103 protein-coding genes, 1 other RNA gene, 3 pseudogenes and 1 riboswitch (1 of these 108 running past the window's edge) are annotated in these 115,343 nt (G+C 39.5%); of the genes and pseudogenes, 77 read left to right on the plus strand and 30 right to left on the minus strand.

The window, feature by feature from the left end:
* Positions 1 to 376 precede the first annotated feature (376 nt).
* Positions 377 to 1,585 (minus strand): ATP-binding protein, encoded by a 1,209-nt coding sequence (locus tag DSY56_RS05295; RefSeq protein ID WP_112444299.1) that lies wholly within the window; start codon positions 1,583 to 1,585, stop codon positions 377 to 379.
* Between the two features lie 813 nt (positions 1,586 to 2,398).
* Between DSY56_RS05295 and DSY56_RS05300 the strand changes: the two genes are divergently transcribed.
* The 11 genes and pseudogenes from DSY56_RS05300 to DSY56_RS12665 form a co-directional block, all read left to right on the plus strand.
* Complete coding sequence (locus tag DSY56_RS05300) at positions 2,399 to 2,875, plus strand: PTS system mannose/fructose/N-acetylgalactosamine-transporter subunit IIB (protein WP_112444302.1); 477 nt, start codon at positions 2,399 to 2,401, stop codon at positions 2,873 to 2,875.
* Positions 2,876 to 2,886: 11 nt separating this feature from the next.
* Positions 2,887 to 3,687: a PTS mannose/fructose/sorbose/N-acetylgalactosamine transporter subunit IIC gene (locus tag DSY56_RS05305; protein ID WP_112444304.1), complete on the plus strand. Its 801-nt coding sequence runs from the start codon at positions 2,887 to 2,889 to the stop codon at positions 3,685 to 3,687.
* Complete coding sequence (locus DSY56_RS05310; protein WP_001000716.1) at positions 3,680 to 4,492, plus strand: PTS system mannose/fructose/sorbose family transporter subunit IID; 813 nt, start codon at positions 3,680 to 3,682, stop codon at positions 4,490 to 4,492. Before DSY56_RS05305 ends, DSY56_RS05310 begins: the two co-directional genes overlap by 8 nt.
* A gap of 11 nt (positions 4,493 to 4,503) precedes the next feature.
* On the plus strand, positions 4,504 to 4,920 hold the full coding sequence (locus DSY56_RS05315) for a PTS sugar transporter subunit IIA (protein WP_112444306.1): 417 nt from the start codon (positions 4,504 to 4,506) through the stop codon (positions 4,918 to 4,920).
* Positions 4,920 to 6,605, plus strand: a complete 1,686-nt coding sequence (locus tag DSY56_RS05320) for a glycoside hydrolase family 13 protein (protein WP_112444308.1) — start codon at positions 4,920 to 4,922, stop codon at positions 6,603 to 6,605. Before DSY56_RS05315 ends, DSY56_RS05320 begins: the two co-directional genes overlap by 1 nt.
* 383 nt (positions 6,606 to 6,988) lie before the next feature.
* Positions 6,989 to 7,342: a MurR/RpiR family transcriptional regulator gene (locus DSY56_RS12335; protein WP_234990555.1), complete on the plus strand. Its 354-nt coding sequence runs from the start codon at positions 6,989 to 6,991 to the stop codon at positions 7,340 to 7,342.
* Positions 7,343 to 7,344: 2 nt separating this feature from the next.
* Positions 7,345 to 7,749, plus strand: a complete 405-nt coding sequence (locus DSY56_RS12340; protein WP_164226511.1) for an SIS domain-containing protein — start codon at positions 7,345 to 7,347, stop codon at positions 7,747 to 7,749.
* Positions 7,750 to 7,913: 164 nt separating this feature from the next.
* Positions 7,914 to 8,090 (plus strand): hypothetical protein, encoded by a 177-nt coding sequence (locus DSY56_RS05330; protein WP_000050754.1) that lies wholly within the window; start codon positions 7,914 to 7,916, stop codon positions 8,088 to 8,090.
* A 395-nt stretch (positions 8,091 to 8,485) separates the two neighbouring features.
* Positions 8,486 to 8,962, plus strand: a complete 477-nt coding sequence (gene pezA, locus DSY56_RS05340) for a type II toxin-antitoxin system antitoxin PezA (protein ID WP_025171938.1) — start codon at positions 8,486 to 8,488, stop codon at positions 8,960 to 8,962.
* Positions 8,962 to 9,723 (plus strand): type II toxin-antitoxin system toxin PezT, encoded by a 762-nt coding sequence (pezT, locus tag DSY56_RS05345; RefSeq protein ID WP_112444310.1) that lies wholly within the window; start codon positions 8,962 to 8,964, stop codon positions 9,721 to 9,723. The genes pezA and pezT overlap by 1 nt, the downstream gene beginning before the upstream one ends.
* Before the next feature lie 58 nt (positions 9,724 to 9,781).
* Positions 9,782 to 9,921 (plus strand): annotated as a pseudogene (locus tag DSY56_RS12665) (AAA family ATPase); the annotation flags it as partial.
* Positions 9,922 to 9,941: 20 nt separating this feature from the next.
* On the opposite strand, the pseudogene DSY56_RS12345 reads toward DSY56_RS12665, so the two are convergent.
* The 3 genes and pseudogenes from DSY56_RS12345 to DSY56_RS05360 form a co-directional block, all read right to left on the minus strand.
* Positions 9,942 to 10,065, minus strand: a pseudogene (locus DSY56_RS12345) (site-specific integrase); the annotation flags it as partial.
* 321 nt (positions 10,066 to 10,386) lie between these two features.
* Positions 10,387 to 11,925, minus strand: coding sequence for a response regulator transcription factor (locus tag DSY56_RS05355; protein WP_112444312.1), 1,539 nt, complete (start codon positions 11,923 to 11,925; stop codon positions 10,387 to 10,389).
* Entirely contained in the window at positions 11,906 to 13,576 is a 1,671-nt protein-coding gene (locus DSY56_RS05360; RefSeq protein ID WP_112444314.1) for a sensor histidine kinase, read from the minus strand. The genes DSY56_RS05355 and DSY56_RS05360 overlap by 20 nt, the downstream gene beginning before the upstream one ends.
* Before the next feature lie 202 nt (positions 13,577 to 13,778).
* Here DSY56_RS05360 and DSY56_RS05365 point away from each other — a divergent pair, with 202 nt between their 5' ends.
* From DSY56_RS05365 to DSY56_RS05390, 6 genes are all read left to right on the plus strand, one after another.
* Positions 13,779 to 14,696: an ABC transporter permease gene (locus DSY56_RS05365; RefSeq protein ID WP_000861540.1), complete on the plus strand. Its 918-nt coding sequence runs from the start codon at positions 13,779 to 13,781 to the stop codon at positions 14,694 to 14,696.
* Positions 14,697 to 14,713: 17 nt separating this feature from the next.
* On the plus strand, positions 14,714 to 15,610 hold the full coding sequence (locus DSY56_RS05370; protein WP_000870790.1) for a carbohydrate ABC transporter permease: 897 nt from the start codon (positions 14,714 to 14,716) through the stop codon (positions 15,608 to 15,610).
* A 9-nt stretch (positions 15,611 to 15,619) separates the two neighbouring features.
* Positions 15,620 to 17,185 (plus strand): extracellular solute-binding protein, encoded by a 1,566-nt coding sequence (locus tag DSY56_RS05375; RefSeq protein WP_112444316.1) that lies wholly within the window; start codon positions 15,620 to 15,622, stop codon positions 17,183 to 17,185.
* 204 nt (positions 17,186 to 17,389) lie between these two features.
* Positions 17,390 to 18,034, plus strand: a complete 645-nt coding sequence (locus DSY56_RS05380; protein ID WP_112444318.1) for a DUF624 domain-containing protein — start codon at positions 17,390 to 17,392, stop codon at positions 18,032 to 18,034.
* Positions 18,031 to 20,244, plus strand: coding sequence for a glycoside hydrolase family 31 protein (locus DSY56_RS05385; RefSeq protein WP_112444320.1), 2,214 nt, complete (start codon positions 18,031 to 18,033; stop codon positions 20,242 to 20,244). The genes DSY56_RS05380 and DSY56_RS05385 overlap by 4 nt, the downstream gene beginning before the upstream one ends.
* A 437-nt stretch (positions 20,245 to 20,681) precedes the next feature.
* Positions 20,682 to 22,091 (plus strand): peptide MFS transporter, encoded by a 1,410-nt coding sequence (locus DSY56_RS05390; protein ID WP_373455505.1) that lies wholly within the window; start codon positions 20,682 to 20,684, stop codon positions 22,089 to 22,091.
* Between the two features lie 482 nt (positions 22,092 to 22,573).
* Here DSY56_RS05390 and DSY56_RS05395 read toward each other — a convergent pair whose 3' ends face one another.
* From DSY56_RS05395 to DSY56_RS05420, 6 genes are read right to left on the minus strand one after another with little or no spacing between them, the layout of a single operon-like run.
* On the minus strand, positions 22,574 to 23,050 hold the full coding sequence (locus DSY56_RS05395) for a glutathione peroxidase (RefSeq protein ID WP_112444322.1): 477 nt from the start codon (positions 23,048 to 23,050) through the stop codon (positions 22,574 to 22,576).
* Complete coding sequence (locus tag DSY56_RS05400; protein WP_112444324.1) at positions 23,047 to 23,625, minus strand: DUF3278 domain-containing protein; 579 nt, start codon at positions 23,623 to 23,625, stop codon at positions 23,047 to 23,049. Before DSY56_RS05400 ends, DSY56_RS05395 begins: the two co-directional genes overlap by 4 nt.
* A gap of 26 nt (positions 23,626 to 23,651) precedes the next feature.
* Positions 23,652 to 23,975, minus strand: a complete 324-nt coding sequence (locus tag DSY56_RS12350; RefSeq protein ID WP_112444326.1) for a hypothetical protein — start codon at positions 23,973 to 23,975, stop codon at positions 23,652 to 23,654.
* A 10-nt stretch (positions 23,976 to 23,985) separates the two neighbouring features.
* On the minus strand, positions 23,986 to 24,228 hold the full coding sequence (locus DSY56_RS05410; protein ID WP_112444328.1) for a hypothetical protein: 243 nt from the start codon (positions 24,226 to 24,228) through the stop codon (positions 23,986 to 23,988).
* A gap of 10 nt (positions 24,229 to 24,238) precedes the next feature.
* Positions 24,239 to 24,781, minus strand: coding sequence for a DUF3278 domain-containing protein (locus DSY56_RS05415; protein WP_000712353.1), 543 nt, complete (start codon positions 24,779 to 24,781; stop codon positions 24,239 to 24,241).
* 15 nt (positions 24,782 to 24,796) lie between these two features.
* Positions 24,797 to 24,991, minus strand: coding sequence for a helix-turn-helix transcriptional regulator (locus tag DSY56_RS05420; RefSeq protein ID WP_001082471.1), 195 nt, complete (start codon positions 24,989 to 24,991; stop codon positions 24,797 to 24,799).
* Between the two features lie 167 nt (positions 24,992 to 25,158).
* Between DSY56_RS05420 and rsmH the strand changes: the two genes are divergently transcribed.
* The 5 genes from rsmH (at position 25,159) to DSY56_RS05445 (ending at position 32,116) form a co-directional block, all read left to right on the plus strand.
* Complete coding sequence (rsmH, locus tag DSY56_RS05425; protein WP_112444330.1) at positions 25,159 to 26,109, plus strand: 16S rRNA (cytosine(1402)-N(4))-methyltransferase RsmH; 951 nt, start codon at positions 25,159 to 25,161, stop codon at positions 26,107 to 26,109.
* An 11-nt stretch (positions 26,110 to 26,120) separates the two neighbouring features.
* The gene (gene ftsL, locus DSY56_RS05430) at positions 26,121 to 26,438 is read left to right on the plus strand and encodes a cell division protein FtsL (RefSeq protein WP_000840840.1); all 318 of its coding nucleotides are present in this window, start codon (positions 26,121 to 26,123) and stop codon (positions 26,436 to 26,438) included.
* Positions 26,439 to 26,441: 3 nt separating this feature from the next.
* Complete coding sequence (pbp2x, locus tag DSY56_RS05435; RefSeq protein ID WP_112444332.1) at positions 26,442 to 28,694, plus strand: penicillin-binding protein PBP2X; 2,253 nt, start codon at positions 26,442 to 26,444, stop codon at positions 28,692 to 28,694.
* A gap of 1 nt (position 28,695) precedes the next feature.
* The gene (gene mraY / locus DSY56_RS05440) at positions 28,696 to 29,676 is read left to right on the plus strand and encodes a phospho-N-acetylmuramoyl-pentapeptide-transferase (RefSeq protein WP_112444334.1); all 981 of its coding nucleotides are present in this window, start codon (positions 28,696 to 28,698) and stop codon (positions 29,674 to 29,676) included.
* Between the two features lie 334 nt (positions 29,677 to 30,010).
* A complete protein-coding gene (locus DSY56_RS05445; protein WP_112444336.1) occupies positions 30,011 to 32,116 on the plus strand; it encodes an ATP-dependent Clp protease ATP-binding subunit in 2,106 nt (701 codons plus the stop codon).
* Positions 32,117 to 32,177: 61 nt separating this feature from the next.
* On the opposite strand, the gene DSY56_RS05450 is transcribed toward DSY56_RS05445, so the two are convergent.
* The gene (locus DSY56_RS05450) at positions 32,178 to 32,660 is read right to left on the minus strand and encodes an S-ribosylhomocysteine lyase (protein ID WP_000032541.1); all 483 of its coding nucleotides are present in this window, start codon (positions 32,658 to 32,660) and stop codon (positions 32,178 to 32,180) included.
* Positions 32,661 to 32,754: 94 nt separating this feature from the next.
* A complete protein-coding gene (locus tag DSY56_RS05455; protein WP_112444338.1) occupies positions 32,755 to 34,239 on the minus strand; it encodes a DUF1846 domain-containing protein in 1,485 nt (494 codons plus the stop codon).
* Between the two features lie 152 nt (positions 34,240 to 34,391).
* Here DSY56_RS05455 and DSY56_RS05460 point away from each other — a divergent pair, with 152 nt between their 5' ends.
* The 5 genes from DSY56_RS05460 to DSY56_RS05480 all read left to right on the plus strand — a co-directional run bounded on the left by DSY56_RS05460 (position 34,392) and on the right by DSY56_RS05480 (position 43,924).
* Entirely contained in the window at positions 34,392 to 36,002 is a 1,611-nt protein-coding gene (locus DSY56_RS05460; RefSeq protein ID WP_112444339.1) for a glycoside hydrolase family 13 protein, read from the plus strand.
* Positions 36,003 to 36,276: 274 nt separating this feature from the next.
* Positions 36,277 to 38,244, plus strand: a complete 1,968-nt coding sequence (locus DSY56_RS05465; RefSeq protein ID WP_050116693.1) for a peptide ABC transporter substrate-binding protein — start codon at positions 36,277 to 36,279, stop codon at positions 38,242 to 38,244.
* 226 nt (positions 38,245 to 38,470) lie between these two features.
* Positions 38,471 to 40,426: a peptide ABC transporter substrate-binding protein gene (locus DSY56_RS05470; RefSeq protein ID WP_112444341.1), complete on the plus strand. Its 1,956-nt coding sequence runs from the start codon at positions 38,471 to 38,473 to the stop codon at positions 40,424 to 40,426.
* A 183-nt stretch (positions 40,427 to 40,609) separates the two neighbouring features.
* Positions 40,610 to 41,710, plus strand: a complete 1,101-nt coding sequence (glf, locus tag DSY56_RS05475; RefSeq protein ID WP_112444343.1) for a UDP-galactopyranose mutase — start codon at positions 40,610 to 40,612, stop codon at positions 41,708 to 41,710.
* Between the two features lie 234 nt (positions 41,711 to 41,944).
* Positions 41,945 to 43,924 (plus strand): peptide ABC transporter substrate-binding protein, encoded by a 1,980-nt coding sequence (locus tag DSY56_RS05480; protein ID WP_112444345.1) that lies wholly within the window; start codon positions 41,945 to 41,947, stop codon positions 43,922 to 43,924.
* A 141-nt stretch (positions 43,925 to 44,065) separates the two neighbouring features.
* On the opposite strand, the gene pbp1a is transcribed toward DSY56_RS05480, so the two are convergent.
* The gene (gene pbp1a, locus DSY56_RS05485; RefSeq protein WP_112444348.1) at positions 44,066 to 46,261 is read right to left on the minus strand and encodes a penicillin-binding protein PBP1A; all 2,196 of its coding nucleotides are present in this window, start codon (positions 46,259 to 46,261) and stop codon (positions 44,066 to 44,068) included.
* A complete protein-coding gene (recU, locus tag DSY56_RS05490; protein WP_000248774.1) occupies positions 46,258 to 46,854 on the minus strand; it encodes a Holliday junction resolvase RecU in 597 nt (198 codons plus the stop codon). Before recU ends, pbp1a begins: the two co-directional genes overlap by 4 nt.
* A gap of 66 nt (positions 46,855 to 46,920) precedes the next feature.
* Between recU and DSY56_RS05495 the strand changes: the two genes are divergently transcribed.
* The 17 genes from DSY56_RS05495 (at position 46,921) to tig (ending at position 65,771) form a co-directional block, all read left to right on the plus strand.
* Positions 46,921 to 47,448 carry a DUF1273 domain-containing protein gene (locus DSY56_RS05495; RefSeq protein ID WP_112444350.1) on the plus strand — a complete coding sequence of 176 codons (528 nt, stop codon included), beginning with the start codon at positions 46,921 to 46,923 and terminating at the stop codon, positions 47,446 to 47,448.
* A 69-nt stretch (positions 47,449 to 47,517) separates the two neighbouring features.
* Positions 47,518 to 47,859 carry a cell division regulator GpsB gene (gene gpsB, locus DSY56_RS05500; protein ID WP_000146532.1) on the plus strand — a complete coding sequence of 114 codons (342 nt, stop codon included), beginning with the start codon at positions 47,518 to 47,520 and terminating at the stop codon, positions 47,857 to 47,859.
* Positions 47,860 to 47,879: 20 nt separating this feature from the next.
* Positions 47,880 to 48,261, plus strand: an RNA gene (gene rnpB, locus DSY56_RS05505) — RNase P RNA component class B.
* Between the two features lie 84 nt (positions 48,262 to 48,345).
* Positions 48,346 to 49,503, plus strand: coding sequence for a THUMP domain-containing class I SAM-dependent RNA methyltransferase (locus tag DSY56_RS05510; RefSeq protein ID WP_112444352.1), 1,158 nt, complete (start codon positions 48,346 to 48,348; stop codon positions 49,501 to 49,503).
* A 12-nt stretch (positions 49,504 to 49,515) separates the two neighbouring features.
* Positions 49,516 to 50,922 carry a cell division site-positioning protein MapZ gene (gene mapZ / locus DSY56_RS05515; protein ID WP_112444354.1) on the plus strand — a complete coding sequence of 469 codons (1,407 nt, stop codon included), beginning with the start codon at positions 49,516 to 49,518 and terminating at the stop codon, positions 50,920 to 50,922.
* A 75-nt stretch (positions 50,923 to 50,997) separates the two neighbouring features.
* Positions 50,998 to 52,422 (plus strand): NADP-dependent phosphogluconate dehydrogenase, encoded by a 1,425-nt coding sequence (gene gndA / locus DSY56_RS05520; protein ID WP_000158781.1) that lies wholly within the window; start codon positions 50,998 to 51,000, stop codon positions 52,420 to 52,422.
* 11 nt (positions 52,423 to 52,433) lie between these two features.
* Positions 52,434 to 53,123 carry a response regulator transcription factor gene (locus DSY56_RS05525; RefSeq protein WP_112444356.1) on the plus strand — a complete coding sequence of 230 codons (690 nt, stop codon included), beginning with the start codon at positions 52,434 to 52,436 and terminating at the stop codon, positions 53,121 to 53,123.
* 99 nt (positions 53,124 to 53,222) lie between these two features.
* Positions 53,223 to 54,140 carry an N-acetylmuramoyl-L-alanine amidase family protein gene (locus tag DSY56_RS05530; RefSeq protein WP_112444358.1) on the plus strand — a complete coding sequence of 306 codons (918 nt, stop codon included), beginning with the start codon at positions 53,223 to 53,225 and terminating at the stop codon, positions 54,138 to 54,140.
* A 377-nt stretch (positions 54,141 to 54,517) separates the two neighbouring features.
* Positions 54,518 to 57,796 (plus strand): SHIRT domain-containing protein, encoded by a 3,279-nt coding sequence (locus tag DSY56_RS05535; protein ID WP_112444360.1) that lies wholly within the window; start codon positions 54,518 to 54,520, stop codon positions 57,794 to 57,796.
* Between the two features lie 175 nt (positions 57,797 to 57,971).
* The gene (mvk, locus tag DSY56_RS05540; RefSeq protein ID WP_112444362.1) at positions 57,972 to 58,850 is read left to right on the plus strand and encodes a mevalonate kinase; all 879 of its coding nucleotides are present in this window, start codon (positions 57,972 to 57,974) and stop codon (positions 58,848 to 58,850) included.
* Positions 58,832 to 59,785 (plus strand): diphosphomevalonate decarboxylase, encoded by a 954-nt coding sequence (gene mvaD / locus DSY56_RS05545; RefSeq protein WP_112444364.1) that lies wholly within the window; start codon positions 58,832 to 58,834, stop codon positions 59,783 to 59,785. Before mvk ends, mvaD begins: the two co-directional genes overlap by 19 nt.
* Complete coding sequence (locus tag DSY56_RS05550) at positions 59,772 to 60,779, plus strand: phosphomevalonate kinase (protein WP_112444366.1); 1,008 nt, start codon at positions 59,772 to 59,774, stop codon at positions 60,777 to 60,779. Before mvaD ends, DSY56_RS05550 begins: the two co-directional genes overlap by 14 nt.
* Positions 60,763 to 61,773: a type 2 isopentenyl-diphosphate Delta-isomerase gene (gene fni, locus DSY56_RS05555; RefSeq protein ID WP_050141812.1), complete on the plus strand. Its 1,011-nt coding sequence runs from the start codon at positions 60,763 to 60,765 to the stop codon at positions 61,771 to 61,773. Before DSY56_RS05550 ends, fni begins: the two co-directional genes overlap by 17 nt.
* A 76-nt stretch (positions 61,774 to 61,849) precedes the next feature.
* Positions 61,850 to 62,548, plus strand: coding sequence for a cell wall-active antibiotics response protein LiaF (gene liaF / locus DSY56_RS05560; RefSeq protein WP_084929911.1), 699 nt, complete (start codon positions 61,850 to 61,852; stop codon positions 62,546 to 62,548).
* The gene (locus DSY56_RS05565; RefSeq protein ID WP_112444368.1) at positions 62,545 to 63,540 is read left to right on the plus strand and encodes a sensor histidine kinase; all 996 of its coding nucleotides are present in this window, start codon (positions 62,545 to 62,547) and stop codon (positions 63,538 to 63,540) included. The genes liaF and DSY56_RS05565 overlap by 4 nt, the downstream gene beginning before the upstream one ends.
* 13 nt (positions 63,541 to 63,553) lie before the next feature.
* The gene (locus DSY56_RS05570) at positions 63,554 to 64,186 is read left to right on the plus strand and encodes a response regulator (protein ID WP_112444370.1); all 633 of its coding nucleotides are present in this window, start codon (positions 63,554 to 63,556) and stop codon (positions 64,184 to 64,186) included.
* 301 nt (positions 64,187 to 64,487) lie between these two features.
* Entirely contained in the window at positions 64,488 to 65,771 is a 1,284-nt protein-coding gene (gene tig, locus DSY56_RS05575; RefSeq protein ID WP_112444372.1) for a trigger factor, read from the plus strand.
* Between the two features lie 47 nt (positions 65,772 to 65,818).
* Here tig and recD2 read toward each other — a convergent pair whose 3' ends face one another.
* The 3 genes from recD2 to rnhC all read right to left on the minus strand — a co-directional run bounded on the left by recD2 (position 65,819) and on the right by rnhC (position 69,919).
* On the minus strand, positions 65,819 to 68,185 hold the full coding sequence (gene recD2 / locus DSY56_RS05580) for an SF1B family DNA helicase RecD2 (protein WP_112444374.1): 2,367 nt from the start codon (positions 68,183 to 68,185) through the stop codon (positions 65,819 to 65,821).
* 234 nt (positions 68,186 to 68,419) lie between these two features.
* Positions 68,420 to 69,034 (minus strand): signal peptidase I, encoded by a 615-nt coding sequence (gene lepB, locus DSY56_RS05590; protein WP_001083986.1) that lies wholly within the window; start codon positions 69,032 to 69,034, stop codon positions 68,420 to 68,422.
* Between the two features lie 3 nt (positions 69,035 to 69,037).
* The gene (rnhC, locus tag DSY56_RS05595; protein WP_112444376.1) at positions 69,038 to 69,919 is read right to left on the minus strand and encodes a ribonuclease HIII; all 882 of its coding nucleotides are present in this window, start codon (positions 69,917 to 69,919) and stop codon (positions 69,038 to 69,040) included.
* A gap of 86 nt (positions 69,920 to 70,005) precedes the next feature.
* Here rnhC and zapA point away from each other — a divergent pair, with 86 nt between their 5' ends.
* The 6 genes from zapA (at position 70,006) to DSY56_RS05625 (ending at position 76,761) form a co-directional block, all read left to right on the plus strand.
* A complete protein-coding gene (gene zapA / locus DSY56_RS05600; RefSeq protein WP_000002019.1) occupies positions 70,006 to 70,308 on the plus strand; it encodes a cell division protein ZapA in 303 nt (100 codons plus the stop codon).
* The gene (locus DSY56_RS05605) at positions 70,305 to 70,853 is read left to right on the plus strand and encodes a CvpA family protein (protein ID WP_112444378.1); all 549 of its coding nucleotides are present in this window, start codon (positions 70,305 to 70,307) and stop codon (positions 70,851 to 70,853) included. Before zapA ends, DSY56_RS05605 begins: the two co-directional genes overlap by 4 nt.
* 217 nt (positions 70,854 to 71,070) lie before the next feature.
* Positions 71,071 to 73,407, plus strand: coding sequence for an endonuclease MutS2 (locus DSY56_RS05610; protein ID WP_112444380.1), 2,337 nt, complete (start codon positions 71,071 to 71,073; stop codon positions 73,405 to 73,407).
* A 163-nt stretch (positions 73,408 to 73,570) separates the two neighbouring features.
* Positions 73,571 to 73,659, plus strand: a riboswitch (glycine riboswitch).
* Positions 73,660 to 73,749: 90 nt separating this feature from the next.
* Positions 73,750 to 75,072, plus strand: coding sequence for an alanine/glycine:cation symporter family protein (locus tag DSY56_RS05615; RefSeq protein ID WP_112444382.1), 1,323 nt, complete (start codon positions 73,750 to 73,752; stop codon positions 75,070 to 75,072).
* A gap of 131 nt (positions 75,073 to 75,203) precedes the next feature.
* Positions 75,204 to 75,752: a carboxymuconolactone decarboxylase family protein gene (locus tag DSY56_RS05620; protein WP_033686525.1), complete on the plus strand. Its 549-nt coding sequence runs from the start codon at positions 75,204 to 75,206 to the stop codon at positions 75,750 to 75,752.
* A 109-nt stretch (positions 75,753 to 75,861) separates the two neighbouring features.
* Positions 75,862 to 76,761 (plus strand): TDT family transporter, encoded by a 900-nt coding sequence (locus DSY56_RS05625; RefSeq protein ID WP_112444385.1) that lies wholly within the window; start codon positions 75,862 to 75,864, stop codon positions 76,759 to 76,761.
* Positions 76,762 to 76,784: 23 nt separating this feature from the next.
* On the opposite strand, the gene serS is transcribed toward DSY56_RS05625, so the two are convergent.
* The 3 genes from serS to DSY56_RS05640 all read right to left on the minus strand — a co-directional run bounded on the left by serS (position 76,785) and on the right by DSY56_RS05640 (position 80,011).
* A complete protein-coding gene (gene serS, locus DSY56_RS05630) occupies positions 76,785 to 78,059 on the minus strand; it encodes a serine--tRNA ligase (protein ID WP_112444387.1) in 1,275 nt (424 codons plus the stop codon).
* Positions 78,060 to 78,272: 213 nt separating this feature from the next.
* Positions 78,273 to 78,644, minus strand: a complete 372-nt coding sequence (locus DSY56_RS05635) for a DUF956 family protein (protein ID WP_000079349.1) — start codon at positions 78,642 to 78,644, stop codon at positions 78,273 to 78,275.
* Between the two features lie 2 nt (positions 78,645 to 78,646).
* Positions 78,647 to 80,011 carry an aspartate kinase gene (locus DSY56_RS05640; protein WP_112444389.1) on the minus strand — a complete coding sequence of 455 codons (1,365 nt, stop codon included), beginning with the start codon at positions 80,009 to 80,011 and terminating at the stop codon, positions 78,647 to 78,649.
* A gap of 208 nt (positions 80,012 to 80,219) precedes the next feature.
* Between DSY56_RS05640 and DSY56_RS05645 the strand changes: the two genes are divergently transcribed.
* The 13 genes from DSY56_RS05645 to DSY56_RS05710 all read left to right on the plus strand — a co-directional run bounded on the left by DSY56_RS05645 (position 80,220) and on the right by DSY56_RS05710 (position 90,884).
* On the plus strand, positions 80,220 to 81,005 hold the full coding sequence (locus tag DSY56_RS05645; protein ID WP_112444391.1) for an enoyl-CoA hydratase: 786 nt from the start codon (positions 80,220 to 80,222) through the stop codon (positions 81,003 to 81,005).
* 93 nt (positions 81,006 to 81,098) lie between these two features.
* Positions 81,099 to 81,533: a fatty acid biosynthesis transcriptional regulator FabT gene (gene fabT, locus DSY56_RS05650; RefSeq protein WP_112444393.1), complete on the plus strand. Its 435-nt coding sequence runs from the start codon at positions 81,099 to 81,101 to the stop codon at positions 81,531 to 81,533.
* The gene (locus DSY56_RS05655; protein WP_112444395.1) at positions 81,533 to 82,507 is read left to right on the plus strand and encodes a beta-ketoacyl-ACP synthase III; all 975 of its coding nucleotides are present in this window, start codon (positions 81,533 to 81,535) and stop codon (positions 82,505 to 82,507) included. Before fabT ends, DSY56_RS05655 begins: the two co-directional genes overlap by 1 nt.
* 58 nt (positions 82,508 to 82,565) lie before the next feature.
* Positions 82,566 to 82,790, plus strand: coding sequence for an acyl carrier protein (locus DSY56_RS05660; protein ID WP_000257838.1), 225 nt, complete (start codon positions 82,566 to 82,568; stop codon positions 82,788 to 82,790).
* A gap of 222 nt (positions 82,791 to 83,012) precedes the next feature.
* Positions 83,013 to 83,987 carry an enoyl-[acyl-carrier-protein] reductase FabK gene (gene fabK / locus DSY56_RS05670; protein ID WP_112444397.1) on the plus strand — a complete coding sequence of 325 codons (975 nt, stop codon included), beginning with the start codon at positions 83,013 to 83,015 and terminating at the stop codon, positions 83,985 to 83,987.
* Positions 83,980 to 84,903: an ACP S-malonyltransferase gene (gene fabD, locus DSY56_RS05675; protein ID WP_112444399.1), complete on the plus strand. Its 924-nt coding sequence runs from the start codon at positions 83,980 to 83,982 to the stop codon at positions 84,901 to 84,903. Before fabK ends, fabD begins: the two co-directional genes overlap by 8 nt.
* 40 nt (positions 84,904 to 84,943) lie before the next feature.
* Positions 84,944 to 85,675: a 3-oxoacyl-[acyl-carrier-protein] reductase gene (gene fabG / locus DSY56_RS05680; protein ID WP_112444401.1), complete on the plus strand. Its 732-nt coding sequence runs from the start codon at positions 84,944 to 84,946 to the stop codon at positions 85,673 to 85,675.
* 20 nt (positions 85,676 to 85,695) lie between these two features.
* The gene (gene fabF / locus DSY56_RS05685; RefSeq protein WP_112444403.1) at positions 85,696 to 86,931 is read left to right on the plus strand and encodes a beta-ketoacyl-ACP synthase II; all 1,236 of its coding nucleotides are present in this window, start codon (positions 85,696 to 85,698) and stop codon (positions 86,929 to 86,931) included.
* A 2-nt stretch (positions 86,932 to 86,933) separates the two neighbouring features.
* Complete coding sequence (gene accB / locus DSY56_RS05690) at positions 86,934 to 87,419, plus strand: acetyl-CoA carboxylase biotin carboxyl carrier protein (RefSeq protein WP_112444405.1); 486 nt, start codon at positions 86,934 to 86,936, stop codon at positions 87,417 to 87,419.
* Positions 87,416 to 87,838 carry a 3-hydroxyacyl-ACP dehydratase FabZ gene (fabZ, locus tag DSY56_RS05695; protein WP_000565515.1) on the plus strand — a complete coding sequence of 141 codons (423 nt, stop codon included), beginning with the start codon at positions 87,416 to 87,418 and terminating at the stop codon, positions 87,836 to 87,838. The genes accB and fabZ overlap by 4 nt, the downstream gene beginning before the upstream one ends.
* 11 nt (positions 87,839 to 87,849) lie before the next feature.
* Positions 87,850 to 89,217 (plus strand): acetyl-CoA carboxylase biotin carboxylase subunit, encoded by a 1,368-nt coding sequence (accC, locus tag DSY56_RS05700; protein WP_061759874.1) that lies wholly within the window; start codon positions 87,850 to 87,852, stop codon positions 89,215 to 89,217.
* Positions 89,218 to 89,253: 36 nt separating this feature from the next.
* Positions 89,254 to 90,120 carry an acetyl-CoA carboxylase, carboxyltransferase subunit beta gene (gene accD / locus DSY56_RS05705; protein WP_020902990.1) on the plus strand — a complete coding sequence of 289 codons (867 nt, stop codon included), beginning with the start codon at positions 89,254 to 89,256 and terminating at the stop codon, positions 90,118 to 90,120.
* Entirely contained in the window at positions 90,117 to 90,884 is a 768-nt protein-coding gene (locus DSY56_RS05710) for an acetyl-CoA carboxylase carboxyl transferase subunit alpha (RefSeq protein ID WP_112444407.1), read from the plus strand. Before accD ends, DSY56_RS05710 begins: the two co-directional genes overlap by 4 nt.
* Positions 90,885 to 91,103: 219 nt before the next feature.
* Here the strand turns inward: DSY56_RS05710 and nusB are convergent, their stop codons facing one another.
* The 6 genes from nusB to gatC all read right to left on the minus strand — a co-directional run bounded on the left by nusB (position 91,104) and on the right by gatC (position 95,835).
* Positions 91,104 to 91,529 (minus strand): transcription antitermination factor NusB, encoded by a 426-nt coding sequence (nusB, locus tag DSY56_RS05720; protein ID WP_112444409.1) that lies wholly within the window; start codon positions 91,527 to 91,529, stop codon positions 91,104 to 91,106.
* A complete protein-coding gene (locus tag DSY56_RS05725) occupies positions 91,522 to 91,911 on the minus strand; it encodes an Asp23/Gls24 family envelope stress response protein (protein WP_050975866.1) in 390 nt (129 codons plus the stop codon). Before DSY56_RS05725 ends, nusB begins: the two co-directional genes overlap by 8 nt.
* Before the next feature lie 21 nt (positions 91,912 to 91,932).
* Entirely contained in the window at positions 91,933 to 92,493 is a 561-nt protein-coding gene (efp, locus tag DSY56_RS05730; RefSeq protein ID WP_000568643.1) for an elongation factor P, read from the minus strand.
* A 131-nt stretch (positions 92,494 to 92,624) separates the two neighbouring features.
* Positions 92,625 to 94,067: an Asp-tRNA(Asn)/Glu-tRNA(Gln) amidotransferase subunit GatB gene (gatB, locus tag DSY56_RS05735; protein WP_112444411.1), complete on the minus strand. Its 1,443-nt coding sequence runs from the start codon at positions 94,065 to 94,067 to the stop codon at positions 92,625 to 92,627.
* On the minus strand, positions 94,067 to 95,533 hold the full coding sequence (gene gatA, locus DSY56_RS05740) for an Asp-tRNA(Asn)/Glu-tRNA(Gln) amidotransferase subunit GatA (RefSeq protein ID WP_112444413.1): 1,467 nt from the start codon (positions 95,531 to 95,533) through the stop codon (positions 94,067 to 94,069). The genes gatB and gatA overlap by 1 nt, the downstream gene beginning before the upstream one ends.
* Positions 95,533 to 95,835 carry an Asp-tRNA(Asn)/Glu-tRNA(Gln) amidotransferase subunit GatC gene (gene gatC, locus DSY56_RS05745; RefSeq protein WP_000705419.1) on the minus strand — a complete coding sequence of 101 codons (303 nt, stop codon included), beginning with the start codon at positions 95,833 to 95,835 and terminating at the stop codon, positions 95,533 to 95,535. Before gatC ends, gatA begins: the two co-directional genes overlap by 1 nt.
* 212 nt (positions 95,836 to 96,047) lie before the next feature.
* On the opposite strand from gatC, the gene DSY56_RS05750 reads away from it, so the two are divergent.
* Complete coding sequence (locus DSY56_RS05750; protein WP_054393235.1) at positions 96,048 to 97,592, plus strand: peptide chain release factor 3; 1,545 nt, start codon at positions 96,048 to 96,050, stop codon at positions 97,590 to 97,592.
* 501 nt (positions 97,593 to 98,093) lie between these two features.
* On the plus strand, positions 98,094 to 98,432 hold the full coding sequence (locus DSY56_RS05755; RefSeq protein ID WP_234990556.1) for a glycosyltransferase: 339 nt from the start codon (positions 98,094 to 98,096) through the stop codon (positions 98,430 to 98,432).
* Between the two features lie 59 nt (positions 98,433 to 98,491).
* Here the strand turns inward: DSY56_RS05755 and DSY56_RS05760 are convergent.
* Positions 98,492 to 98,653: pseudogene (locus DSY56_RS05760) on the minus strand (helix-turn-helix domain-containing protein); the annotation flags it as partial.
* Positions 98,654 to 98,857: 204 nt separating this feature from the next.
* On the opposite strand from DSY56_RS05760, the gene rpmB reads away from it, so the two are divergent.
* From rpmB to DSY56_RS05805, 9 genes are all read left to right on the plus strand, one after another.
* A complete protein-coding gene (gene rpmB, locus DSY56_RS05765; RefSeq protein ID WP_001140948.1) occupies positions 98,858 to 99,046 on the plus strand; it encodes a 50S ribosomal protein L28 in 189 nt (62 codons plus the stop codon).
* A 154-nt stretch (positions 99,047 to 99,200) separates the two neighbouring features.
* Positions 99,201 to 99,566 carry an Asp23/Gls24 family envelope stress response protein gene (locus DSY56_RS05770; protein ID WP_050089938.1) on the plus strand — a complete coding sequence of 122 codons (366 nt, stop codon included), beginning with the start codon at positions 99,201 to 99,203 and terminating at the stop codon, positions 99,564 to 99,566.
* 2 nt (positions 99,567 to 99,568) lie between these two features.
* A complete protein-coding gene (locus DSY56_RS05775) occupies positions 99,569 to 101,236 on the plus strand; it encodes a DAK2 domain-containing protein (RefSeq protein ID WP_112444415.1) in 1,668 nt (555 codons plus the stop codon).
* 200 nt (positions 101,237 to 101,436) lie between these two features.
* Positions 101,437 to 103,137 carry an acetolactate synthase large subunit gene (locus DSY56_RS05780; RefSeq protein WP_112444416.1) on the plus strand — a complete coding sequence of 567 codons (1,701 nt, stop codon included), beginning with the start codon at positions 101,437 to 101,439 and terminating at the stop codon, positions 103,135 to 103,137.
* The gene (gene ilvN / locus DSY56_RS05785; RefSeq protein ID WP_001253803.1) at positions 103,130 to 103,606 is read left to right on the plus strand and encodes an acetolactate synthase small subunit; all 477 of its coding nucleotides are present in this window, start codon (positions 103,130 to 103,132) and stop codon (positions 103,604 to 103,606) included. The genes DSY56_RS05780 and ilvN overlap by 8 nt, the downstream gene beginning before the upstream one ends.
* A gap of 65 nt (positions 103,607 to 103,671) precedes the next feature.
* Entirely contained in the window at positions 103,672 to 104,694 is a 1,023-nt protein-coding gene (ilvC, locus tag DSY56_RS05790; protein WP_000290683.1) for a ketol-acid reductoisomerase, read from the plus strand.
* Positions 104,695 to 104,777: 83 nt separating this feature from the next.
* Positions 104,778 to 105,134, plus strand: coding sequence for a hypothetical protein (locus DSY56_RS05795; protein ID WP_001027897.1), 357 nt, complete (start codon positions 104,778 to 104,780; stop codon positions 105,132 to 105,134).
* A 50-nt stretch (positions 105,135 to 105,184) separates the two neighbouring features.
* A complete protein-coding gene (ilvA, locus tag DSY56_RS05800) occupies positions 105,185 to 106,435 on the plus strand; it encodes a threonine ammonia-lyase IlvA (protein ID WP_049542557.1) in 1,251 nt (416 codons plus the stop codon).
* A gap of 821 nt (positions 106,436 to 107,256) precedes the next feature.
* Positions 107,257 to 107,472 (plus strand): capsule biosynthesis transcriptional regulator, encoded by a 216-nt coding sequence (locus DSY56_RS05805; protein ID WP_001130036.1) that lies wholly within the window; start codon positions 107,257 to 107,259, stop codon positions 107,470 to 107,472.
* A gap of 106 nt (positions 107,473 to 107,578) precedes the next feature.
* Here DSY56_RS05805 and DSY56_RS05810 read toward each other — a convergent pair whose 3' ends face one another.
* Complete coding sequence (locus tag DSY56_RS05810) at positions 107,579 to 108,319, minus strand: amino acid ABC transporter ATP-binding protein (protein ID WP_000189483.1); 741 nt, start codon at positions 108,317 to 108,319, stop codon at positions 107,579 to 107,581.
* On the minus strand, positions 108,319 to 109,884 hold the full coding sequence (locus DSY56_RS05815) for an ABC transporter substrate-binding protein/permease (RefSeq protein ID WP_112444417.1): 1,566 nt from the start codon (positions 109,882 to 109,884) through the stop codon (positions 108,319 to 108,321). Before DSY56_RS05815 ends, DSY56_RS05810 begins: the two co-directional genes overlap by 1 nt.
* A 138-nt stretch (positions 109,885 to 110,022) precedes the next feature.
* On the opposite strand from DSY56_RS05815, the gene DSY56_RS05820 reads away from it, so the two are divergent.
* The gene (locus DSY56_RS05820) at positions 110,023 to 111,912 is read left to right on the plus strand and encodes a DUF2207 family protein (RefSeq protein ID WP_112444419.1); all 1,890 of its coding nucleotides are present in this window, start codon (positions 110,023 to 110,025) and stop codon (positions 111,910 to 111,912) included.
* A 61-nt stretch (positions 111,913 to 111,973) separates the two neighbouring features.
* A complete protein-coding gene (locus DSY56_RS05825) occupies positions 111,974 to 112,819 on the plus strand; it encodes an undecaprenyl-diphosphate phosphatase (RefSeq protein ID WP_112444421.1) in 846 nt (281 codons plus the stop codon).
* Between the two features lie 147 nt (positions 112,820 to 112,966).
* Here the strand turns inward: DSY56_RS05825 and dinB are convergent, their stop codons facing one another.
* Positions 112,967 to 114,028 (minus strand): DNA polymerase IV, encoded by a 1,062-nt coding sequence (gene dinB, locus DSY56_RS05830; RefSeq protein WP_112444423.1) that lies wholly within the window; start codon positions 114,026 to 114,028, stop codon positions 112,967 to 112,969.
* Positions 114,029 to 114,266: 238 nt separating this feature from the next.
* Here dinB and pflB point away from each other — a divergent pair, with 238 nt between their 5' ends.
* A protein-coding gene (gene pflB / locus DSY56_RS05835; protein WP_000260631.1) for a formate C-acetyltransferase crosses the window boundary here: on the plus strand, positions 114,267 to 115,343 show its 5' end (the start). 1,248 nt of this gene lie beyond the right edge of the window; only the first 1,077 of its 2,325 coding nucleotides appear in the window; its start codon is at positions 114,267 to 114,269; its stop codon lies off the right edge, out of view.

Consider the following 115,343-nt stretch of genomic DNA (forward strand, 5'->3'; position numbering starts at 1 on the left):
CATATGATTCTTTCTAATGAGTTGTTTTGTCGCTTTTCATTATAGGTCATATGGGACTTTTTTTCTACAACAAAATAGGCTCCATAATATCTATAGGGGATTTACCCACTACAAATATTATAGAGCCGGATTTTAAAGCTTGATTGCTTGGTCTCTTTTTCATTATAGTTCCGTTTGATTTATAGTTTCATTAATTCTATGGAGATTCATCATTTTGAGTAATAATAGTACTTCCAGAAGTTAAAGATTCCATTTTATCTTTCAAGTGTCTGTATTAGATAATGTGTTCTAAATTTACTATATATTATTAGGGTTTGGGTAGAATCATTGATAACAGACTGTTGCAAATTTAGTTAGCTACATGATTTATATTTATCTACTTTTCTAGTAACCAATCTATAATGTTTTTCTTCTCAATACCATTGTAATTGGCTGTTGGCTGAATCGTATCCATTGTTAATAGATATTTAGGAAATTGATCTTTAATGGATTCTAGTGGTCTAAGTTCTCTTTCTAGTGTCTCAGGAGCAAGTGTTGTTTCACTGACTTGATAATAAGCGTAGTGACCAAGATCAGTTACAACAACAAAATCAACCTCATATTTATCTAAATTACCAACATATACTTGTGAATATCTACGTCTCAATTCCAAATATACCATATTTTCCAAGATATGCCCAATGTCTTCTTTGTGGTCTGGCAATAAGAGGTGTCGTAAACCTAAATCAACGGGATAATATTTTTCTAAGCGTTGCAATAATGCTCGACCTTTGACATCAAAACGTGGGACGGAATAAAAAAGTAAACTGTCTGTCAAAGTCGTCAAATAATTTTCTAAAGTATTATGGGATATTGAAACGTTTTGGCTGACTAGGGTATTACGAATCTTATTTGTTGATATTAAGCTACCTGTACTACTGAGAAGGGTTCGGACAATGCGCTCAATAATAGTAGGATTTGGATTTCCCAATCTAGTGACAATATCATTTAACAGTATTGAGTTATATATTCCTCTTAGATAATCAATTTTTTCAGCGTAAGATGATGTTTGCAATAAGTAAGGGAAAGCACTAAAGAGATAATTGTTAAAAATTTCTGTTGTATTCAGATTCTCTGAGAGAGATTGACCTGATAGGTATTCTTCAAATGACAAAGGAAGGACCTCTATCTCAACATACCGACCAGTCAAGTTTGTAGCTAATTGGCTACTCATAAAGTAAGCGTTTGATCCAGTCAAATAGAGGTCAACATTTGGCAAGATGAATAGACTATCTGCTACCAGTTCAAATTTTTCAACATGTTGAATTTCATCTAAAAAGATATAGTATGTTTTCTCTTCAACTAACTGCTCTTTTATATAAGTAAATAATGTTTGAAAATGTCGCAGGTCATAATAACTCAGATCCTCAAAATTGATGGATATAATCTGATCCTCGTCTACGCCAGTTGCTAGTAACTCCTCTTTATAGAGTTGAAAAAGCACAGATTTACCAGCTCGTCTAACTCCACTCACAACCTTAATGATTTGTCGGTCACGATGTCTTCTTAAAAAGTCTAAATAATGTGGTCTTTTAATATAGTTCATAATAGATACCTCAAAGATAGTATAATACAAATAGACGTTATTTTCAAATATTTGGAAATAAAATGGAATTTGTTTTGTTATTTTTAAATATCTAGAAATAATATCTTCAGAATAGAAAATGACGATAATAAAATCATTTGAACTGACATGAAGTAGCTGTGCGTTTGTTGTTAAACTATTACATCAACTTTGTGATACAGTAGTTCGCATTTTTCGCCTACTTTTTATGATTATGATAAGTTAACCACCAATATCCATTGGATATAAATTAGAAATGATTATGTTCTCATTTCGGGAAAATGCCCCTGGAGGTTAGTTCTATCAGCCAAATCAAGATTATAATTATCCTTAATAAAACTCTAAGGCTTTTATTCCATCCTTTGGCAATTTGGGCTTCTAGCCTCGGTGCAAACCACCCGTTAGATGGGTGTTATGATTTAAAAATGTCCTAAATTTTTTTGATTAACTAAAATTATTTTATAAAATAGTTTGTTAGACGATTTTATCTTGAATACTAATAATCAAAGCAAACCACCCGTTAGATGGGTGTTATGATTTAAAAATGTCCTAAATTTTTTTGATTAACTAAAATTATTTTATAAAATAGTTTGTTAGACGATTTTATCTTGAATACTAATAATCAAATGAAAGAAAAAGATAGCAGATACATAAATTTCTTATGCCGGGAAATTTCTCACTAATTTGCTACTTATCCCAACTTTTCAATACATCTCCCGAAATGCTTATAACATCTTGTGTTAAGCGTTTTCGTGTTTTATAATTCTATCATAACTTAAAAAAAGGAGAAGCTATATGTCAGTAGTATTAGCGAGAATTGATCAACGCATGATTCATGGTATTGTGGTAACACAATGGGCGGGGGCTACAAAGGCCAAAAGGTTGATGGTAGTAGATAATGAAGTAAGTAAGGACGAAGTCCAAAAGGCTGCTATGAGGATGAGTAAACCTGCAGGAACTGGAATGTCAATTATTGATACAGATACTGCGATTACAAATTTTGCAGATGGCAAGTATGATAATCATAATGTTTTACTAATTGTTCGAGAACCTGAAACATTGGTGGCATTGGTTGAAGGTGGAGTAAAGATACCAAAAGTTAACGTTGGAATAATGTTTGATGGTGAAGGAAAAAAAACAGTCAAGAAGATGGTATCTGTCAATGAAAAAGAAATTGCTGATTTGAAAAGATTAAAAACACTTGGTGTTGAGGTAACATTCCATTTTGTTCCTTCTGATCCAGAGGAAAATTTAGAAAAGTATATTAAATAGGAGATGATACTATGGAAGTGATTCAAGGTTTACTTATTATTTTATTGTCGTTTTGGGTAGTACTAGATCAACAAGGATTGGTACTAAGTACTTGGTTTCCTATAATGGTTTCATTATTTGTTGGAATTATTATGGGAGATATGAAAACAGCAATGATTATTGGTGGAACATTCCAATTGATGGCATTAGGTGTTGCAAACATTGGTGGTTCATCAGTACCAAACTGGGGACTAGCAGCATTAGTAGGTGGTTTTATTGCGATTAAAACAACAAGTAATGTAGAGTCTGCAAAAGCTGTAGCTTTAGCAGTAGGAGTTCCTGTTGGAATGCTTGGGATTCAGTTGGATGTTTTAGCAAAAATACTTAATACATATGTAACCCACGCAGCTCAGAAGGCAGCTAATGAGAAAAAGTTTACTAAGATGAATCGAATTTTTTGGATTGGACCGGTTATTTTTGGTTTATCAACAGCAATTCCGACAGCTCTTTGTGTCATTTTTGGAGATAAAATTGTAAATGTAATTTTGAATAGTGTACCAGAATGGTTCACTAATGGTTTATCTATTGCAGGTAGTATCCTACCTGTTGTCGGAATCGCGATTCTATTACAGGTGATGCCTACTAAAAAATATTTAAGCATGCTTATTGTTGGCTTTATCCTTGCAGCATATTTGAATTTACCAATTTTAGGAATTTCTCTTGCTGGTTTTGCCATTGCATATTACTATTTCACTATGAATAAAAATGTATCAACTGTTGTCTCTTCAACAGTTGCCGGAGCTGAAGAATTTGGAGATGACTTTGATGAATGATGTACAACAAAAAATAACAAAAAAAGATATTCGTAATGCCGCGTTCAGATATATGTTTATGGCATGTAATACTTTTAATTATGAGAATCAACAGGGACCAGCAGTTGTTTATGGATTAAATAAAGTTTTAAGAAAAATCTATCCAAATGATGATGAATATGTTGCGTCATTGAATAATCATTTTAAGTATTTTAATACTACTACTTGGATGGCTAATATCTTATTAGGTGCAAGTATAGCAATGGAAGAAAAAGATGGTGTTGAATCTTTAGATACGGTACAAAATTTTAAAACTGGTATGATGGGACCACTTGCTGGTGTAGGTGATACCTTAATTTGGGTATTATATCCAACAATCATGGGCTCAATTGCAGCATATATGGGATTAGAAGGGAATCCAATTGGTGCAATAATTTGGTTAGTTTTGAATGTTTTCTTCCTATTTTTCCGATTTAAATTATTTGATATCGGATATGATTCTGGTTTGAAGTTGATAACCGGATTAGGTGAAAAATTAAATATTTTTACTGAATCTGCTTCAATCATGGGTTTAACGGTTGTTGGAGCTTTAATCCCATCTGTAGTTAAAATGAAGATTTCGACAGTATTTACTACAGGAGATGTTAAGCTAGTAATTCAAGACGATATTCTTGATAAAATCATGCCAGCGCTATTACCTGCAGTGATGACTTATTTAGTTTACAAATTGTTAGCGAATAAGAAGTTATCCGTAATTCAAATTATTTTTGGAATTATTATTCTATCTTTAATTCTGTCTTACTTTGGCATTTTATCAGTTAATTAAAAGGAGAAAATATGACAAAAGTTATTATTGCAAGTCATCATCATCTTGCAACTGGGATGAAGGATACTATAGAGTACTTAATCCCATCTATTGGAAAAATTGATGTAATTGCAGCCTATATTAATAATGAGCCAATTGAAGACGAAATTTCAAAACTTTTAGAAAGTTATCCCGTTGACGAAAAAGTTCTGATTTTTACAGATTTGCTTGGTGGATCGGTGAATCAAACTTTTATTAGGTATATGAGCAAAAGAAATTTGTTTCTTGTAACAGGGATGAATTTACCAATTATTATGACGCTTTTGTTATCTATTGAAAGCGAAGATTTATCTGAAGAGTTAATTAGAAAGTCTATTGATGAAGCAAAGAATCAATTACTTTTTGTGAATGATATATATAATCAAGTGACTGATGAGGATGATGAGTGATGGCAGATGCTTGGTGGAAAAATAGTGTTGTTTATCAAATTTATCCTCAAAGTTTTAAGGATTCAAATGGAGATGGTGTAGGAGACCTGAATGGAATAAAAGAAAAATTACCGTATCTCCATAAGTTAGGAATTGATGTTATTTGGCTTAATCCTATCTATGAATCACCATTGGTGGATAATGGATACGATATCAGTGATTATGAAAGAATCCTATCAATTTATGGGACAATGGAAGATTTTCAAGAATTGTTAGCAGAAGCTCATAAATTAGAAATAAAGATTATTCTTGACTTGGTTGTGAATCATACCAGTGATAAGCATTCATGGTTTATTGAATCTAGAAAAAATAAAAATAATCCATATTCTGATTACTATATTTGGAAAGATCCTAAGCCAGATGGTAGCGAACCTAATAATTGGGGTTCCACTTTTGGTGGATCTGCATGGGAGTATGTTCCAGAACGAAATCAATATTATTTACATTGTTTTGCCAAGGAACAACCAGATTTAAATTGGGAAAATCCAACGGTACGTCAAGAAATTCAAAAAATGATGACCAAATGGTTTGATTTAGGAATTGATGGTTTCAGGATGGATGTCATTACATTGATAAGTAAAAGGCAGGACTATCCTGACGCACCGGATGGAGTTCCATACACTAAATCTTATTATGTAGGAGCTTCAAATGGCCCACGAGTTCATGAGTTTTTACATGAACTAAATCAGGAAGTTCTAAGCCGATATAATGTAATGACAGTTGGTGAAGCTCCAAATACAAACAGTGATCAAGCTTTGCAGTATACTCTGCCCGAAAATGAAGAATTGAATATGGTGTTTCATTTTGATCACATGCACTTGGATTATGGTAGATATGGTAAGTTCTCAGATATACGCTTTAAAGTAAGTGATTTAAAATCAGTTTTAACAGAGTGGCAATTGAAGTTAGAAAAAGGGTGGAATTCACTATACTGGAGTAATCACGATCAACCAAGAGCTGTCACTCGATTTGGTGATGATGGTGAATTTAGGGTACAGTCAGCAAAGATGTTAGCTACCTTATTGCATATGATGAAGGGAACTCCGTATGTTTTTCAAGGTGAAGAGTTGGGGATGAAGAATGTTCATTTTGATTCTGTAGAGAATTACAAAGATATCGAGACTAAATATTTTTATGAACTTATGAAGGAAAATGGTGAATCTTCATCTTATATAAATAATTCAATTTATTTAAAATCTAGAGATAATGCGAGAACACCGTTCCCATGGAATGGAAATAAAGAAGAAGGATATGGTTTTTCAAGTGGAAACCCTTGGATACAGTATTCTCCAGACAATTCTTCTATAAATGCAGAAGCCTGTCTTGAAGATTCAAACTCAATTTTTTATTATTATCAAAAATTAATCAGCTTGAGGCGCGATTACCCAATTATAATTCATGGGAAGTATGAATTGATAAACGAAGAAGATAGTGATGTTTTTAGTTATGTACGGGAATATAATAAACAAATTTTATTAATTGTGTGTTCATTCTCTAAAAAACCTACTACCTCGCAAGTGCCATCGAAACTGATTGGTCGTCAAGTAAAACATTTAATTGGAAATTATGAATCAGAACTTAAACAACTTCCAAAATTTTTTGAATTGAAACCTTTTGAAGCTCAAGTTTTCTTAATAGAACAATAAGGTTGCTTTTGTAAAACGATGAATAGAATCTATTTGACAGTTGTAGTGAGAGTTAATAGTATTAAGATTAGATGCTAGATTAAAACCTAATTGTAATAGGGAATTTATAAAATCTATTCACGAGGAACGTATGATATCAAATTTTTCTAAACTTGATATTGTGAGTTTTTTTGATTTGTCTCTTCTATTAATCTATTTATTGAAGACTAGTTCAATCAAGCATGAGTTCTGTTGTACATAATCTAAAGTGAGAATGTTTTATCTTTAATTATATGTTTGTTTATGATAGAATTAAATTGTTTTATAGGATTTTCAAATGAATATGCACTTTTACTAACAATATTGATTTTGAAAATAATGATGTAAATAAAAAGGATGAAAAAATGAATTTTGAACAGCATGTTGAAGTTAACTATGATAGTTTAACAATGAGTGAAAAGGAGATGTTGCAGTTCATTGTTCAACATAAAGAATTAATTGTATCCAAAACGATAGTAGAAGTAGGAGAACTTTTATTAACTTCAAAAAGCACAGTTTTGAGATTGGCGAAGAAGATTGGTTTTAGAGGTTTCACAGACATGAGGTATTCAATTCAAGATTCAATCTATAAAACAAAATCAGGAGATAAAATAGATTTGTTATCTCAATTACAAATGGATATACAGAAAACATTTCGATTTGCTACAGAATTAGATTTTTTACCCATTTTAAAAAAATTTATGAAGCTCCTCAAGTAATATTGTACGCCACTGGTTTCACTCAAAACAATTTTACGAAAGAGTTGTCAAATGAATTATTTTTAAATCATCGTCCAAATTATCTTGTTTCAGGGGAAACGAATTTTTCCATGTTAGCTGATAATTTGAATAAAGATGATTTAGTGATAATTACATCATTGAGTGGAAATACTAAAGGGATACAAACAACTATAAATAAATTAAATGCAAAGGGAGTTACTATTATTGGTATAACGGAATTTAGTGATAATTTTCTAAAGAATAATTCAACGTATCAATTGTTTTATGAAATTAGTAGAATAGACGAAAATCCAGACCTTGATAGTCGCTCTATGTCTTGCTTATATATTGTATTAATGATTTTGGCAAGAAAATATAGAGAATTTGTAAATAAGTTAGTTGAATAAAGTTGATTATTCCTGATGTTTTTTATAGCTTAAAATAAAATTATGATTAACCTAAAAAATTTTAAAACGTTTTTAAAATGACTAAAATGATTACAGTACATTAGTTAAAAATGAAAAAGAAATTACAGAGAAACATGGTATAATGTAACTAAAGGAGGTAGTATATGTCCTTAGATATAGATAAAGAAAAGATGACAATCATGGGAGTCGCTTTTGAAAATCGGTCCGTTTTTAAGAGTGTTTGGTATGCTTTAAGTACAAATATGATTGAAGGATGGCGACCTACGGTTAGTGATGTTGAAAAATTACGAGATGAAGCTCTTGCTCTGGGGATGGCTTAATGAAGCGTAAATGTTATGATTCTTATGACTATATTGATCCGAATAATTTATATACCTATCCAGATTCTTCAGTTCTAAGAAATAAGCAGGAAGAACGAGATGAGCAAAAAGCACGCGATCTTGAATATCGTATGGTTGCTAGTAAGAGTTTGAAATTATTTATCAATCCTATCCCAGTTTATAGTGTGAAAGATATATTGAAAATTTATCAATTTTTGTTTGAAGATATGTATCATTGGGCAGGTGAATTTAGAAAAGTCAATATTTCAAAAAGTGGTAATGCTTTTATGCCGATTCAGTCTTTCGATACAGCAATAAAGTTTTTTATAACGCACCAAAAATGGTGCGTTTCTATTTTTTTTGCTATAATAGAAATAAATAAAAGGAGGACTCTCATGATTGGAGAAAATATAAAAACATTACGTAAAACACATGATCTCACCCAACCTGAATTCGCAAAGATTATTGGCATCTCTCGAAATAGCCTGAGTCGTTATGAGAATGGGACAAGTTCAGTTTCGACAGAATTAGTAGATCGTATCTGCAAAAAATTTAATGTTTCCTATATCGATATCGTAGGGGAGGAAAAAATGCTCACACCAGTAGAAGATTATCAGTTAACATTAAAAATAGAATTGATAAAGGAAAGAGGAGCAAATATCTTAGCGCAACTTTATCGTTTTCAAGATGAACAAGGAATTAAATTTGATGATAGTTCTAATCCTTGGGTTCTAATGAGCGATGATCTTTCTGATTTGATTAACACGAAGATTTATCTTGTTGCAACTTTTGAGGATGTAGAGCGATATAATGGCTATTTGGATGGCATTGAACGTGTGCTAGAACAAGCTAGTCATCTAGTGGTGGCTTAATGAAATTAGATAAATTTAGCCAGGATGACTTTATTAAAGCCTCTAATCGACTCATTCGTTCTTTAACTCGTGGAAAAACAACTTCATCTCAGCCTAAGGCTATTTTGCTTGGTGGACAGAGTGGTGCTGGTAAGACAACGATTCATCGTATTAAACAAAGGGAATTTCAAGGAAATATTATTATCATTGATGGAGATAGTTATCGCTCTTTTCATCCGAACTACCTTGGTCTACAGGAAAAGTATGGTAAAGATAGTGTGGATTATACCAAAGTATTTGCAGGCCAAATGGTTGAATATCTTGTAGATGAATTGAGTAAACAAGGTTATCATTTATTAATCGAAGGTACCTTGAGAACGACCGAAGTTCCTCGTAAAACAGCACAATTATTGACAGCTAGAGGCTATCAAGTCTCACTTGCACTGATTGCGACTAAGCCAGAATTGTCCTATCTCAGTACTTTGATACGTTATGAGGAGCTCTACGCTATAGATCCTAGTCAAGCTAGAGCGACTCCTAAAACACACCATGATGGAATTGTAGGACATTTGGTTGGTAACTTACGGGAGTTGGAAAAGGAAGAACTTTTTAGACAAATTCAAATTTATCAAAGAGATCAATCGTGTGTTTATGATTCGCAAGTAGATCAAACCTCAGCAGCAGAAGTTCTACAAGAATGCCTCTTTGGAAAATGGAACACGGTGGAAGAAGAGATGTTGAAGATAGGACAGGAAAGGTTGAGGGAGTTAGGTGATAATTGATATGTGATGCAGGGGTAATTTATTTCGATGAATCGACAGTAATAGTTTTTTTATAGAAGCTAAATATTTATTGTCCAGGGGAACAAATATTGTATTGATTGATGACTTTGATAAAGTAAATACTGCTTTATACAATGTTAGTATCAAATGTTTGATAAGGGAAAGTTGGAAGATATAAATTACTTGGTAGATGTTTCCATAGGGTAAAATTCACACCATTACTTTTTAAGATTGCGATAAGCAATATCTCCAACTGTCATAGGAACTACATTAGAAGTATTGACATAAATTTGAGTTTGTACCTGTATGTCGCAGTTTATGAGGTGTAGCATGTGCTAGTTCATATCTTTATTGTTTTTCCCAAGAGATAAGAAGTTGAAGTAAATCATTAGAAATAGAGAAAAATAGGATAGCAAAAGCTCTATTTCAGGAGAAAATGAAGGAAATATTTCCATAATAAAACGCATACTATCAAGTTTTTTTGATAGTATACGTTTTATTCTAGAAATATTTACTGGCTGTTTTTCTCAAACTGACTTTTTAAGAAGTTACCTTATCAGCAATTTCAAATAAGTTTATGGAGCTATCTTTGGAAAAACTGTAGAATTTCAAAAATTACTACAGACCTTGAATTTTACTTATCATTTCAATGATTTAGATTGCTTACATTTTGTTTTGATAAGTTTTACGGTAATCTCCAGGAGAAAGTCCAGTCCTTTGTTTAAAAATTTTAGTAAAGTAAGAATAATTATCATACCCTACTTGACAAGATACTTGTGATATCGAGATATTTGTTTGAGATAGGAGAGATTTAGCAGCATTAATGCGTTTATCCGTTATATATTTAACAAGAGTTTCTCCAGTTTCTTTTTTAAAAATTCTAGCTAAATGATCTGCGCTGAGATAAACCATATCTGCTAATATAGAACGATTTATATCTTCATAGTAGTGATGATCTATGTATTCGACGATGCGTTGAATACTATTTTTTTGGTTTTCAATGTTTGTTGCAAATTTCTTAGCATGTGACCAGTAATAATCAAAGTAATCCTGAAAAGATTCAATTGAATGAAAGCGTCGTTGGAATAAGAAATCATGAGTGCTGTTTTGGAATAATTTATGTGCCGAGATTCCATTTTGATCTAGATATATTCCTATTTGTTGAATCCAATCTAGTAAAATTTGTTGTAGTGTGAAAGTAGGAATTTGAGAATTATAAGCAAGTGAATTAATTTTTTCTCTTAATTCGTATTCACTTAAGGTATCTAAAAAAGTAATTGAAAGAGTTTCTGTTTTAAAGGAAGTTGGAAAACTATGTGGAACACATGTAATAGTATTCCAATAAGAAACATACTGTTCATTATAAGTGTAGAGTTCTTTGGTATGAAATAAAATATCGGATAGTTTATGGCAACTCTTATATATAATGTTTGAGTATTTGCTAAAGTTATTAGAAATTTGAGAATGAATCTCATATGCCAATTTGTCACTACGTTTGGATGAGTCTACTCTAAAGAGACAAACATATTGATCAACCTGGCTTTCCATCTTGAATAGACTTATCAGCTTATAAGAAGGTTGTGAAATTCTTTGAAGTTCTCTTTTTAGTTGAGAAGTCCATGATGGAGTTTCTGCAGAATAATCTTCTTCATTAAGATTGATTGTTAAAACTGCAAGAAAAAAATACTGGTGTTTTTGAAGAATAAAATCTTGTTTGCTTGCTATATTTTCTAGCTCATCAATGCGAGAAATTTGAGGTTTTCTAAGGTAATCATACCAGAAGTTATCTTCTATTTGTAAAAGTGTATCATTTTTTCCGTTTAAGTTATGATTCTCAATTTTACTAATGGCTTTTTGAATAATAAATTCTAATTTTTCGAAGTTAATGGGTTTTAGATAGTATTCGAAGCTTTGTAATTCAATTGCTTTTTGAGCATAGTTGAAGTCGGCGTAATTGGTTAAAAAAATTGTTTTTATATCATATTTTTCATTTCTAATCCACGATAAGAGTTCGAGGCCACTACCTTGAGGCATTTCTATATCGCTTATCATGAGATCAATAGGATTCTCTCTAATAATATTTTGAGCTTGAGTGAGGCTATAGGCAACATAAACAGTGTCAATGTGTAGTTTAGCCCAATCTATTTTCTCTCGTAAAGCTTCAATGATAAAACGATCGTCATCAACTAATAAGATGTTCATTATAACCTCCGTCTATAATCTTGTATGGAATAAGTAAAAGAATTTTAGCCCCACCTTCTTCATTATTTTCAAATGCAATACTATAGTCATTAGGATAGAGAAGATTTAAACGTTCGATGGTGTTTGTGATCCCGATATGATGTCCATCTTCTGTTATTAGAGACTGTTTCTGATTTAGTTTTGATAAAATTTCTTCAGAGAAACCTGGACCATTATCTTCGATACAAATCTGAATATAATCTGAGTCCTCAGTTTTTACTTTTTTTATTGATAGTAAAATTGTAAATAAATCCTGAAATGAAAAACCGTGTTTGATTGTGTTTTCAATAAATGTTTGTAAAAGTAATGATGGGACAAGAGTATTTTGTAGGTCATCATTGTAGTTTAGTGAAAAGTAGATGCTATTTCCATATCGAATTCGTTGTATTTCTAAATAATCTTTAATATGCTGAACTTCATCTTTAAGTTCTGAAAAATCTTGATTAGCCATAAATAAATGACGGAGATAATTTGAAGTTAGGATAGTTAATTCTTCAATTTCCTTGTAGTTTTTTGTTTGAAGCATACTATGAATCATTGATAACATATTTAAGTAGAAATGCGGACGGATTTGATTCTTTAGATAATTAAGTTCTATCTTCTTAAGTTCTAGTTGTGAATGGTATTCCCGTATTTTTAATTCTTGCATGTCAAATATTACTTTATTAAGTTTATCATTTGCCTTATCAATTTCTAGTATACCTTCAGATATAAAAAATTCAGAAGGGGGGATGGAGTCCCCAAGTTGAGAGAGTCGTTCAGTGAGTCTTGTTATTGGTTTAATCATCCATTGACGAATATACAGGATAATGATGATTGATAAAATGGTGATAATGATAGGAACAGCTGATAAAAATACTTCTAAGAGTGTGATATTTCTAAAGACTTCGGCATAATCGACTAAAACATAAATATCGAAAGGTAAATGCGTTTTTTCATTTTGAGCATGAATTAGGTAGTTTTCGGAGGGTATATTGTTAGGCTCTTTTAGGGAAAGTTTACCATTATTACCAATATTAAGTTTTCTTAGAGGTTTTAGGATATCTTCTGAAGATATGACGGCATAAATGATTTTTCCTTCGTAATGAACAGATTTAACTAAGTATTCGCTGTTTTTAGTAGTTACATTTTTCCATTTACGGTCACTTATATCACTACGCAATGATTTTAGATTTGATTTTAACAGTAGATAATCTTCATATGGAATATAAAGATTGGAGACATTTATAAAATGATCAGTACTATCGGTTTCTAATAAGAACGTCATATGAGTTTCATTTTGATATTCAAACTCTATAAAGCTAGTTTGAACTTTTTTAAGATTTTCTTGATACTCAAGAAACGTTTGTACATGATTTAAGTTCTCTAAAGATTCATTATGTGTTATTGTTGAGTACATAAAGCGTTTTACAGAATGCAATTTCTCATTAACAGAATCAGCATAAATTTCAATTGAACTACGTAGGTGTACTATATTTTGGTTTTTAATAAAATTTCTGGTTATGTTACTCATAGCAATATTGATTAAAATATTTATCAATAGTAGTACAAGTAGGAGTTTAAAGAAAAAATGAATGGAATGTTTTTTTGATAAGTCGTGATTTAATTTCATATACTATTCCCCTCTTAAAATTATAGCACTTTGAAAATACGATATCATGTAACAAAACAGATATGTTTTTTCAAGATGTCGGAAAAGTAATAGTTTTTAAAATTAAAAAACTGAAAAATTGATAAACCTAGTCCAAAAAGTTCTATTAAGAGAATTCTATATGGTGTAAAATAATCGTAGAAAATCAGATGGGAGGAAAAACATGAAAGTAGCATCTCAACTTCATAAAATAAAATTAAAGCATAGTATTCCGTTATATATATTACTTTTTCCTTCAATATTGCTATTAATTTTATTTTCCTATATTCCCATGTTGGGACTAATTATTGCATTTAAAGACTATTCACCAGCCAATGGTATCTTTGCTAGTCAGTGGGTAGGATTTAAGTACTTTACTCAATTTTTCTCATCATTCCAATTCGGGACAACTATGTTCAATACATTAAAAATTTCACTTTATAGTATTGTAGTAGGATTCCCCTTACCTATTATACTAGCTATCATTAGTAATCAGTTAAGAGTTGGGAAATTTAGAAAAATATTTCAAGTGACAACTTACTTACCTCATTTTATCTCTACAATGGTTATGTGTGGGATGATCATCTTATTTTTATCTCCTACTAGTGGTTTGTTAGCGAATGTATTTAAGTCTGTTGGAATCACTATTCCAGATTTTTTATCAAAACCTAGTCATTTTGCAGGTGTTTATGTTTGGAGTGATGTATGGCAACATATTGGTTGGGATAGTATTATTTATCTGGCGGCGCTTTCTGCAATTGATCCTACATATTATGAGGCTGCAACTATGGATGGTGCCTCTAGGTTACAAAAAATTCGGCATATAGAATTACCATTGCTTTTGCCGACTGCTATGATTTTATTAATATTAAGAGCAGGTAGTTTATTAAGTGTAGGTTTTGAGAAAGTGTTACTACTGCAGAATCCACTTAATTTAGCAGGAAGTGAGATAATTTCGACCTATGTTTATAAAGTTGGTATGGTGAACTTTCAGTATAGTTATTCGACAGCTATAGGGTTATTTAACACCGTAGTCAATCTAATAATTTTGTTATCTGTTAACTGGTTCTCGAAAAGATATACTAGAACGGGTCTTTTTTAAAGGAAGGAGTGCTCAAGGTGAAATGGTTTCATAAATCAAGAAAAACAAACTCTGAATTATTATTTGATATAGTTACCTATGGTTTAGCAATTTTCCTTATCCTGTTAATTGTTTATCCGTTATGGTTTGTAGTGATTGCATCTTTTAGTAATCCTTCAGATGTTGCAAATGGGAAGGTATGGTTTATTCCTAGAGAATGGAAATTAGATGGATATTTACGTCTTATTCAACAACCTTTATTTTTGCGTAGCTATTTAAATACCATTTTATATACTGTTGTTGGTACCTTAGTTGCTTTAGTAGTCAATATTCCAGCTGGTTATGCTTTATCTAGAAAAGAATTAGTTGGTAGAAAGTGGATGAGTATTCTATACATAATCCCTATGTTTGTATCAGGTGGCTTGATTCCTACCTACTTAACAGTAAAGAATGTAGGCTTGATTGATACATTTTGGGTAATGGTAATACCTTTTGCGGTTTCATCATACAATATTATTGTTGCTAGAACTTTCTTTAATAATAGTATTCCAGACGGGATGTGGGAGGCTGCGCAAATTGATGGATGTGGTACAATTCGTTATTTTATTAAGATAGTCGTTCCTTTATCAAAAGCTATTATAGCAGTTATTGGACTTTGGACTGCAGTTGGTATTTGGAATTCGTGGTTTAATGCTTTAATTTATTTAACGAATGAAAATTTACAACCATTGCAATTAATTTTACGACGTTTACTAATTAGTAATCAAATGTTACAATCGCAAGCAACAGGAGAAGTTGCATCAGATCTTCGTATCAAAGCCGATATGATGAAATATGCAGCAATTGTTATTTCAACCGCTCCGATAATGTTGCTATATCCCTTTGTTCAAAAATATTTTAATCAAGGCGTAATGATTGGCGCCTTGAAAGAATAGGAGAAAAACATGAAACATAAATCATTTACATATTTGTTCTTAGGAACAGTTACACTTGCTGGCTTAACAGCTTGTGCAAATTCCAATAATGCGAATAAGGATGATAAGTCTGGAGAAGATTCTTATAAAATCACAACTGTTCGTTGGTCTGACTGGGGAGAAGATTATCATAAAGGTTTTCTAACAGATTCTGCCAAAGAATCAGGCATCGATGTTAAATGGGATACACTTGTAGCCGCAGATTGGGCAGATAAGAAATCTGTGTTGGTTGCTAGTGGAGATTTACCAGATGCATTTTTAGGTTCAAATGCTTTTACAGATTCAGAAATTGCTCAGAACCAATCTTTATTTATTCCATTGGAAGATTTAATCAAAGAAAACATGCCAAATTTAACTAAGGCTATGGAGAAAGAACCTAAGATTAAAGCTATGATTACTTCACCAGATGGTCATATCTACAGTCTACCTAAAAAATTACCGATGCGTCCTACTGTAGCTAATCAGCTATTTATTAATAAAAAGTGGCTGGATAATTTAGGATTAAAGGTTCCAGAAACTTATGATGATTTAGTAAAAGTACTACAAGAATTTAAGGATAAAGATGCGAACGGAAATGGAGACGCTTCTGATGAAATTCCATTCGGAGCAGGAAACTTTGATCCAACATTCTCATATATTCTTCCGTTCAATAATCGTTTAGGTGCAGATAATACATATGAAATGTCTGTAAAAGATGGAAAACCAGTCTACCTTCGTACAGAAGAAAGTTATAAACAAGGGATTGCAGCAATGCATGAAGCTTATAAAAAAGGTTTGATTGATCCGGAAATCTTTACAGAAGATACCTCTATGAGTGTAGCAAAACGTATGGATAAGGGAGTATCTAGAGTAGGTGTTTCTAGTGGTTGGACAGCAGATGCAACGTTTGGCTTACATTCAAGTGAATATATTGCTCTACCTGCTTTAAAAGGTATGGATGGTAAACAATATGTCTTTTCTGATCCAGATCATTACAACTATGGTCGAAATGAAATTTTGATTACAAATAAGAGTAAAAATCCTGCTAAATTATTGAAATGGTTGGATAAATTATATACAGATGAAGCAAGTATTCAGAATTTCTATGGATCATTTGGAATAGCTACTGAAAAGAATGGTGATAAGTTTAAAGTGTTACCTCCTAAAGATGGTAAATCAGCTGATGAATGGGCATGGATTAATTCACTTCGAGATTTTGGTCCTAAATACGTAAGCGATGATATCAATAGTCGCGTAGAAATCGATCAAACACAAGGTGATGGATTGAAATTGAAGATGGACCAAGATTTGAAACAATTTGCGTTGCCAGCTTACCCTAATGTGATTTATTCACAAGAAGAACTTAACAAATTATCATCAATCTATGTGAGTATTGAATCTTATGTCAAACAACAAGCATCTAAATGGGTAGTTGAAGGCGGCATAGAAAAAGAATGGGACTCATACAAAGAAACTCTTAAGAATATGGGATTGGACGAATTTATGAAGATTCAACAGGAAGCATATAATCGTTACCAAAAAGAAGTCAAAGAGTAATACTTTATATGAACTCTTGGTTGTATAAACAAGGGACTAGCTAATTACAGGAAGCGAGACTGATAACATCAAATTATCTCGCTTCCTTTATTCTAATTTTTAAAGAAATTTGGAAATGTTTTTTAAATAATTTAGGTAATATTTTTGTGCAACTGACATTCTAAAATATAGAGTTAAGACGATTGATTTTATGGAGAATATATTATGCAAAAATTATTTTCATTAGATGGAAAAGTGGTTAGAATTTTAACTTTTTTGACAGATTTAATTATTTTAAATACTCTATTTATTGTTAGTTGTATTCCAATAGTTACAATTGGGGCATCACTAACTTCTCTTACGACAATGTGGTATCGTATTTTAAAAGGTAAAGATACCGATATTGCTTATCATTATTTTCGGATCTTTAGACAAAATTTTAAACAGTCAACTTTTATTTGGTTGTTTATCCTCCTAATAGAATTACTTTTATATGTGAACTATTGTCTTTGGGGCTATTCAAGTTTATTTTCAGAGTATAGTTTATTGTTAGTGTTGCCCTTTTTATTTGTTATAATACTTTTGATGAGTGTTATTTTTCCCTATATTGGTCTATTTAAAGATAATCTAAAAAATAGTATTGTAAATAGCGTATTAATTTGTATGTTAAATCCAATACAAGCTATCATGTTGGTTTTATTTAATATTTCTGTACTGTATATGAGTTTTAGTAGTCCAGAACGAGTTTTAACAGCTATTTACGTATTTACATTTGGGGGATTTGCTTTTTGCGGATTGATGAATGTAATGATAACGAATAAAATGTTTGATAAAGTAAAGCAATTTACTAAAAGGAGGAAAACAAATTGAAAATTTTTAAGGGAGAGTTTTATCGAATCTCTGTATTAACAGACAAGCTAGTAAGGCTAGAATACTCTCAAACTGGAAGTTTTGAGGATAGAACGACACAACTTATCTATAATAGAGATTTTGGCCAAGTTTCGTTAGATTATATCGAGACATCAAATGTACTAGATATTATGACGGACTATTTTCATCTGCACTTTAATAAAGGAGAATTTAACGCCGAAAATTTATTTATAGAATTAAAAGGAAATTTTGCCGTATATGGTAGTCGCTGGTATTTTGGTGAATCTATTGAAACGTTAAAAGGAACAGCTCGGACTCTGGATGAGGCAGATGGAGCAATCTTGTTAGAAGATGGAATTATTAGCCGAAATGGTATAGCCTTATTGGATGATTCTCAAGGATTTATTTGGGATGAACAGTCTGGTTATATTGAGAGAGAAAATCAAATTGACCTGTATTTCTTTGCCTATGGGCATGATTATAGAGGAGCAATCAGAGACTTTTACCATTTGACTGGTTCAACCCCCTTGTTGCCAAGATACGCTTTAGGTAATTGGTGGAGTAGGTATTGGCCTTATACGTCGGATGAATACTTGGATTTAATAGACAGATTTGAAACAGAGAGAATTCCATTATCTATCGGTGTGTTAGATATGGATTGGCATATAACTGAAATTCCAGCCCGTTTTGGAAGTGGGTGGACAGGATATAGTTGGAATAGAAACTTAATACCTAATCCAGAACAGTTATTGCAACAACTTCATGATAGAAAGTTAAAACTCTCCTTAAATGTCCATCCTGCTGATGGTATACGGGCTTATGAAGAAGCTTATCCTCGAGTTGCCAAACGATTGGGGTTAAATGTAGAACTAGAAGAACCTGCTATTTTTGATTTTTTTAATCCCTCTTTTAGGGAAGCCTACTTTAAAGATGTTCATTATAAGCTAGAAAAGCAGGGAGTAGATTTTTGGTGGATTGACTGGCAACAAGGGACTCAAGGCATGTTGGATCCACTGTGGCTTTTAAACCATTATCACTATCAGGATAGTTGTAAAAATGAAGAAGGTGGCTTGATTTTATCAAGGTATGCAGGTCCTGGAAGTCACCGATACCCTGTTGGTTTTTCAGGGGATACTATTATTAGTTGGAATTCCTTAAGATTTCAACCTTATTTTACAGCGACAGCATCTAATATCGGTTATAGTTGGTGGAGCCATGATATTGGTGGACATATGTTGGGGGATTATGACGAAGAGCTACAAACTAGATGGCTACAGTTTGGCGTTTTTAGTCCTATAACTCGATTACATAGTTCAAGAAGTCCCTTTAATAGTAAAGAACCTTGGTTTTTTTCAGAAACAACATCTAAGATTATGAAGAAATACCTTCGTTTGAGACATCAGATGATTCCATATCTATATACCATGAATGTAAAGACACATGAGGAAGGTGCCCCTTTAATCAGCCCAATCTATTATTTCTACCCAGAGAATGATGAGAGCTATAATGTTCCAAATCAATACTTTTTTGGAACAGAACTGATGGTGGCTCCCATTGTAGAAAAGATGGATTTGGCATTCCAATCTGCAAAAGTGGATGTATGGTTCCCTGAAGGTGAATGGTATGACTTCTTTTCAGAGAAAAAATATACAGGTGGTGTGAAATTAAGTGTTTATAGGGACATTTCGACTATACCTGTGTTTGCTAAAAGTGGTGCAATCATTCCCTTGGTTGGTTCTGAGATAGATATGGGTGTTGATTTACCTGAAGTTGTAGATTGGTATGTATTCCCAGGCAAACAACATTCTTTTGAAATGATTGAAGATCAAAATGGTCAAAGATATAAAACAAGATTATCGATTGATTGGGAAAAGGGAATGGTAGAGTTAGCATTACAAGGAGATCCTAGTATCGTTCCAAGTAATAGAAGACATAGAATTCATTTTAAAGGAACGAATGTGTCTATAATTGAATGGCCAAATAAGAATGATACAGCTAGATTTGAATGCAAAGAAAATAAAATGCCATCTCTAAATGATGAAGTTTTTAGACTACTAAAGACGGCTTCTCTTCCATATGAATTAAAAGATAGATTGTTAAATCAATTCATCAATGCCAAAAATTCTCATGACTTAATGAATATCTTGCATCATCAGAATAAGGAATTGAGAGGACGTTTGTTGGAAATGATATTTACTAGCCAAAACTAATTGAGAAATTTCGTACACAATTTCTATTATTTAATGTGTAATAGTTTTACATCTCTATGCTTATTGACTTGTATTTTAGTAATTACAAGTTTGGCATAGGGATGTTTTTTGTTTACTGAAGAGGAAAGGATAAGTATGTTTCAAGGTTTGAAACATTTTTAAACTAAACAAGAGCAAATTTTTAAAGGTGATTTTTCAAAGTAACTTCCACTTGCCTGATCGAAGTGGAAGTTAGTCTGAAATGGATTTTTATGGTGGAATTAAGTATGAGACGTGTGATTTTTTCAGAAAATTTTCTAAAATAAACATAATTTGTTTGACATTCGTTTGAAAATTCTGTAAAATAAGTTATTATATTTTTAAGGAGAGTATATATGGAAAAACAGAAAACATTTTTTGGACATCCTATGGGCTTGTCCACCCTCTTCTTTACAGAGATGTGGGAACGCTTTTCTTACTATGGGATGCGAGCTATCCTACTTTACTATATGTACTATAGTGTGCAAGATGGTGGGTTGGGGATGGATAAGACCACGGCTGCATCGGTTATGGCGATTTATGGCTCACTGGTATTTTTGTCCTCGGTTGTCGGTGGTTTTGTCAGTGACCGTATTTTAGGAAGCCGTAAGACTGTCTTTTACGGTGGGATTCTGATTATGCTAGGGCATATTGCTTTGGCAACACCTTTTGGACAAGTGGCTCTCTATCTTTCTATTGCCTTGATTATCTTTGGAACTGGATTTTTAAAACCCAATATCTCAGATATGGTTGGGGGAATTTATGAGAAAGAGGATGATAGACGGGATGCAGGTTTTAGTATCTTTGTCTTTGGTATTAACTTAGGTGCCTTCGTTGCCCCTTATTTAGTAGGTTATCTAGGTCAGGAAGTCAATTTCCATCTAGGTTTCTCATTAGCTGCCATTGGGATGTTCTTTGGTCTGGTGAAGTATGTTTTAGATGGGAAGAAATATCTTCCTGAATCAAGTCTTTACCCCACTGATCCACTTTCACAGAAGGACCAGCAGACCTTGATTAAACGCTTGCTACTTACACTTGTCATGGTTATTCTGGTGATTATAGGCTTAGTCTTTACTCACCAATTTAACGTGGATATGATTGTTAATATCTTTACAGTGATTGCGGTAATCATTCCAATCTACTATTTCTTCAAAATTTTATCTAGTCAGAAAATAACTGCTACTGAGAGATCCCGAGTATTTGCCTACATTCCTTTATTTATCGCTGGAGTACTCTTCTGGTCTATTGAGGAGCAGGGGTCTGTTGTTCTCGCTCTATTTGCGGATGATCAAACTCGACTTTACTTTAATGTATTTGGGAATCAGATTCATTTCCCATCTAGCTTTTTCCAAAGTATCAATCCACTTTTCATTATGATTTATGTGCCGATTTTTGCATGGTTGTGGGGGAAAATGGGTAAAAAGCAACCGTCCTCTTCTAAGAAATTTGCTTACGGTTTATTAGCAGCAGGTTTATCCTTCTTGTGGATGATGTTACCAGGGATGCTCTTTGGGACAGATGTTAAGGTCAGTCCTTTCTGGTTGATTATGAGTTGGGCTATTGTGATTGTGGGGGAGATGTTGATTTCGCCTATTGGTCTATCAGTCACTACTAAGCTAGCACCAAAATCCTTCCAAGCACAAATGATGTCTATCTGGTTCTTGAGTAACGCTGCTGCCCAAGCTATCAATGCTCAAATTGTAAAATTTTATACAAGCGAAACTGAAGTGGCTTACTATGGAATTGTTGGAGGAATTACGATTGTATTCGGTATTATCTTACTCTTCTACGTTCCACGTATTGAAAAACTAATGTCTGGTATCAAATAGAGAAAAACTGGAATTTCTGTAAGAATTCTAAAAGTTAGAGCAATTATTCATTCAAAGGATTTAGTTCTGTATTGTATAGGGCTAGGTCCTTTTAGTTTGATTAAAACTCATGATGTTTTTGATATTCCTAGTAGACAATCGTACACTTTTTCTATTTAATACTCAATGAAAATCAAAGAGTAAACTAGGAAACTAGCCGCAGGTTGCTCAAAACACTGTTTTGAGGTTGTAGATAAGACTGACGAAGTCAGTCACATATATAGTAAAATGAAATAAAAACCTAACAAATCTGTTAGGAAAGTCAAACTAATTTCTAACAATGTTTTAAAAGCTAAGTTGTACTCTTCCAGATTCAGACCACTATATATGGTAAGGCGACGTTGACGCGGTTTGAAGAGATTTTCGAAGAATAAGTTAAAGCCAATCAAAAAATCCCACTATTCATTAGGTTAAAGGAAACCTAATCATAGTGAGATTGTGAATTATAGTAGGGTTTGTATGGCCTCTTCAATTTGTTTTGGGTCTGTTTTTGAAGAGAAGCGTTCAAAGACCTGCCCATCACGACCGATGAGAAATTTAGCGAAATTCCATTCGATTCGTTTTCCTAGTGGGCCAGATTTTTGCTCTTTTAACCAAACATAGAGAGGGTCTGCCTCCTTGCCGTTGACCTTGATTTTGGCAAAACGTGGGAAAGTGGTTTGATAATGTAGGCTACAGAAGGCGTTGATTTCCTCTGCGCTGCCTGGTGCTTGTCCCATAAACTGATTGCAAGGGAAGTCTAAAATCTCAAAACCTTGTTCTTGATAGCGATCATAGAGTTCTTGGAGTCCTTGGTACTGGGGCGTTAAACCACATCCAGTAGCAGTGTTGACAACCAAGAGAACTTTCCCACGATAGGTATTTAGTGGAGTTTCTTGATGGTCTTGGTTCAAGACTGAAAAATCGTATAGTGAAGTCATTGCTTGCTTTTCTCCTTCTGTTTGGTATTTTTAGGAGTTTTCTCCTCCTGTAGTGATAGAAATCCGTAGGTTAGGGTTCCAAAAATGCTGCCGATAATCAGGCCATACATTAGGAAAGGAACACTTTTGTCGAATTGCATGAGCAATTTCACAAAATCTGAAAGGGACATCTGCTGAACGAAGACCTTATGAAAGAGGAGTAGGGTAAAGAGGCCAATCTGAAGACCGATAAACACAACCCAGCTTCGAAATTTGATTTGGGCTTTGCTGTAGGTTTTGAGGATGATTTCTGACTTGTCATCTTTTTCAAGATGGAGTTCTTTGACGGCTCTTTGAGTTTTTAAAGTAATGAAAAAAATGAGTCCAGAGTAAATGTAGGGCATGGCATAGCGAACCACCTCTATGAAGCGTCCAAATAATAGATAAAACAAGAAGAGAAAGAAGGAAGAATAAACGATTTGGACCATGGAACGGGCACAAGCCTTGTAGATAATTTCTTGTCTGCATTCATCAAAAGGGCCTTGGATATGAAAGAGATTTCGAAGTAGGCGAGTGGTTAAGTCATCTTTTTTCATGCTAGTAACCTCCTAAATGAGTGGTTTTACTGACTTTCTTTTACGAATTGATAGAGATAATAAAGATAAGTGATAGAAGAAAGGCTAGCAATAGTCAGCAGTAAATAATATTTCCAACCGCTTGAGGCGAGCATCAGTTGTGGAAAAGATAGAATTATAAAGTATAGTGCTAAGTTGAGTATGCGCGTTTTTTGGGAGTCAATCTTTAGATAAGTCAGTCCTTTGTTAAGGGCTGGAATAAAGACTAGCCCGAGGAATATCTCTCTGATTAAGTTCCCTGAAACGATGATGAAGATGAGCAGAGAACTGAACAAAAGATGATAGGTAAGTAAAGTTAGTAATGATTTCATAGGGCACCTCTTAATCCTGGTCTTTTTTAGCTCTTGTAATACGAAGTGAGTCGACAATATGTATCATCACTCCGAAAAAGAAAGCTCCCAGTATAGTTTTAAAAATATGTTTTGTATTTAGAAGAGAACTGATAAAATTTGGATTTTCACTTGTTAGGGTATCAATGAGTGGAATTATAAAAAATATCACTGTTCCATAAATCGAACCTGCTTTCAGACCAGGATAACGTGACTGTTTCTTTTCTTTTTTCATAGGGCACCTCCTAATCCTCATCTTGATCTTTCTTAGTTTTTGCAATGCGACGGGAGATGAGAATCTGTATAACTACTCCAAAGAAGACAGACTGGAGGATACTTGAAAAAATATTTTTAAAAGCGAGAAGTGACTGAAGATAGTCCTGACTCTCACCTAGCAGTATATGGAGAAGAGGGGTTGTAAAAAAACTCATTAATCCATAGACTATCCCAGCTTTCAGACCTGGGTAGTGTAGTTGCTTGCTTTCTTTCTCATTCAGCATATCTGGTTCAATAGTTGTAATCCCTGTTTTTTGCATTTGGTAGGTGAGATATCCAGCAACGATGAGGGCAATCACTAAAATTAGAGGAGGATAGACTAGAGCCACTAGTTGAGGATATTTATAGGCCAGAAGGAGTGGAATAAGATTTCCGAAAATCATCAGATAAAAGAGGATGATAAAGACTTGATTGCCGATACGATCAGCCTCGCGTCGTTTGTATTCGTCAAGTGGATCAGAAATACCGTATGTGCGCTTGATCAGTTTTTCAGTGAAGGTTTCTTTTTTCATAAGTTTGCTCCTTTTTTAAAAATTATCTTCCCAAAAGAGACTGTTGAGGTCAGTTTGGAGGCTGCGGGCGAGATTGAGACAGAGTTCCAGAGTTGGGTTGTACTTGTCGTTTTCAATCATATTGATGGTTTGTCTCGAGACACCGATATCCTTGGCTAGTTCGAGCTGGGAAATACCTAGTTCCTTGCGAAATTCTTTCACACGATTCATCTGGTCTCCTTTCTGATTTATGTCGTATATATTTGACTATATTATATTCTTTTAAACATGAAGTGTCAAGTATTTTTGACATATTTTTTGAAGAAATTCTTACTTGTTTTTAGCCTATTTGTCTGACTAGTGCAAGCTGGTCAGATTTGTGGTAAAATAGATAAGATATGACAAAAGAATTTCATCATGTAACGGTCTTACTCCACGAGACGATTGATATGCTCGATGTAAAGCCTGACGGTATCTACGTTGATGCGACTTTGGGTGGAGCAGGCCATAGCGAATATTTATTAAGTAAATTAAGTGAAAAAGGCCATCTCTATGCCTTTGACCAGGACCAGAATGCCATTGACAATGCGCAAAAACGTTTGGCACCCTATATCGAAAAAGGGATGGTGACCTTTATAAAGGATAACTTCCGTCATTTACAGGCACGTTTGCGCGAAGCTGGTGTTCAGGAAATTGATGGAATTTGTTATGACTTGGGAGTGTCTAGTCCTCAGCTGGACCAGCGTGAGCGTGGTTTTTCTTATAAAAAGGATGCACCATTGGACATGCGGATGAATCAGGATGCTAGTCTGACAGCCTATGAAGTGGTGAACTATTATGACTATCATGACTTGGTTCGTATTTTCTTCAAGTATGGCGAGGATAAATTTTCTAAACAGATTGCCCGCAAGATTGAACAAGCGCGTGATCTGAAACCTATCGAGACTACGACTGAATTGGCAGAAATTATCAAGTCGGCCAAGCCTGCCAAGGAGCTCAAGAAGAAGGGTCATCCTGCTAAGCAGATTTTCCAGGCTATTCGAATTGAAGTCAATGATGAACTGGGAGCGGCAGATGAGTCCATCCAGCAGGCTATGGAGATGTTGGCTCTGGATGGTAGAATTTCAGTGATTACCTTTCATTCCTTAGAAGATCGCTTGACCAAGCAATTGTTCAAGGAAGCTTCAACAGTTGAAGTTCCAAAAGGCTTACCCTTCATCCCAGATGATCTCAAGCCCAAGATGGAATTGGTATCCCGTAAGCCAATCTTGCCAAGTGCAGAAGAATTAGAAGCCAATAACCGCTCGCACTCAGCCAAGTTGCGCGTGGCCAGAAAAATTCACAAGTAAGAGGAAAAAAGATGGCAGAAAGAATGGAAAAAACAGGTCAAATACTACAGATGCAACTTAAACGGTTTTCGCGTGTGGAAAAAGCTTTTTACTTTTCCATAGCTGTAACCACTCTTATTGTAGCAATTAGTATTATTTTTATGCAGACCAAGCTTTTGCAAGTACAGAATGATTTGACAAAAATCAATGCGCAGATAGAGGAAAAGAAGACCGAATTGGACGATGCCAAGCAAGAGGTCAATGAACTATTACGTGCAGAACGTTTGAAAGAAATTGCCAATTCACACGATTTGCAATTAAACAATGAAAATATTCGAATAGCGGAGTAAGATATGAAGTGGACAAAAAGAGTAATCCGTTATGCGACGAAAAATCGGAAATCGCCGGCTGAAAACAGACGCAGAGTTGGAAAAAGTCTGAGTTTATTATCTGTCTTTGTTTTTGCCGTTTTTTTAGTCAATTTTGCGGTCATTATTGGGACGGGCACTCGCTTTGGAACAGATTTAGCGAAGGAAGCTAAGAAGGTTCATCAAACCACCCGTATAGTTCCTGCCAAACGTGGGACTATTTATGACCGAAATGGAGTCCCAATTGCTGAGGATGCAACCTCCTATAATGTCTATGCGGTTATTGATGAGAACTATAAGTCAGCAACGGGTAAGATTCTTTACGTAGAAAAAACACAATTTAACAAGGTTGCAGAGGTCTTTCATAAGTATCTGGACATGGAAGAATCTTATGTAAGAGAGCAACTCTCGCAACCTAATCTCAAGCAAGTTTCCTTTGGAGCAAAGGGCAATGGGATTACCTATGCCAATATGATGTCTATCAAAAAAGAGTTGGAAACTGCAGAGGTCAAGGGGATTGATTTTACAACCAGTCCCAATCGTAGTTACCCAAACGGACAATTTGCTTCTAGTTTTATCGGACTAGCTCAGCTCCATGAAAATGAAGATGGCAGCAAGAGCTTGCTGGGAACCTCTGGGATGGAGAGTTCCTTGAACAGTATTCTTGCAGGGAAAGATGGTATTATTACCTATGAAAAGGATCGTCTGGGTAATATTGTACCTGGAACAGAACAAGTTTCCCAACAGACGGTAGATGGCAAGGATGTTTATACGACTATTTCCAGCACCCTCCAGTCCTTTATGGAAACTCAGATGGATGCCTTTCTAGAAAAAGTAAAAGGTAAGTATATGACCGCGACCTTGGTCAGTGCAAAGACCGGTGAAATCCTCGCTACCACCCAACGACCTACCTTTAATGCAGATACTAAAGAAGGAATCACTGAGGACTTTGTTTGGCGTGATATTCTTTATCAAAGTAACTATGAACCAGGATCAGCCATGAAGGTTATGACGTTAGCTTCTTCTATTGATAATAATACCTTCCCAAGTGGAGAATACTTCAATAGCAGTGAATTCAAAATAGCGGATGCGACGACTCGAGATTGGGATGTTAATGAGGGTTTGACTACTGGTGGGATGATGACTTTCTTACAAGGTTTCGCTCACTCCAGTAATGTTGGAATGAGTCTACTTGAACAAAAAATGGGAGATGCTACTTGGTTGGATTATCTAAAACGCTTTAAATTTGGGGTTCCAACTCGCTTTGGCTTGACAGATGAATACGCTGGTCAACTTCCAGCTGATAATATTGTTAGTATTGCTCAAAGCTCATTTGGGCAAGGAATTTCAGTGACACAAACACAAATGCTTCGTGCCTTTACAGCTATTGCTAATGATGGAGTTATGCTGGAGCCAAAATTTATAAGTGCTATTTATGATACTAACAATCAGTCTGTACGTAAGTCACAAAAAGAAATAGTAGGAAATCCTGTTTCCAAAGAGGCAGCAAGCACAACTCGAAATCACATGATCTTAGTTGGGACGGACCCTCTATATGGAACTATGTATAATCACTACACAGGAAAGCCAATTATAACAGTTCCTGGACAAAATGTAGCAGTTAAATCCGGTACGGCTCAAATCGCTGATGAGAAAAATGGAGGATACTTGGTTGGTTCTACCAATTATATTTTCTCAGCTGTGACTATGAATCCTGCTGAAAATCCTGATTTTATCTTGTATGTAACGGTTCAACAGCCTGAGCATTATTCAGGTATCCAGTTGGGAGAATTTGCCACCCCAATCTTGGAGCGGGCTTCAGCTATGAAAGAATCTCTCAATCTTCAATCTCCAGCCAAAAATTTAGATAAAGTTACGACAGAATCTTCTTATGCAATGCCTAGCATCAAGGATATTTCACCTGGTGAGTTGGCGGAAGCCTTACGCCGAAATATTGTGCAACCAATCGTTGTAGGTACTGGAACAAAGATTAAAGAGACTTCTGTAGAAGAAGGGACCAATCTTGCACCAAACCAACAAGTTCTCCTTTTATCGGATAAGGTAGAAGAAATTCCAGACATGTATGGCTGGAAAAAAGAGACTGCCGAGACCTTTGCTAAATGGTTGGATATTGAACTGGAATTTGAAGGTTCAGGTTCCGTTGTTCAGAAGCAAGATGTTCGGACTAATACAGCTATCAAAAACATTAAAAAAATTAAATTAACTTTAGGAGACTAATATGTTTATTTCCATCAGTGCTGGAATTGTGACATTTTTACTAACTTTGGTAGGAATTCCAGCCTTTATCCAATTTTATAGAAAGGCGCAAATTACAGGCCAGCAGATGCATGAGGATGTCAAACAGCATCAGGCAAAAGCTGGGACTCCTACAATGGGAGGCTTGGTTTTCTTAATTGCTTCTGTTTTGGTTGCCTTCTTTTTTGCCCTATTTAGTAGCCAATTCAGCAATAATGTAGGAATGATTTTGTTCATCTTGGTCCTTTATGGACTTGTCGGATTTTTAGATGACTTTCTCAAGGTCTTCCGTAAAATCAATGAGGGGCTAAATCCCAAGCAAAAATTGGCTCTTCAGCTTCTAGGTGGGGTCGTTTTCTACCTTTTCTATGAGCGCGGTGGAGATATGCTTTCTGTCTTTGGTTACCAAGTGCATCTAGGGATTTTCTATATTGTCTTCGCTCTTTTCTGGCTAGTCGGTTTTTCAAACGCAGTCAACTTGACAGACGGTATTGACGGTTTAGCTAGTATTTCCGTTGTGATTAGTTTGTCTGCCTATGGAGTTATTGCCTATGTCCAAGGTCAGATGGATATTCTTCTAGTGATTCTTTCCATGATTGGTGGTTTGCTTGGTTTCTTTGTCTTTAACCATAAGCCTGCTAAAGTCTTTATGGGAGATGTGGGAAGTTTGGCTCTCGGTGGAATGCTGGCAGCTATTTCAATGGCTCTCCACCAAGAATGGACTCTCTTGATTATTGGAATTGTTTATGTCTTTGAAACAACTTCGGTCATGATGCAAGTCAGTTATTTCAAAATGACTGGTGGCAAACGTATTTTCCGTATGACGCCTGTGCATCACCATTTTGAGCTTGGAGGATTGTCTGGTAAAGGAAATCCTTGGAGCGAGTGGAAGGTTGACTTCTTCTTTTGGGGAGTAGGGCTTCTAGCAAGTCTCCTGACCCTAGCAATTTTGTATTTGAGATAAGAATGGCACCCTGATGTTTCAGGGTGTTTTTGCTGTTTAAAAAATATTGGTCAATTAAAGTCAAATCCCTTGACCTTTTCTGACTAATGTAGTATATTATGAACGTAAGGTAAATGAAAGCCTTACTCGAACACTTATTTAAAGTAAAATAGAAAGAGGTGGGGTCTATGTTTAATCTAGAAATCTTCAGAAGTAAAGATAGTCTACTCCTGCTTGAAAAAGAAAAACCAGAAATAGTACGTAGAGTAGTGATTTAGCTAGTCTAAATTTTTTAAAACAAAGGTCAAAGATAGTCAATATCAGTAATAATAAATAACAAAAAGAGGTAAAGAATATGAATAACAACTTTAATAATTTTAACAACATGGATGATTTATTTAACCAATTGATGGGTGGTATGCGAGGATATAGTTCTGAAAATCGCCGTTACTTGATTAATGGACGTGAAGTGACACCTGAGGAATTTGCTCACTATCGTGCAACTGGCAAATTGCCAGGAAATGCAGAAGTTGATGGCCAAATGCCACAACAGGCTTCAGGTATGAAACAAGACGGTGTCCTTGCTAAACTAGGTCGTAACTTGACAGCAGAAGCGCGTGAGGGCAAGCTGGATCCTGTTATCGGACGAAACAAGGAAATTCAAGAAGCATCTGAAATTCTTTCACGCCGTACCAAGAACAATCCTGTTTTAGTCGGAGACGCAGGTGTTGGTAAGACAGCAGTTGTCGAAGGCCTAGCACAAGCTATTGTGAATGGTGATGTTCCAGCTGCTATTAAGAACAAGGAAATTATTTCCATTGATATCTCTGGTCTTGAGGCTGGTACTCAATACCGTGGTAGCTTTGAAGAAAACGTTCAAAATCTAGTCAATGAAGTGAAAGAAGCAGGGAATATTATCCTCTTCTTTGATGAAATTCACCAAATCCTCGGTGCTGGATCTACTGGAGGTGACAGTGGTTCTAAGGGGCTTGCGGATATTCTCAAACCAGCTCTCTCTCGTGGAGAATTGACAGTGATTGGGGCAACGACTCAAGACGAATACCGTAACACCATCTTGAAGAATGCTGCTCTTGCTCGTCGTTTCAACGAAGTCAAGGTCAATGCTCCTTCAGCAGAGGATACATATAAAATCCTTCAAGGAATTCGTGATCTCTATCAACAACACCACAATGTCATCTTGCCAGACGAAGTCTTGAAAGCAGCGGTGGATTATTCTGTTCAGTATATTCCTCAACGTAGCTTGCCAGATAAGGCTATCGACCTGGTCGATGTAACGGCAGCTCACTTGGCAGCTCAGCATCCTGTAACAGATGTGCATGCTGTTGAACGTGAAATTGAGGTTGAAAAAGACAAGCAAGAAAAAGCTGTTGAGGCAGAAGATTTTGAAGCAGCTCTAAACTATAAAACACGCATCGCAGAATTGGAAAAGAAAATCGAAAACCATACAGAAGATATGAAAGTGACTGCAAGTGTCAACGATGTGGCTGAATCTGTAGAACGAATGACCGGTATTCCAGTATCTCAAATGGGGGCTACGGACATCGAACGTTTGAAAGATATGGGTCATCGTTTGCAGACGAAAGTTATTGGTCAAGATAAGGCCGTTGAAGCAGTAGCAAAAGCTATCCGTCGTAACCGTGCTGGTTTTGATGAAGGCAATCGCCCAATCGGTAGCTTCCTCTTTGTAGGTCCAACTGGAGTTGGTAAGACAGAGCTTGCTAAGCAATTAGCGCTAGATATGTTTGGAACCAAGGATGCGATCATCCGTTTGGATATGTCTGAATACAGTGATCGCACAGCCGTTTCTAAGCTAATCGGTACAACAGCTGGTTATGTGGGTTATGATGACAATAGCAATACCTTAACGGAACGTGTCCGTCGCAATCCATACTCAATCGTCCTTCTCGACGAAATTGAAAAGGCTGATCCTCAAGTGATCACTCTTCTCCTCCAAGTCCTAGATGATGGTCGTTTGACAGATGGTCAGGGAAATACAGTAAACTTTAAAAACACTGTCATTATTGCGACCTCAAATGCTGGATTTGGCTATGAAGCCAACTTGACAGAAGATGCGGACAAACCAGAATTGATGGATCGTTTGAAACCATTCTTCCGTCCAGAATTCCTTAACCGCTTCAACGCAGTTATCGAGTTCTCGCACTTGACTAAGGAAGACCTTTCTAAGATTGTGGACTTGATGTTGGCTGAAGTCAACCAAACCTTGGCTAAGAAAGACATTGATTTGGTAGTCAGTCAAGCGGCTAAGGATTATATTACAGAAGAAGGCTATGATGAAGTCATGGGTGTTCGTCCTCTCCGTCGCGTAGTTGAACAAGAAATTCGTGATAAGGTGACAGACTTCCATTTGGATCATTTAGATGCTAAACATCTGGAAGCAGATATGGAAGATGGTGGTTTGGTTATTAGTGAGAAAGCTTAACTAGAGATTTTGAGAATAAAAAAAGAAGGAACCAGCTGAAAAACTGGTTCCTTTTTTGTGTTTAGATCACATGACGTTCAAAAGCATCGTCTGAAATCCCTTGTTCTAGGATGAGTTTAGCCCATTCTTTAGCAGAAAAGAGGCTGTGATCCTTGTAGTTTCCGCAAGATTCGATTGTTGTTCCAGGGACATCTTCCCAAGTAATAGTCTCAGCGATTTCCTTGAGCGAATCCTTGATAACTGCTGCAATCTCAGCGCTAGTATGACGTCCCCACATAATCATGTGGAAGCCTGTGCGGCAGCCAAATGGTGAACAGTCAATCATACCGTCGATGCGGGTACGGATGAGTTTGGCTAAGAGGTGCTCGATAGTGTGAAGGCCAGCGGTAGGGATCGAATCTTCATTGGGTTGCACTAAACGAATATCATAATTGGAGATGATGTCTCCCTTTGGCCCTATTTCTTCCCCAATCAAGCGAACATAGGGTGCTTTAACAATGGTGTGGTCAAGTTCAAAACTTTCAACAATAACTTCTTTTGACATGGTAAATCCTTTCAGTTTTCTTCCTTCATTATATCATAAAGGTTGCTCCTGAGACAGAGAGAAAACCTCTCCGAGAGTGGAGAGGTTGAAATCTTTATTTACGATACAAGCGGTCGTATTGGTAGTAAGGGTCAAAGGTTACGTTGATACCCAATTTACGAAGGACATTCTTGTCTTCATCTGTCAAGATGATAGTTGAGTGGGCTTCGCTTCCTTTGAGGTTACCAAGCTCTTCCATAGCGCGGGCAGCATCAGGATTTTCTGTAGCTGTGATAGCAAGTGCAATCAGGATTTCATTTGAATGAAGGCGTGGATTGAGGCTACCGAGATGATCGATTTTAAGACCTTGGATTGGCTTAACAACTTCAGGTTCGATTAGTTTTACTTCTTTAGCAATGTCAGCTGATTTCTTGATAGCGTTGATAAGAGCAGCTGCTGTAGGGCCAAAGAGTTCTGAGTTCTTACCAGTGACAATTTCCCCGCTAGGCAATTCAAGGGCTAGGGCTGGTCCGCCAGTTTCTTCTGCTTTTTGACGGGCAACGACAGTAACCTTGCGGTCTGCAGGTGTGATACCGAGGTCGTTCATAAGCAACTCGATTTTCTTGACAGCAGCTTGGCTAACTTTTTCGGCTTTGAAATCAAGAACAGTCTGATAGTAGCGACGGATGATTTCTTGTTTAGAGGCTTCAATAGCTGCTTCATTGTCTGTAATAGCAAAACCAACCATGTTGACACCCATGTCTGTTGGTGAAGCGTATGGAGATTCACCAAGGATACGTTCTAACATGCGTTTGAGAACTGGGAAAATTTCAATATCACGGTTGTAGTTGACAGTGGTTTCTCCATAGGTTTGAAGATGGAAAGGGTCAATCATGTTGACATCATCAAGGTCAGCTGTGGCAGCCTCGTAGGCCAAATTGACTGGGTGATGAAGGGGAAGATTCCAAACTGGGAAGGTTTCAAATTTAGCGTAGCCAGACTTGATGCCATTGATTTGGTCGTGGTACATATTGGACATACAGGTTGCCAATTTTCCAGAACCAGGTCCAGGAGCGGTTACGACAATCAAGTTGCGACTGGTTTTAATGTAGTCATTTTTCCCCATACCTTCTGGTGAAATGATGTGATCCATATCTGTCGGATATCCTTTGATTGGATAATGAAGATAAGAATCAATTCCGTTTTTTTCAAGTTGATTTCGGAAGGCATCTGCAGCTGGTTGGCCAGCGTACTGTGTGATGACAACGGAACCAACAAAAATCCCTAATTCATTAAATTTGTCAATCAAACGAAGAACTTCTTGGTCATAAGAAATGCCCAAGTCACCACGTGCTTTGGAATGCTCGATATTACTTGCATTAATAGCAATCACAACCTCAACCTGCTCTTTCAATTCTTGCAAGAGCTTGATTTTGTTGTCAGGCTCATAACCAGGAAGGACACGAGCAGCATGGAAATCTTCTAACATTTTACCACCAAACTCCAAGTAGAGCTTGCCGTCAAATTGATTAATGCGCTCCAAGATGTGGTCGCGTTGTAGATTCAAATATTGTTCAGAACTAAAAGCTTGTTTTTTCATTTTTTTACCTCTGACCTCTATTATAATAAAAAATTGGAAGTTAGGAAACTATGGAGTCAAAAAAGAAATTAAAAAGATTAGGCAAACGCTTGCACAAAATTCTAAAAAGCGCTATCATAGACTATAGATTATTAAAATAATGAGGTAAGAAGATGCAAGAAAAATGGTGGCACAATGCCGTAGTCTATCAAGTTTATCCTAAGAGCTTTATGGATAGCAACGGAGATGGAATTGGTGATTTGCCAGGTATTACCAGTAAGTTAGACTATCTAGCTAAGTTAGGAATCACAGCGATTTGGCTTTCTCCCGTTTATGACAGCCCTATGGATGATAATGGCTACGATATTGCTGATTATCAAGCAATTGCAGCTATTTTCGGAACCATGGAGGATATGGACCAACTGATCGCAGAAGCCAAGAAGCGTGATATTCGTATCATCATGGACTTGGTGGTCAATCATACCTCAGATGAACATGCTTGGTTTGTCGAGGCCTGTGAAAATCCTGATAGTCCTGAGAGAGACTACTATATTTGGCGGGATGAACCCAATGATTTGGATTCTATCTTTAGTGGTTCTGCTTGGGAATACGATGAAAAGTCAGGTCAATATTATCTCCACTTTTTCAGTAAGAAACAGCCCGATCTCAACTGGGAAAATGAAAAACTTCGTCAGAAAATTTATGAGATGATGAACTTCTGGATTGATAAAGGCATTGGTGGTTTCCGCATGGATGTCATTGACATGATTGGCAAAATTCCTGACGAGAAAGTAGTCAATAATGGTCCTATGCTCCATCCCTATCTCAAGGAGATGAATCAGGCGACCTTTGGAGATAAGAATCTCTTGACAGTAGGGGAGACTTGGGGAGCAACGCCAGCGATTGCCAAGCTCTACTCAGATCCAAAGGGGCAAGAATTGTCTATGGTCTTCCAGTTCGAACACATCGGTCTTCAGTATCAGGAAGGGCAACCTAAATGGCACTATCAAAAAGAGCTGAATATCGCTAAGTTAAAAGAAATCTTCAACAAATGGCAGACAGAGTTAGGAGTTGAGGACGGTTGGAATTCTCTCTTCTGGAACAATCATGACCTCCCTCGTATTGTCTCTATCTGGGGAAATGACCAAGAATATCGCGAAAAATCTGCCAAAGCCTTTGCCATCTTACTTCATCTCATGAGAGGGACTCCTTATATCTACCAAGGTGAGGAAATTGGGATGACCAACTATCCCTTTGAAACGCTGGACCAAGTAGAAGATATTGAATCTCTTAACTATGCGCGTGAGGTTCTTGACAAAGGTGTTTCACTGGAAGAAATCATGGACAGTATCCGTGTCATTGGACGTGACAATGCCCGTACCCCGATGCAATGGGATGAGAGCAAAAACGCTGGTTTCTCAACAGGTCAACCTTGGTTGGCAGTTAATCCAAACTACGAAGAAATCAACGTTCAAGAAGCGCTGGCAAATCCAGATTCTATTTTCTATACCTATCAGAAGTTGGTTCAAATTCGTAAGGAAAACAGTTGGCTGATTCGAGCTGACTTTGAATTGCTTGATACAACTGATAAGGTCTTCGCCTATATCCGTAAAGATGGGGACCGTCGTTTCCTAGTTGTGGCTAACTTGTCCAATGAAAAACAAGACTTGGCAGTAGAAGGAACAGTTAAATCTGTTTTGATTGAAAACACCCTAGCTCAAGAAGTCTTTGAAAAACAAATCTTGACTCCATGGGATGCTTTCTGTGTGGAATTGACTGACTAAAATGAGAGAGATTGGGCAAAAACTCGACTTCAGGAGAAAATGAAGTAAATCTTCCCACAATAAAACGCATAGTACCAAGGTTTTCATTGTACTGACTTGATATTATGCGTTTTTTGTTTTAAAGACTTTTTTCCCAGCCTCTTTTTGCTAAAAGTTGTGTAAAAACTCTTTTAAAAACATTTGTTAGAATTTTCTAACAAATTCTACAAGAAGTCTTGCATTTATAAAAAAATAGGGTATAATAGTGAAAATACTATTTTGAAGGAGATTATTTATGCAATCGAAAAAGTGGCTCATAGGAGCAGGAGTGACCTTGAGTACAGCCATTCTTTTAACAGCTTGTGGGAAAAGTGAAAAGAATGCAGATGCTCCCAAAACATTCTCTTATGTTTATGCAGTTGATCCATCATCCTTGGATTATAGCCTTACAAGTAAAAGTTCAACTTCTGACGTAATAGGTAATGTCGTAGACGGTCTTTTAGAGAATGATAAATATGGGAATCTCATTCCTTCTCTAGCAGAGGATTGGTCAGTTTCTAAAGATGGTTTGACTTACACTTACAAACTTCGTAAGGGGGTGAAGTGGTATACTTCTGAAGGAGAGGAGTATGCAGAAGTTAAGGCTCAGGATTTTGTTACAGGTCTGAAACATGCAGCAGACGGAAAATCCGATGGTCTTTCTTTGGTTGAGAAATCTATCAAAGGATTGGAGGCTTATGTTAGTGGTGAGACAAACGACTTCTCAACTGTAGGTGTGAAGGCTCTTGATGATTATACGGTAGAATATACCCTTAATAACCCGGAAAGTTTTTGGAACTCTAAAGTAACCACAGCAACCATGCTTCCTGTAAATGAAGAATTTTTGAATGCAACAGGCAAGGATTACGGAGCGCCAACTCCATCAAGTATTCTTTACAATGGCCCATATTTTTTGAAATCTTTGATTTCTAAATCTGTGATTGAATATGAAAAAAATCCTAACTATTGGGATAAGGACAATGTCAAAATTGATAATGTTAAATTGACATTCTATGATGGTTCAGATCAAGAATCCTTAATTCGTAGCTTTACACAAGGTGCCTATACTACTGCACGTCTTTTTCCAGCAAGCTCAAACTTTGAGTCAACTAAGAAAGAGTACGGAGATAAGATTGTCTATAGTCCACAAGAGGCAACAAGCTACTACCTCACTGTGAACGTAAACCGCCAGTCTTATAATAAAACAGCTAAAACAGATGAGTCACAAAAAACATCAACAAAAGAAGCTCTTCTCAATAAGAACTTCCGTCAGGCTCTTAATTTTGCATTTAATCGCCACGCCTATACAGCTCAATTAAACGGTGAAGAGGGTGCGGATAAGATTATTCGTAATAGTCTAGTGCCAGATAACTATGTTCAAGTAGCTGGGAAGACCTTCGGACAGTTGGCTCAGGATGAACTACTGAAATATGGAGAACAGTGGAAAGATGTGACTCTCACAGATGGTAAGGATACAATTTACAATCCAACAAAGGCTAAATCTGCATTTGAAAAAGCGAAGTCAGAATTGCAAGCTAAGGGAGTAAGTTTCCCGATTCATTTGGATGTGCCTGTTGAGCAAACTGATGTAGTTGCGGTTCAACAAACCAATTCGCTAAAACAATCAATTGAAGAAACGCTTGGAACGGAGAATGTCATTATAGATGTTCTTCAAATGACAGATAATGAGAAGGAAAGTATTACTTCTCAAGCTAAAGTTCCAACCCAAAAAGATTATGATTTGAACGGAACAGGTTGGGGACCAGATTACCAAGATCCAGCAACCTATCTCAATATTTTAGATGCTAAGAAGGGTTCTGCCTTGAAACATCTAGGTATAACAAAGGGCAAGGATCCTGAAGTTGTGGCGAAAGTTGGCTTGGATGAATACAAGAAGCTCTTGGATGATGCGGCTTCTGAGACAAGTAATCTTGATAAACGATACGAAAAGTATGCCAAAGCACAGGCTTGGGTTACTGATAGTTCACTTCTTATTCCAGTTGCTTCTTCAGGGGGCTCTCCTATGGTTAGTCGTACTGTTCCATTTACCAAAGCTTATTCACAGGTCGGTATTAAGGGGGATCCATTTATTTTTAAAGGAATGGAACTTCAAAATGATATTGTGACAACTAAAGAGTATGATGCGGCCTTCAAAAAGTGGCAAAAGGAAAAACTGGAATCGAATGCTCAGTATCAAAAGGATTTAGAAAAGCACATAAAATAATGAGAATGAGAATCTTGCTTTCGTTAGGTTATCAGTTAATTCATTGATATTCAAATGATAAATCGTATAAAAACAAGGGAGGATTGTATGAAAAGCAGAAATCCTTTGTTTTTTTATAACCAAAGTTTATAAACTTTGGTTATAAAAATTCAATTAACTTTACAAATTCCCACTATTTTGGTAAAATAAATATATGTTATAAAAACTAACATAAAGGAGAAAGAAGATGACTACAAAAAAGCGTATCCTTAGTGCAGGACTGACTTTTGCAGCTGCTTTGCTTTTAGCTGCTTGCGGACAATCAGGTTCAGATACAAAAACTTACTCATCAACCTTTAGTGGAAATCCAACTACATTTAACTATCTATTAGACTACTACGCTGATAATACAGCCATCATTACCAACCTAGTTGATGGTTTGCTTGAAAATGACAACCACGGAAACCTAGTTCCATCTTTGGCAGAAGACTGGTCTGTTTCAAGCGACGGTCTGACTTATACCTACAAATTGAGAAAAGATGCCAAATGGTTCACAGCTGACGGTGAAGAGTACGCCCCAGTCAAGGCTCAGGATTTTGTGACAGGTATCAAGTATGCAGTGGATAATAAATCACAGGCCATTGACTTAATTCAAAACTCGATCAAGGGCTTGAATGATTATATTACAGGAGCGGATTCTGACTTTTCTAAGGTTGGGGTGAAGGCCATTGACGACCAGACTGTCGAGTATACTTTGACACGCCCAGAACCTTACTGGAATTCAAAAACAACCAATAGTATTCTTTTCCCAGTAAACGAAGAGTTTTTAAACTCAAAAGGGAAAGATTTTGGGACCCTATCTCCAGATAGCATTCTCTACAGCGGACCTTATTTGTTAAAAGATTTCACATCAAAATCATCGATCGAGTATGTGAAAAATCCGCATTACTATGATCATGACAAAGTATCAATTGAACATGTGAAATTGGCTTATTTTGATGGCTCAGACCAAGAATTGACCATCCGTAACTTTGAAAGTGGAGCTTATTCAATCGCTGGGGTTTATCCAAATAGTTCAAACTTTGCTAAGACTAAGGAAAAATATAAGGATAATATCGTCTATAGCTTGCAGGACAAGACTTCTTGGTATTTTAATTTCAACGTCAACCGTAAGGCTTACAACCATACGTCTAAAACGACAGACGAGCAGAAGAAGTCAACGGAGACAGCTGTCTTGAACAAGAACTTCCGCCAAGCGGTGAACTTTGCCTTGGACCGCACAGCCTATTCCGCTCAGTCAAATGGGGAAGCAGCTAGTAAGACCCTTCGGAACACACTGGTGCCTCCTACATTTGTCCAAGTTGGAGACAAGACCTTTGGAGAAGTAGTTGCTTCTAAATTGGTCAACTATGGCACAGAATGGTCAGGTATTAACTTGGCAGATGCTCAGGATGCCTATTTCAACAAAGAAAAGGCTCAAGCAAAATTTGCGGAAGCTAAAAAAGAATTGGCAAGTCAAGGTGTGACTTTCCCTATTCACTTGGATGTTGCAGTTGATCAGACAAGTAAAAATGCTGTGACAGGCATGAACTCAGTTAAGCAGACCCTTGAGTCAGTTTTAGGTGCTGATAACATTGTCATTGATGTTCAACAACTTTCAACAGATGATTTTAATAATGTAGCCTTTTTAGCGCCAACACCAGCTGATCGTGACTATGATTTGAACTTTGATGGCTGGGTAGGTGACTACCAAGATCCGTCAACTTATCTCAATCCTTTCAATGCAGAGGATGGGTTCTACCTCAAGATCTTTGGTCTAGATGCCCAGGAAGATAAAGCTAAGATTGCTAGCTTGGGGCTTGATACTTACACCAAGATGCTCAAAGATGCAGATAGTGAAAATAAAGATGTGGCCAAACGCTATGAAAAATATGCTGAAGCACAGGCTTGGATGATTGACAATTCTCTGATTATGTCAGCTATGTCAAGTGGTGGCACAGCATCTGTAACAAAAGTAACGCCATTTACAAGAGGGTATTCATTGGTTGGTATCAAGGGTGATGGCAATAACTACAAGTACATGAAACTGCAAAAAGATACTGTGACAACCAAACAGTATGAAGAAGCTAAGACTAAATGGGAGCAAGAAAGCAAAAAAGCAATTGAAAAAGCTCAAAAAGAAGCAGAAAAACATGTTAAATAGTTAGAAATAGCCTTTTCAAGCAAAATCATAAAGACAAACATCAGTTTTGGTGCTTGTCTTTTTAAATCACTCGGCTATTGAAAACTAAGAAATGATTTGTTTTGTGCTAAAATAGATTGAAACTAAGATCCTCTCTTTTACTATAGTTAAGGAGATGTAAAGATAAGTGATAAGGAAGAGACTATGTACGACTATCTAATCGTTGGTGCTGGTTTGTCGGGAGCAATTTTTGCTTATGAAGCAACCAAGCGTGGAAAAAAAGTAAAAGTTATTGATAAACGTGACCACATTGGTGGAAATATCTACTGTGAGAATGTAGAAGGGGTTAATGTTCATAAATATGGTGCCCATATCTTTCATACTTCTAATAAAAAAGTTTGGGATTATGTGAATCAATTTGCTGAATTTAACAACTACATCAACTCGCCTCTAGCTAATTACAAGGGTAGCCTTTATAATCTCCCTTTCAATATGAATACTTTCTATGCTATGTGGGGGACAAAAAAACCTCAAGAAGTCAAAAATAAGATTGCTGAGCAAACGGCTCATATGAAGGACGTTGAACCGAAAAACTTGGAAGAACAGGCTATCAAGTTAATCGGTCCAGATATTTATGAAAAGTTGATTAAAGGCTACACTGAAAAGCAATGGGGACGTTCTGCGACTGACCTTCCACCCTTTATTATTAAACGTCTACCAGTTCGTTTGACTTTTGATAATAACTACTTTAATGACCGTTACCAAGGAATTCCAATCGGTGGCTATAATGTCATTATCGAAAATATGCTCAAGGATGTGGAAGTAGAACTTGGTCTTGATTTTTTTGCCAATCGTCAGGAATTAGAAGCTTCTGCTGAAAAGGTTGTCTTCACAGGGATGATTGACCAATACTTTGATTATAAACATGGTGAGTTAGAATACCGTAGTCTTCGTTTTGAGCATGAAGTTCTTGATGAAGAAAACTATCAAGGAAATGCTGTTGTCAACTATACAGAACGAGAAATTCCTTATACTCGCATTATTGAGCATAAACACTTTGAGTATGGTACACAAGCTAAAACGGTCATTACTCGTGAATACCCAGCTGATTGGAAACGTGGAGATGAACCTTATTATCCAATCAATGATGAGAGAAACAATGCTATATTTGCCAAATATCAGGAAGAAGCGGCAACAAATGATAAGGTTATTTTCTGTGGTCGTTTAGCAGATTATAAATACTATGACATGCATGTGGTCATTGAACGGGCTTTGGAAGTGGTCGAGGAAGAGTTGGGACAATAATGCAAGGATTCCGTTATTTTAGAATCTTTGCTACTTAAGATTTTTAGAAGTAAGGTCAACAAGATTCTTTTCTGCTTATCAGAAGAGAACCTATGTTGGCTTTTTTAGCATAAATGAACAATTTTATTTTTCAGAATATATCAAATATAACAAATAACTCTTAAAATTCAGAAAATTCTATTGACAGGACTTGAAAAAGAGTCTATAATGAATAAAAAAACAAAGGAGAATACTATGAAAACAAGAAAAGTATTGGCTCTTGCGGGAGTAACCTTATTAGCAGCTGGTGTTTTAGCTGCTTGTTCTGGGGGTTCAGGCGCTCAAGGTGAAAAGACCTTTGCATTTACCTACGAGACACATCCAGATAATCTCAACTATTTGACAACTGGTAAGGCAGCAACTTCTGAGATTACTAGTAATGTGATCGATGGACTACTTGAAAATGATAAATACGGGAACCTTGTTCCTTCATTGGCAGAAGACTGGTCAGTCTCTAAGGATGGCTTGACTTATACTTATAAGATTCGTCAGGATGCCAAGTGGTATACATCTGAGGGAGAAGAGTACGCTCCTGTTAAGGCTCAGGACTTTGTAACAGGACTTAAATATGCAACAGATAAGAAAGCAGAAGCCCTTTACTTGGTACAGGATTCAATCAAAGGTCTGGATGCCTATGCCAAAGGTGAAATCACAGACTTCGCTCAAGTCGGGATTAAAGCCCTTGACGACCAAACAATCCAATACACCTTGAACAAACCTGAAACTTTTTGGAACTCAAAAACAACCATGGGTGTGCTTGCGCCAGTCAATGAAGAGTTTTTGAACTCAAAAGGGGATGATTTTGCCAAAGCTACGGATCCAAGTAGTCTCTTGTATAACGGCCCTTATTTGTTGAAATCCATTGTGACTAAATCCTCTGTTGAATTTGCGAAAAATCCGAACTACTGGGATAAGGACAATGTGCATATTGACAAGGTCAAATTGTCATTCTGGGATGGGCAAGATACCAGCAAACCAGCAGAAAACTTTAAAGATGGTAGCCTTACAGCAGCTCGTCTTTATCCAACAAGTGCAAGTTTCGCAGAGCTTGAGAAGAGTATGAAAGACAATATCGTCTATACGCAACAAGACTCTACGACTTATCTAGTAGGGACAAATATTGACCGTCAATCTTATAAACACACATCTAAGACTAGCGAAGAACAAAAGACTTCAACTAAAAAGGCTCTCTTAAACAAGGATTTCCGTCAGGCTATTGCCTTTGGTTTTGACCGTACAGCCTATGCCTCTCAGTTGAATGGAGAAACTGGAGCAAGCAAAATCTTGCGTAATCTCTTTGTTCCACCAACATTTGTTCAAGCAGATGGGAAGAACTTTGGCGATATAGTCAAAGAAAAATTAGTGACTTATGGGGATGAATGGAAGGATGTCAATCTTGCAGATTCACAAGATGGTCTTTACAATCCAGAAAAAGCTAAAGCAGAATTTGCCAAAGCCAAATCAGCCCTACAAGCTGAGGGAGTACAATTCCCAATTCACCTAGATATGCCTGTTGACCAGACAGCAACTACAAAAGTTCAACGTGTCCAATCTATGAAACAATCCTTGGAAGCAACTTTAGGAACTGATAATGTCGTTATTGATATCCAACAATTGCAAAAAGATGAATTGCTTAATGTAACTCTATTTGCCGAAAATGCTGCTGGCGAAGACTGGGATTTATCAGATAATGTCGGTTGGGGTCCAGACTTTGCCGATCCATCAACCTACCTTGATATTATCAAACCTTCTGTAGGAGAAAGTACTAAAACATATTTAGGATTTGACTCAGGGGAAGATAATGTAGCTGCTAAAAAAGTAGGTCTATATGACTACGAAAAATTGGTTACTGAAGCTGGTGATGAGACTACAGATGTTGCTAAACGATATGATAAATACGCAGCAGCCCAAGCTTGGTTGACAGATAGTGCCTTGATCATCCCAACAACTTCTAAAACTGGTCGTCCAATCTTGTCTAAGATGGTACCATTTACAATACCATTTGCATTGTCAGGAAATAAAGGTACAAGTGACCCAGTCTTGTATAAATACCTTGAACTTCAAGACAAGGCAGTTACTGCAGATGAATATCAAAAAGCTCAAGAAAAATGGATGAAAGAAAAAGCAGAATCCAATAAAAAAGCGCAAGAAGAACTCGCAAAACATGTGAAATAAGATAAAAAGAAGTTAGTTGTAAGCTAACTTCTTTTGGTTTATTGAAAATGAGTTGAAACCTCTCTTCACTTTCAAAGATTATGAAGCTAATTTTTTTGTAGAAAAAATCCTGAGTTTTTATTCTCAGGATTTTCTTTCATCTCACTGTTGTGGTTGTTGAACTTGTGGATTTTGTGGCGTTGGTTGTACTGGTTGTGTCGGTTGACCAGCTTGACCAGCTTGTCCTTGGTTAGGATCAGTTGCTGGAGCATTATTGGGTTGTTGTCCAACCGTCGAACTTGCCTGTGTAGTTGTACTTTCAGCTGTTGTAGAGGAATTCTCTACTATTTGCGTTTGTTGTGAACTTTGTTGTGTAGTTTGATTATTCCAAGTATTTTTTGTACTATTTTTGAAGATAAATTCGCCATTTCGGAACAGGCCATCTGGCATCGTCCAATCTTCAGGTTGCTCATCTTCTGATAAATACGATATCATTGAGCGATAAACCTTGGCAGCAACTAGGAAACCATCTCCAACTATTGGAGTAAAACGGTTTGAGTATCCAGTCCATACAGCCATAGAATACTTAGGAGTATATCCTACAAACGATTCATCTGGAGCTACGTAACCAGTGTTTTTGACATATTTTTCGATTTCTTCATCAGTATAGTTAGAAGTACCAGTCTTACCAGCTTGTGGAAGCCATGGTAGGTAGGCACCACGTCCGATACCATAAACTAAGACTGTTTTCATCATTTCGGTCATCATATAGGCTGTAGTCTCTTTCATAGCTCGTGTACCGGCATCAGAAAATTCTTTTTCACTACCATCACTGAAGACTATTTTATTGATATACATTGGTTTATGGTAAATACCACCATTAGCAAAGGCTGCGTAGGCAACTGCCATTTTTTCACTACTTGCACCGTACTGTTTGTTGGATTCAGTTGTGTTACTTGAAATGGCGTTTGCATAATACATGCTTGGATAGTCGATACCAAGACCATTAAGGAAGGTTTTAGCTCTATCTAGACCGACCTTATTCAAAGTCTCAACGGCTGTGACATTTCGTGATTGTTGAAGAGCATACTGGATTGTAATGTTTCCAAAGTAGCCATGATCCCAGTTGTAGAGTGGAGTATCAGTGCCAGGATAGTTATAAGGAACATCATGTACAATAGACGCAGTAGAGTCATAGACTCCATATTCTAAAGCGGGAGCATAGTCAGTGATTGGTTTCATACTAGAACCCCAGTCACGATTGGTTTCAACGGCTTGGTTGATTCCGAAAGATACATTACTTGATTGGTGACGGGCACCTAACTGAGCAATGACTTTACCATTTGTTACATCCACGACCGTAGATGCGACTTGCAAATCATCGTCAGGGTAAGAGACGTATTGATCGGAGTTGTAGATATCCCACAGACGTTTTTGAGCCTCTTGGTCTACATTTGTGTAGACATCCATCCCAGTAGTTAGAAGGTTATAGCCAGTTTCTTGTTCGACTTGGTCGATTACTTCTTTGAGGTAGTTGTCCATATAGGCTGGATAACTATTGGCTGATTTCAAGCTCTGGAGACCATCAGTGATAGGAGTATTAATTGCTTTTTCATACTGTTCTGCACTGATATACTTCTGTCCCTTCATTTCTGAAAGTACCAAGTTACGACGCTCTAGAGCAGCTTCTGGATGGGAATATGGATCATATTGGTTTGGTGCTTGAGGCATTCCGGCTAGGAGTGCTAACTGTGGCAAGCTTAAATCCTTCAAGTCTTTTCCATAGTAATTTTCGGCTGCGGTTTGCATTCCATAGTTACCGTTAGACATGTAGACTTTGTTGATGTAGTAGGTCAGGATTTCTTGCTTGGTTGCTTTTTGCTCTAATTGAACGGCTAGCCAAGCTTCTTGGGCTTTACGTGACAAGGTTTGATCGGCAGTTGAAGTAGAGAAATAAGTTAATTTAATCAATTGCTGAGTCAAGGTTGAAGCCCCTTGGAGCCCTCCTTTCCCTTGGAGGTTTCTCAATGCCGCCCCCATGATACGGATGGTATCAATCCCCCTGTGGTCGAAGAAGCGATGGTCTTCGATAGAAACGATTGCCTTAACCAAATCTGTGGGAATATCATTAGCTTGGGCATTGACGCGGCGTTCAGAACCCAAGTCAGCAATGAGTTGATTTTTATTGTCGTAGATTTTACTAGAGGTTGTTGCAACTAGTTTACTCTCGGATAGGCTAGGAGCCTTGCTAACATAGTAGAAAAAAACTCCTCCGCCTAAGACAATGGCTGCGATAACCAAGCTTAAGAAGCTAATGCTCAGATACTTGATTAGGCGCAGAATCGTTGGTTTGTTCATCTTGTTTTACCACCTAATAAATGTTCTTTGATAACATTGAGATAAGGAATTTGAGGGAAGGCACCAGCCTTGATTTCATATCCATATTCTCGAATATATCCAAGTGGCATTGATTTTTGTCCCTTATCTTGATGATAGAAGCGAATCAAATCGAATGCCGGCAATAAGTAGGTTTCTTGCTGAGAAGAAAAGTGAAGAAGGACAAAGCAGATTCCTTGTTGGGCAAGGACTTGTTCCATATGCTGAATCTGATGTGGATGAAAATTTTTCATCGGAATCGCACGTTTTTGTTTTGTTTCCTTGGCTTCAAAGTCGATGTAATATCCATTATAAACGCCAGAATAGTCCGTCGTTGAAGCTTGTCGAAAATAGGCTTCAACAATCTTGGCACGACTTCGTTGTGGATAGTCCACTCGTACGATTTGAATAGGGGTTGGTTTCTTGTGTATAACAGCCAAGCCCTGAGACAAATAGTAGTCGTTGGTAGCATTGATCATCTTTTCAAAAGACATTCCTCGATTTGCGAAATTTTTGGGTTGAGAAAGAGATGGTTGTCTTTTTTGTGATGAAAGTTTATGTGGATAGTTGACCATAATTCTCCTTATTGGTACAATAACATCACTCTATTATACCATAAATTTGCACAGAAAGGGTTAAAAATGGCTACAGTTTTGGTTTTAGGCTATTCTGCTTTTGATTTGGGTTTGTTTTCTGACAAGGATCCTCGTCTTAAATTGATAAAAAAAGCAATACGTAAAGATTTAGAGGCTATGGCAGCAGATGGGGTGTCTTGGCTTGTATTTACAGGGACTTTGGGTTTTGAATATTGGGTTTTAGAGGTTGCTCAGGAGATGAAAACCGAGTACGGTTTCCAGTTGGCGACCATTTTTGCTTTTGAAACCCATGGGGAAAATTGGAATGAAGGCAATCAGATGAAACTGAGTCGTTTTAAGCAGGTAGACTTTGTCAAATATGCTTATCCTCGCTATGAGCACAAGGGGCAGTTAAGAGATTACCAGCAGTTTTTGCTGGAAAACACGACTAGTTCCTATCTTTTTTATGATGAAGAAAATGAAACGAAACTAGCTTATTTTTACCAAAAGATGAAAAATCAAGAGGACTATTTTATAAAGAGATTAACATTTGATCAATTAAATGAACTTGCTGAAAATTTTTCCGAAAATTGAAGCTTTGACCTTGATTTTTGTTTGCCTTTTTTTATATAATAATACTAGCAAGCGAGAATGGAGAGAGACATGGCAAGTATTATTTTTTCAGCAAAAGATATTTTTGAACAAGAGTTTGGACGTGAAGTACGAGGGTATAGTAAAGTAGAAGTTGATGAGTTTTTAGACGATGTCATCAAGGACTATGAAACCTATGCTGCCTTGGTCAAGTCACTTCGTCAGGAAATTGCGGATTTGAAGGAAGAATTAACTCGTAAACCGCAAGTGAGTTCGGCTCCAAGTCCTAGTCACCCAGATCCAATTGATGTGGCTGCTTCATCTTCTATGACGAATTTTGATATTTTGAAACGCTTGAATCGTCTTGAAAAAGAAGTATTCGGTAAACAAATTTTAGACAATACTGATTTGTAATTCAGGTCTTGTTACATGCAATTTTTGGATAATCGCGTGAGGAGAATTGCTTCTCATGAGGAAAGTCCATGCTAGCACAGGCTGTGATGCCTGTAGTGTTTGTGCTAGGCGAAACCATAAGCCTAGGGACGAGAAATCGTTACGGCAGTTGAAATGGCTAAGTCCTTGGATAGGTCAGAGTAGGCTTGAAAGTGCCACAGTGACGGAGTCTTTCTGGAAACAGAGAGAGTGGAACGCGGTAAACCCCTCAAGCTAGCAACCCAAATTTTGGTCGGGGCATGGAGTACGCGGAAACGAACGTAGTATTCTGACTGCTATCAGCTGTAAGCTGTTAGTGGTAGACAGATGATTATCGAAGGAAGTGGTCCTAGTCACTTCTGGAACAAAACATGGCTTATAGAAAATTGCATATAGGTTGGGGCTGAGAAATTTTCTCAACCTCATTTTTTAAAGTGGACATATAGAAAGGTCTTGCAAGACTGTAACATGAAAAAAGAATTTAATTTAATTGCAACTGTAGCAGCAGGTCTTGAAGCTGTTGTGGGACGAGAAGTGCGAGAGTTGGGCTACGATTGTCAGGTTGAAAATGGTCGTGTTCGTTTTCAAGGAGACGTGAGAGCTATTATCGAAACCAACCTCTGGCTTCGCGCAGCAGATCGTATCAAAATCATCGTAGGAACGTTCCCAGCTAAGACTTTTGAAGAACTGTTTCAGGGAGTTTTTGCTTTAGATTGGGAACATTATTTACCACTCGGAGCTCGTTTCCCGATTTCAAAAGCCAAATGTGTTAAGTCCAAACTTCACAATGAGCCAAGTGTACAGGCTATTTCTAAGAAAGCTGTTGTCAAGAAATTGCAGAAACACTATGCTCGCCCAGAAGGGGTTCCTTTGATGGAGAATGGCCCAGAGTTTAAGATTGAGGTCTCTATTCTCAAAGATGTGGCAACTGTCATGATTGATACGACAGGGTCTAGCCTCTTTAAACGTGGTTATCGTACCGAAAAAGGGGGAGCCCCTATCAAGGAAAACATGGCGGCAGCCATTTTACAACTTTCTAACTGGTATCCAGACAAGCCTTTGATTGATCCGACCTGTGGTTCGGGGACTTTCTGTATCGAGGCTGTCATGATTGCTCGAAAGATGGCACCAGGACTTCGTCGCTCTTTTGCCTTTGAGGAGTGGAACTGGGTCAGCGAACGCTTGATTCAGGAAGTGCGTACAGAAGCAGCTAAAAAAGTGGATCGTGAGCTGGAACTGGATATCATGGGCTGTGATATTGATGCTCGCATGGTGGAAATTGCTAAGGCCAATGCCCAGGCAGCTGGTGTTGCAGGAGATATTACTTTTAAGCAGATGCGCGTGCAGGATTTGCGTTCCGATAAAATCAATGGTGTGATTATTTCCAATCCGCCTTACGGGGAGCGTTTGTCAGATGATGCAGGGGTGACCAAGCTCTATGCTGAGATGGGGCAAGTATTTGCACCACTGAAAACTTGGAGCAAATTTATCCTGACTAGTGATGAAGCTTTTGAAAGCAAGTATGGTAGCCAAGCAGATAAGAAACGTAAGTTATACAACGGAACCTTGAAAGTGGACCTGTATCAATATTTTGGTCAGCGTGTCAAACGGCAAGAGGTAAAATAGAAAGGGATACTCATGAGTAAGAAAAGACGAAATCGTCATAAAAAAGAAGGTCAAGAACCGCAATTTGATTTTGATGAAGCAAAAGAGCTAACAGTTGGTCAAGCTATTCGTAAAAATGAGGAAGTGGAAGCAGGAGTCTTGCCTGAGGATTCCATTTTGGACAAGTATGTTAAACAACACAGAGATGAAATCGAAGCAGATAAGTTTGCGACTCGCCAATACAAAAAAGAGGAGTTAGTTGAAACTCAGAGTCTGGATGATTTAATTCAAGAGATGCGTGAGGCTGTAGAAGAGTCAGAAGCTTCTTCGGAGGAAGTTCCATCTTCTGAAGACATCTTACCACCCTTGCCTCTGGACGATGAGGGGCAAGGATTGGATCCTCTATTGCTAGAGGATGAAAATCCAACAGAAATGACTGAAGAAGTGGAAGAGGAGCAAAACCTTTCTCGTCTGGAACAAGAAGACTCAGAAAAGAAAAGCAAAAAAGGCTTTGTTTTAACCGCTTTGGCGCTTGTATCAGTGATTATCTGTGTCAGTGCTTATTATGTTTACCGTCAAGTGAATCGCTCGACCAAGGAAATTGAAACTTCTCAATCAACTACAGCCAATCAATCGGATGTGGATGATTTTAATACACTTTATGACGCCTTCTACACAGACAGCAATAAAACGACTTTGAAAAATAGCCAGTTTGATAAACTGAGTCAACTTAAGACACTGCTTGATAAACTGGAAGGTAGTCGTGAACACACGCTTGCCAAATCGAAGTATGATAGTCTAGCAACGCAAATCAAGGCAATTCAAGATGTCAATGCACAATTTGAAAAACCAGCTATTGTTGATGGTGTTTTGGATACCAATGCTAAAGCCAAATCGGATGCTAAATTTACAGATATTAAAACTGGAAATACGGAGCTTGATAAAGTGCTAGATAAAGCTATCAGCCTTGGTAAGAGCCAGCAAACAAGTACTTCGAGCTCAAGTTCAAGTCAAACTAGTAGCTCAAGCTCTAGTCAAGCAAGCTCAAATACGACCAGTGAGACAAGCCCAAGTAGCTCAAATACTGCCTCAAATGAGACTAGAAGTTCTCGTAGCGAAGTCAATATGGGCGTATCAAGTGCAGGGGTTGCTGTTCAAAGAAGTGCTAGTCGTGTTGCCTATAATCAGTCTGCTATTGATGATAGTAACAACTCTGCTTGGGATTTTGCGGATGGTGTCTTGGAACAAATTCTAGCGACTTCACGTTCGCGTGGCTATATCACTGGAGACCAATATATCCTTGAACGTGTCAATATCGTTAACGGCAATGGTTATTATAATCTCTACAAGCCAGATGGAACCTATCTCTTTACCCTTAACTGTAAGACAGGCTACTTTGTCGGAAATGGCGCTGGTCATGCGGATGACTTGGACTACTAAGCAGTCGTTACAAAATTCTTTCTTTTCAAAAGTAAAAATGATAAAATAAAACAAATCAAACAAGAGGAGTGTCAAATGACAAAAGCTAACTTTGGTGTCGTAGGTATGGCCGTAATGGGTCGTAACCTTGCCCTTAATATTGAATCTCGTGGTTACACAGTTGCTATTTACAACCGTAGTAAAGAAAAAACTGAAGATGTAATTGCTTGCCATCCTGAAAAGAACTTTGTACCAAGCTATGATGTTGAAAGTTTTGTAAACTCAATCGAAAAACCTCGTCGTATCATGTTGATGGTTCAAGCAGGACCTGGTACAGATGCTACTATCCAAGCCCTTCTTCCACACCTTGACAAGGGTGATATCTTGATTGATGGAGGAAACACTTTCTACAAAGATACAATCCGTCGTAATGAAGAATTGGCAAACTCAGGTATCAACTTTATCGGTACTGGGGTTTCTGGTGGTGAAAAAGGTGCCCTTGAAGGTCCTTCTATCATGCCTGGTGGACAAAAAGAAGCCTATGAATTGGTTGCGGATGTTCTTGAAGAAATCTCAGCTAAAGCACCAGAAGATGGCAAACCATGTGTGACTTACATCGGTCCTGACGGAGCTGGTCACTATGTGAAAATGGTTCACAATGGTATCGAGTATGGTGATATGCAATTGATCGCAGAAAGCTATGACTTGATGCAACACTTGCTAGGCCTTTCTGCAGAAGACATGGCTGAAATCTTTACTGAGTGGAATAAGGGAGAATTGGACAGCTACTTGATCGAAATCACAGCTGATATCTTGAGCCGTAAAGACGATGAAGGTCAAGATGGACCAATCGTAGACTACATACTTGACGCTGCAGGTAACAAGGGAACTGGTAAATGGACTAGCCAATCATCACTTGATCTTGGTGTGCCATTGTCACTCATCACGGAGTCAGTATTTGCTCGCTACATCTCTACATACAAAGAAGAACGTGTACATGCTAGCAAGGTTCTTCCAAAACCAGCTGCTTTCAACTTTGAAGGAGACAAGGCTGAGTTGATTGAAAAGATCCGTCAAGCCCTTTATTTCTCAAAAATCATTTCATATGCACAAGGTTTTGCTCAATTGCGTGTAGCTTCTAAAGAAAACAACTGGAACTTGCCATTTGCGGACATCGCATCTATCTGGCGTGATGGCTGTATCATCCGTTCTCGTTTCTTGCAAAAGATTACAGATGCATACAACCGTGATGCAGATCTTGCTAACCTTCTTTTGGATGAGTACTTCTTGGATGTTACTGCTAAGTACCAACAAGCAGTGCGTGATATCGTAGCTCTTGCAGTTCAAGCTGGTGTGCCAGTGCCAACTTTCTCAGCAGCTATTACTTACTTTGATAGCTACCGTTCAGCTGACCTTCCAGCTAACTTGATCCAAGCGCAACGTGACTACTTTGGTGCCCACACTTACCAACGTAAAGACAAAGAAGGAACATTCCACTACTCTTGGTATGACGAAAAATAAGTAGGTCTGCCATGGGGAAACGGATTTTATTACTTGAGAAAGAACGAAATCTAGCTCATTTTTTAAGTTTGGAACTCCAAAAAGAGCAATACCGAGTTGATCAGGTTGAGGAGGGGCAAAAAGCCCTCTCCACGGCTCTTCAGACAGACTATGACTTGATTTTATTGAATGCTCGTCTGGGGGATATGACAGCCCAGGATTTTGCAGACAAGCTGAGTCGGACTAAGCCAGCTTCAGTCATCATGGTCTTGGACCATCGTGAAGAATTGCAAGACCAGCTTGAGACAATCCAACGCTTTGCCGTTTCTTACATCTATAAACCAGTTATTATTGAGAATCTGGTAGCTCGTATTTCAGCGATTTTCCGAGGTCGGGACTTCATCAACCAACACTGTAGTCAGATGAAGGTTCCAACGTCTTACCGCAATCTGCGTATGGATGTAGAACATCATACCGTTTATCGTGGCGAGGAGATGCTTGCTCTAACACGCCGTGAGTATGACCTTTTGGCTACTCTTATGGGAAGCAAGAAAGTTTTGACTCGTGAGCAGTTGTTGGAAAGCGTCTGGAAGTATGAAAGTGCGACAGAGACCAATATCGTGGATGTCTATATCCGTTATCTACGTAGCAAGCTTGATGTAAAAGGTCAAAAAAGCTACATTAAAACAGTACGTGGTGTTGGTTACACCATGCAAGAATAGAAAAGCAGTTGCAGTTATGTAACTGCTTTTTATATGAGTTCTTTATATGTTGACATGCGATTTTGTATTTGCTACAATCAGTTATGGAGGATAGGTCTAATGAAAATAATAAAAAAATTGATGCCAATCGCATTAGCAGTCTTTTTCTTCGGTTTACTAGCAACAAGTGCAGTATTGGCGGATACTACAGGTGGACAGTTTGTTGATAAGGATAATAGAAAATATTATATAAAAGATGACCATAAAGCAATCTATTGGCATAAAATAGACGGTAAAACCTACTATTTTAGTGATAGTGGAGAAATGGTAGTCGGTTGGCAATACTTAGAAATCCCTGGGACAGGTTATCGTGATGATTTATTTGATAATCGACCAGTTTTCGAAATTGCCCTTCAACCGAAGTGGTACTACTTTGGACAAGATGGGGTGCTACAAGAATTTGTTGGATGGAAACAATTAGAAGTTAAGGATTCGTCAAATGTTGGTAAAAAATATGGTGAAGGCTTTGAAGGCCCAGAAGTTCTTAAATTAGCAAATTATTACTTTGATCAAGATCATTCTTTAAAAACAGGTTGGCTTTATGATCAGTCTAACTGGTATTACTTAGCAAAAATAGGTTATTCAGGGAAAGACTACCTTGGGGGTGAAAGACGTGCGGGTTGGATCAATGATAACTCAACTTGGTACTATCTGGATTCAACAAGTGCTGCAATGCAAACTGCTTGGAAATACCTTGGTAATAAGTGGTACTATCTCCGTTCATCGGGGGCCATGGCGACGGGTTGGTATCAAGAAGGATCAACTTGGTACTATTTAGATGCTGAAAATGGTGATATGAAAACGGGTTGGCAAAACCTTGGTAACAAGTGGTACTATCTCCGTTCATCAGGAGCTATGGCAACAGGTTGGTTCCAGGTCAATGGCAAATGGTACTACGCTTATAGCTCAGGTACTTTGGCAGTAAATACGACTGTAGATGGCTATTCTGTCAATTATAATGGTGAATGGGTTCGATAAATAATGATAGTATTTTGTAATTTGAGATAAATTTTAAGTAAGAGTGCAGCTTCACGAAGTGATACTGGATAAAAAGTTTTTAAAATCAGAAAACCGCATATTATCAGGCGTCAAAAAAATTGGCAAAACCTTGATAATATGCGGTTTATTGTGGAAAGATTTACTTATTTACTTATTTTTAACAAAATTGAGTTTTTGCCCAGTTTTACATGACATGTTTTAGAAAAAGGTATATAATGTTAGTGTAATATCAAGTGTTTTTTTGAAAGCACCATAACAATTACAATTTTAGGCTTAAAAATCGAACCTTCTTTAAATACTTAAATATTTAAGGGGGGGTATAAGTACCCATTTGTAAAAAAGAAATGAGGTTGAAAATGAACTTTAAGTCAAGAAAATGTGAAGAAAACGGGAAAAAAGTTTTACGCTATTCTATTAGAAAGCATCATTTGGGAGTAGCTAGTGTAGCAGTAGCTTCGGTGTTGTTTTTTGCAACTGGTGTGGCGACTGTTCAAGCGGATGGACCAGGAGCAGGCGAACCAGTATCAGGCACACCAGCCCCACCAAGTACACCAGGTTCAGCAAGTACAACAAGCACACTAGGCACTTCTGGTGCTGATACTGGTGACACAGAAATAGAAAATACCAATACAAATACAAATATAGATACAAATACAGCTGCATCAACTGAGAGTAATGGAAACTCTCTTCAAGGAGTACCTGGTGCAGCGGAAGTAAGAAATGGAAATGATGTGCTTGGTACAACGCTAGGTAGTGATAGAGCTGTACCAACAGATATTAAGCCAGAGGATAGCGATGGAGCAAGAAATAATGAGGAAAAACCTAACTATGCTGGTAAAGTAACCCTTATGAAACAGTGGAATGTAGATGCAAATGATCCTACTATTAGAGAAGATATAGATAAGACATATAAGACGGGAGAAGATAAGTTAGGAAGACCATTAGTTAACTCTAGTACTGCCAATACTTTTCTTGGTTGGTCTGACAAACCTTCAGTAAATGGGAAAATCGCAGAAGGAGCTAGATTATTTTCACCAGAAGATACATTAGCAACAGCCTTTCCAAATGGTTTAAAACCTGATTCAAAGCTATATGGTGTTTACACAAGCTTTACCGAGAACGAAGAGCCTGTCCCAACGGATAGTAGAAGAAATATGATTCTTTTCAATGGGTTAGATAGATTCAAAATTAATGCTAACAAAGTTAAAATTGATACTAAGGTAGAATCGGATGCTGTATTACCAAATACTAAGTTGAGCAAAGCAACAGAAGATGAAAATAATACACGTACTATCATTGATAAGTATAACCCGGAAAATAATGATACTACAAAAGTGAACGAAGTGGTTCTAAAAGCTGAGTTTGAAATGGATGATACTACAGCTATGACTGTATATAGAAATCCTGATGCAAGAGGAGCGGGTCCTGTTTTATCAAACACATACAAAAATAATAAATTTAAAATAGATGAAACTACAAAGACTTACACATATGTAGACTTGAATGTGAATTTAGACGAGGATTTAGTTGTTCCAGAAAAACTATATGCAGAATTTAATGGTTATTCATGGAGACCTTTATATGCTCTTGGAATTAAGGATGGGAAGAAAGAAATCCTAAATGTGTATTCAACATCTGAAAAAAATTTAGGAAATGACAAAAATAGCTTTAATTCATTAGTTAGTAATACAGATCCTAAAATTACATTTGGTGTTGAGACTAAAGGTTACAATAATATTACATTTAGGATGATTCTTAGATCTTTAAACGACAAGGATAGTAATAGACCAGAAGGTGAACGTAATGAACGTATCGCTGAAAGTGCAATAAAACCAGATGAAGGTAAGACTATCGCTGAAACTATTATGCGTAATATGACACTTAAAACTCTTTCATCAACAGAACTTAAAAAATTATTCCCTGGTAAGAGTGACGAAGAAATCAATAAGATGGTTATTCGTATTGCACAAGATAAAGCCAAAGAGTTAGCAGATTCGAATGGTAAAAAAGTACTAAAAGTAACAGGTACTGTTGAAGGTAATGTTCGCCCTAGTGCAGGTAGCTTGTTTTTCTTTACTTTAGCTAGAAATTTACCTATCAACAAAGTAGCAGCTAATGTTTTAGAGCTAGGTTATGTTCATCCTTATACAGCAAAATATAAGTTCATAAGTGGAACTGTAGGAAAAGATCTGCCAGCAGCAATAGAAGGCTATAAACCAAAAGACTCAAAAACGTATGAAAATACAGCTAATGTAAATGCTATTAAACCAACTACAACAGAGTACAAAGTTGAAGAAGAAGATGGTAAATGGGTATTCAAGAGCTACGATGCAGAAAATAAAGTAGTAAATGAAGCAAATGTAGAGTTTATAGGAACATGGGTATTCGAAGCGAATAAATACGGTGTAACATACAAATTTAGAAGTGGAACAGAAGGAAAAGATCTGCCAAAAGCAATAGAAGGCTATAAACCAACAGACCCAAATCGTTATACAGATAAAGCTAATGTAGGTGCGACTCAACCGACGACTAAAGAGTACGTTGATACAGAAAACGATGGGAAATGGGTATTCAAGAGCTACGATGCTGAAAATAAAATAGTAAATAAAGCAGATATCGAATTTATAGGAACATGGGAATTCGAAGCTAATAAATACGGTGTAACCTACAAATTTAAGAGTGGAACAGAAGGAAAAGATCTGCCAGCAGCAATAGAAGGCTATAAACCAACAGACCCAAATCGTTATACAGATAAAGCTAATGTAGGTGCGACTCAACCGACGACTAAAGAGTACGTTGATACAGAAAACGATGGGAAATGGGTATTCAAGAGCTACGATGCTGAAAATAAAACAGTAAATAAAGCAGATATCGAATTTATAGGAACATGGGAATTCGAAGCTAATAAATACGGTGTAACCTACAAATTTGAAAGTGGGACACCAGGTAAGACATTGCCAGCAGCAATCGAAAACTATAAACCAACAGACCAAAACCGTTATGTAGATAAATCAAATGTAACAACAATTCAACCAACAAAAACAGAGTATGTTGATACAGAAAATGATGGTAAATGGGTATTCAAGAGCTACGATGCTGAAAATAAACAAGTAAATAAAGCAGATGTAGAGTTTGTAGGAACATGGGTATTCGTGGCTAACGCACCGACTCCTAAGCCAGAACCGAAACCAGAGCCTAAGCCAGAACCAAAACCGGAGCCTAAGCCGGAGCCAAAACCAGAGCCTAAGCCAGAACCGAAACCAGAGCCTAAGCCGGAGCCTAAGCCAGAACCGAAGCCGGAGCCAAAACCAGAGCCTAAGCCGGAGCCTAAACCAGAACCTAAGCCTGAACCAAAGCCAGAGCCTAAGCCAGAACCGAAACCAGAGCCTAAGCCGGAACCGAAACCAGAGCCAAAACCAGAGCTTAAGCCAGAACCTAAGCCAGAACCTAAGCCAGAACCGCAACCAACCCCAACTCCAACTCCTTCAGAGAATTGGAATCAAGGAAGTACTGAAGTGCATAAGCGGGATGAACTACCTCAGACAGGTAGTCAACAAGATGAATGGTTGGTAGCTCTAGGTGGTTTATCTATCCTAGGTGCTTTGACGGTATTTCCTAAAAAACGAGAAGAATAGGATATGCTAGAAATCGTTTAAATAATGAAATGATGGAAATATATCCCTATAATGGGAAAAGCGATTGTGAATGGAAACAATCGCTTTTTTTGTGAAAATATAATAAAATAGATAGGAGAGAAGCAATACTTGTATGAAAAAATGAGACGGCTTTTTCGTCTAATAAAAGGAAAATATGACAAAAAAAGTTGGTGTCGGTCAGGCACATAGTAAGATAATTTTAATAGGGGAGCATGCTGTCGTTTACGGTTATCCTGCCATTTCCCTGCCTCTTTTGGAGGTGGAGGTGACTTGTAAGGTAGTTCCTGCAGTGAGACCTTGGCGTCTCTATGAGGAGGATACCTTGTCCATGGCAGTTTATGCTTCGCTTGAGTATTTGGATATCAAAGAAGCCTGCATTCGCTGTGAGATTGACTCGGCTATCCCTGAAAAACGGGGAATGGGTTCGTCAGCTGCTATTAGCATAGCGGCCATTCGTGCGGTATTTGACTACTATCAGGCAGAACTACCTCATGATGTACTAGAAATCTTGGTCAATCGGGCTGAGATGATTGCCCATATGAATCCAAGTGGTTTGGATGCCAAGACTTGTCTCAGTGGCCAGCCTATTCGCTTTATTAAGAATGTAGGATTTACAGAACTTGAGACGGATTTATCTGTCTATTTGGTGATTGCCGATACGGGCGTTTATGGTCACACTCGTGAAGCGATTCAAGTGGTTCAAAGTAAGGGCAAGGATGCCCTACCGTTTTTGTATGCCTTGGGAGAATTGACCCAGCAGGCAGAGGATGCGATTTCACGAAAAGATGCTGAAAGACTGGGACAAATCCTCAGTCAAGCGCATTTACATTTAAAAGAAATTGGTGTCAGTAGCCCTGAGGCAGACTCTTTGGTTGAAACGGCTCTGAGCAACGGTGCTCTGGGTGCCAAAATGAGTGGTGGTGGGCTTGGAGGCTGTATCATAGCCTTGGCAGACAATTTGACACACGCACAAGAACTAGCAGAAAGATTAGAAGAGAAAGGAGCTGTTCAGACATGGATAGAGAGCCTGTGACAGTACGTTCCTATGCAAATATTGCTATTATCAAATATTGGGGAAAGAAAAAAGAAAAAGAGATGGTGCCTGCTACTAGCAGTATTTCTTTGACTTTGGAAAATATGTATACAGAGACGACTTTGTCACCTCTACCAGCCCATACGACAGCTGATGCTTTTTATATCAACGGTCAGTTACAAAACGAGGCCGAGCATACCAAGATGAGCAAGATTATTGACCGTTACCGTCCAGCTGGTGAGGGCTTTGTCCGTATCGATACTCAAAACAATATGCCTACGGCAGCGGGCTTGTCCTCAAGTTCTAGTGGTTTGTCTGCCTTGGTCAAGGCTTGCAATGCTTATTTCAAGCTTGGATTGACTCGGAACCAGTTGGCACAGGAGGCTAAGTTTGCCTCAGGCTCTTCTTCTCGGAGTTTTTATGGGCCACTAGGAGCCTGGGATAAGGATAGTGGAGAAATTTACCCTGTAGAGACAGACTTGAAACTAGCTATGATTATGTTGGTGCTAGAGGACAAGAAAAAACCAATCTCTAGCCGTGACGGGATGAAACTTTGTGTGGAAACCTCGACGACTTTTGACGACTGGGTTCGTCAGTCTGAGAAGGATTATCAGGATATGCTGATTTATCTCAAGGAAAATGATTTTGCCAAGATTGGAGAATTAACGGAGAAAAATGCCCTGGCTATGCATGCTACGACAAAGACTGCTAGTCCAGCCTTTTCTTATCTGACGGATGCCTCTTATGAGGCTATGGACTTTGTTCGCCAGCTTCGTGAGCAAGGAGAGGCCTGCTACTTTACCATGGATGCTGGTCCCAATGTTAAGGTCCTCTGTCAGGAGAAAGACTTGGAGCATTTATCAGAAATCTTCGGTCAACGTTATCGCTTGATTGTGTCAAAAACAAAGGATTTGAGCCAAGATGATTGCTGTTAAAACTTGCGGAAAGCTCTATTGGGCAGGTGAATATGCTATTTTAGAGCCAGGGCAGTTGGCCTTGATAAAGGCTATCTCCATCTATATGAAGGGCGAGATTGCTTTTTCAGATAGTTATCGTATCTATTCGGATATGTTTGATTTCGCAGTGGATTTGACGCCAAATCCTGACTATAGCTTGATTCAAGAAACGATTGCTTTAGTGGAAGATTTCCTTGTTTATCGTGGGCAAACCTTGCGACCTTTTTCTCTAGAAATTCGTGGAAAAATGGAACGAGAAGGGAAAAAGTTTGGTCTAGGTTCTAGCGGTAGCATCGTTGTCTTGGTTATCAAGGCTCTGCTTGCTCTATATGATCTTTCGGTTAATCAAGATCTCTTGTTTAAGCTGGCTAGTGCTGTCTTGCTCAAGCGAGGAGACAATGGTTCCATGGGCGACCTTGCCTGTATTGTAGCAGAGGATTTGGTTCTCTACCAGTCATTTAATCGCCAGAAGGTGGCTGCTTGGTTGGAAGAAGAAAACTTGACGACAGTTTTGGAGCGTGAGTGGGGCTTTTCCATCTTACAAGTGAAACCTGCCCTAGAATGTGATTTCCTAGTGGGATGGACCAAGGAAGTAGCTGTGTCTAGTAACATGGTTCAGCAAATCAAGCAAAATATCAATCAGAATTTTTTAAGTTCCTCAAAAGAAACGGTGGCTTCTTTGGTAGAAGCCTTGGAGCAAGGGAATGCAGAAAAAATCATTGAGCAGGTGGAAACAGCCAGTCAGCTTTTAGAAGGTTTGAGTACAGATATTTACACGCCTTCGCTTAGACAGTTGAAAGAAGCCAGTCAAGATTTGCAGGCTGTTGCTAAGAGTAGCGGCGCTGGTGGTGGTGATTGTGGTATTGCCTTGAGTTTTGATGAGCAATCAACTGAAACCCTAAAAAACCGTTGGGCCGATCTGGGGATTGAGCTTTTATACCAAGAAAGGATAGGACATGACGACAAATCGTAAGGATGAGCACATCCGCTATGCCCTTGAGCAGAAAAGTTCCTATAATAGCTTTGATGAGGTGGAGTTGATTCATTCTTCCTTGCCTCTTTACGACCTGGATGAAGTCAATCTGTCGACAGAGTTCGCTGGTCGAAAGTGGGCTTTTCCTTTTTATATCAATGCCATGACAGGTGGGAGTGAAAAAGGTAAAGAAATCAATCAAAAACTAGCTCAGGTGGCGGAAGCCTGTGGTATTTTATTTGTGACAGGCTCTTATAGTGCGGCTCTCAAAGATCCATCAGATGCCTCTTTTTCTGTCAAGTCTAGTCATCCAAATCTCCTTCTTGGAACCAATATTGGATTAGACAAGCCTGTCGAGTTAGGACTTCAGACGGTAGAAGAAATGAATCCTCTTCTCCTACAAGTGCATGTCAATGTCATGCAGGAATTACTCATGCCTGAGGGAGAAAGGAAGTTCAGAAGCTGGCAATCGAATCTAGCAGACTATAGCAAGCAAATCCCTGTTCCGATTGCCCTCAAGGAAGTGGGCTTTGGAATGGATGCCAAGACCATCGAAAGAGCCTATGAACTAGGCGTTCGAACTGTTGATCTATCAGGTCGTGGTGGCACCAGCTTTGCTTATATCGAAAACCGTCGCAGTGGTCAGCGTGATTATCTTAATCAATGGGGCCAGTCCACCATGCAGGCCCTTCTCAATGCCCAAGAATGGAAAGACAAGGTCGAACTCTTAGTTAGTGGAGGGGTTCGGAATCCGCTGGATATGATTAAGTGCTTGGTCTTTGGTGCTAAGGCTGTAGGACTGTCTCGAACAGTTCTAGAATTGGTTGAAAGCTACACAGTCGAAGAAGTGATTGGCATTGTCCAAGGCTGGAAAGCAGATCTACGCTTGATTATGTGTGCTCTTAATTGTGCCACCATAGCAGATCTGCAAAAAGTAGACTATCTTCTTTATGGAAAATTAAAAGAAGCAAAGGATCAGATGAAAAAGGCGTAACCACCGCCTTTTTTCCATCTTTAGACTGAGGTGACTTTTTTGAATTGTGATAAAATAGAAAGCAGAGGATGAACTTATGAGAAAATTTAAAATCTTTTTATTTATCGAAACCTGTCTTTTGACAGGAGCTCTGATTTTGATGGTTTCAGAGCATTTTTCGCGTTTTCTGCTGATTTTATTCCTCTTTTTGCTTTTGATTCGTTATTACACTGGTAAAGAGGGCAATAATCTTCTTTTAGTGGTGGCAACCATTCTTTTCTTTTTCATCGTCATGCTCAATCCTTTTGTGATTTTAGCTATTTTTGTTGCGGTCATCTACAGCCTCTTTCTTCTTTATCCGATGATGAACCAGGAAAAAGAGCAGACCAATTTGGTTTTTGAAGAGGTGGTAACGGTTAAGAAGGAGAAAAATCGTTGGTTTGGAAATCTCCATCATTTTTCAAGCTACCAGACTTGCCAGTTTGATGATATCAATCTCTTTCGCCTCATGGGCAAGGACACTATTCATCTGGAGAGGGTCATCCTAACCAATCATGACAATGTCATTATCCTCAGAAAGATGGTAGGAACGACCAAAATCATTGTACCTGTAGATGTGGAAGTCAGCCTTAGCGTTAACTGTCTCTATGGTGATTTGACTTTTTTCAACCAGCCCAAGCGAGCCCTCCGCAATGAACACTATCATCAAGAAACAAGAGACTATCTCAAGAGTAACAAGAGTGTCAAGATTTTCTTGACTACTATGATTGGGGATGTGGAGGTGGTCAGAGGATGAAAAAACAAGCTTATGTAATCATTGTCCTCACCTCCTTCCTGTTTGTCTTATTTCTGTCCCACAGCTTGCTGGAAATCCTTGACTTTGACTGGTCTATCTTTCTGCACGATGTCGAAAAAACAGAAAAATTTATCTTTTTGTTGTTGGTATTCAGCATGTCCATGACCTGTCTCTTAGCCCTGTTTTGGAGAGGTATCGAAGAGCTTTCTCTAAGAAAAATGCAGACTAATCTCAAGCGTTTATTGGCAGGGCAAGAAGTGGTTCAGGTTGCAGATCCAGATTTGGATGCCAGTTTCAAGTCCTTGTCAGGTAAACTTAACCTTTTGACAGAGGCTCTTCAAAAAGCTGAAAATCATAGCCTTGCTCAGGAAGAGGAAATCATCGAGAAGGAACGGAAGCGAATTGCTCGGGATTTGCACGATACAGTCAGTCAGGAGTTGTTTGCGGCCCACATGATTTTATCGGGTATCAGTCAGCAGGCTTTGAAATTGGATAGAGAAAAGATGCAGCCCCAGTTGCAGAGTGTCACAGCTATTTTAGAAACAGCCCAGAAGGATTTGCGGGTCTTGCTCTTGCATTTGCGACCAGTTGAGCTGGAGCAGAAGAATCTGGTTGAGGGAATCCAAATCCTCTTAAAAGAGCTTGAGGACAAGAGTGATCTCAAGGTTGGTTTCAAGCATAATGTAACGAAATTGCCCAAGAAAATTGAGGAGCATATTTTCCGTATCCTGCAAGAGTTGATCAGCAATACCCTTCGCCATGCCCAGGCCTCTTGTTTAGATGTCTATCTCTATCAGACAGATGTTGAATTGCAACTGAAGGTGGTGGACAATGGAATTGGTTTTCAGTTAGGGAGTTTAGACGACTTGAGTTATGGACTGCGAAATATCAAGGAGCGGGTTGAAGATATGGCAGGGACGGTTCAGTTATTAACAGCTCCCAAGCAAGGGATGGCAATTGATATTCGTATTCCCCTGCTAGATAAGGAATGATAAAGGAGTAAAGATGAAAATTTTACTAGTAGATGACCATGAAATGGTCCGCTTGGGCTTGAAAAGCTACTTTGACCTCCAAGATGATGTAGAAGTTGTGGGCGAGGCGTCCAACGGGTCTCAAGGAATTGACTTGGCCTTGGAACTGCGTCCAGATGTCATTGTCATGGATATTGTCATGCCTGAGATGAATGGAATTGACGCGACCTTGGCTATCCTCAAAGAATGGCCTGAAGCCAAGATTTTGATTGTGACTTCTTACTTGGACAATGAAAAAATCATGCCTGTCTTAAATGCAGGTGCTAGGGGCTATATGCTCAAGACTTCTAGTGCTGACGAACTTCTCCATGCCGTCCGTAAGGTGGCTGCTGGTGAGCTGGCCATTGAGCAAGAGGTCAGCAAGAAGGTTGAATACCACCGCAATCACATGGAACTACATGAGGATTTGACTGCGCGTGAGCGAGATGTTCTCCAACTGATTGCCAAGGGCTACGAAAATCAGCGTATCGCAGACGAACTTTTTATCTCTCTCAAGACGGTCAAGACCCATGTGTCCAATATCCTTGCCAAACTTGAAGTCAGTGATCGTACCCAGGCGGCAGTCTATGCCTTTCAGCATCGTTTGGTAGGGCGTGAGGAGTTTTAGTAGTTATATAAAATAATATCGGAGAAATGACTTAATTTAGTATCAAAGAAGCGAGTAAGTAGTTCTACCATGGTAAATTCCCAAACTAACTTCCACCGCTAATCCAAGTGGAAGTTAGTTTGATAAAAATCCTAAAAACCAGCGGAAATCCGTTTCAGATTAAGTTCCGCTATGATGGAAGTTACTTTGAGAAGTTACGGTAGTTCTACCATCATTGAAAAGCGCAGTCATTACTTGAAAAAAGTCGCCCATTTATGTTATAATAGACTGTATTTAAAAAATTTTAAGGAGAAATGACAGAATGTCTGTATCATTTGAAAACAAAGAAACAAACCGTGGTGTCTTGACTTTCACTATCTCTCAAGACCAAATCAAACCAGAATTGGACCGTGTCTTCAACTCAGTGAAGAAATCTCTTAATGTTCCAGGTTTCCGTAAAGGTCACCTTCCACGCCCTATCTTCGACAAGAAATTTGGTGAAGAATCACTTTACCAAGACGTTATGAACGCTCTTTTGCCAAACGCTTATGAAGCAGCTGTAAAAGAAGCTGGTCTTGAAGTCGTTGCGCAACCAAAAATTGACGTAACTTCAATGGAAAAAGGTCAAGACTGGGTTATCACTGCTGAAGTCGTTACAAAACCTGAAGTAAAATTGGGTGACTACAAAAACCTTGAAGTAACAGTTGATGTAGAAAAAGAAGTAACTGACGCTGATGTTGAAGAACGTATCGAACGTGAGCGCAACAACTTGGCTGAATTGGTTATCAAGGAAGCTGCTGCTGAAAACGGCGACACTGTTGTCATCGACTTCGTTGGTTCTATCGATGGTGTTGAATTTGATGGCGGAAAAGGTGAAAACTTCTCACTTGGACTTGGTTCAGGTCAATTCATCCCTGGTTTTGAAGACCAATTGGTAGGTCACTCAGCTGGTGAAACTGTTGATGTTATCGTAACATTCCCAGAAGACTACCAAGCAGAAGACCTTGCAGGTAAAGAAGCTAAATTCGTAACAACTATCCACGAAGTAAAAGCTAAAGAAGTCCCAGCTCTTGACGATGAACTTGCAAAAGACATCGACGAAGAAGTTGAAACACTTGCTGAATTGAAAGAAAAATACCGCAAGGAATTGGCTGCTGCTAAAGAAGAAGCTTACAAAGATGCAGTAGAAGGTGCAGCAATTGATAAAGCTGTAGAAAACGCTGAAATCGTAGAACTTCCAGAAGAAATGATTCACGAAGAAGTTCACCGTTCAGTAAATGAATTCCTTGGAAACTTGCAACGTCAAGGTATCAACCCTGACATGTACTTCCAAATCACTGGAACTACTCAAGAAGACCTTCACAATCAATACCAAGCAGAAGCTGAGTCACGTACTAAGACTAACCTTGTTATCGAAGCAGTTGCCAAAGCTGAAGGGTTTGACGCTTCAGAAGAAGAAATCCAAAAAGAAGTTGAGCAATTGGCAGCAGACTACAACATGGAAGTTGCTCAAGTACAAAGCTTGCTTTCAGCTGATATGTTGAAACACGACATCACAATCAAAAAAGCTGTTGAATTGATCACAAGCACAGCAACAGTTAAATAATCTTAATAAACAAAAATCCCACCTGACTAGGTGGGTTTTCTGATGCACTATTTTCCAAAAATCTCTCTGAGGTCTGCATCTGTAATCCCAATCATGGCCGGGATGCTGTCCCAGTTTTCTTCGGTTAGGATGTAGGATTGTTCAGAGGCACTTGATGTGGCAGTTTCAGAGACAGCTGGTTGCTTTTCTTCAACATTCTCCAATAGATCATCGAAGCGTTCAATCAGATAGGTTTTTCGGGCAGTTCCGATGTGCTGGGTAGCATAGTCGAAGGCCTGCAATTCGCCTAGTAAGATAAGCTTGCTTTTGGCACGTGTAATGGCTGTATAGATGAGATTGCGCTCCAGCATACGCCTACTAGCGCTGGTGATAGGTAGGATGACAACAGGGAACTCACTTCCCTGGGACTTATGGATACTCATGGCATAGGCCAAGCGAATTTTGTACCATTCGTTACGTGGGTAAGAGACCTCGTTGCCATCAAAATCAATGACAATTTCGTCTTGTTTCGACTCTGTGTATTTACCAGGAATCAGGTCTGTGATGGCTCCCAAATCTCCATTAAAGACATTGATTTCAGCATCGTTGACCAAATGAATGACCTTGTCTCCCTTACGATAGTGGCACTGGGGAGCTTCAAAACTGAGTTGATCTTTTTGTGGTGGGTTGAGCAGGTCTTGCATGAGCTGATTGATAGCATCAATCCCTGCAGTCCCTCGGTACATGGGAGCCAGAACCTGAATATCACGGGCAGGAATACCACTTCTGAGGGCAGCACCTAAGATCTTTTCAATGGTAGCAGGAATATGGCCGCTAGCGATTTCAAAGTAGGAACGGTCAGCTTTTTTCTGGGTGAAATCAGCTGGCAAGATGCCCTGTCGAATCTGACTAGCTAGGGTAACGATAGTTGATTCTTCACTCTGTCGGTAAATTTTTTCCAAGCGAGTCTGAGGAATCAAAGGAATATGAAGCAGATCTGCTAGAACTTGTCCAGGACTGACAGAAGGCAACTGGTCGCTGTCGCCCACGATGAGGATTTTACTGTTAGAAGAGATGTTGGAGAAGAGTTGATTGGCCAGCCAAGTATCCACCATGGAAAATTCATCCACGATAATAAAGTCGGCATCCAGATAATCTTCCAGATGACTGGTATCATCGTCGCCTGTCATTCCCAAGTGACGGTGTATGGTCGCGCTAGGCAAGCCTGTCAATTCATTCATGCGGCGAGCTGCTCGGCCAGTTGGAGCAGCAAGAAGAATCGGTAAATTGCTTTTTTTCCTGAGGTCAAGTCCTTCTAAAAGGGCATAAACAGCGATGATACCATTGATAACCGTTGTCTTACCAGTACCTGGGCCGCCTGTCAGAATAAAGACCTTGTTCTGGATAGCATCACAGATAGCTTGTTTTTGAATGCTATCATACTCAATTCCCAGCTCTTCCTCGATAGTAGTGATATGTTTTTGAATGGTTTCTAAATCCTGGCTCTTCTGTTTTCCTTTTTCAAGGATACGAACCAGGTGACTGCGGATGCCTTCCTCAGCGAAAAAGAGACTGTTATCAAAAATCTTGGTATCAACCTGCTGAACCTTGTCTTCTTCGATCAGGTAGGAGAGTTCTTGGGCCACTTGGCTGGGGTCCAGTTCCACGGGACGGGAAGACTCAAGGAGAGTAAGGGTTTGTTCCAGCAAATCTCGTGCTTCAACATAGGTGTCCCCTGTTTCCATACAGGCCTGAAAAAGACTATGAACTAGACCGGCGCGGAAGCGTTCAGGAGCCTGACTTTCGATGCCTAGTTCCTCAGCTAGTTGGTCAGCAATAGTAAATCCCAATCCTTTTATATCCTCAACTAACTGGTAGGGATAATTTTCAACCACATCAAGGGTTTCTTCCTTGTAAAAGTCTTGAATTTGGAAGGCTAATTTATTGGGAATGCCGTAGTTGGCAAGTTTGGCTAAAACCATCTCCGTTCCGTAGTTGAGACGGAGAGTGGAGACGAAAGCCTCGCGATTTTTGGCAGATAGTCCTGCGATGCCTTCTAACTTTTCTGGGTGTTGCAAAATTTCGTCAATGGTATTGTCGCCATAGGTGTCCACTATTTTCTGAGCTGTCTTGAGACCAATTCCCTTGAAATGGCTACTTGAAAAGTACTTGACCAAGCCCTTGCTAGTTGGTTTTGCACGTTCATAACGGTTGATTTGCAGTTGTTCCCCATACTTGGAGTGCTGGACAATTTGCCCCCAAAAAGTGTAGTCTTCGCCCTCAATCACATCAGCCATGGTGCCGGTGACAATAATTTCAAAATCATCAAAATCCTCTGCGTTTGTATCGTCGATTTCTAGGAGGAAGATACGATAAAAATTGCTGGGATTTTCAAAAATAATCCGTTCAATGGTTCCTGAAAAATAAACTTCCATAAGATTCCTTTGCATAAATAGGTGAGAGTTAATACTCTTCGAAAATCAAATTCAAACTACGTCAGCTTCGCCTTGCCGTACTCAAGTACAGCCTGCGTCTAGCTTCCTAGTTTGCTCTTTGATTTTCATTGAGTATAACTTTGTTTCTATCTTAATCAAACTGGGTAGTGAATAATCATCTTCTCACGATAGAAGAAGAGGCTGAGATTGGTGATTCTCGGCCTCTTAGGTTTCTTAAAATGTTCCGATACGGGTGATGGGCCAGAAGCGGAATTTAGCTTCCCCTGTGATATCTTTTGCTTTGAAGGTACCTACGTGACGGCTGTCGCTCGAAACCAAGCGGTCGTCTCCGAGGAGAAGGTATTCTCCTTCTGGGACAGTAAAGCTAAAGTTGGTGTTGTAGTTGACATCAACTGTGAAGGCTTGAGCTTTTTGAGCAATACTTCTAAAGAAAGTTCCTTTATTTCCTTCAAATCCCTTGCCTGAGTATGTGCTTTGGAGTTTGTCATCCTTGAAACGTTTGATGTAGTCAGCTAGGTAAGGTTCATCTGTCTCTTTGTCATTGATGTAAAGTTTATCATTTTCGTAACGAATGGTGTCGCCAGGCATTCCGATGACACGTTTGACAATGTCCTTATTGCCATCTTCCTCATGGGCAACCACGATATCAAAACGGTCAATAGGGAGGTGCTTAACGACAAAGAGGATTTCGCCATCCGCTAGGGTAGGATCCATGGAATGTCCTTCTACGCGGACATTACTCCAAAAAAAGATACGGCTCAAAGCTAGTAATGACAGAATCAGGAGGAACAATCCCCACTCTTTTAGGAAATTTTTAAATGAATTCATAATTTACCTTTCTAAGCGTTTTTTCGCTTTTTCAGTATTTTTAAAGTGCAGTTTGGCGCAGAAATTGAGTCCCTGCATACCATAGGCTTGTAAAATCTGGCTAGCCACCTTATCAGAAGCCGTTCCAGCTCCACTTGGAAGTTGATAACCCAGTTCTCGTCCAAGATTTTCAAGATTTTCTAGAAAGAGATCACGCGCAATGATAGAAGAAACTGCGACAGCCAAGTATTTGCCCTCAGCCTTTTCTTCTAGGCTAATAGGATTGCTGAAACGATTGGACTCTTGTGCCAAGTACTTGTCATAATTTTTAACACTGGTAAAGGCATCAATCACAATTTTCTCAGGCTGAAGACCTTTTTGAAGGAGGAGATAGATAGCCTGATTATGGAGGGCAACCTTAACCGAAACCGCATTGTAGCGGTCTCCGATGACCTCGTTGTACTTGCTTGGTGAGAGAAGCAGTGCCTGATGCTGGATTTTTTCTTTGAGGATAGGGGCAATCTGACGAATCTTTTGGTCGGTCAGAGTCTTAGAATCCCCCACACCGAGTTTTCGTAAGAAGTCGTGCTGGTCTAGTGTGACAAAGGAAGCCACAACTGCAAGCCCACCAAAGTAGGAACCATTTCCCACCTCATCTGTCCCAATCAAAGGGAAATTTTGTCCGCTGGTTTCCTCTACAACTTGATAGCCAAAGAAACGAGCGTATTTCTCAGCCCCTTCACCTTGAAGCAAGACCTTTCCAGAAGTATAGATAGAAGCCGTTGTTTGAGGCAGTCTCAAAAAGTAGCGGATATAGGGATTCTTACTGGGAGCCAGACTGGTTTGATAGTGTTCAAGAAAAGCCTGAATCTCCTTTTCACTTGGTGTGAGTGTTATACTTGCCATGGTTTCTATTGTACCACAAAAGCAGGCAAATTTGTAAAAACTGACAAAATTAGCGAATTTTGGTATAATATCGTGAGGTGAATTTTATGGCAAATCTAAATCGATTCAAATTTACATTCGGGAAAAAATCATTAACCTTGACAAGCGAGCATGATAATCTCTTTATGGAGGAAATCGCCAAGGTTGCGACAGAAAAATACCAAGCAATTAAAGAACAAATGCCTAGCGCAGATGATGAAACAATCGCTCTTTTGTTGGCAGTCAACTGTTTGTCAACTCAACTCAGCCGTGAGATTGAATTTGACGATAAGGAGCAAGAGCTAGAAGAACTCCGTCACAAGCTTGTAACTTGTAAGCAAGAACAGAGCAAGATTGAGGATTCCTTATGATTTCACTCCTTCTTCTATTGGTCTTGGCTTGGGGATTTTATATCGGCTATCGGAGAGGCCTGCTCTTACAGGTTTATTACCTGATTTCAGCCATGGCATCGGCTTTTATGGCTGGCCAGTTTTACAAGGGGCTGGGAGAGCAGTTCCATTTATTACTTCCTTATGCAAATCCGCAGGAAGGTCAGGGAACTTTTTTCTTCCCATCGGATCAACTCTTTCAGTTGGATAAGGTCTTTTACGCAGGGATCGGCTACTTGCTTGTATTTGGGATTGTCTATAGCATCGGTCGTTTACTTGGTCTCCTTTTGCACTTACTTCCTAGTAAAAAACTGGGTGGTAAGTTGTTCCAAATTTCAGCAGGTATCTTGTCCATGTTGGTGACCTTATTTGTCTTGCAAATGGCCTTGACAATCTTAGCGACCATCCCCATGGCAGCTATACAAAATCCTCTTGAAAAGAGTATCGTCGCAAAACACATCATCCAGAGCATACCAGTAACAACCAGTTGGCTCAAACAAATCTGGGTGACAAATTTAATCGGATAAAAAGGGCAGGAATTTTCCTAGCCCTTTGTTTACAGATTGACTAGAATCTATCAGAATGTAAAAAGCTAATACTCTTCGAAAATCTCTTCAAACCACGTCAGCTTCCATCTGCAACCTCAAAACACTGTTTTGAGCAACCTGTGGCTAGCTTCCTAGTTTGCTTTTTGATTTTTATTGAGTTTCATACACCTAGATATTCAAAGACAAGGAAATAAAGATGAATAAGAAAATATTAGAAACATTAGAGTTCAATAAGGTCAAGGCCTTGTTTGAACCCCATTTGTTGACCGAGCAGGGCTTGGAGCAATTGAGACAGCTGACTCCGACTGCCAAAGCAGATAAAATTAAACAGGCTTTTGCTGAGATGAAGGAAATGCAGGCTCTTTTTGTTGAGCAACCGCATTTCACTATTCTCGCAACTAAGGAAATTGCAGGAGTCTGCAAGCGGTTGGAGATGGGAGCAGACCTCAATATCGAGGAGTTCCTCCTCTTGAAACGCGTGCTTCTTGCCAGCCGAGAACTGCAAAGTTTTTATGCTAATCTGGAAAATGTCAGCTTGGAAGAATTAGCTCTTTGGTTTGAAAAATTACACGATTTTCCGCATTTACAAGGAAATCTACAAGCCTTTAATGATGCAGGTTTCATTGAAAATTTCGCCAGTGAAGAATTGGCGCGCATCCGTCGAAAAATCCATGATAGCGAGAGTCAGGTACGCGATGTTTTACAGGATCTGCTCAAGCAAAAAGCGCAGATGTTGACAGAAGGGATTGTTGCCAGCAGAAATGGCCGTCAGGTTCTACCTGTCAAAAACACTTACCGTAATAAGATTGCAGGTGTCGTCCATGATATTTCTGCCAGCGGAAACACCGTCTATATCGAACCCCGTGAGGTGGTCAAACTGAGCGAAGAAATCGCTAGTCTGCGAGCAGATGAGCGTTATGAAATGCTTCGAATTCTCCAAGAAATTTCTGAGCGTGTTCGCCCTCATGCGGCTGAGATTGCTAATGACGCTTGGATTATCGGTCATCTGGACTTGATTCGTGCCAAGGTTCGATTTATCCAAGAAAGGCAAGCAGTCGTTCCTCAGCTGTCAGAAAATCAGGAAATTCAACTGCTCCATGTATGTCACCCTTTGGTCAAAAATGCCGTCGCAAATGATGTCCATTTTGGTCAAGATTTAACAGCCATTGTTATCACAGGTCCTAATACTGGTGGTAAGACCATCATGCTCAAAACTCTGGGTTTGACACAGGTTATGGCCCAGTCAGGTTTACCGATTTTAGCAGACAAGGGAAGTCGTGTTGGTATTTTTGAAGAAATCTTTGCTGATATTGGCGATGAGCAGTCTATTGAACAGAGCTTGTCTACCTTCTCTAGCCACATGACCAATATTGTGGATATTCTTGGCAAGGTCAACCAGCATTCGCTCTTGCTCTTGGATGAGTTGGGGGCTGGTACAGATCCCCAAGAGGGAGCCGCTCTTGCCATGGCTATTCTGGAGGATCTTCGCCTGCGTCAAGTCAAGACTATGGCGACGACCCACTATCCAGAACTCAAGGCCTACGGTATTGAGACAGCCTTTGTGCAAAATGCCAGCATGGAGTTTGATACTGCAACTCTACGCCCGACCTATCGCTTTATGCAGGGTGTGCCTGGCCGAAGCAATGCCTTTGAAATTGCCAAACGTCTAGGCCTATCTGAAGTTATTGTAGGGGATGCCAGTCAGCAGGTTGATCAGGACAATGATGTCAACCGGATTATTGAGCAACTGGAAGAGCAGACGCTAGAAAGTCGTAAACGCTTGGACAATATCCGTGAGGTGGAGCAAGAAAATCTCAAGATGAACCGTGCTTTAAAAAAACTTTACAACGAGCTCAATCGTGAAAAGGAAACCGAGCTTAATAAGGCGCGTGAACAGGCTGCTGAGATTGTGGACATGGCTCTAAGTGAGAGTGACCAGATTCTCAAAAATCTCCACAGCAAATCTCAACTTAAACCCCACGAAATCATTGAAGCCAAGGCCAAGCTGAAAAAATTGGCTCCTGAAAAAGTAGACTTGTCCAAAAACAAGGTTCTTCAAAAGGCCAAGAAAAAACGAGCTCCACAGGTGGGAGATGATATCGTGGTTCTCAGTTACGGTCAGCGTGGTACCTTGACTAGTCAACTCAAGGACGGCCGCTGGGAAGCCCAAGTTGGCTTGATCAAGATGACCTTGGAAGAGAAAGAGTTTGACCTTGTTCAAGCTCAGCAAGAAAAACCAGTCAAGAAGAAACAGGTCAATGTTGTGAAACGAACTTCTGGGCGAGGACCTCAAGCTAGACTGGACCTTCGAGGCAAGCGCTATGAAGAAGCCATGAATGAGCTAGATGCCTTTATAGACCAAGCTTTGCTTAATAATATGGCTCAAGTAGATATCATCCATGGTATCGGAACAGGTGTTATCCGTGAAGGTGTCACCAAATATCTACAAAGAAACAAACATGTCAAGAGTTTCGGCTATGCCCCACAAAATGCTGGAGGCAGTGGCGCGACTATTGTCACTTTTAAAGGATAGAAGTATTCTGAGCTTTATACAGTAAAAACTGTTGAATTAAGTTTTACTAATAAACACATTGACAAAAGCCAACATTTTTTGTAAAATAAGAATCAATTAAATACCAACACCGAATGAAGTTTAATAGAAGTGGTAAATCGTTTGATTTTCCATGACTGTAAATGGACGGAACTCTGGAGAGACCGTAAAGGCACCGAAGGGGCAAGGCAGGCAACTGCTCAAACTCTCAGGTAAAAGGACAGAGCTAGGATAGACCGCTTTTTAGCATTTATCTAAGCATTCCAGAGTACATGTATCTTGCATGTGCTCTTTCTTTTGGGGTTGAAAAGATAGGAGAAGGAAATGTTAGAATTGCTTAAATCAATCGATGCTTTTGCTTGGGGACCGCCCCTCTTGATTTTATTGGTCGGAACAGGGCTTTACCTAACTATTCGGCTAGGACTCTTGCAGGTTTTGCGTCTGCCCAAGGCCTTTCAGCTTATTTTTATCCAGGATAAGGGACATGGGGATGTATCCAGTTTTGCAGCTCTGTGTACAGCCTTGGCATCAACCGTTGGAACAGGGAATATCATAGGGGTTGCGACGGCTATCAAGGTGGGGGGGCCTGGAGCCCTCTTTTGGATGTGGATGGCGGCTTTCTTTGGAATGGCTACCAAGTATGCGGAAGGACTCTTGGCCATCAAATACCGCACCAAGGACGACCATGGTGCAGTAGCGGGAGGTCCCATGCATTATATCCTTCTAGGGATGGGAAAAAAGTGGCGTCCACTTGCTGTTTTGTTTGCAGTAGCAGGAGTACTGGTTGCTCTCTTGGGAATCGGAACCTTCACTCAAGTTAACTCGATTACAGAATCTATCCAGAATACAACGACTATTTCGCCAGCTATCACTGCTCTCGTCTTGTCTGTCTTTGTAGCGATTGCAGTCTTTGGCGGACTCAAGTCCATTTCAAAGGTTTCAACTACTGTTGTGCCTTTTATGGCTATCATTTATATCTTAGGAACTCTTACAGTTATTTTCTTTAATATCGGGAAAATTCCTTCTACAATTGCTTTAGTCTTTACCTCAGCTTTTAATCCCCTTGCTGCGGTAGGTGGATTTGCTGGTGCTAGCGTTCGGATGGCTATTCAAAATGGTGTGGCGCGTGGTGTGTTCTCAAATGAATCTGGTCTGGGTTCTGCTCCCATTGCAGCTGCTGCGGCTAAGACAAATGAACCAGTAGAGCAAGGTTTGATTTCCATGACAGGAACCTTTATTGACACCCTCATTATCTGTACTCTGACTGGTTTGACCATCTTGGTAACTGGTGTTTGGAGTGGTGACTTGAATGGAGTGGCTTTGACTCAGTCAGCCTTCTCAACAGTCTTTTCACACTTTGGACCTGCCCTCTTAACCATCTTCCTTGTTCTCTTTGCCTTTACAACGATTCTTGGTTGGAACTACTATGGAGAACGCTGTTTCGAGTTCCTCTTTGGGGTTCGCTTTATCTGGCTCTACCGTGTGGTCTTTGTACTCATGGTCTTGTTGGGAGGATTTATCGAGTTGGATATGGTTTGGATTATCGCAGATATTGTCAATGCCTTGATGGCTCTGCCAAATTTGATTGCCCTCTTAGTTTTATCGCCAGTCGTTATTGCTGAGACTAAAAAGTATTTTGACAAATAATGAAATCACACATCGCGTGTGATTTTTTGCTTTCATAAAAAATTTCTATCAGTGCAATTTAAAATATATATTATACACGGTATAGAATCTGTGATAGACTAGATTTCAACAACATGAAAAGAGGTTTTATGATGACAACATTTACTATCCATACAGTCGAATCAGCACCAGCAGAAGTAAAAGAAGTTCTTGAAACAGTAGAAAAAGATAACAATGGCTATATTCCCAACCTAATCGGTCTCTTGGCTAATGCACCTACCGCCTTAGAAGCCTACAGAACTGTCGGAGCCATCAACCGTCGCAATAGCCTGACACCAGTTGAGCGTGAAGTGGTGCAAATCACGGCAGCTGTAACTAATGGTTGTGCTTTCTGCGTGGCAGGTCACACAGCTTTTTCCATCAAACAAATCCAGATGAATGATGACCTTCTGCAAGCCCTTCGCAATCGTACTCCAATCGAAACAGATCCTAAATTAGACACTCTGGCTAAGTTTACTTTGGCAGTTATCAATACCAAGGGTCGTGTAGGAGATGAAGCCTTGGGTGAATTTTTAGAAGCTGGCTACACCCAACAAAATGCCTTGGATGTGGTTCTTGGTGTCAGCCTAGCAAGCCTCTGTAACTATGCCAACAACCTAGCCAATACACCAATTAACCCAGAATTGCAACCTTATGCCTAATTCATATCTGAGTAAAATGAAGTCTGAAATAATCGGACTTCGTTTTTTTAGCACCTCATTTAAGCGCTTTTATGCTATACTGAAACTAACATGATTATTGGAGGTTAGGATGAAAAAACTCCCCTTGGTATTTTCTGGTTGTTTGCTAGGTTTGGCAGGAGCTGGAAATCTTATTTTAGATACGTTGCCAGTTCTGTCCCATCTGTTGAGTCTGACAGGTTTGGTTTTGTGGATTTACTTTCTGATTTTGCATCTGTTTAATTGGAAGGAAACCAAGCGAGAATTGACCAAGCCTCCTCTTTTGTCAGGAATGGCGACCTTTCCCATGGCTGGGATGATTTTATCGACTTATGTCTTTCGAGTCTTCCCTCATTTCCCTTTGGTAGCGCAAGGACTTTGGTGGTTTTCATTTCTCTTGGATTTGTTCTTGATTGCTGGTTTCACCATTAAATTTGCCTATCCGGGGCGGAGGGTTCATGCGACTCCTAGCTGGACGGTTCTCTATGTGGGGATAGCAGTAGCAGCCTTGACCTATCCTCTTGTAGGTATCATCGAAATTGCCTATGCGACCTTGAGTTTTGGTTTTCTCCTAACCTTCTATCTCTATCCCCTTATTTATAGCGATTTAAAGAAACATCCGCTCCCACTAGCCTTGCTTGGGCAAGAAGGAATCTACTGTGCTCCTTTCTCTCTACTCTTGGCTTCTCTGGTTCGGGTTGGAGGAGCCAGCCTACAAACCTGGGTCTTGATTGTCATGATCTTGCTTTCTCAATCCTTCTTTTTCTTTGTTTTGACTCGCCTGCCCAATATTTTAAAACAAGGCTTTCAACCAGCCTTTTCAGCCCTCACCTTCCCGACCATTATCACAGCTACTTCGCTTAAGATGGCTCAGGGAATCTTGAAACTTCCATTTTTGGATTATTTGGTAGTGGCTGAAACTGTTATTTGCCTAATCATTTTGCTCTTTGTATTAGGTGCTTATTTGATTTGGTTACGAAAAAAGGTCTAGCTAGAAATAGCTAGGCCTTATTTTTATGGTTTGATAACTTCAGCGTCACCCATGTATGGACGAAGAACTTCTGGGATGGTCACAGAACCATCTGCATTTTGGTAGTTTTCAAGAATAGCAGCCACTGTACGTCCAACTGCAAGTCCAGAACCGTTCAAGGTATGGAGCAATTTCACCTTGCCATCTGCTTCATCACGGTAACGGATTTGGGCACGACGGGCTTGGAAATCTTCTGTATTTGAACAGCTTGAAATTTCACGGTAGGTATTTTGTGCTGGAATCCAAACTTCCAAGTCGTAAGTTTTAGCAGCTGAGAAGCCCATATCTCCTGTAGAGAGAGCAACGACACGATATGGAAGGTTGAGTTTTTGAAGGATATTTTCAGCGTTGGCTGTCATTTTTTCCAATTCTTCGTAAGATTCTTCTGGCTTGGCAAATTTAACCATTTCAACCTTGTGGAATTGGTGCAAACGAATCAAGCCACGAGTATCACGACCAGCAGAACCAGCCTCGGAACGGAATGATGGGCTCATAGCAGTAAAGTAGATTGGCAGGTCTTTACCATCAAGGATTTCATCACGGTAGTAGTTTGTCAGAGGAACTTCAGCTGTAGGGATAAGGACATAATTGCTATCGCTGAGTTCAAAAGTATCTTCCTTGAATTTTGGATATTGACCAGTCCCAAACATAGAATCATGGTTAACCATGTAAGGTGTGATGACTTCTGTATAGCCTTCTTTTCCATGTTCATCCAACATAAAGTTGTAGATGGCACGTTCCAAACGAGCGCCGAGACCTTTATAGAAGAGGAAGCGAGCGCCGGTTACTTTACCCCCACGTTCCCAATCAAGGATACCAAGGTCTTCGCCAAGATCCCAGTGAGCTTTAGGTTCGAAATCAAACTCGCGTGGAGTACCCCAACGGCGAACTTCCACATTGTCGTCTTCGTCAGCCCCAACAGGAACGCTGTCAGCTGGGATATTTGGAAGAGTAGTGGTAAATTCTGTCAATTTAGCATCGATGTCTGCCAATTCAGCATCCAAAGCTTTAACCTCAGCAGATAGGGTTTGCATGGCAGCAATCTTGTCATCTGCATTTTCCTTGTTGCGCTTAGCTTGGGCAATCTCAGCAGAAACTGTGTTGCGTTCTGCCTTGAGAGTTTCAACCTTGACCAAGATGTCACGACGTTTAGCATCGATTTCTTTCATTTCATTCAAGACAGTAGCATCTACACCACGTGTAGCCAATTTTTCTGCGACAGCATCAAAGTCTGTACGAATACGTTTGATATCTAACATAAGAACTCCTTTATGAAAAAAGCACACCTGACAAAGCGTTGGAGTGGCAGGGCCACGGTTCCATCCAACTTCACAGGTGTGCACTTGATTGTGTATGCAATTGTTACTAACGGTAGAATTTCACCTATCCCTCCTATCTGCTCGCAGCATCCGCAGACTTTCTGAAAGAAGAAGATAACCTACTTATCCGTTGCTATGATTATACTAAAGTTTCTACTTTTTTGCAAATAAATTTTTAAATTTTTGACCAATGGTCTGAATCAGAGTTGGAAGCTTGACGACCTTGTCATTGCCCAGTTTTTCACGAGCAATTTTGAGAATGGCACCTGAGTCTTTTGAAGCAAAGAGGAATTTTCCTCTGTCTGTAAAGACTTCGAAGTGGCGACTGATTTTGCGACCAGTGACATTAGCTCCAATTTGGTTGATATGGCTCCAAGGAATCTGGATAAATTGTTCAACATTGACATCGGGGTAAAATTCCAAAGCCTGATCTCCGACAAGGAATTTCCCAACTTTCCCAGCTATAGAGAGGTAGGAGGTGCCTGTCGTATTGAGAAGCACTGTTTTGTTAAGAGATTGGGCCATGCTTAGTCTTCCTTACTTTCACCGAAAAAGGCATTGTAGAGGGCTTTAATAGCTGCTTTCTCTTGGTCCTTATGGACAACAAACATAATAGATACTTCACTAGAACCTTGAGACATCATCTGGATGTTGATCTTATTTTCAGATAGAGCACGTGTCGCAGTAGCAGTTACTCCGATATGGCTCTTCATCTTTTCTCCAACAATCATAATGATTGAAAGGTCGTGCTCGATTTCTGCATGGTCTACTTCAGCCTTTTGAACCAACTGACGAAGGATTTCTTCTTCCTTGATAGGAGTTAGTTCGCGAGAACGGAGGATGATTGAAAGATCGTCGATACCTGTTGGCATATGTTCCCAACCGATGTTAAGATCTTCAAGGATTTGAAGAACTTTGCGTCCAAATCCAACCTCACGGTTCATGAGGTATTTAGACATATTAATGCTGACAAAGCCAGAGTCACCAGCAATTCCCACAACTGGGAATTCATCACTACTATGTTTTAGAACGATACGAGTACCTGGATGATCAGGATTGTTGGTATTCTTGATAACCAGAGGAATTTTTCCACGGTAGGCAGGTAGAAGGGCTTCGTCATGAAGGACTGAGAAGCCTGCATAGGCCAACTCACGCATTTCACGGTAGGTCAACTCTGGGATAGAGTGTGGTTGGTGAATAATACCAGGGTGGGCTGCAAAGATACCATCAACGTCTGTAAAGTTTTCATAGAGATCGGCCTTAACACCGGCAGCAATGATAGAACCTGTAATGTCTGATCCTCCACGTGAGAAGGTACAGATTTGATTTTCCTTGGTAACTCCAAAGAAACCAGGAATGACAAGGACTTCATTTGCATTTGTCAATTCTTCAATCTTGTCATAACTTGATGGAATGATGCGAGCGTGACCAGGTTCACTTGTGACCACAATACCAGCTTCTCTAGGGTGCACATAGCGTGCATCGATCCCGTTTTGATTAAAGTAGGCAGCGATTAACTTAGCATTGTTATTTTCACCAGCTGCTAGGAAAGTATCGTAGAGAAATTCATTTTCATCAATAGGAAGAGTGGCTAAGGCACGAATGCTTTTAGAAATTTTTTCTAGTACAGCTGGTTTAAGACCTAGTTCACTAACCATAGCAGCATAGCGGTCGATAATCCAGTTTTGACTCTTGCTAATATCGTTACCAGCAACATAGTCGCGGTAGTATTTAATCAAGGCATCCGTAACCTTAGTATCTTCGGCATTGCGTTTCCCAGGTGCAGAAACAACTACAAAACGGCGCTCTGGATCGCTTTTAACGATGTTTAAAACTTTTTCTAATTGACCAGCAGAGGCAAGAGAGCTACCTCCAAATTTAACAACTTTCATAAGAACTCCTAAAGTAAGTATTTTATACGATTATAGCAGAAAGAAAGCCTTTTTTCAATGAAGAAAATAAGATGCTTTCTAGTATAAAGCGAGCCTTTCTAATCGGCTGAGACACTTTCAGTTGATTTTTTCTTGCTTTCTGATTTTAAAAAAGATATACTTTGAAAATAAAATAATTTAAATCGCTTATAAAATAAAAGGAGTCCTGATGGAACATATTATTTATCAGCTTGAAGAAGATTTGGCAATCCTTACCTTAAACCGTCCTGAGGTCGCGAATGGTTTTCATATTCCCATGTGTGAGGAAATTTTAGAAGCACTGACTCTGGCAGAAGAGGATCCAGCTGTGCATTTTATCTTGATCAATGCCAAGGGAAAGGTCTTCTCTGTTGGGGGAGATTTGGTAGAGATGAAGCGGGCAGTGGATGAGGATGATATTCCATCATTGACGAAAATCGCAGAATTGGTCAATACGATTTCTTATAAAATCAAGCAAATTGCTAAACCTGTCTTGATGGAGGTTGATGGAGCTGTTGCAGGTGCTGCAGCCAATATGGCTGTAGCTGCAGATTTCTGTCTTGCAACGGATAAGGCTAAGTTTATCCAAGCCTTTGTCGGCGTTGGTTTGGCTCCGGATGCAGGAGGGATTCATCTCTTGAGCCGCAGTATTGGTGTGACGCGTGCTGCTCAATTAGCTATGACAGGTGAGGCTTTGACAGCACAAAAAGCTCTAGAGTGGGGGCTGGTTTACCGCGTCTGTGAAGCTGATAAACTTGAAAAGACGAGAGAACAGCTTCTTAAAAAATTAAGACGTGGTTCAAGTAATTCCTATGCAGCCATTAAGAAGTTGGTTTGGGAGAGCCAATTTAAAGACTGGCAAGATTATGCTACTTTAGAACTGAACCTACAGGAATCCTTAGCTCAAACAGAGGATTTCAAAGAAGGAGTGCGAGCTCATTCGGAGAGAAGACGGCCTAAATTTACAGGAAAATAAAAAAATACTTGCATCATTCTTTGAACTTTGATATAATTCTCTTGTCAAATGTTTTGATTGTAAAAGTTTTTTTGAGAAGGAGGGATATGAAAAATGGACTACCAACGAATTAATGAATATTTAACATCTATATTTAACAATGTCCTTGTCATTGAGGAAGTGAGCTTGAGAGGTAGTCGTTTCAAGGATATCTCCATCAAAGAAATGCATACGATTGATGTGATTGGGAAATTCCCAGACGTGACACCAAGTCAAGTGTCAAAAGAGCTGATGGTGACTCTTGGGACAGTTACGACTAGTTTGAATAATCTCGAACGCAAGGGTTACATTGAACGCATTCGCTCAGAGCAGGATCGTCGTGTGGTGCATCTACATTTGACAAAGAAGGGTCGCTTGGTTCATAGGTTGCATAAACGCTTCCACAAGGCCATGGTTGAAAAAATCATTGATGGTATGAGTAAGCAAGAAATTGATGTTATGAGCAAAGGTTTGACCAATCTTTACCAATTTTTGGAGGATTTGAAATAATGGCTTTTGCAAAAATAAGCCAGGTTGCTCATTATGTGCCAGAGCAAGTGGTTACAAATCACGACTTGGCTCAGATTATGGATACCAATGATGAGTGGATTTCAAGTCGGACGGGAATACGACAAAGGCATATTTCAAGAACAGAATCTACCAGTGATTTGGCTACGGAAGTTGCTAAGAAACTGATGACAAAAGCTGGAATCACAGGAGAGGAGCTGGATTTTATCATCCTAGCTACCATTACTCCTGATTCGATGATGCCCTCTACAGCTGCTCGTGTTCAAGCTAATATTGGTGCTAATAAGGCCTTTGCTTTTGACCTAACAGCTGCCTGCAGTGGATTTGTATTTGCTCTTTCAACTGCTGAAAAATTTATCGCTTCTGGTCGCTTTCAAAAAGGCTTGGTGATTGGCAGTGAAACCCTCTCTAAAGCAGTCGATTGGTCGGACCGATCAACAGCTGTTTTGTTTGGAGATGGTGCTGGTGGTGTCTTGTTAGAAGCTAGCGATAAGCAACATTTCCTAGCTGAGAGTCTCAATAGCGATGGTTCACGAAGCGAGTGTCTAACCTATGGACATTCAGGCCTGCATTCTCCATTTTCAGATCAAGAAAGTGCAGATTCATTTTTGAAGATGGATGGACGCGCAGTCTTTGATTTTGCTATTCGGGATGTAGCCAAGTCTATCAAACAAACTATTGAAGAATCTCCTATAGAGGCGACAGATTTGAATTATCTGCTACTTCATCAGGCTAATGACCGTATTTTGGATAAGATGGCTAGAAAAATCGGCGTCGACCGAGCCAAACTTCCAGCCAATATGATGGAATATGGCAATACCAGTGCAGCCAGTATCCCGATTTTACTTTCAGAGTGTGTGGAACAAGGTCTCATCCCTTTAGATGGTAGCCAGACTGTTCTACTATCAGGCTTCGGTGGAGGCTTGACATGGGGCACACTCATTCTTACAATTTAGGTAATCATGTGGTGAACACATTGTTATAAAAAACTATTTATTTTAAAGGAGTCCTATCATGGCAGTATTTGAAAAAGTACAAGAAATTATCGTTGAAGAACTTGGAAAAGACGCATCAGAAGTAACACTTGAATCAACTTTTGATGATTTGGACGCAGATTCATTGGACTTGTTCCAAGTAATCTCAGAAATCGAAGATGCTTTTGATATCCAAATCGAAGCAGAAGATGACTTGAAAACAGTTGGTGACTTGGTTGCCTACGTTGAAGAGCAAACAAAATAATACTCAATGAAAATCAAAGAGCAAACTAGGAAGTTAGCCTCAGGCTGTACTTGAGTACGGCAAGGTGACGCTGACGTGGTTTGAATTTGATTTTCGAAGAGTATAAGCAGAATATGAATAGAAGGAGTAGGGAAACCCGCTCCCTCTTGTTTAGGCAATAGTTTGATTTTCAAATTATGACAGTATCGAACTATTACGTAAGCAAGAAACGATGGAGGCACTATGAAAACGCGTATTACAGAATTATTGAATATTGAGTATCCTATTTTTCAAGGAGGAATGGCCTGGGTCGCTGATGGTGATTTGGCAGGGGCTGTTTCCAAGGCTGGAGGACTAGGGATTATCGGTGGGGGGAATGCCCCTAAAGAAGTTGTCAAGGCAAATATTGACAAAATCAAATCATTAACGGATAAACCCTTTGGTGTCAACATCATGCTCTTGTCTCCCTTTGTGGAAGATATTGTAGACCTTGTTATCGAGGAAGGTGTTAAGGTAGTGACAACAGGCGCAGGAAATCCTGGTAAATACATGGAACGATTTCATGAAGCAGGGATTACAGTCATTCCTGTTGTACCAAGTGTTGCCCTAGCTAAACGAATGGAAAAAATTGGTGCGGACGCTGTTATCGCAGAAGGAATGGAAGCTGGGGGACATATCGGTAAATTAACAACCATGACCTTGGTGCGTCAAGTGGCGGCAGCTGTATCTATCCCTGTTATTGCTGCAGGAGGGATTGCGGATGGTGAAGGTGCTGCGGCTGGCTTTATGCTAGGTGCAGAGGCTGTTCAGGTTGGAACTCGCTTTGTCGTTGCAAAAGAGTCTAATGCCCATCCAAATTATAAGGCCAAAATTTTAAAAGCTAGAGATATTGATACTACGATTTCAGCTCAACACTTTGGACATGCTGTTCGAGCTATTAAAAACCAATTGACTCGTGATTTTGAAAAAGCTGAGAAAGATGCCTTTAAACAAGAAAATCCAGATTTAGAAATTTTTGAACAAATGGGAGCAGGTGCACTAGCCAAAGCAGTTGTTCACGGTGATGTGGATGGCGGATCTGTTATGGCAGGTCAGATTGCAGGGCTTGTTTCCAAAGAAGAAACCGTTGAAGAAATCTTAAAAGATTTGTATTACGGAGCAGCTAAGAAAATTCAAGAAGAAGCCTCTCGTTGGGCAGGAGTTGTAAGAAATGACTAAAACGGCCTTTTTATTTGCTGGCCAAGGTGCCCAGTATCTAGGTATGGGACGGGATCTCTATGATCACTACTCTATTGTCAAAGAAACGATTGATCAAGCGAGTCAGGTACTCGGTTATGATTTGCGTTATCTCATTGATACGGAAGAAGCAAAACTTAACCATACCCGCTATACGCAACCAGCTATTTTAGCGACTTCAGTTGCTATTTACCGTTTATTGCAAGAAAAGGGCTATCAGCCTGATATGGTTGCTGGTTTGTCTCTTGGGGAATATTCTGCCTTGGTGGCCAGTGGCACCTTGGATTTTGAAGATGCGGTAGCCTTGGTCGCTAAGCGTGGCGCCTATATGGAAGAAGCGGCTCCTGCTGGCTCTGGCAAGATGGTAGTGGTTCTCAATACGCCAGTAGAGGTTATTGAAGAAGTCTGTCAAAAAGCTTCTGAACTTGGAGTGGTTACCCCAGCCAACTATAATACACCTGCACAAATCGTGATTGGTGGAGAAGTGGCTGCAGTTGATCGAGCTGTTGAACTCTTGCAGGAAGCAGGAGCTAAACGCTTGATTCCTCTCAAGGTTTCAGGTCCCTTTCATACCGCTCTCCTTGAGCCTGCTAGTCAGAAACTAGCTGAAACTCTAGCTCAGGTAAGTTTTTCAGATTTCACTTGTCCCCTAGTCGGCAATACAGAAGCTACAGTTATGAAAAAAGAAGACATTGCTCAACTCTTGACGCGTCAGGTCAAGGAACCAGTTCGTTTTTATGAAAGTATTGCAGTTATGCAAGAAGCAGGAGTAACCAACTTTATCGAGATTGGACCGGGGAAAGTCTTGTCAGGCTTTGTCAAAAAAATTGATAAAACGGCTAAACTAGCTAATGTTGAAGATCAGGCGAGTTTGGAAGCCTTGCTAGAAAACGAGTAATCCCTTCTCCCACAAATATAAGAGGAAACAGGAGAAAAGAATGCAACTAAAAAATAAAAATATCTTTATTACAGGTTCGAGTCGTGGTATTGGTCTTGCCATTGCCCACAAGTTTGCTCAAGCAGGAGCCAACATTGTTTTAAACAGTCGTGGTGCCATTTCAGAAGAATTGCTCGCTGAGTTTGCAGACTATGGTGTCAAGGTGGTTCCTATATCAGGAGACGTGTCAGATTTTGCAGACGCTAAGCGTATGGTTGATCAAGCTATTGTAGAGCTGGGTTCAGTAGATGTTTTGGTCAACAATGCAGGGATTACCCAAGATACCCTGATGCTCAAGATGACAGAAGCAGATTTTGAAAAAGTGCTTAAAGTGAATCTGACTGGTGCCTTTAACATGACACAATCAGTCTTGAAACCGATGATAAAAGCCAGAGAAGGTGCTATCATTAATATGTCTAGTGTTGTTGGTTTGATGGGAAATATCGGTCAAGCTAACTATGCTGCTTCTAAGGCTGGCTTGATTGGTTTTACCAAGTCTGTGGCGCGTGAAGTGGCCAATCGCAATATCAGGGTTAATGCTATTGCACCAGGAATGATTGAGTCTGATATGACAGCTGTCCTATCAGACAAGGTAAAAGATGCCATGCTGGCGCAAATTCCTATGAAAGAATTTGGTCAGGCAGAGCAGGTTGCAGATTTGACAGTATTTTTAGCAGGCCAAGATTATCTAACTGGTCAAGTGGTTGCCATTGATGGTGGCCTCAGTATGTAGAGAAGCTAGAGGTAAAAAAGATGAAACTAAATCGCGTAGTAGTAACAGGTTATGGAGTAACATCTCCAATCGGAAATACACCAGAAGAATTTTGGAATAGTTTGACAAGTGGAAAAATCGGAATTGGTCAAATTACAAAATTTGATCATAGTGACTTTGATGTGCATAATGCGGCAGAAATCCAAGATTTTCCTTTTGATAAATACTTTGTAAAGAAAGATACTAATCGTTTCGATAACTATTCTTTATATGCCTTGTATGCAGCTCAAGAAGCTGTCAATCATGCAGGTCTTGATGTAGAGGCCCTTGATAAAGATCGTTTTGGTGTTATTGTTGCCTCAGGTATTGGTGGAATCAAAGAAATTGAAGATCAAGTGCTTCGCCTAAATGACAAAGGACCAAAACGTGTGAAACCATTGACCCTTCCAAAAGCCTTGCCAAATATGGCTTCAGGAAATGTTGCTATGCGTTTTGGAGCAAACGGTGTTTGTAAATCCATCAATACTGCCTGCGCTTCATCAAATGACGCGATTGGGGATGCCTTCCGCTCAATTAAGTTTGGTTTCCAAGATGTTATGTTGGTAGGTGGTTCAGAAGCTTCTATTACCCCTTTTGCTATTGCTGGTTTCCAAGCCCTGACAGCTCTCTCTACTACAGAGGATCCAACTCGTGCTTCTATTCCATTTGATAAGGACCGTAACGGTTTTGTTATGGGTGAAGGTTCAGGGATGTTGGTTCTTGAAAGTCTGGAACACGCTGAAAAACGTGGGGCAACTATCCTTGCTGAAGTGGTTGGTTATGGAAATACCTGTGATGCCTACCACATGACTTCACCACATCCAGAAGGTCAAGGAGCTATCAAGGCCATCAAACTAGCCTTGGAAGAAGCTGAGATTTCTCCAGAGCAAGTAGCCTATGTCAATGCTCACGGAACATCAACTCCTGCTAATGAAAAAGGAGAAAGTGGTGCGATCGTAGCTGTTCTTGGTAAGGAAGTGCCTGTATCATCAACCAAGTCTTTCACAGGACATTTGCTAGGTGCTGCAGGTGCGGTAGAAGCTATCGTCACAATTGAAGCTATGCGTCATAACTTTGTACCAATGACAGCTGGCACAAGCGAAGTATCAGACTATATCGAAGCCAATGTCGTTTATGGACAAGGCTTGGAGCAAGAAATTCCATACGCTATTTCAAATACCTTTGGTTTTGGTGGCCACAATGCAGTTCTTGCTTTCAAACGTTGGGAGAATAAATAAGTATGAATTTAAACGATATTAAAGACTTGATGGCCCAATTTGACCGGTCAAGTTTGAGAGAATTTTCTTATAAAAATGGGACGGATGAGTTGCAGTTCAGCAAGAATGAAGCTAGACTTGTGCCTGAAGTTACAGCTCAAGTCGCTCCAGCACCCGTTCAAGCAACACCGAGTCCAGTAGCTCCTACATCTGCTCCAGCAGAAACTGTAGTGGAAGAAACTTCAGCGCCAGCTGAAGCAAGTGTGGCTGCTGAGGGAGATATTGTAGAGAGCCCACTTGTTGGGGTGGCTTACTTGGCTGCTGGCCCAGATAAACCTGCCTTCGTTACAGTTGGTGATAGTGTCAAAAAAGGTCAAACACTAGTGATTATCGAAGCCATGAAAGTCATGAATGAAATCCCAGCTCCTAAGGATGGTGTGGTAACGGAAATTCTTGTTTCTAACGAAGAAATGGTTGAGTTTGGTAAAGGATTGGTACGCATCAAATGATCGATATTCAAGGAATCAAAGAAGCCCTTCCCCACCGTTATCCTATGCTCCTAGTGGACCGTGTGTTGGAAGTGAGCGAGGATACTATTGTTGCTATCAAAAATGTGACCATCAACGAGCCTTTCTTTAACGGTCACTTTCCTCAATATCCAGTTATGCCAGGTGTTCTGATCATGGAAGCCTTGGCGCAAACAGCTGGTGTGTTGGAGTTGTCAAAACCTGAAAATAAAGGAAAACTGGTCTTTTACGCTGGTATGGATAAGGTCAAATTCAAGAAGCAAGTTGTACCAGGCGACCAATTGGTTATGACAGCGACTTTTGTAAAACGTCGTGGCACCATAGCCGTGGTTGAAGCAAAGGCTGAAGTGGATGGCAAGCTTGCAGCTAGTGGTACTCTTACCTTTGCAATTGGGAACTAAGGAGGTTCTCCATGTTTCGAAAAATTTTAATTGCCAATCGTGGTGAAATTGCGGTTCGTATTATTCGTGCGGCGCGTGAATTGGGGATTGCGACGGTGGCGGTTTATTCAACTGCTGATAAGGAAGCCCTTCATACGCTTTTAGCAGATGAAGCAGTTTGTATCGGCCCTGGTAAGGCAACAGAGTCTTATCTCAATATCAATGCGGTTCTATCGGCTGCAGTCTTGACTGAAGCAGAAGCCATTCACCCCGGTTTTGGATTTCTCAGTGAAAATTCCAAATTTGCGACCATGTGTGAAGAAGTTGGTATCAAGTTTATCGGCCCATCTGGTCATGTCATGGATATGATGGGGGATAAAATCAATGCGCGTGCTCAGATGATTAAGGCTGGTGTGCCTGTCATTCCAGGTTCAGATGGAGAAGTGCATAACTCTGAGGAAGCCTTGATTGTTGCTGAAAAAATTGGCTATCCTGTTATGCTCAAGGCTTCAGCAGGTGGAGGTGGTAAAGGGATTCGTAAGGTTGAAAAACCAGAGGACCTCGTATCAGCTTTTGAGACCGCCTCTAGTGAAGCCAAGGCCAATTATGGCAATGGTGCCATGTACATAGAACGGGTTATCTATCCAGCTCGTCACATCGAGGTTCAAATCCTAGGAGATGAACACGGGAATGTAATCCACTTGGGGGAACGGGATTGCTCTCTTCAACGGAATAACCAAAAGGTTTTAGAAGAAAGTCCTTCGATTGCAATCGGAAAAACGCTACGTCATGAAATAGGTGCTGCGGCTGTTCGAGCTGCAGAGTCTGTTGGCTATGAGAATGCAGGAACCATTGAGTTTTTGCTTGATGAAGCAAGTAGCAATTTCTACTTCATGGAAATGAATACTCGTGTACAAGTAGAACATCCAGTAACAGAGTTTGTTTCAGGTGTGGATATCGTTAAGGAACAGATTCGCATTGCGGCAGGTCAGCCTTTGTCTGTTAAGCAAGAAGATATTGTCCTACGCGGTCATGCCATCGAGTGTCGTATCAATGCAGAAAATCCAGCCTTTAACTTTGCCCCAAGTCCAGGTAAGATCACCAATCTCTATCTTCCAAGTGGAGGAGTTGGCTTGCGCGTGGATTCAGCAGTTTATCCAGGTTATACCATTCCACCTTATTATGATAGTATGATTGCTAAAATCATCGTTCACGGTGAAAATCGTTTTGATGCCTTGATGAAAATGCAACGTGCTCTCTATGAATTAGAGATTGAAGGGGTGCAGACCAATGCAGATTTCCAGCTTGACCTCATTTCAGATCGCAATGTCATTGCTGGAGATTATGATACTTCCTTCTTGATGGAAACCTTTTTACCCAAGTATCAAGAAAAAGAATAAAATGATTTCAAGAGTTTAAACCGAAAAGGGGAATCAATGGCTCTATTTAGTAAAAAAGATAAGTATATTCGAATCAATCCCAATCGTTCGGTTAGGGAAAAACCTCAAGCTAAGCCAGAGGTTCCAGATGAATTATTCTCCCAGTGTCCGGGTTGTAAGCATACCATTTATCAGAAGGATCTGGGAAGTGAGCGTATCTGTCCGCACTGTAGCTATACCTTTCGTATTTCTGCCCAAGAACGCTTGGCTTTGACGATTGATATGGGAACCTTCAAGGAATTGTTTACAGGGATTGAAAGTAAGGATCCCTTGCATTTCCCTGGTTATCAAAAGAAACTAGCAACCATGCGTGAAAAAACAGGGCTGGATGAAGCTGTTGTGACAGGAACAGCTCTTATTAAGGGTCAGACTGTGGCTCTTGGGATAATGGATTCCAACTTTATCATGGCTTCTATGGGTACAGTTGTAGGGGAAAAAATCACTCGCTTGTTTGAGTATGCGACTGTTGAAAAATTGCCAGTTGTCCTCTTCACAGCCTCTGGTGGAGCCCGTATGCAGGAAGGAATTATGAGTCTCATGCAGATGGCCAAGATTTCTGCAGCGGTTAAACGGCATTCAAATGCTGGTCTCTTTTACCTGACCATTTTGACAGATCCAACGACAGGTGGTGTAACAGCTTCTTTCGCTATGGAAGGCGATATCATTCTAGCTGAACCACAAAGTTTGGTTGGTTTTGCTGGGCGTCGTGTCATTGAAAATACGGTTCGTGAAAGCTTGCCTGAGGATTTCCAAAAGGCGGAATTCCTATTGGAACATGGCTTTGTGGATGCGATTGTCAAAAGAAGAGACTTGCCAGATACCATTGCTAGCCTAGTCAGATTGCACGGAGGGAGTCCTAGATGAATATTGCAAAAATAGTCAGAGAAGCGCGTGAGCAGAGTCGCTTGACAAGCTTGGACTTTGCGACAGGCATTTTTGATAAATTTATCCAATTACACGGTGACCGTTCTTTTCGTGATGATGGTGCAGTTGTTGGTGGTATTGGTTGGCTTGGAGATCAAGCTGTAACAGTGGTTGGTATCCAAAAAGGCAAGAGTTTACAAGATAATCTAAAACGGAATTTTGGACAACCGCATCCAGAAGGCTACCGTAAGGCTCTGCGGTTGATGAAACAGGCTGAAAAGTTTAGCCGTCCAGTTGTGACCTTTATCAATACAGCAGGAGCCTATCCTGGTGTCGGAGCAGAAGAACGTGGTCAAGGGGAAGCTATCGCTCGCAATCTCATGGAAATGAGTGACCTGAAAGTTCCGATTATCGCCATTATTATCGGTGAAGGTGGTTCAGGTGGGGCTCTGGCTCTAGCAGTCGCAGACCGTGTCTGGATGCTGGAAAATTCTATTTATGCCATTCTTAGTCCAGAAGGCTTTGCTTCCATTCTATGGAAGGATGGCAGCCGTGCCATGGAAGCGGCAGAACTGATGAAAATCACTTCACATGAGCTGTTAGAAATGGACGTGGTAGATAAGGTGATTTCTGAAGCAGGACGTTCTAGTAAGGAACTGATTAAGAGTGTCAAAAAAGAACTCCAAGATGAGCTAGCTCTACTTTCACAAAAACCGCTAGAAGAGCTGTTGGAAGAGCGCTATCAACGGTTTAGAAAATACTAATACTCTTCGAAAATCAAATTCAAACCACGTCAGCTTCGCCTTGCCGTACTCAAGTACTGCCTACGGCTAGCTTCCTAGTTTGCTCTTTGATTTTCATTGAGTATAATTCTTTAGAATACATAAAAACTAGAACTGGCAGTCAGTTCTAGTTTTTATGTGGTTCTTACTCTGTATCAAGGATGAAGTAAAAGGTGCTAGGAAAACCAAACACCTTTTCGATTATTCATTTTCTTCTGTTACAAATTGACTAAGCAGTCCGTTGATAAAGCGGGCTGATTTTTGATCTGAAAAATTCTTAGCAAGTTCAATAGCTTCATTGACTGCTACCAGCTGAGGTGTATCAAATGATGTGATTTCAAAGATTCCTAAGCGTAGTAAGTTTTTTTCGACCAAGGTCAAGCGTTCAACTGTCCAGCCTGACTTGAGGTGCTGGTTGATTTGTTTATCCAACTCTTCTTTTTGAGCTTGAACACCAGAAACCAAGTTTAGAAGAAAGGCTGGGATTTGCACATCAGCATCTTCACGGTCATGTGTGTAGGCAAAGCGACAAGCCGTTTCCATATCTGTACCGAATTCAAGGCTCATAAGAGCTTGAAAAGCGCATTTACGAAGTTCACGTCTGGATTCTAATAGTGGACTAGTCATTGAGGAAGTCCTCGTCAAACAAATCTTTCAACTCTGGTTTCGGAGTTTTATCCGGAACTATTCCCGCAACGTGAATGTTGACAATAGAAAGTTCCACATCAGCCATATTACGAACAGCGTCCTTAACAGCTTTTTGGATAGCCATAGCAACTTTTGGTACCTTCACACCGTACTCAAGATAGAGATAGATGTCAGCAGTTAGTTCTTCGTTGCTTTCTTTTAAGTAGACGCCACGACCAAGAGAGAGTTTTGATAGGGTGTCAGATACGGATTTATTTGAAAATGAGTGGACACCATCAACTTTAGCAGTTGCGATGGCAATGATTTTTTCAAGTACACGTGGAGCGATAACGATTTCGCCAAATTGTTCTTCAATTCCCATAGAATGACCTCTTTCTAGAGATTAGGCACGAGAAACGTAAGTTCCTTCTGCAGTGTTGATGATCAATTTTTGTCCAGCTTCGATGAAGTCTGGAACGTTGACAACAAGTCCAGTTTCCATAGTCGCTGGTTTACCAGAACCTGTAACAGTAGCACCTTTGATAGATGGTTGTGTTTCAGCAACTGTTAATTCAACAGTAGTTGGTACAGTTACACCGATTACTTCAGTTCCGTAGAATTGGATTTTCACATCAGAGTTTTCAAGGATGTAAAGCAATTCATTTTCAACGTTTACGACTGGAATTTCGTATTGGTCGTAAGTTTCAGTGTTCATGAAGTAGGCAGTTTCATCCATTTTGTACAAGTATTGAGCTGGAACAGTTTCGATAATAGCTTGTTCGAATTTTTCTTCTGGACGGTAGCTTGTATCAAATGTAGAACCAGTACGGACATCACGCAATTTCATACGCATGATCGTGTTCCCTTTACCTGGTTTGTGGTGGCTAGCTTCCAAAACGCGGATCAATTTTCCGTCTGCAGTTTCAAATGTCATACCAGCTTTCAATTTGCTTGCTTCAATCATGTTTTTACCTCTTTAATAAATATTATTACTCTTCATTTTACCATAAAATCTTCTGGAAATAAAGCCAAAATAGTTATTGGGAGATGGTAGGGGAGAAAAAAACCAACCTCAGGGCTGGTTTCTTTTACATATTAATCTTCTTTCAACTTCGCCAATTCCTGGGCAAGTAGTTTAAGGGCAACTTGTGGGTTGGCTTGACCTTTGGTTGCTTTCATAAGGAATCCTGTGAAGGCCTTGTCTGCGTTACGTTTGCCTGACTTGAAGTCGGCAACGGCAGCTTCGTTATCGGCAAAGACTTGGTGGATAATTGGAATCAAGACAGCTGGATCTGAGATTTGGACCATACCTGCTTTTTCCACGTATTCACGCGCGCCTCCGCCATTTTTAGCTAGGTGGACAAAGACTTTCTTAGCAATCTTAGAAGAGATAGTGCCGTCTTCGATAATGGCAATCATTTCTACCAAGTTTTCTGGTGTCAATTTTATTTGTTCCAGTGTCTTGCCTTCGGCATTCAAGAACTGAGCGACTTCACCTTGGAGCCAGTTAGAGACTTGTTTGGCATCACCACCAAGGGCAACAGCTTTTTCAAAGAAATCAGAAGTGATTTTGTTTGCAGTCAACTGACTAGCATCGTAGTCTGATAAACCAAGGTCGGATACGTAGCGCGCACGGCGTTCTTTTGGGAACTCTGGCAACTCAGTTCGCATTTCCTCAATCCACTCATCTGAGATTTCAAAGAGAGGTAGGTCTGGTTCTGGGAAGTAGCGGTAGTCTGCAGCACCTTCCTTGACACGCATGAGGATGGTTGCCTTGTTAGCTTCGTCATAACGGCGTGTTTCTTGGCGAATTTGACCACCTGAGCGAAGAATTTCAGCCTGGCGTTGAACTTCGTATTCAAGACCCTTACGAACGTTTGAGAAGGAGTTGAGGTTTTTCAACTCAGTCTTGGTACCGAAATTTTCTTGACCATAAGGACGAAGAGAAATATTAGCATCCACACGCATAGAACCTTCTTCCATCTTGACGTCAGAAATGCCAGCGTACTGGATAACTTCCTTGAGGGCTGTTAGGTAAGCATAGGCTTCTTCTGGCGAACGCATGTCAGCTTCAGATACAATCTCAATCAATGGCACCCCTTGGCGGTTTAGGTCAACGTAAGAGTAGCCGTCTGTACCGTGGGTGTTTTTACCAGCGTCTTCCTCTAGGTGGGCACGTTCGATACCGATTTTCTTAGTTGTACCGTCTTCTAGCTCGACTTCAATCCAACCATTATAGCCGATTGGCTCATCAAACTGAGAAATTTGGTAGGCCTTTGGATTATCAGGATAGAAGTAGTTCTTGCGGTCAAAGTGCATCTTTTTATGGATGTCCATGTTGAGGGCAAGAGCAGCCTTGATACCAGCATCGACAACCCCTTTATTGAGAACTGGCAGAACTCCTGGGAAGGACCAGTCAATCACGTTAGTGTTGGCATTTTGGTCATTTCCAAAGTGGGCAGAAGTAGGTGAGAAGATTTTTGAATTGGTGTTGAGCTCTACGTGGACTTCAAGTCCAATGACTGTTTCAAAGTTCATTAGTTGTCACCTCCAAAAATCACAGGTTGTTGTTTGTGGTAGTCTGTTGTTGCCTCAAAAGCAGCAGCAGCTTGGTAAATGGTTTCCTCAGAATATTTAGGACCAATCAATTGTAGACCGACAGGTAGACCTTGAGAGAATCCAGCAGGAATCGAAATTCCTGGTAGACCAGCTAAGTTGACTGGGATGGTCAAGAGGTCAGCCAAGTACATGGCAACTGGGTCATGGTTGAGTGAGTCCAAGTCATAGGCAACACTAGGAGCAGTTGGACCCAAAATCAAGTCGTAATCCGCGAAGACTTTTTCGAAATCGTGGATGATGAGGGTACGGACTTGACCAGCCTTCTTGTAGTAGGCATCGTAGTAGCCTGATGAAAGACTGAAAGTACCTAACATGATACGACGTTTCACTTCTTCACCGAAACCTTGGCTACGGCTGTTTACATAGATTTCATCAAGATTAGTCGCATCCTCTGCGCGGTAGCCGTAACGGATACCGTCAAAGCGTTGCAAGTTTGATGAAGCTTCAGATGAAGCGATGATGTAGTATACGGCAACCCCGTATTTAGAGTGAGGAAGGCTGACTTCTTCAACGATAGCACCAAGTTTCTCAAAGTGCTTAGCGGCATTCAGGATGGTTTCTTTAACTTCTGGGTCAATTCCTTCACCGAGATATTCCTTAGGCAAAGCGATTTTCATGCCCTTGATGTCTTGACCGATTTTTGAAGTAAAGTCGGCAATGCGGACAGGAGCAGAAGTAGAGTCTTTTGCATCTTCGTTGGCAATAGCGTTGAGCAAGAGGGCGTTTTCCTTAACAGTTGGTGCGAAAGGTCCGATTTGATCTAATGAGCTACCGAAGGCAATGAGACCGAAACGAGAAACTGTTCCGTAGGTTGGTTTGAGACCAACAATCCCGTTGAAGGCAGCAGGTTGGCGGATAGAACCACCCGTATCAGAACCAAGTGATAAGCGGACTTGTCCTGAGGCTACAGCTGCAGCAGAACCACTTGATGATCCACCAGGAACCTTGCTGTGGTCCCAAGCATTTTTAGTGGCACCGTAGTGAGAAGTTTCACCTGACCCCCCCATGGCAAATTCGTCCATGTTGGTTTTCCCTACGACAATCATACACTTGGCTTTTGCATTGGCAACGGCTGTCGCATCAAAAATTGGCTCATAGTTGTAGAGCATTTTTGAGGCAGCAGTTGTGAGAATGCCGTCTGTAGAGATATTATCCTTAACAGCAAGTGGAATTCCTGAAAGGACATTGTCAGCGTCAATTCCAGCTTCATCAATAGCTTTGGCTTGAGCAAGAGCTTGTTCCTCAGCGATTGTGACGAAAGCGTTGATAGCTGTCTCGCGAGATTGGATATCTTCAAGGGTTGCTTGGGTCAATTCAGTTGCAGAAATTTCCTTAGAGACAAGGAGATCGTGTAAGTCTTCAATGGTTTTATTGTTGAAAGTCATTAGGCATCTCCTCCATCGTCTAGGATAGCTGGTACCTTGATATAGTAGTTGTCTTTTTCAGGTACGTTCTTAAACAGGCGGTCACGGTCTGTACCTTCTTCGGCCACATCAGGGCGGAGTACAGTTTTGCGGTCAGCCATGGTTGTAGTAGGTGCGACACCAGTAGTGTCAACTTCGCCCAGCAATTCAACCATGTCAACAATCTTAGACAAGGTAGTCGCAAAGGCAGCAGTTTCTTCTTCAGAGAATCTTAATTTTGAAAGATTGGCAACGTGTGTTACCTCTTCTTGCGTAATTTTCATCTTGCATCCTTTCGTGAAATGATGATTTTTAGTCTGTTCTATTTTACCATATTTTCCTATAAATAAGGGAGGGGGAAGTGAAAAGAAATAGAAATTGAAAAAAATGCTAAAATCCGATATAATGGAGTGTTGAAAGGAATGGTAAAATCCAATGTAAAAATCATTCTTAGCTATCGAAACAAGGAAAATAGAGAATCAAAGAAAGAGAACTTATGAATATTCAAGAAGAAATTAAGAAACGCCGTACCTTTGCCATCATCTCCCACCCTGACGCGGGGAAAACTACTATTACTGAGCAGTTGCTCTACTTTGGGGGCGAGATTCGTGAGGCTGGTACGGTTAAAGGAAAGAAAACAGGGACTTTTGCCAAGTCTGACTGGATGGATATCGAGAAGCAACGTGGGATTTCGGTTACTTCATCTGTTATGCAGTTTGACTACGATGGCAAGCGCGTGAATATCCTAGACACACCAGGGCACGAGGACTTCTCAGAAGATACTTATCGTACCTTGATGGCGGTGGATGCTGCGGTCATGGTCGTGGATTCTGCCAAGGGTATCGAGGCCCAAACTAAGAAGTTGTTTGAGGTTGTCAAACACCGTGGCATTCCAGTCTTTACCTTTATGAACAAGCTAGACCGTGACGGACGTGAGCCACTGGACCTCTTGCAAGAATTGGAAGAAGTCTTGGGAATTGCTAGCTACCCTATGAACTGGCCAATCGGGATGGGGAAAGCTTTTGAGGGTTTGTATGATCTCTATAACCAACGCCTGGAGCTCTACAAAAGGGATGAGCGTTTTGCTAGTCTAGAAGATGGGGACAAGCTTTTTGGTAGCAATCCTTTCTACGAGCAAGTCAAAGATGATATTGAACTTTTAAATGAAGCTGGAAATGAGTTTTCAGAGGAAGCTATCCTTGCTGGAGAATTGACACCTGTCTTCTTTGGTTCAGCTTTGACAAACTTTGGTGTGCAGACCTTCCTTGAGACCTTCCTCAAGTTTGCTCCAGAACCACATGGACACAAGAAAACAGACGGTGAAGTTGTGGATCCGTACGACAAGGATTTCTCAGGATTTGTCTTTAAAATCCAAGCCAACATGGACCCTCGTCACCGTGACCGTATTGCCTTTGTCCGTATCGTATCAGGCGAATTTGAGCGTGGTATGAGTGTCAACCTGCCTCGTACTGGTAAGGGAGCTAAGCTGTCAAATGTTACTCAGTTTATGGCGGAAAGTCGTGAGAATGTAACCAATGCCGTGGCGGGTGATATTATCGGTGTATACGATACAGGTACTTATCAAGTTGGGGATACCTTGACAGTTGGGAAAAACAAATTTGAATTTGAACCACTGCCAACCTTTACACCTGAGATTTTCATGAAAGTTTCTGCCAAGAATGTCATGAAGCAAAAATCCTTCCACAAGGGGATTGAGCAACTGGTGCAAGAGGGGGCTATTCAGCTTTATAAGAATTACCAAACAGGCGAGTATATGCTGGGAGCTGTAGGTCAACTCCAGTTTGAAGTCTTTAAGCACCGTATGGAGGGCGAGTACAATGCGGAAGTCGTCATGAGCCCAATGGGGAAAAAGACCGTTCGTTGGATCAAGCCTGAGGACTTGGATGAACGCATGTCGTCAAGTCGCAATATCTTGGCTAAAGACCGCTTTGACCAACCAGTCTTCCTCTTTGAAAATGACTTTGCCCTCCGTTGGTTTGCGGACAAGTATCCAGATGTAGAGTTGGAAGAAAAAATGTAGATCGCCAAAGTTACTTGATTGTGTAACAATCTAAGTAACTAACGCCAAGTTTCTATGGAACTTGGCTAGGCGCTCCACTAGTAAAGTTTTACGAATAATATCGATTCGTAAAACTTTACGTCGTAACAGTTAGCAAGCGGTAACTGCCTCACTAACTACGTTTGGCAAATAGGATCGATTTGTAAAACTCCGTGTCGTAATGTAAAAAATAGCCTTACCTAAACGCTTCACTAGGCAAAGTCCACGAATGGTATAGATTCGTAAAACTTTCCGTCGTAACTGGTAGTGAGTGGTCTAGCTAACTGCTTTACTAACTACGTTTGGCAAATGGAATCGATTTGCCAAGCCCCGTGTCGTGGTGTAAAAAATAGCCTTATCTAAACGCTTTGCCGTCATAATGGAAAGTAAGCTCCCCAAACATATGATGGGAATAAAAAGAAATGAGATAAAGAGTGAAAGAAGAGAAAAAAGCGATTGTCTTAGGCGCAGGTAATGCTCAGTATGAATAAAGTTGAAACAACAATAAAGTCCCTGTGTGTTCATTATAATAATCGGAAGTTTTATATTTTTAATGATGATCTTCCGATTGACAGTAGTATTCTGAAAGATTATCGTTTGCCCTTTGAGGGACTTTCTTACGCTACCTTCTTTAGGTATTTTCTTCCAAAGTATGTAAGTGAGGTTCGTGTACTGTATTTAGACTTGGATATTATCGTAAGAAAACCGATAGATGAGCTGTGGTACTTAGACCTTACAGGCATCTCCTTAGTAGCAGTTAGAGATGATTTTTATACACCTATTTTCAATGCTGGTTTTTTGTTAATCAACAATGACATGTGAAGAGCAGAAAATGTCACGTAAAATCTGATTTAAGACACAAATAAAAAATCTTCCAATTCTCTGTTTCCGTGTCTGAAGGCTTCTTTTCCTTTCTGTTGATAGGCTAGTAGCAGACGATTGATTTGTCTTTCAGAAAGATTGAGTTCGACACAGGCCCGTTTCTTTGTTTTCTTTCCTTGGGCTATAGCTTTTATCACAAGATATTTTTTCATTTCATTCATATTTAGTTGGATCCTTTTCATATGACTATTCTACCAAATGGGACATTTTCACGTTCGATTTACTAAAGACATTATCACATTCGAATCACAAATAAATAAAAAAATCTTCCAATTCCCTTGCAAAAATGAAGAAAGTGTGATAACATAGTACGGTATGTGGTGCTAGCACATCCGCTATATTAGATCTAATAGGAGGAAAACACAATGGCTAAAGTATGTTACTTTACAGGTCGTAAGACTGTATCAGGAAACAACCGTTCACACGCGATGAACCAAACAAAACGTGCCGTAAAACCAAACCTTCAAAAAGTTACTGTTCTTATCGATGGTAAACCTAAAAAAGTTTGGGCTTCAGCTCGTGCTTTGAAATCAGGTAAAGTTGAACGTGTTTAATAATAAAAGCAAGGAGACCTCAGGGTCTTTTTCTTTTGTCATAGCGAAAAAATCATTTTAAAAGCAGAGTAAATATCCGCTGATACAGTATTCTGCTTTTACACTTGGGATGAAATATGATAAAATAGAGTATCAACTAGTTGAGGTAAAAAGGATGACTGTAAAAATTAATACAAAAGATGGTCAAATCGAACTAACAGATGAAGTGATTGCAACCGTCGTAGGTGGTGCAACAACTGAGATTTTTGGTGTGGTCGGTATGGCTAGTAAAAATGCCCTCAAAGATAATTTCCAAGCCCTTCTAGGTAAGGAAAATTATTCCAAAGGTGTCGTCGTAAAGGCAGCTGAAGATGGCAGCATTGCAGTTGATGTGTATACCGTGTTGAGCTACGGAACAAAGATTAGTGAAGTGTCAAAAAACATTCAAGAGCGTGTTGCCTTTAGCTTGGAAAACCAGCTTGGAATCACTGCTCAGACTGTAAATGTCTACATTCAAAATATCAAAGTTGTAGGAGAATAACCGTGTCAAAAATTACTACTAGCTTATTTCAAGAAATGGTGCAGGCTGCATCAACTCGCTTGAATAAGCAAGCTGAATATGTCAATTCATTAAACGTCTTCCCCGTTCCAGATGGAGATACTGGAACAAACATGGGAATGACCATTGAAAATGGTGCTAAAGAAGTTGCAGACAAGCCAGCTTCTACAGTTGGCGAGGTAGCGAGCATTCTTGCCAAAGGGCTTTTGATGGGTGCGCGGGGGAACTCAGGAGTTATTACGTCTCAGCTTTTCCGTGGATTTTCACAAGCCATCAAGGATAAAGACGAGTTAACAGGTCAAGACTTGGCCCTTGCCTTCCAATCAGGTGTGGAAGTTGCCTATAAGGCAGTGATGAAGCCAGTTGAAGGAACGATTTTGACAGTTTCTCGTGGTGCTGCTATCGGTGCTAAGAAAAAAGCTGAGCAAACAGATGACGCTGTTGAAGTCATGCGCGCAGCCTTGGAAGGTGCTAAAACAGCTCTAGCTAAAACACCAGACATGCTTCCAGTATTGAAAGAAGTTGGCGTTGTGGACTCAGGTGGTCAAGGACTGGTCTTCATCTACGAAGGTTTCCTTTCAGCCCTTACTGGCGAATATATTGCATCGGAGGACTTTGTAGCGACTCCTGCTAATATGAGTGAAATGATCAATGCAGAGCACCACAAGTCTGTGGCTGGTCATGTAGCGACTGAGGACATCACCTTTGGTTATTGTACTGAAATCATGGTAGCTCTTAAACAAGGTCCAACCTATGCCAAAGATTTTGACTACGATGAATTCCGTAATTACTTGAATGAGCTTGGAGACTCTCTCCTCGTTGTCAATGATGATGAAATCGTCAAAGTCCATGTTCATACAGAAGATCCAGGACTGGTTATGCAAGAAGGTCTCAAATATGGTAGCTTGGTCAAGGTAAAAGTTGATAATATGCGTAACCAACACGAGGCACAGGTTGAGAAAGAAGCTGCTCAAGTTAGCAAGCCTGCTGAAGAAAAAGAGTATGCTTTGATTGCTGTAGTGGCTGGTAAAGGTCTAGCAGATATCTTCCGTTCTCAAGGTGTGGATTATGTTATCGAAGGCGGTCAAACCATGAACCCTTCAACAGAAGACTTTATCAAGGCTGTTGAACAGGTCAATGCTCGTAACATTATCTTCCTACCAAACAACAAAAATATCTTCATGGCTGCTCAATCTGCAACAGAAGTTTTGGAGCAACCAGCAGTGGTGGTAGAGGCTTGCACTCTCCCTCAAGGTTTGACAAGTCTTCTTGCCTTTGATCCAAGCAAGTCCATTGAAGAAAACCAAGAGCGTATGACAGCTGCTCTTAGCGATGTCGTTAGCGGAAGCGTCACAACAGCCGTGCGTGATACAACCATTGATGGCTTAGAAATCCATGAAAACGATAATCTTGGTATGGTGGATGGGAAAATCCTCGTGTCAAACCCTGACATGCACCAAACCTTGACTGAAACATTGAAACATATGTTGGATGAAGATAGTGAAATCGTAACCTTCTATGTCGGTGAAGACGGAAGCGAAGAACTTGCCAATGAAATTGCTCAAGAAATCGCAGAAGAATTCGAAGACATTGAAGTTGAGATTCACCAAGGTCAACAACCTGTTTACCCATACCTATTTAGTGTGGAATAAGATTAATGAAGAACTGAGAAATCGGTTCTTTTTTCTTTTTTAGTAAATGAAATCGGTATCTTTTTAATAAAAACAAAAATAACATTCATAAATAAACGTTAAAATAGAAAATTCAGAAAATTTCTTCTTTTCTCTTGAAAATTTTTGAAAAAATGGTATGATAGTAACAAGTTATTTTTAAGAGGAAAGAAAGGGGAACAATGGAGAAAATCAGTTTAGAATCTCCTAAGACGGGGTCGGACCTAGTTTTGGAAACACTTCGTGATTTAGGAATTGATACCATCTTTGGTTATCCTGGTGGTGCAGTCTTGCCTTTTTATGATGCGATATATAATTTTAAAGGCATTCGCCACATTCTAGGACGCCATGAGCAAGGTTGTCTGCATGAAGCTGAAGGTTATGCCAAATCAACTGGAAAGTTGGGTGTTGCCGTCGTCACTAGTGGACCAGGAGCAACAAATGCCATTACAGGGATTGCAGATGCCATGAGCGATAGCGTTCCCCTTTTGGTCTTTACAGGTCAGGTGGCGCGAGCAGGGATTGGGAAGGATGCCTTTCAGGAGGCAGACATCGTGGGAATTACCATGCCAATCACTAAGTACAATTACCAAGTTCGTGAGACAGCTGATATTCCCCGTATCATTACGGAAGCTTTCCATATCGCAACTACAGGTCGACCAGGGCCAGTCGTCATTGACCTACCTAAAGACGTATCTGCTTTAGAAACAGACTTCATCTATTCATCAGAAGTGAACCTACCAAGCTATCAGCCGACTCTTGAGCCAAATGATATGCAAATCAAGAAAATCTTGAAGCAATTATCCAAGGCTAAAAAGCCAGTCTTGCTAGCTGGTGGTGGAATTAGTTATGCTGAAGCTGCGGCAGAATTAAATGAATTTGCAGAACGTTACCAAATTCCAGTGGTAACTAGTCTTTTAGGGCAAGGTACGATTGCAACGAGTCATCCACTCTTCCTTGGAATGGGGGGGATGCATGGGTCATTCGCAGCTAATATTGCCATGACAGAAGCTGATTTTATGATTAGTATTGGTTGCCGTTTCGATGACCGCTTGACGGGGAATCCTAAGACCTTCGCTAAGAATGCTAAGGTTGCTCACATTGATATTGACCCAGCCGAGATTGGCAAGATCATCAGTGCAGATATTCCTGTGGTTGGAGATGCTAAGAAAGCCTTGCAAATGTTGCTAGCAGAACCGACAGTTCATAACAATACTGAAAAATGGATTGAAAAAGTCACTAAAGACAAGAACCGTGTTCGTTCTTATGACAAAAAAGAGCGTGTGGTTCAGCCGCAAGCTGTTATTGAACGAATTGGTGAATTGACGAATGGAGATGCCATTGTGGTAACAGACGTTGGTCAACACCAAATGTGGACAGCCCAGTATTATCCCTATCAAAATGAACGTCAGTTAGTGACTTCAGGTGGTTTAGGAACCATGGGATTCGGAATTCCAGCAGCAATCGGTGCTAAAATTGCTAACCCAGATAAGGAAGTAGTCTTGTTTGTTGGGGATGGCGGCTTCCAAATGACTAACCAAGAATTGGCTATTTTGAACATTTACAAGGTGCCAATCAAGGTGGTTATGTTGAACAACCACTCACTTGGAATGGTTCGTCAGTGGCAGGAATCCTTCTATGAAGGTAGAACATCTGAGTCAGTCTTTGATACCCTTCCAGATTTCCAATTGATGGCACAAGCTTACGGTATTAAAAACTATAAGTTTGACAATCCTGAGACCTTGGATCAAGACCTTGAAGTCATCACTGAGGATGTTCCTATGCTAATCGAGGTAGATATTTCTCGTAAGGAACAGGTGCTACCAATGGTACCAGCTGGTAAGAGTAATCATGAGATGTTGGGGGTGAAGTTCCATGCGTAGAATGTTAACAGCAAAACTACAAAATCGTTCAGGAGTCCTCAATCGCTTTACCGGTGTCCTGTCTCGTCGTCAGGTTAATATCGAAAGTATCTCTGTTGGAGCAACAGAAGATCCGAATGTATCGCGTATCACCATTATTATTGATGTTGCTTCACATGATGAAGTGGAGCAAATCATCAAGCAACTCAATCGTCAGATTGATGTGATTCGCATTCGTGATATTACAGACAAGCCTCATTTGGAGCGCGAGGTGATTTTGGTTAAGATGTCAGCGCCAGCTGAGAAGCGAGCTGAGATTCTAGCGATTATTCAACCTTTCCGTGCAACAGTGGTAGACGTAGCGCCAAGCTCGATTACCATTCAAATGACAGGAAATGCCGAAAAGAGTGAAGCTCTATTGCGAGTCATTAGACCATACGGTATTCGCAATATCGCTCGTACGGGTGCAACTGGATTTACCCGTGATTAAAAATCCAACTTAAATTTGTTAAACCAGCCTAAAAGGCAATAAATAATAGAAAAGAGAGAAAAACTATGGCAGTTCAAATGGAATACGAAAAAGATGTTAAAGTAGCAGCACTTGACGGTAAAAAAATCGCCGTTATCGGTTATGGTTCACAAGGACATGCGCATGCTCAAAACTTGCGTGATTCAGGTCGCGATGTCATCATCGGTGTACGTCCAGGTAAATCTTTTGACAAAGCAAAAGAAGATGGATTTGACACTTACACAGTAGCAGAAGCAACTAAATTGGCTGATGTTATCATGATTTTGGCACCAGACGAAATCCAACAAGAATTGTACGAAGCAGAAATCGCTCCAAACTTGGAAGCTGGAAACGCAGTTGGATTTGCTCATGGTTTCAATATCCACTTTGAGTTTATCAAAGTTCCTGCGGATGTAGATGTCTTCATGTGTGCTCCTAAAGGACCAGGACACTTGGTACGCCGTACTTATGAAGAAGGATTTGGCGTTCCAGCTCTTTACGCAGTATACCAAGATGCAACAGGAAATGCTAAAAACATTGCTATGGACTGGTGTAAAGGTGTTGGAGCAGCTCGTGTAGGTCTTCTTGAAACAACTTACAAAGAAGAAACTGAAGAAGATTTGTTTGGTGAACAAGCTGTACTTTGTGGTGGTTTGACTGCCCTTATCGAAGCAGGTTTCGAAGTCTTGACAGAAGCAGGTTACGCTCCAGAATTGGCTTACTTTGAAGTTCTTCACGAAATGAAATTGATCGTTGACTTGATCTACGAAGGTGGATTCAAGAAAATGCGTCAATCTATTTCAAACACTGCTGAATACGGTGACTATGTATCAGGTCCACGTGTAATCACTGAACAAGTTAAAGAAAACATGAAAGCTGTCTTGGCAGACATCCAAAATGGTAAATTTGCAAATGACTTTGTAAATGACTATAAAGCTGGACGTCCAAAATTGACTGCTTACCGTGAACAAGCAGCTAACCTTGAAATTGAAAAAGTTGGTGCAGAATTGCGTAAAGCAATGCCTTTCGTTGGTAAAAACGACGATGATGCATTCAAAATCTATAACTAATTAGAAAGCAAAGAATTTTGCTAAAATAGTAGCTTCAGCTATTCGTCGGATATTAGATGTACTGATTTAGGGGTTGAAATCATATGAATATTACCAATTTGTTTTCTATCAAGACAGGATGTGATGAAACTGATAGGCAACTGCAAAAATTATTTTTTCAGTTGGATTTACAATTGGGAGAATTGACAGATCAACTAAGAAAATTAGATTCTAATTTTGTTCCTCGTAGTCAATTTGTAGACACGCTGGATTTGAATGATGTAGAATATAAAGAAATTTTAAACTATTTTATCTTCCATCGTAATGATAGTGAAGAAAGTTTGGCAGAATGGTTATATGATTGGATTTCTACAAATCGTTATGAACTTCCTAAAGAGTTCTCAATTCGTATGGCTCATAAATATCATGAAAGTGTTGCTGAAGTTTTTGGAGATGAATAACTAAAAAAACAGTCATTAGTGACTGTTTTTTATAGAAAAAGAGGTTTTATATGTTAAGTTCAAAAGATATCATCAAGGCTCACAAGGTCTTGAACGGTGTGGTTGTGAATACACCGCTTGATTATGACCATTATTTATCGGAGAAGTATGGTGCTAAGATTTATTTGAAAAAGGAAAATGCCCAACGTGTTCGTTCTTTTAAAATTCGTGGTGCCTATTATGCTATTTCTCAGCTCAGCAAGGAAGAGCGTGAGCGTGGGGTAGTCTGTGCCTCTGCGGGAAATCATGCGCAGGGAGTAGCCTATACCTGTAATGAGATGAAAATTCCTGCTACTATTTTTATGCCAATTACAACTCCGCAACAAAAAATTGGTCAAGTTCGCTTTTTTGGTGGGGACTTCGTAACCATTAAACTAGTTGGAGATACCTTTGATGCTTCAGCTAAAGCAGCCCAAGAATTTACAGTCTCTGAAAATCGTACCTTTATTGATCCCTTTGATGATGCTCATGTCCAAGCTGGTCAAGGGACTGTTGCTTATGAGATTTTAGAAGAAGCTCGAAAAGAATCGATTGATTTTGATGCTATCTTGGTTCCTGTTGGTGGTGGCGGTCTCATTGCTGGGGTTTCTACCTATATCAAGGAAACAAGTCCAGAAATTGAAGTCATTGGGGTAGAGGCTAATGGAGCACGTTCCATGAAGGCTGCCTTTGAAGCTGGTGGGCCTGTTAAACTCAAGGAAATTGACAAATTTGCGGATGGGATTGCTGTACAAAAGGTAGGTCAATTGACCTATGAAGCAACTCGTCAACATGTTCAAACTTTGGTAGGTGTCGATGAGGGATTGATTTCTGAAACTTTGATTGACCTTTACTCTAAGCAAGGGATTGTCGCAGAACCTGCTGGAGCGGCTAGTATCGCTTCTTTAGAGGTTTTAGCTGAATATATCAAGGGGAAAACCATTTGTTGTATCATTTCTGGAGGAAATAATGATATCAACCGTATGCCAGAAATGGAAGAGCGCGCCTTGATTTATGATGGGATCAAGCATTACTTTGTGGTCAATTTTCCACAGCGTCCAGGAGCATTGCGTGAATTTGTAAATGATATCCTGGGGCCAAACGATGATATCACACGTTTTGAGTATATCAAAAGAGCTAGTAAGGGGACAGGGCCTGTATTGATCGGGATTGCTTTGGCAGATAAGCATGATTATGCAGGTTTGATCCGTAGAATGGAAGGTTTTGATCCGGCTTATATTAACTTAAATGGGAATGAAACGCTTTATAATATGCTTGTCTGAGGACTAATAAAAAAATATCATATTATTTGCACAACTGATGTATAGGTGCTATAATGAAGATGAAGAAAGGGGGCGATTCCTATGGACTTAGGAAATCTATCGTGCTATTTCTACTACAACTCACTATAGCACCTATTATTTTTTATTTCAGTTTATAATAATAAAGAAGAATGACTTGTTATATATAGGGTTGTTTTTTAGAATACTATATTATATATATCTAATTTTAAGTTTGATTAAATATAATAGGAATTAGAAAAAATAATCAATGCTTATAAGGTAGATTTGGTGAGTTGATTGAATATAGTATATGATAGCAATAATATGAGGCGAGTAGAACATTTGGAATACTAGGAAGTGCTATTCTAAATGCTGATTGTAATAGCGGTGTGTTATAAGAATATGCAAAATTTGATGAGATAAGTCAATTGTACCGGTTAAAAAAGTTAAATAGTAACAGGAAGGTAACCAAAGGAAATAGAAAGGACAAAATAGATATGAGATAGTCCGAAAAGGAAGATTCTCTTTGACAAACTTATAGATTAAAATGAAGATATAGAATATGACTCCTGTTTATCCTATTGAGAAACTGGTATTTTTTCTCGATGAATATTTTTGCTAATTTGAAGTTTAATAATTCAATTGTTTTCGGGGCGCTTACTAATGGGTTATAGCAACTAAAAACCTATATATTATCGGCTTTAAAAAAGAAGTAAGAAAAAACTAAATCATTTGTTTTATTGAATATATGTTTTTTTATTGACAAAAGTAGTAAAAACGTATACAATTAAGTATTGTAAAGAAGAAAATAGGAGAAAAACATGGCTAAGTCAAACTTTGAAAAAGTAGAATCAGTTGTTGGCTGGGTTCGTGATAAGAAAATCACAGGCTACCGTATCTCTAAAGAAACGAATGCACGTGAAATGTCTATCATTGCTCTGGCGCAGGGTCGTGCAAAAGTAAAAAATATTTCATTTGAAACAGCCCTAGGCCTAATTGATTTCTATGAAAAAAATCATGAAAAATTTGAAGATTAATCTTTGGATAACGGCGGATTCTTGACCCTCAAGTAGTAGAGATAGAGAATCTGCCTTTTCATTTTGGACAGCAAAAAGACTGCATGGTTGATGCAGCCTTTTCTTTTTATTTGAGATAGCGTTGAAGGAATTCTTTTGTACGGTCTTCTTTAGGATTGGTGAAGAGATCTTCTGGTTTGCCTTCTTCAGCAATCACACCCTTATCCATAAAGATAACACGGTGAGAGACATCACGGGCGAATTCCATTTCGTGGGTTACGACAATCATAGTCAAGCCTTCCTGAGCAAGATCCTGCATGATTCTGAGGACCTCTCCAACCATTTCTGGATCGAGAGCTGATGTTGGTTCATCAAAGAGAATAGCGTCAGGATTCATTGAAAGGGCACGAGCGATGGCCACACGTTGTTTTTGACCACCTGAGAGTTGTTTTGGTTTCGCTTGCCAGTAGCGTTCTCCCATGCCGACCTTTTCTAGGTTTTCTTTGGCAATCTTTTCAGCTTCTGTACGTTCGCGTTTAAGGACAGTTGTCTGAGCGACGATTGTGTTTTCGAGAACGTTAAGATTTTCAAAGAGGTTAAAGGATTGGAACACCATCCCTAGTTTTTCACGGTATTGTGTGAGGTCATAGCCTTTTTCGAGGACGTTTTGACCATGATAAAGGATTTGTCCATCAGTTGGTGTTTCAAGTAGGTTAATGGAGCGTAGGAAGGTCGATTTCCCGCTTCCAGAGCTTCCGATGATAGAGATTACCTCTCCCTTGTGGACGGTGAGAGAAATGTCTTTTAACACTTCGTTTTGTCCATAGGATTTTTTGAGGTGTTTAATTTCAAGGATTGCTTGGGTCATTATTTCAAATCCTCCGTTTGCATTTGGTTAGCACCTGTAGTATAGGTATCCATGTCCATTCGGCGTTCGATGAAGCGTAGGATACGTGTTACGGTGAAGGTGAGGACAAAGTAAATCACGGCGATGATTGTAAATGTCTGGAAGTATTGATAGGTTTGCGTTGCCACGGTATTTCCTGAGAAATAAAGTTCGACAACAGAGATAACGTTCAATACAGATGTATCTTTGATATTGATGACAAATTCATTACCAGTTGCGGGTAGGATGTTACGGACCACTTGAGGGAGGACAATCTTACGCATGGTTTGGTTATGAGTCATACCAAGAGCAGTAGCGGCTTCAAATTGTCCCTTGTCAACTGCTAGGATACCACCACGGACGATTTCAGTCATATAGGCACCCGTGTTGATTGAAACGATGAAGATAGCAGCCAGTGTGCGGTCAAGGTTGATACCGAAAGCTTGGGCAGTTCCATAGTAGATAACCATTGATTGAACAATCATAGGTGTACCACGGAAAATTTCGATATAGACATTGAGGATCCAGCCGACTAGTTTTTGTAGGCCATAAATGGCTTTATTTTCAGAGAGAGGAGCAGTACGGAAAACACCAATGGCAAGACCGATAATGAGACCTGTGATGGTTCCGACAATAGAGATTAAAAGAGTGATACCAGCACCACGCAAGAGTTGTTGCCAGTTTTCAGAAAGAATTTTAGCGACTTGGCTAAAAAAACTACTGCTAGTCTCTTCAGTTGTTGTAGCTTCGGCAGGTTGTTCCTTGATCATACGATCCATCAAGGCAACTTGGTCGTCTTTTGAAATGGTTTCAATGCTGGCATTGATTTGGCTAATACGATTGTCATCTTTACGAAGTCCAATAGCGATAGCTGTATCTTCTTCCCCAGTTTTGAAACCTGGTTCTACTTGGACCATCTTAAACTTAGAGTTCGCAGCTTCAGCAGTCAGAGCTTCTGGTCGTTCAGAAACATAAGCATCGATAACACCAGCCTCAAGAGCTTGGCGCATTTGAGCGAAGTCTCCCATGGCTGTTTCTTTTTTAGCACCTGTGATTTGTGCAATCAAGTCATAAAGGTAAACACCTTGTTGAGAAGTGATTTTAGCACCGTTAAAGTCATTCAAAGATTTAGCATTTGCGTAGGCAGAATCTTTTTTGACAAGTAGAACTGGTTCGCTAGTGTAGTAACTGCTCGAAAAGGCAATTTCTTGTTTGCGCTCAGCAGTAGGACTCATACCTGCGATAATCATGTCAATCTTACCAGAAGTAAGGGCAGGGACTAGACCTTCCCACTTGGTTTTAACAACCAAAGGTTCTTTCCCTAAGTCCTTAGCGATTTTCTTGGCGATTTGAACATCGTATCCGTTAGCATACTGGTTGGTTCCATCGATTTTAACAGCTCCGTTGCTATCATCATCCTGGGTCCAGTTAAAGGGAGCATATGCTGCTTCCATCCCGATGCGTAAATATTCATCGGCTTGAGCAACATTGACAAGTCCCAGCATCAGCAAGAGACCTGTGAAAATAGATAAGTATATTTTTCTCATGATTTCTCCTATTTCTAATCTATTAAAAAATAACTGTCTCCTATTTTATCGAAAAATGCGTAATTTTTCAACATAAGTAAGCCTTTACTTACGAAAAAATGCTATAATGATAAGAAAGATAAAAAGGGGGCTTAATTGATGAAAAAAACTTTTTTCTTATTTGTTTTAGGCTTGTTTTGCCTTCTGCCATTCTCTGTTTTTGCCATTGATTTCAAGATAAACTCTTACCAAGGGGATTTGTATATTCATGCAGACAATACGGCAGAATTTAGACAGAAGATAGTTTATCAGTTTGAGGAGGACTTTAAGGGCCAAATCGTGGGACTTGGACGTGCTGGCAAGATGCCTAGCGGGTTTGACATTGACCCTCATCCAAAAGTTCAGGCCTCAAAAAACGGTGCTGAACTAGCAGACGTTACTAGCGAAGTGATAGAAGGAGCAGATAGTTATACTGTTAAAGTTTATAATCCAGGTCAAGAAGGCGACACAGTTGAAGTTGACCTCGTTTGGAACTTAAAAAATTTGCTTTTTCTATATGATGACATTGCTGAATTAAATTGGCAACCTTTAACAGATAGTTCAGGGGCTATTGGCAAGTTTGAATTTCATGTAAGGGGAGACAAGGGGGCTGAAAAACTCTTTTTCCATACAGGGAAACTTTTTAGAGAGGGAATGGTTGAAAAGAGTAACCTTGATTATACTATTCGTTTAGACAATCTTCCGGCTAAGCGTGGAGTTGAACTGCATGCCTATTGGCCTCGGACTGATTTTACTAGTGCTAGGGATCAGGGCTTGAAAGGGAATCGTTTAGAAGAGTTTAATAAAATAGAGGACTCGATTGTTAAAGAAAAAGAGCAAAGTAAACAACTCCTTACTTGGGTCTTCCCTTCGATACTTTCTATCTCCCTGTTATTGAGTGTCTGCTTCTATTTTATTTATAGAAGAAAGACCACTCCTTCGGTCAAATATGCCAAAAATCATCGTCTCTATGAACCACCAATGGAATTAGAGCCTATGGTTTTATCAGAGGCGGTTTACTCGACCTCCTTGGAGGAAGTGAGTCCTCTAACAAAAGGAGCAGGTAAATTTACCTTTGACCAACTTATTCAAGCTACCTTGCTAGATGTGATAGACCGTGGGAATGTCTCTATCATTTCAGAAGGAGATGCAGTTGGTTTGAGGCTAGTAAAAGAAGATGGTTTGTCAAGCTTTGAGAAAGACTGTCTAAATCTGGCTTTTTCAGGCAAAAAAGAAGAAACTCTTTCCAATTTGTTTGCGGATTACAAGGTATCTGATAGTCTTTATCGTAGAGCAAAAGTCTCTGATGAAAAACGGATTCAAGCAAAGGGACGTCAGCTCAAATCCTCTTTTGAAGAAGTATTGAAAGAGATGCAAGAAGGAGTGAGAAATCGGGTTACCTTCTGGGGGCTTCCAGATTATTATCGTCCTTTAACTGGTGGGGAAAAGGCCTTGCAAGTGGGTATGGGGGTCTTGACTATCTTGCCCCTATTTATCGGATTTGGTTTGTTCTTGTACAGTTTGGATGTTTATGGCTATCTTTACCTCCTCTTGCCAATACTTGGTTTTCTAGGTTTAGTTTTGGCTGTTTTCTATTATTGGAAGCTTCGACTAGATAATCGTGATGGTGTTCTAAATGAAGCAGGAGCAGAAGTCTACTATCTCTGGACAAGCTTTGAAAATATGTTGCGTGAGATTGCACGATTGGATCAGGCTGAATTGGAAAGTATTGTGGTCTGGAATCGCCTCTTGGTTTATGCGACCTTATTTGGCTATGCGGACAAGGTCAGTCATTTGATGAAGGTTCATCAGATTCAAGTGGAAAATCCAGATATCAACCTCTATGTAGCTTATGGTTGGCATAGTATGTTTTATCATTCAAGCGCGCAAATGAGCCATTATGCTAGTGTCGCAAATACAGCAAGTACCTACTCCGTATCTTCTGGAAGTGGAAGTTCTGGCGGTGGTTTCTCTGGAGGCGGAGGTGGCGGCAGTATCGGCGCCTTTTAAAGAGAAGTGCCATAGACTGAAAAAGTATGCTATAATGGAAGGTAGAAAAAAGGAGTAATCTATGTATCTTATTGAAATTTTAAAATCTATCTTCTTCGGAATTGTTGAAGGAATTACGGAATGGTTGCCGATTTCCAGTACAGGTCACTTGATTTTAGCAGAGGAATTTATCCAATACCAAAATCAGAATGAAGCCTTTATGTCCATGTTTAATGTCGTGATTCAGCTTGGTGCGATTTTAGCGGTTATGGTGATTTACTTTAATAAGCTCAATCCTTTCAAACCGACTAAGGACAAACAGGAAGTTCGTAAGACTTGGAGACTATGGTTGAAGGTCTTGATTGCCACTTTACCTTTGCTTGCCGTCTTTAAATTTGATGATTGGTTTGATACTCACTTCCATAACATGGTTTCAGTTGCTCTCATGTTGATTATCTATGGGATTGCCTTTATCTATTTGGAAAAGCGCAATAAAGCGCGTGCTATCGAGCCAAGTGTAACAGAGTTGGACAAGCTTCCTTATACGACAGCCTTCTATATCGGCCTCTTCCAAGTTCTTGCCCTTTTACCAGGAACCAGTCGTTCTGGAGCAACGATTGTCGGTGGTTTGTTGAATGGAACTAGTCGTTCTGTTGTAACAGAATTTACCTTCTATTTAGGGATTCCTGTTATGTTTGGAGCCAGTGCCTTAAAGATTTTCAAATTTATAAAAGCAGGACAGCTCTTGAGTTTTGGGCAATTGTTCTTGCTCTTGGTTGCGATGGGAGTAGCTTTTGCAGTTAGTATGGTGGCTATTCGCTTTTTGACCAGCTATGTGAAAAAACACGACTTTACCCTTTTTGGTAAATACCGTATCGTACTTGGTAGTATCTTGCTACTGTATAGCTTTGTTCGTTTATTTGTATAAGAAAAAACCTTGAAGGGGCAGCTCTTCAAGGTTTTATACTCAATGAAAATCAAAGAGCAAATTAGGAAGCTAGCTAAAGGTTGCTCAAAACACTGTTTTGAGGTTGCAGATAGAGCTGACGTGGTTTGAAGAGGTTTTCGAAGAGTATTAAAATCCAGTCATGGTAATCCCCAACAGGCGGACACCTCTTTCTTTCTCGCTTAGTTCTTCATAGAGCTGCAGGGCGATTTGGCTTATCTGACTAGCATCCTGTGTTTTTTGATTCAGACTTTTTCGCTTAGTAAGAGTTGAAAAGTCTTCGTAGCGGATTTTTAAAATGACAATTTTTCCAGCTTTTTCTTGCTGATGTAGATTGAGAGCGACTCTTTCTGATAGAAGAGTCAGCTCTTTTTTGATGTCTTCCTCAGCACGGAGAATCTTCCCGTAGGTTTTCTCCTTCCCGATTGATTTACGGATGCGATTGGATTTGACGGGGGAATTGTGAATACCACGAGCCTTTCGATAAAGGTCATAACCCAGTCTACCAAAACGGTCTATCAGAGTCACTTCAGGAACTTCAAGTAGATCAGCGCCAGTAAAAACACTCATTTGATGAAGTCTTTCCACTGTCTTTTTTCCTACTCCATGAAACTTGGAAATATCCATTTGTTTTAGAAAGTCCTCAGCCTGGTCAGGTAGAATCACTGTCAGACCATGTGGTTTTTGATAATCACTAGCCATTTTAGCTAAGAATTTGTTGTAGGAAACGCCAGCAGAAGCAGTTAGATGGAGTTCTTGCCAGATATCCTCTTGAATGAGGCGAGCAATTTTGACCGCTGACTTGATCCCGAGTTTATTTTCTGTCACATCCAAATAGGCTTCGTCAATGCTCATAGGTTCAATCAAATCTGTATAGCGCTTAAAAATAGCTCGAATCTGGAGTCCCACAGTCTTGTATTTCTCATAATTTCCTGAGATAAAAACGGCTTGGGGACAACGCTCATAGGCTTCCTTAGAGCTCATGGCTGAATGGACACCAAAAGCTCGTGCCTCATAGCTACAGGTAGAAACGACTCCCCGCCCACCTGTTTGCCGAGGGTCACTGCCGATAATGACAGGTTTTCCTCTGAGTTTAGGATTATCCCTGATTTCCACCGCAGCAAAAAAGGCATCCATGTCAATATGGATGATTTTTCTTGACAAATCATTTAACAAAGGAAAAATCAACATGCCTAGCACCTTTTTTACTGCTTATTTTCTTTTATTATACCCTTTTTTCTGAAAAAAAGAAAAAAGGACTTTATTTTTTCAAAAATATAATACAGTTTAAAATAAAATGTAGACTGTTTTAGAAAAGAAAGTATAAAAATAGGGAATTTTCACTTGTTGAAATCGGTTACTGTATGGTATACTTGACTCATGAATGTAACAGATGGTTGTTACTAGAAAGAAAAAAGAGGACATTAACATGGTTGTTAAAACAGTTGTTGAAGCACAAGATATTTTTGACAAAGCTTGGGAAGGCTTCAAAGGCGTAGATTGGAAAGAAAAAGCAAGTGTATCACGCTTTGTACAAGCTAACTACACACCTTACGATGGAGACGAAAGCTTCCTTGCAGGACCAACAGAACGTTCACTTCACATCAAAAAAATTGTAGAAGAAACTAAAGCTCACTACGAAGAAACTCGTTTCCCAATGGACACTCGTCCAACATCTATCGCTGACATTCCAGCAGGATTTATCGATAAAGAAAATGAAGTTATCTTCGGTATCCAAAACGATGAACTCTTCAAATTGAACTTCATGCCAAAAGGTGGTATCCGTATGGCTGAAACTACTTTGAAAGAAAATGGATACGAACCAGATCCAGCTGTTCACGAAATCTTTACTAAATACGTAACAACAGTTAACGACGGTATCTTCCGTGCCTACACTTCAAACATCCGTCGCGCTCGTCACGCACACACTGTAACTGGTCTTCCAGATGCATACTCACGCGGACGTATCATCGGTGTTTACGCACGTCTTGCTCTTTACGGTGCAGACTACTTGATGCAAGAAAAAGTAAACGACTGGAATGCAATTGAAGAAATCGATGAAGAAACAATCCGTCTTCGTGAAGAAATCAACCTTCAATACCAAGCATTGCAACAAGTTGTTCGCTTGGGTGACCTTTACGGAGTTGATGTTCGCAAACCAGCGATGAACGTTAAAGAAGCGATCCAATGGGTTAACATCGCTTTCATGTCTGTCTGCCGTGTTATCAACGGTGCTGCTACATCTCTAGGTCGTGTACCAATCGTATTGGACATCTTTGCAGAACGTGACCTTGCTCGTGGTACATTTACTGAATCAGAAATCCAAGAATTCGTTGATGATTTCGTTATGAAACTTCGTACAGTTAAATTTGCTCGTACAAAAGCTTACGACCAATTGTACTCAGGTGACCCAACTTTCATCACAACTTCTATGGCTGGTATGGGTAACGACGGTCGTCACCGTGTTACTAAGATGGACTACCGTTTCTTGAACACTCTTGACAAC

It is taken from the genome of Streptococcus sp. 596553, assembly GCF_900411395.1.
Classification (GTDB): domain Bacteria; phylum Bacillota; class Bacilli; order Lactobacillales; family Streptococcaceae; genus Streptococcus; species Streptococcus mitis_BA.

Bases quoted from the DNA above. Each gene is read 5' to 3' on its own strand.
- mapZ (WP_112444354.1), top strand. From the start codon at position 49,516: ATGAGTAAGAAAAGACGAAATCGTCATAAAAAAGAAGGTCAAGAACCG.
- serS (WP_112444387.1), bottom strand. From the start codon at position 78,059: ATGTTAGATATCAAACGTATTCGTACAGACTTTGATGCTGTCGCAGAA.
- rnhC (WP_112444376.1), bottom strand. From the start codon at position 69,919: ATGGCAAGTATAACACTCACACCAAGTGAAAAGGAGATTCAGGCTTTT.
- DSY56_RS05625 (WP_112444385.1), top strand. From the start codon at position 75,862: ATGAAAAAACTCCCCTTGGTATTTTCTGGTTGTTTGCTAGGTTTGGCA.
- DSY56_RS05390 (WP_373455505.1), top strand. From the start codon at position 20,682: ATGTGGGAACGCTTTTCTTACTATGGGATGCGAGCTATCCTACTTTAC.
- fabF (WP_112444403.1), top strand. From the start codon at position 85,696: ATGAAACTAAATCGCGTAGTAGTAACAGGTTATGGAGTAACATCTCCA.
- DSY56_RS05495 (WP_112444350.1), top strand. From the start codon at position 46,921: ATGGCTACAGTTTTGGTTTTAGGCTATTCTGCTTTTGATTTGGGTTTG.
- DSY56_RS05530 (WP_112444358.1), top strand. From the start codon at position 53,223: ATGAAAATAATAAAAAAATTGATGCCAATCGCATTAGCAGTCTTTTTC.
- pezT (WP_112444310.1), top strand. From the start codon at position 8,962: ATGAAATTAGATAAATTTAGCCAGGATGACTTTATTAAAGCCTCTAAT.
- DSY56_RS12335 (WP_234990555.1), top strand. From the start codon at position 6,989: ATGAATTTTGAACAGCATGTTGAAGTTAACTATGATAGTTTAACAATG.
- rsmH (WP_112444330.1), top strand. From the start codon at position 25,159: ATGACAAAAGAATTTCATCATGTAACGGTCTTACTCCACGAGACGATT.
- DSY56_RS05810 (WP_000189483.1), bottom strand. From the start codon at position 108,319: ATGACCCAAGCAATCCTTGAAATTAAACACCTCAAAAAATCCTATGGA.
- ilvA (WP_049542557.1), top strand. From the start codon at position 105,185: ATGTTAAGTTCAAAAGATATCATCAAGGCTCACAAGGTCTTGAACGGT.
- DSY56_RS05460 (WP_112444339.1), top strand. From the start codon at position 34,392: ATGCAAGAAAAATGGTGGCACAATGCCGTAGTCTATCAAGTTTATCCT.
- DSY56_RS05450 (WP_000032541.1), bottom strand. From the start codon at position 32,660: ATGTCAAAAGAAGTTATTGTTGAAAGTTTTGAACTTGACCACACCATT.
- DSY56_RS05465 (WP_050116693.1), top strand. From the start codon at position 36,277: ATGCAATCGAAAAAGTGGCTCATAGGAGCAGGAGTGACCTTGAGTACA.
- gndA (WP_000158781.1), top strand. From the start codon at position 50,998: ATGACAAAAGCTAACTTTGGTGTCGTAGGTATGGCCGTAATGGGTCGT.
- DSY56_RS05645 (WP_112444391.1), top strand. From the start codon at position 80,220: ATGGAACATATTATTTATCAGCTTGAAGAAGATTTGGCAATCCTTACC.
- DSY56_RS05795 (WP_001027897.1), top strand. From the start codon at position 104,778: ATGAATATTACCAATTTGTTTTCTATCAAGACAGGATGTGATGAAACT.
- gpsB (WP_000146532.1), top strand. From the start codon at position 47,518: ATGGCAAGTATTATTTTTTCAGCAAAAGATATTTTTGAACAAGAGTTT.
- gatA (WP_112444413.1), bottom strand. From the start codon at position 95,533: ATGACTTTCAACAATAAAACCATTGAAGACTTACACGATCTCCTTGTC.
- DSY56_RS05565 (WP_112444368.1), top strand. From the start codon at position 62,545: ATGAAAAAACAAGCTTATGTAATCATTGTCCTCACCTCCTTCCTGTTT.
- DSY56_RS05305 (WP_112444304.1), top strand. From the start codon at position 2,887: ATGGAAGTGATTCAAGGTTTACTTATTATTTTATTGTCGTTTTGGGTA.
- DSY56_RS05525 (WP_112444356.1), top strand. From the start codon at position 52,434: ATGGGGAAACGGATTTTATTACTTGAGAAAGAACGAAATCTAGCTCAT.
- accB (WP_112444405.1), top strand. From the start codon at position 86,934: ATGAATTTAAACGATATTAAAGACTTGATGGCCCAATTTGACCGGTCA.
- DSY56_RS05660 (WP_000257838.1), top strand. From the start codon at position 82,566: ATGGCAGTATTTGAAAAAGTACAAGAAATTATCGTTGAAGAACTTGGA.
- dinB (WP_112444423.1), bottom strand. From the start codon at position 114,028: ATGTTGATTTTTCCTTTGTTAAATGATTTGTCAAGAAAAATCATCCAT.
- fabD (WP_112444399.1), top strand. From the start codon at position 83,980: ATGACTAAAACGGCCTTTTTATTTGCTGGCCAAGGTGCCCAGTATCTA.
- fabG (WP_112444401.1), top strand. From the start codon at position 84,944: ATGCAACTAAAAAATAAAAATATCTTTATTACAGGTTCGAGTCGTGGT.
- DSY56_RS05750 (WP_054393235.1), top strand. From the start codon at position 96,048: ATGAATATTCAAGAAGAAATTAAGAAACGCCGTACCTTTGCCATCATC.
- DSY56_RS05415 (WP_000712353.1), bottom strand. From the start codon at position 24,781: ATGAAAAAAGAAACCTTCACTGAAAAACTGATCAAGCGCACATACGGT.
- DSY56_RS05770 (WP_050089938.1), top strand. From the start codon at position 99,201: ATGACTGTAAAAATTAATACAAAAGATGGTCAAATCGAACTAACAGAT.
- DSY56_RS05655 (WP_112444395.1), top strand. From the start codon at position 81,533: ATGGCTTTTGCAAAAATAAGCCAGGTTGCTCATTATGTGCCAGAGCAA.
- mvk (WP_112444362.1), top strand. From the start codon at position 57,972: ATGACAAAAAAAGTTGGTGTCGGTCAGGCACATAGTAAGATAATTTTA.
- DSY56_RS05380 (WP_112444318.1), top strand. From the start codon at position 17,390: ATGCAAAAATTATTTTCATTAGATGGAAAAGTGGTTAGAATTTTAACT.
- DSY56_RS05640 (WP_112444389.1), bottom strand. From the start codon at position 80,011: ATGAAAGTTGTTAAATTTGGAGGTAGCTCTCTTGCCTCTGCTGGTCAA.
- DSY56_RS05470 (WP_112444341.1), top strand. From the start codon at position 38,471: ATGACTACAAAAAAGCGTATCCTTAGTGCAGGACTGACTTTTGCAGCT.
- recD2 (WP_112444374.1), bottom strand. From the start codon at position 68,185: ATGGAAGTTTATTTTTCAGGAACCATTGAACGGATTATTTTTGAAAAT.
- DSY56_RS05365 (WP_000861540.1), top strand. From the start codon at position 13,779: ATGAAAGTAGCATCTCAACTTCATAAAATAAAATTAAAGCATAGTATT.
- pbp1a (WP_112444348.1), bottom strand. From the start codon at position 46,261: ATGAACAAACCAACGATTCTGCGCCTAATCAAGTATCTGAGCATTAGC.
- recU (WP_000248774.1), bottom strand. From the start codon at position 46,854: ATGGTCAACTATCCACATAAACTTTCATCACAAAAAAGACAACCATCT.
- accD (WP_020902990.1), top strand. From the start codon at position 89,254: ATGGCTCTATTTAGTAAAAAAGATAAGTATATTCGAATCAATCCCAAT.
- DSY56_RS05300 (WP_112444302.1), top strand. From the start codon at position 2,399: ATGTCAGTAGTATTAGCGAGAATTGATCAACGCATGATTCATGGTATT.
- DSY56_RS05550 (WP_112444366.1), top strand. From the start codon at position 59,772: ATGATTGCTGTTAAAACTTGCGGAAAGCTCTATTGGGCAGGTGAATAT.
- accC (WP_061759874.1), top strand. From the start codon at position 87,850: ATGTTTCGAAAAATTTTAATTGCCAATCGTGGTGAAATTGCGGTTCGT.
- DSY56_RS05635 (WP_000079349.1), bottom strand. From the start codon at position 78,644: ATGGCCCAATCTCTTAACAAAACAGTGCTTCTCAATACGACAGGCACC.
- fabZ (WP_000565515.1), top strand. From the start codon at position 87,416: ATGATCGATATTCAAGGAATCAAAGAAGCCCTTCCCCACCGTTATCCT.
- ftsL (WP_000840840.1), top strand. From the start codon at position 26,121: ATGGCAGAAAGAATGGAAAAAACAGGTCAAATACTACAGATGCAACTT.
- DSY56_RS05755 (WP_234990556.1), top strand. From the start codon at position 98,094: ATGAATAAAGTTGAAACAACAATAAAGTCCCTGTGTGTTCATTATAAT.
- DSY56_RS05310 (WP_001000716.1), top strand. From the start codon at position 3,680: ATGAATGATGTACAACAAAAAATAACAAAAAAAGATATTCGTAATGCC.
- zapA (WP_000002019.1), top strand. From the start codon at position 70,006: ATGGCAAATCTAAATCGATTCAAATTTACATTCGGGAAAAAATCATTA.
- glf (WP_112444343.1), top strand. From the start codon at position 40,610: ATGTACGACTATCTAATCGTTGGTGCTGGTTTGTCGGGAGCAATTTTT.
- DSY56_RS05480 (WP_112444345.1), top strand. From the start codon at position 41,945: ATGAAAACAAGAAAAGTATTGGCTCTTGCGGGAGTAACCTTATTAGCA.
- ilvC (WP_000290683.1), top strand. From the start codon at position 103,672: ATGGCAGTTCAAATGGAATACGAAAAAGATGTTAAAGTAGCAGCACTT.
- DSY56_RS05535 (WP_112444360.1), top strand. From the start codon at position 54,518: ATGAACTTTAAGTCAAGAAAATGTGAAGAAAACGGGAAAAAAGTTTTA.
- DSY56_RS05825 (WP_112444421.1), top strand. From the start codon at position 111,974: ATGTATCTTATTGAAATTTTAAAATCTATCTTCTTCGGAATTGTTGAA.
- DSY56_RS05355 (WP_112444312.1), bottom strand. From the start codon at position 11,925: ATGAACATCTTATTAGTTGATGACGATCGTTTTATCATTGAAGCTTTA.
- DSY56_RS05455 (WP_112444338.1), bottom strand. From the start codon at position 34,239: ATGAAAAAACAAGCTTTTAGTTCTGAACAATATTTGAATCTACAACGC.
- mvaD (WP_112444364.1), top strand. From the start codon at position 58,832: ATGGATAGAGAGCCTGTGACAGTACGTTCCTATGCAAATATTGCTATT.
- ilvN (WP_001253803.1), top strand. From the start codon at position 103,130: ATGCGTAGAATGTTAACAGCAAAACTACAAAATCGTTCAGGAGTCCTC.
- DSY56_RS05710 (WP_112444407.1), top strand. From the start codon at position 90,117: ATGAATATTGCAAAAATAGTCAGAGAAGCGCGTGAGCAGAGTCGCTTG.
- DSY56_RS05815 (WP_112444417.1), bottom strand. From the start codon at position 109,884: ATGAGAAAAATATACTTATCTATTTTCACAGGTCTCTTGCTGATGCTG.
- DSY56_RS05295 (WP_112444299.1), bottom strand. From the start codon at position 1,585: ATGAACTATATTAAAAGACCACATTATTTAGACTTTTTAAGAAGACAT.
- DSY56_RS05360 (WP_112444314.1), bottom strand. From the start codon at position 13,576: ATGAAATTAAATCACGACTTATCAAAAAAACATTCCATTCATTTTTTC.
- DSY56_RS05780 (WP_112444416.1), top strand. From the start codon at position 101,437: ATGGAGAAAATCAGTTTAGAATCTCCTAAGACGGGGTCGGACCTAGTT.
- pezA (WP_025171938.1), top strand. From the start codon at position 8,486: ATGATTGGAGAAAATATAAAAACATTACGTAAAACACATGATCTCACC.
- DSY56_RS05570 (WP_112444370.1), top strand. From the start codon at position 63,554: ATGAAAATTTTACTAGTAGATGACCATGAAATGGTCCGCTTGGGCTTG.
- DSY56_RS05330 (WP_000050754.1), top strand. From the start codon at position 7,914: ATGTCCTTAGATATAGATAAAGAAAAGATGACAATCATGGGAGTCGCT.
- DSY56_RS05820 (WP_112444419.1), top strand. From the start codon at position 110,023: ATGAAAAAAACTTTTTTCTTATTTGTTTTAGGCTTGTTTTGCCTTCTG.
- DSY56_RS05375 (WP_112444316.1), top strand. From the start codon at position 15,620: ATGAAACATAAATCATTTACATATTTGTTCTTAGGAACAGTTACACTT.
- gatC (WP_000705419.1), bottom strand. From the start codon at position 95,835: ATGAAAATTACGCAAGAAGAGGTAACACACGTTGCCAATCTTTCAAAA.
- DSY56_RS05620 (WP_033686525.1), top strand. From the start codon at position 75,204: ATGACAACATTTACTATCCATACAGTCGAATCAGCACCAGCAGAAGTA.
- tig (WP_112444372.1), top strand. From the start codon at position 64,488: ATGTCTGTATCATTTGAAAACAAAGAAACAAACCGTGGTGTCTTGACT.
- DSY56_RS05510 (WP_112444352.1), top strand. From the start codon at position 48,346: ATGAAAAAAGAATTTAATTTAATTGCAACTGTAGCAGCAGGTCTTGAA.
- fabT (WP_112444393.1), top strand. From the start codon at position 81,099: ATGGACTACCAACGAATTAATGAATATTTAACATCTATATTTAACAAT.
- DSY56_RS05605 (WP_112444378.1), top strand. From the start codon at position 70,305: ATGATTTCACTCCTTCTTCTATTGGTCTTGGCTTGGGGATTTTATATC.
- DSY56_RS05320 (WP_112444308.1), top strand. From the start codon at position 4,920: ATGGCAGATGCTTGGTGGAAAAATAGTGTTGTTTATCAAATTTATCCT.
- DSY56_RS05315 (WP_112444306.1), top strand. From the start codon at position 4,504: ATGACAAAAGTTATTATTGCAAGTCATCATCATCTTGCAACTGGGATG.
- efp (WP_000568643.1), bottom strand. From the start codon at position 92,493: ATGATTGAAGCAAGCAAATTGAAAGCTGGTATGACATTTGAAACTGCA.
- DSY56_RS05805 (WP_001130036.1), top strand. From the start codon at position 107,257: ATGGCTAAGTCAAACTTTGAAAAAGTAGAATCAGTTGTTGGCTGGGTT.
- rpmB (WP_001140948.1), top strand. From the start codon at position 98,858: ATGGCTAAAGTATGTTACTTTACAGGTCGTAAGACTGTATCAGGAAAC.
- DSY56_RS12350 (WP_112444326.1), bottom strand. From the start codon at position 23,975: ATGAAATCATTACTAACTTTACTTACCTATCATCTTTTGTTCAGTTCT.
- liaF (WP_084929911.1), top strand. From the start codon at position 61,850: ATGAGAAAATTTAAAATCTTTTTATTTATCGAAACCTGTCTTTTGACA.
- DSY56_RS05610 (WP_112444380.1), top strand. From the start codon at position 71,071: ATGAATAAGAAAATATTAGAAACATTAGAGTTCAATAAGGTCAAGGCC.
- DSY56_RS05400 (WP_112444324.1), bottom strand. From the start codon at position 23,625: ATGAAAAAAGATGACTTAACCACTCGCCTACTTCGAAATCTCTTTCAT.
- DSY56_RS05395 (WP_112444322.1), bottom strand. From the start codon at position 23,050: ATGACTTCACTATACGATTTTTCAGTCTTGAACCAAGACCATCAAGAA.
- DSY56_RS05615 (WP_112444382.1), top strand. From the start codon at position 73,750: ATGTTAGAATTGCTTAAATCAATCGATGCTTTTGCTTGGGGACCGCCC.
- DSY56_RS05445 (WP_112444336.1), top strand. From the start codon at position 30,011: ATGAATAACAACTTTAATAATTTTAACAACATGGATGATTTATTTAAC.
- DSY56_RS05420 (WP_001082471.1), bottom strand. From the start codon at position 24,991: ATGAATCGTGTGAAAGAATTTCGCAAGGAACTAGGTATTTCCCAGCTC.
- fni (WP_050141812.1), top strand. From the start codon at position 60,763: ATGACGACAAATCGTAAGGATGAGCACATCCGCTATGCCCTTGAGCAG.
- gatB (WP_112444411.1), bottom strand. From the start codon at position 94,067: ATGAACTTTGAAACAGTCATTGGACTTGAAGTCCACGTAGAGCTCAAC.
- mraY (WP_112444334.1), top strand. From the start codon at position 28,696: ATGTTTATTTCCATCAGTGCTGGAATTGTGACATTTTTACTAACTTTG.
- DSY56_RS05725 (WP_050975866.1), bottom strand. From the start codon at position 91,911: ATGGGAATTGAAGAACAATTTGGCGAAATCGTTATCGCTCCACGTGTA.
- fabK (WP_112444397.1), top strand. From the start codon at position 83,013: ATGAAAACGCGTATTACAGAATTATTGAATATTGAGTATCCTATTTTT.
- pbp2x (WP_112444332.1), top strand. From the start codon at position 26,442: ATGAAGTGGACAAAAAGAGTAATCCGTTATGCGACGAAAAATCGGAAA.
- lepB (WP_001083986.1), bottom strand. From the start codon at position 69,034: ATGAATTCATTTAAAAATTTCCTAAAAGAGTGGGGATTGTTCCTCCTG.
- nusB (WP_112444409.1), bottom strand. From the start codon at position 91,529: ATGACTAGTCCACTATTAGAATCCAGACGTGAACTTCGTAAATGCGCT.
- DSY56_RS05410 (WP_112444328.1), bottom strand. From the start codon at position 24,228: ATGAAAAAAGAAAAGAAACAGTCACGTTATCCTGGTCTGAAAGCAGGT.